This is a genomic window from Bartonella jaculi (assembly GCF_039543045.1).
GTDB classification, from domain to species: domain Bacteria; phylum Pseudomonadota; class Alphaproteobacteria; order Rhizobiales; family Rhizobiaceae; genus Bartonella; species Bartonella jaculi.
In genome coordinates this window covers 115343-212663 of the sequence record NZ_BAABIZ010000002.1, presented here as the reverse complement: position 1 = coordinate 212663, position 97321 = coordinate 115343, and the positions used below count along the sequence as shown (strand labels likewise).

74 protein-coding genes and 2 tRNA genes are annotated in these 97321 nt (G+C 39.9%); 34 read left to right on the top strand and 42 right to left on the bottom strand.

What is annotated here, in order from left to right; translation table 11 throughout:
- Window positions 1-1569: 1569 nt before the first annotated feature.
- The 3 genes from pgi to ABD915_RS01965 form a co-directional block, all read right to left on the bottom strand.
- A complete protein-coding gene (gene pgi / locus ABD915_RS01975) occupies window positions 1570-3234 on the bottom strand; it encodes a glucose-6-phosphate isomerase (protein WP_345114403.1) in 1665 nt (554 codons plus the stop codon).
- A gap of 197 nt (window positions 3235-3431) precedes the next feature.
- On the bottom strand, window positions 3432-6566 hold the full coding sequence (locus ABD915_RS01970) for an efflux RND transporter permease subunit (protein ID WP_345114401.1): 3135 nt from the start codon (window positions 6564-6566) through the stop codon (window positions 3432-3434).
- The gene (locus ABD915_RS01965; RefSeq protein ID WP_345114398.1) at window positions 6566-7705 is read right to left on the bottom strand and encodes an efflux RND transporter periplasmic adaptor subunit; all 1140 of its coding nucleotides are present in this window, start codon (window positions 7703-7705) and stop codon (window positions 6566-6568) included. The genes ABD915_RS01970 and ABD915_RS01965 overlap by 1 nt, the downstream gene beginning before the upstream one ends.
- Before the next feature lie 375 nt (window positions 7706-8080).
- On the opposite strand from ABD915_RS01965, the gene ABD915_RS01960 reads away from it, so the two are divergent.
- From ABD915_RS01960 to ABD915_RS01945, 4 genes are all read left to right on the top strand, one after another.
- Window positions 8081-8157: transfer RNA gene (locus ABD915_RS01960), tRNA-Arg, on the top strand.
- Between the two features lie 320 nt (window positions 8158-8477).
- Window positions 8478-10151, top strand: coding sequence for a formate--tetrahydrofolate ligase (locus ABD915_RS01955; protein WP_345114395.1), 1674 nt, complete (start codon window positions 8478-8480; stop codon window positions 10149-10151).
- A gap of 188 nt (window positions 10152-10339) precedes the next feature.
- Window positions 10340-10573 carry a 30S ribosomal protein S21 gene (gene rpsU / locus ABD915_RS01950; RefSeq protein ID WP_345114392.1) on the top strand — a complete coding sequence of 78 codons (234 nt, stop codon included), beginning with the start codon at window positions 10340-10342 and terminating at the stop codon, window positions 10571-10573.
- Window positions 10574-11912: 1339 nt separating this feature from the next.
- Entirely contained in the window at window positions 11913-12497 is a 585-nt protein-coding gene (locus ABD915_RS01945; protein ID WP_345114389.1) for an SH3 domain-containing protein, read from the top strand.
- 64 nt (window positions 12498-12561) lie between these two features.
- Here the strand turns inward: ABD915_RS01945 and irrA are convergent, their stop codons facing one another.
- Window positions 12562-13059 (bottom strand): iron response transcriptional regulator IrrA, encoded by a 498-nt coding sequence (irrA, locus tag ABD915_RS01940; RefSeq protein WP_345114447.1) that lies wholly within the window; start codon window positions 13057-13059, stop codon window positions 12562-12564.
- A gap of 232 nt (window positions 13060-13291) precedes the next feature.
- Between irrA and fabA the strand changes: the two genes are divergently transcribed.
- The 3 genes from fabA to fabI all read left to right on the top strand — a co-directional run bounded on the left by fabA (window position 13292) and on the right by fabI (window position 15948).
- The gene (gene fabA / locus ABD915_RS01935; protein WP_345114386.1) at window positions 13292-13798 is read left to right on the top strand and encodes a 3-hydroxyacyl-[acyl-carrier-protein] dehydratase FabA; all 507 of its coding nucleotides are present in this window, start codon (window positions 13292-13294) and stop codon (window positions 13796-13798) included.
- Between the two features lie 61 nt (window positions 13799-13859).
- Window positions 13860-15080: a beta-ketoacyl-ACP synthase I gene (gene fabB / locus ABD915_RS01930; protein WP_345114383.1), complete on the top strand. Its 1221-nt coding sequence runs from the start codon at window positions 13860-13862 to the stop codon at window positions 15078-15080.
- Between the two features lie 49 nt (window positions 15081-15129).
- Window positions 15130-15948 (top strand): enoyl-ACP reductase FabI, encoded by an 819-nt coding sequence (fabI, locus tag ABD915_RS01925; RefSeq protein ID WP_345114380.1) that lies wholly within the window; start codon window positions 15130-15132, stop codon window positions 15946-15948.
- 271 nt (window positions 15949-16219) lie between these two features.
- On the opposite strand, the gene gpsA is transcribed toward fabI, so the two are convergent.
- The 11 genes from gpsA to acnA form a co-directional block, all read right to left on the bottom strand.
- On the bottom strand, window positions 16220-17251 hold the full coding sequence (gene gpsA / locus ABD915_RS01920; protein WP_345114377.1) for an NAD(P)H-dependent glycerol-3-phosphate dehydrogenase: 1032 nt from the start codon (window positions 17249-17251) through the stop codon (window positions 16220-16222).
- 403 nt (window positions 17252-17654) lie between these two features.
- Window positions 17655-18608 carry a cytochrome o ubiquinol oxidase subunit IV gene (cyoD, locus tag ABD915_RS01915; RefSeq protein ID WP_345114374.1) on the bottom strand — a complete coding sequence of 318 codons (954 nt, stop codon included), beginning with the start codon at window positions 18606-18608 and terminating at the stop codon, window positions 17655-17657.
- Window positions 18608-19273, bottom strand: coding sequence for a cytochrome (ubi)quinol oxidase subunit III (locus ABD915_RS01910; RefSeq protein ID WP_345114371.1), 666 nt, complete (start codon window positions 19271-19273; stop codon window positions 18608-18610). The genes cyoD and ABD915_RS01910 overlap by 1 nt, the downstream gene beginning before the upstream one ends.
- The gene (gene cyoB, locus ABD915_RS01905; protein WP_345114367.1) at window positions 19270-21288 is read right to left on the bottom strand and encodes a cytochrome o ubiquinol oxidase subunit I; all 2019 of its coding nucleotides are present in this window, start codon (window positions 21286-21288) and stop codon (window positions 19270-19272) included. Before cyoB ends, ABD915_RS01910 begins: the two co-directional genes overlap by 4 nt.
- A gap of 77 nt (window positions 21289-21365) precedes the next feature.
- Complete coding sequence (gene cyoA, locus ABD915_RS01900) at window positions 21366-22337, bottom strand: ubiquinol oxidase subunit II (RefSeq protein ID WP_345114365.1); 972 nt, start codon at window positions 22335-22337, stop codon at window positions 21366-21368.
- Between the two features lie 122 nt (window positions 22338-22459).
- The gene (aroQ, locus tag ABD915_RS01895; protein WP_345114362.1) at window positions 22460-22906 is read right to left on the bottom strand and encodes a type II 3-dehydroquinate dehydratase; all 447 of its coding nucleotides are present in this window, start codon (window positions 22904-22906) and stop codon (window positions 22460-22462) included.
- Between the two features lie 50 nt (window positions 22907-22956).
- The gene (gene recF / locus ABD915_RS01890) at window positions 22957-24090 is read right to left on the bottom strand and encodes a DNA replication/repair protein RecF (protein WP_345114442.1); all 1134 of its coding nucleotides are present in this window, start codon (window positions 24088-24090) and stop codon (window positions 22957-22959) included.
- Window positions 24091-24110: 20 nt separating this feature from the next.
- Window positions 24111-25232, bottom strand: a complete 1122-nt coding sequence (gene dnaN / locus ABD915_RS01885; RefSeq protein WP_345114359.1) for a DNA polymerase III subunit beta — start codon at window positions 25230-25232, stop codon at window positions 24111-24113.
- Window positions 25233-25427: 195 nt separating this feature from the next.
- Window positions 25428-26999 carry a chromosomal replication initiator protein DnaA gene (gene dnaA / locus ABD915_RS01880; RefSeq protein WP_345114439.1) on the bottom strand — a complete coding sequence of 524 codons (1572 nt, stop codon included), beginning with the start codon at window positions 26997-26999 and terminating at the stop codon, window positions 25428-25430.
- A 732-nt stretch (window positions 27000-27731) separates the two neighbouring features.
- Window positions 27732-27998 (bottom strand): 30S ribosomal protein S20, encoded by a 267-nt coding sequence (gene rpsT, locus ABD915_RS01875; RefSeq protein WP_345114356.1) that lies wholly within the window; start codon window positions 27996-27998, stop codon window positions 27732-27734.
- Window positions 27999-28228: 230 nt separating this feature from the next.
- Window positions 28229-30916, bottom strand: a complete 2688-nt coding sequence (gene acnA / locus ABD915_RS01870; protein WP_345114353.1) for an aconitate hydratase AcnA — start codon at window positions 30914-30916, stop codon at window positions 28229-28231.
- A gap of 299 nt (window positions 30917-31215) precedes the next feature.
- Here acnA and ccmA point away from each other — a divergent pair, with 299 nt between their 5' ends.
- From ccmA to ABD915_RS01845, 5 genes are read left to right on the top strand one after another with little or no spacing between them, the layout of a single operon-like run.
- Complete coding sequence (gene ccmA / locus ABD915_RS01865) at window positions 31216-31842, top strand: heme ABC exporter ATP-binding protein CcmA (RefSeq protein WP_345114349.1); 627 nt, start codon at window positions 31216-31218, stop codon at window positions 31840-31842.
- On the top strand, window positions 31839-32504 hold the full coding sequence (ccmB, locus tag ABD915_RS01860) for a heme exporter protein CcmB (RefSeq protein ID WP_345114346.1): 666 nt from the start codon (window positions 31839-31841) through the stop codon (window positions 32502-32504). Before ccmA ends, ccmB begins: the two co-directional genes overlap by 4 nt.
- A gap of 46 nt (window positions 32505-32550) precedes the next feature.
- On the top strand, window positions 32551-33330 hold the full coding sequence (locus tag ABD915_RS01855; protein WP_345114343.1) for a heme ABC transporter permease: 780 nt from the start codon (window positions 32551-32553) through the stop codon (window positions 33328-33330).
- Complete coding sequence (locus ABD915_RS01850; RefSeq protein WP_345114341.1) at window positions 33318-33569, top strand: hypothetical protein; 252 nt, start codon at window positions 33318-33320, stop codon at window positions 33567-33569. The genes ABD915_RS01855 and ABD915_RS01850 overlap by 13 nt, the downstream gene beginning before the upstream one ends.
- On the top strand, window positions 33544-34167 hold the full coding sequence (locus ABD915_RS01845; RefSeq protein ID WP_345114436.1) for a DsbE family thiol:disulfide interchange protein: 624 nt from the start codon (window positions 33544-33546) through the stop codon (window positions 34165-34167). The genes ABD915_RS01850 and ABD915_RS01845 overlap by 26 nt, the downstream gene beginning before the upstream one ends.
- 534 nt (window positions 34168-34701) lie before the next feature.
- Here the strand turns inward: ABD915_RS01845 and ABD915_RS01840 are convergent.
- Complete coding sequence (locus tag ABD915_RS01840) at window positions 34702-35232, bottom strand: GcrA family cell cycle regulator (protein ID WP_345114433.1); 531 nt, start codon at window positions 35230-35232, stop codon at window positions 34702-34704.
- 482 nt (window positions 35233-35714) lie between these two features.
- Here ABD915_RS01840 and ABD915_RS01835 point away from each other — a divergent pair, with 482 nt between their 5' ends.
- Genes ABD915_RS01835 through ABD915_RS01825 form a run of 3 tightly spaced genes read left to right on the top strand, consistent with a single transcriptional unit; the run spans window position 35715 to window position 38908 of the window.
- The gene (locus tag ABD915_RS01835; protein ID WP_345114338.1) at window positions 35715-36929 is read left to right on the top strand and encodes an aspartate aminotransferase family protein; all 1215 of its coding nucleotides are present in this window, start codon (window positions 35715-35717) and stop codon (window positions 36927-36929) included.
- Entirely contained in the window at window positions 36926-37861 is a 936-nt protein-coding gene (gene argF / locus ABD915_RS01830) for an ornithine carbamoyltransferase (RefSeq protein WP_345114335.1), read from the top strand. Before ABD915_RS01835 ends, argF begins: the two co-directional genes overlap by 4 nt.
- A 33-nt stretch (window positions 37862-37894) precedes the next feature.
- On the top strand, window positions 37895-38908 hold the full coding sequence (locus tag ABD915_RS01825) for an Hsp33 family molecular chaperone (RefSeq protein ID WP_345114332.1): 1014 nt from the start codon (window positions 37895-37897) through the stop codon (window positions 38906-38908).
- Window positions 38909-39870: 962 nt separating this feature from the next.
- On the opposite strand, the gene ABD915_RS01820 is transcribed toward ABD915_RS01825, so the two are convergent.
- Together ABD915_RS01820 and ABD915_RS01815 are read right to left on the bottom strand one after the other, a co-directional pair.
- A complete protein-coding gene (locus ABD915_RS01820; protein ID WP_345114329.1) occupies window positions 39871-40461 on the bottom strand; it encodes a Smr/MutS family protein in 591 nt (196 codons plus the stop codon).
- 56 nt (window positions 40462-40517) lie between these two features.
- Window positions 40518-41210, bottom strand: a complete 693-nt coding sequence (locus tag ABD915_RS01815) for a Tim44/TimA family putative adaptor protein (RefSeq protein WP_345114430.1) — start codon at window positions 41208-41210, stop codon at window positions 40518-40520.
- 182 nt (window positions 41211-41392) lie between these two features.
- Between ABD915_RS01815 and ABD915_RS01810 the strand changes: the two genes are divergently transcribed.
- The gene (locus ABD915_RS01810) at window positions 41393-41890 is read left to right on the top strand and encodes an FxsA family protein (RefSeq protein ID WP_345114325.1); all 498 of its coding nucleotides are present in this window, start codon (window positions 41393-41395) and stop codon (window positions 41888-41890) included.
- Window positions 41891-42027: 137 nt separating this feature from the next.
- Window positions 42028-42504: a protein-export chaperone SecB gene (gene secB / locus ABD915_RS01805; RefSeq protein WP_345114322.1), complete on the top strand. Its 477-nt coding sequence runs from the start codon at window positions 42028-42030 to the stop codon at window positions 42502-42504.
- 52 nt (window positions 42505-42556) lie between these two features.
- On the opposite strand, the gene ABD915_RS01800 is transcribed toward secB, so the two are convergent.
- Window positions 42557-44854: an NADP-dependent malic enzyme gene (locus ABD915_RS01800; RefSeq protein WP_345114319.1), complete on the bottom strand. Its 2298-nt coding sequence runs from the start codon at window positions 44852-44854 to the stop codon at window positions 42557-42559.
- 195 nt (window positions 44855-45049) lie between these two features.
- Here ABD915_RS01800 and mutS point away from each other — a divergent pair, with 195 nt between their 5' ends.
- The gene (gene mutS, locus ABD915_RS01795; RefSeq protein ID WP_345114316.1) at window positions 45050-47794 is read left to right on the top strand and encodes a DNA mismatch repair protein MutS; all 2745 of its coding nucleotides are present in this window, start codon (window positions 45050-45052) and stop codon (window positions 47792-47794) included.
- A gap of 339 nt (window positions 47795-48133) precedes the next feature.
- On the opposite strand, the gene ilvD is transcribed toward mutS, so the two are convergent.
- From ilvD to ABD915_RS01780, 3 genes are all read right to left on the bottom strand, one after another.
- On the bottom strand, window positions 48134-49972 hold the full coding sequence (gene ilvD / locus ABD915_RS01790; RefSeq protein WP_345114313.1) for a dihydroxy-acid dehydratase: 1839 nt from the start codon (window positions 49970-49972) through the stop codon (window positions 48134-48136).
- A 659-nt stretch (window positions 49973-50631) separates the two neighbouring features.
- A tRNA-Ala gene (locus tag ABD915_RS01785) sits at window positions 50632-50707 on the bottom strand.
- Window positions 50708-50822: 115 nt separating this feature from the next.
- On the bottom strand, window positions 50823-51203 hold the full coding sequence (locus ABD915_RS01780; RefSeq protein WP_345114310.1) for a TIGR02300 family protein: 381 nt from the start codon (window positions 51201-51203) through the stop codon (window positions 50823-50825).
- Between the two features lie 184 nt (window positions 51204-51387).
- Here ABD915_RS01780 and aroA point away from each other — a divergent pair, with 184 nt between their 5' ends.
- From aroA to pncB, 5 genes are all read left to right on the top strand, one after another.
- Entirely contained in the window at window positions 51388-52716 is a 1329-nt protein-coding gene (aroA, locus tag ABD915_RS01775; RefSeq protein ID WP_345114307.1) for a 3-phosphoshikimate 1-carboxyvinyltransferase, read from the top strand.
- Entirely contained in the window at window positions 52713-53360 is a 648-nt protein-coding gene (cmk, locus tag ABD915_RS01770; RefSeq protein WP_345114304.1) for a (d)CMP kinase, read from the top strand. The genes aroA and cmk overlap by 4 nt, the downstream gene beginning before the upstream one ends.
- Before the next feature lie 132 nt (window positions 53361-53492).
- Window positions 53493-55193, top strand: coding sequence for a 30S ribosomal protein S1 (gene rpsA, locus ABD915_RS01765; protein WP_345114302.1), 1701 nt, complete (start codon window positions 53493-53495; stop codon window positions 55191-55193).
- Between the two features lie 207 nt (window positions 55194-55400).
- Complete coding sequence (locus ABD915_RS01760; protein ID WP_345114299.1) at window positions 55401-63977, top strand: GH36-type glycosyl hydrolase domain-containing protein; 8577 nt, start codon at window positions 55401-55403, stop codon at window positions 63975-63977.
- Window positions 63978-64108: 131 nt separating this feature from the next.
- Window positions 64109-65413, top strand: a complete 1305-nt coding sequence (gene pncB, locus ABD915_RS01755) for a nicotinate phosphoribosyltransferase (RefSeq protein ID WP_345114297.1) — start codon at window positions 64109-64111, stop codon at window positions 65411-65413.
- 400 nt (window positions 65414-65813) lie between these two features.
- On the opposite strand, the gene ABD915_RS01750 is transcribed toward pncB, so the two are convergent.
- The 11 genes from ABD915_RS01750 to nth all read right to left on the bottom strand — a co-directional run bounded on the left by ABD915_RS01750 (window position 65814) and on the right by nth (window position 75502).
- A complete protein-coding gene (locus tag ABD915_RS01750) occupies window positions 65814-66200 on the bottom strand; it encodes a YbaN family protein (protein WP_345114295.1) in 387 nt (128 codons plus the stop codon).
- A gap of 19 nt (window positions 66201-66219) precedes the next feature.
- Window positions 66220-66360, bottom strand: coding sequence for a hypothetical protein (locus ABD915_RS01745; RefSeq protein WP_345114292.1), 141 nt, complete (start codon window positions 66358-66360; stop codon window positions 66220-66222).
- 234 nt (window positions 66361-66594) lie between these two features.
- Entirely contained in the window at window positions 66595-67500 is a 906-nt protein-coding gene (locus tag ABD915_RS01740) for a metal ABC transporter permease (protein WP_345114289.1), read from the bottom strand.
- Entirely contained in the window at window positions 67497-68363 is an 867-nt protein-coding gene (locus tag ABD915_RS01735) for a metal ABC transporter permease (protein WP_345114287.1), read from the bottom strand. Before ABD915_RS01735 ends, ABD915_RS01740 begins: the two co-directional genes overlap by 4 nt.
- A complete protein-coding gene (locus ABD915_RS01730) occupies window positions 68360-69190 on the bottom strand; it encodes a manganese/iron ABC transporter ATP-binding protein (RefSeq protein WP_345114284.1) in 831 nt (276 codons plus the stop codon). The genes ABD915_RS01735 and ABD915_RS01730 overlap by 4 nt, the downstream gene beginning before the upstream one ends.
- Window positions 69187-70095 (bottom strand): metal ABC transporter substrate-binding protein, encoded by a 909-nt coding sequence (locus tag ABD915_RS01725; RefSeq protein WP_345114281.1) that lies wholly within the window; start codon window positions 70093-70095, stop codon window positions 69187-69189. The genes ABD915_RS01730 and ABD915_RS01725 overlap by 4 nt, the downstream gene beginning before the upstream one ends.
- 266 nt (window positions 70096-70361) lie before the next feature.
- Entirely contained in the window at window positions 70362-72776 is a 2415-nt protein-coding gene (gene pheT, locus ABD915_RS01720; RefSeq protein WP_345114278.1) for a phenylalanine--tRNA ligase subunit beta, read from the bottom strand.
- Between the two features lie 42 nt (window positions 72777-72818).
- Complete coding sequence (pheS, locus tag ABD915_RS01715) at window positions 72819-73892, bottom strand: phenylalanine--tRNA ligase subunit alpha (RefSeq protein WP_345114275.1); 1074 nt, start codon at window positions 73890-73892, stop codon at window positions 72819-72821.
- Between the two features lie 96 nt (window positions 73893-73988).
- The gene (gene rplT, locus ABD915_RS01710; RefSeq protein ID WP_345114273.1) at window positions 73989-74390 is read right to left on the bottom strand and encodes a 50S ribosomal protein L20; all 402 of its coding nucleotides are present in this window, start codon (window positions 74388-74390) and stop codon (window positions 73989-73991) included.
- Between the two features lie 33 nt (window positions 74391-74423).
- Window positions 74424-74627, bottom strand: a complete 204-nt coding sequence (gene rpmI, locus ABD915_RS01705; RefSeq protein ID WP_345114270.1) for a 50S ribosomal protein L35 — start codon at window positions 74625-74627, stop codon at window positions 74424-74426.
- A 134-nt stretch (window positions 74628-74761) separates the two neighbouring features.
- Window positions 74762-75502, bottom strand: coding sequence for an endonuclease III (gene nth, locus ABD915_RS01700; RefSeq protein ID WP_345114427.1), 741 nt, complete (start codon window positions 75500-75502; stop codon window positions 74762-74764).
- A 118-nt stretch (window positions 75503-75620) separates the two neighbouring features.
- On the opposite strand from nth, the gene ABD915_RS01695 reads away from it, so the two are divergent.
- Entirely contained in the window at window positions 75621-76049 is a 429-nt protein-coding gene (locus ABD915_RS01695; RefSeq protein WP_345114268.1) for an Hsp20 family protein, read from the top strand.
- A 30-nt stretch (window positions 76050-76079) separates the two neighbouring features.
- Window positions 76080-76331: a BQ00720 family protein gene (locus tag ABD915_RS01690; RefSeq protein WP_345114266.1), complete on the top strand. Its 252-nt coding sequence runs from the start codon at window positions 76080-76082 to the stop codon at window positions 76329-76331.
- Window positions 76332-76856: 525 nt separating this feature from the next.
- Here ABD915_RS01690 and ABD915_RS01685 read toward each other — a convergent pair.
- Window positions 76857-77444 carry a transglycosylase SLT domain-containing protein gene (locus ABD915_RS01685; protein WP_345114263.1) on the bottom strand — a complete coding sequence of 196 codons (588 nt, stop codon included), beginning with the start codon at window positions 77442-77444 and terminating at the stop codon, window positions 76857-76859.
- A gap of 97 nt (window positions 77445-77541) precedes the next feature.
- Entirely contained in the window at window positions 77542-78729 is a 1188-nt protein-coding gene (locus ABD915_RS01680; protein ID WP_345114260.1) for a DNA recombination protein RmuC, read from the bottom strand.
- Between the two features lie 90 nt (window positions 78730-78819).
- Here ABD915_RS01680 and def point away from each other — a divergent pair, with 90 nt between their 5' ends.
- From def to truA, 3 genes are read left to right on the top strand one after another with little or no spacing between them, the layout of a single operon-like run.
- Complete coding sequence (def, locus tag ABD915_RS01675; protein ID WP_345114257.1) at window positions 78820-79350, top strand: peptide deformylase; 531 nt, start codon at window positions 78820-78822, stop codon at window positions 79348-79350.
- Window positions 79350-80279, top strand: a complete 930-nt coding sequence (gene fmt, locus ABD915_RS01670; protein WP_345114254.1) for a methionyl-tRNA formyltransferase — start codon at window positions 79350-79352, stop codon at window positions 80277-80279. The genes def and fmt overlap by 1 nt, the downstream gene beginning before the upstream one ends.
- A 1-nt stretch (window position 80280) precedes the next feature.
- A complete protein-coding gene (truA, locus tag ABD915_RS01665; protein WP_345114251.1) occupies window positions 80281-81024 on the top strand; it encodes a tRNA pseudouridine(38-40) synthase TruA in 744 nt (247 codons plus the stop codon).
- A 43-nt stretch (window positions 81025-81067) separates the two neighbouring features.
- Here the strand turns inward: truA and ABD915_RS01660 are convergent, their stop codons facing one another.
- Window positions 81068-81907, bottom strand: a complete 840-nt coding sequence (locus ABD915_RS01660; RefSeq protein ID WP_425548172.1) for an LOG family protein — start codon at window positions 81905-81907, stop codon at window positions 81068-81070.
- A 130-nt stretch (window positions 81908-82037) separates the two neighbouring features.
- Here ABD915_RS01660 and dapD point away from each other — a divergent pair, with 130 nt between their 5' ends.
- Entirely contained in the window at window positions 82038-82886 is an 849-nt protein-coding gene (gene dapD / locus ABD915_RS01655; RefSeq protein WP_345114248.1) for a 2,3,4,5-tetrahydropyridine-2,6-dicarboxylate N-succinyltransferase, read from the top strand.
- A 79-nt stretch (window positions 82887-82965) separates the two neighbouring features.
- On the opposite strand, the gene lepA is transcribed toward dapD, so the two are convergent.
- From lepA to dnaK, 5 genes are all read right to left on the bottom strand, one after another.
- On the bottom strand, window positions 82966-84771 hold the full coding sequence (lepA, locus tag ABD915_RS01650) for a translation elongation factor 4 (RefSeq protein WP_345114245.1): 1806 nt from the start codon (window positions 84769-84771) through the stop codon (window positions 82966-82968).
- 229 nt (window positions 84772-85000) lie between these two features.
- Window positions 85001-85915, bottom strand: a complete 915-nt coding sequence (locus tag ABD915_RS01645; protein WP_345114242.1) for a DMT family transporter — start codon at window positions 85913-85915, stop codon at window positions 85001-85003.
- Window positions 85916-85949: 34 nt separating this feature from the next.
- A complete protein-coding gene (argB, locus tag ABD915_RS01640; RefSeq protein WP_345114240.1) occupies window positions 85950-86855 on the bottom strand; it encodes an acetylglutamate kinase in 906 nt (301 codons plus the stop codon).
- 1305 nt (window positions 86856-88160) lie between these two features.
- Window positions 88161-89306, bottom strand: coding sequence for a molecular chaperone DnaJ (dnaJ, locus tag ABD915_RS01635; protein WP_345114421.1), 1146 nt, complete (start codon window positions 89304-89306; stop codon window positions 88161-88163).
- Between the two features lie 157 nt (window positions 89307-89463).
- Entirely contained in the window at window positions 89464-91356 is a 1893-nt protein-coding gene (gene dnaK / locus ABD915_RS01630) for a molecular chaperone DnaK (protein ID WP_345114238.1), read from the bottom strand.
- An 891-nt stretch (window positions 91357-92247) separates the two neighbouring features.
- On the opposite strand from dnaK, the gene ABD915_RS01625 reads away from it, so the two are divergent.
- Window positions 92248-92802, top strand: coding sequence for a copper chaperone PCu(A)C (locus ABD915_RS01625; RefSeq protein ID WP_345114235.1), 555 nt, complete (start codon window positions 92248-92250; stop codon window positions 92800-92802).
- 109 nt (window positions 92803-92911) lie between these two features.
- Here the strand turns inward: ABD915_RS01625 and lysM are convergent, their stop codons facing one another.
- On the bottom strand, window positions 92912-93367 hold the full coding sequence (lysM, locus tag ABD915_RS01620; RefSeq protein ID WP_345114232.1) for a peptidoglycan-binding protein LysM: 456 nt from the start codon (window positions 93365-93367) through the stop codon (window positions 92912-92914).
- Between the two features lie 373 nt (window positions 93368-93740).
- Between lysM and ABD915_RS01615 the strand changes: the two genes are divergently transcribed.
- The 4 genes from ABD915_RS01615 (at window position 93741) to ABD915_RS01600 (ending at window position 97311) form a co-directional block, all read left to right on the top strand.
- Window positions 93741-94463, top strand: a complete 723-nt coding sequence (locus ABD915_RS01615; protein WP_007552305.1) for a response regulator transcription factor — start codon at window positions 93741-93743, stop codon at window positions 94461-94463.
- Window positions 94464-94502: 39 nt separating this feature from the next.
- Complete coding sequence (locus tag ABD915_RS01610; RefSeq protein WP_345114229.1) at window positions 94503-96287, top strand: stimulus-sensing domain-containing protein; 1785 nt, start codon at window positions 94503-94505, stop codon at window positions 96285-96287.
- A gap of 23 nt (window positions 96288-96310) precedes the next feature.
- The gene (locus ABD915_RS01605; protein WP_345114226.1) at window positions 96311-96775 is read left to right on the top strand and encodes an HPr kinase/phosphatase C-terminal domain-containing protein; all 465 of its coding nucleotides are present in this window, start codon (window positions 96311-96313) and stop codon (window positions 96773-96775) included.
- Window positions 96776-96912: 137 nt separating this feature from the next.
- Window positions 96913-97311 carry a PTS sugar transporter subunit IIA gene (locus tag ABD915_RS01600; protein ID WP_345114225.1) on the top strand — a complete coding sequence of 133 codons (399 nt, stop codon included), beginning with the start codon at window positions 96913-96915 and terminating at the stop codon, window positions 97309-97311.
- Window positions 97312-97321 lie beyond the last annotated feature (10 nt).

Genomic DNA, 97321 nt, shown 5'->3' with positions numbered 1-97321 from the left:
AAAGGGTTTTCAAAGACCTTTCAAAGCCTTCTCTCATTTTTACGCTCAAATTCCAATTTTCGCTCTTTTTAGCTCTTTTTTACAATTTTAGGTGTCAAAATCTATTTTGACAAAACGCGCATTTAATACTAAATTTTATACATAAAAACAATAAATTACCACCTATTCCTCGCTAATCCCACCTCTTCCCACTTAGTACAAAACCTACTGTCAAACTACAACAGGTTTTGTACCAATTTATTTTTTTTCAAAGAGTTTTTAAGGGGGGCTCAAAGGGTCTTCAAAGACCTTTCAAAGGTCATTTAAATCTCTTTAACGAGTCTTTTTTTCTTCTCTTAAAGGTCGCAATTTTTGATGATCGGTCATCAGCTGGAATCGTATTATAGGAATCACATTATTTGAGAAGCAGCATGCATAAAATGCTATGCTTTCTTTTAGCATAAACTGGCGTGATAGCTTTTTGTTTTTCTGGCACGTCATTAAAAAACAAAAGAAACTTTGAAGAATTCGGTCAAGTTGACCAAATTGTATTTCAATTTAATCTAGTGGACAAACACGAATAATATGGCCGTCGGGATCTTTGATGAGAAAGGTGCGTAAATATATCAGTATAGGGTTCCTTTAAGACATTTATCTCAATGGTAGTTTGCGCTTGCCATTCTGCATAGAGCTTATCTACATCTTCTCCAGTAGGCAACATAATGCCAATTTCTGAAAAACGGGGCACATTTTCCTCAGGCATATCACCCCCAGACTAGAGTGCAAAGAGTGCCTCACCCGAAGAAGCAAATGCAACATAGCGTGGCGAGATAAATACAGGCTCTTTCTTGAAGATGAATTTGTAAAAAGCAGTAGAATACTCTACGTTTGATACGTATACCAACTGTAGATTTGGGATAACAGGATAAGTAGGAATATTACTCATAAATTCTCCATGATTTAGTAGCTGTTGCTTGATACAATATACCTATTAGAGGATATTTCAACAAGAGTTTGTGATGCTTCCCTTCGCAGTGTGCTCTATTTATATGTTTCTACTCACTTATTGCTCAAAGCTGCTACTACATAATTTTCTCTAACCTAATTTTGCCACTAATGTAAGCAGTAGCTGGTATGATAGGATTAACAGATTTTAATTTTTATGATTTCTCGTTTTTTTAATTTTCTGCTGTTAAGATTCAATCTAACAAACAATACATAAACGATAAATGTACGTAAAATAGCGGGTTATCACACATTCCTTTTTCATAAGTCTCTTTTCCACATAATAAAAAAATACTCTCAAATTATATCTAGACAATCTATTGATTTATAATAGTAATTTATCTTTTTGTATGTTGAATGATAGTCTCGAATATTTTAAAATTTTCTTATTCATCTTGAATCAATCAGAATTGTTTTTTGTGCCTCATAAGCAAGGGAAATAAGAACTATTAAAAAAATAAAAATGCTCTTTGTAGACTACTTAAAGACAAAGATTATCGCAAAATTTTGAGCGCGCAAACAAAATGATGATGATGCCTTGCACCCTCATAGGGGTAAAGATGATAGTGCACAGTGGGTTGTGTATTATTTTGCACGTCTTGCCTGAATATGTGCTAACAATCCTAATGTCGAGCTATCGCGTTTATCTGCTTTGTTTTCTCCGCGGAGTATTGGTAACAATTCATTTGCTAATTCTTTGCCAAGTTCAACGCCCCATTGATCAAATGAATTAATATTCATCAAAATACCTTCGACAAAAATACGATGCTCATAAAGTGCAATGAGACGACCGAGTGCAAAAGGCGTCAATAAATCCTGAACCAGCATAATACTGGGGCGGTTTCCTTGAAAACTTTTGTGAAGTGCTAAATTATCTGTCTCACACTCAGCAATTCCATTTTTTACAAGAATACGCCGAGCATCTTCAACACTACGTCCTTTCATCAAGGCCTTTGATTGCGCTAAACAGTTTGCTACCAACATGTCATACATAGGATATAAATCCTGCTCATGCCCTTTTACAAATAAAACAAATTCTACAGGAATAACATCTGTTCCTTGATGCAAAAGCTGAAAAAAGGCATGTTGACCATTTGTCCCTGCATCACCCCAAACAACAGGACCACTGGAAAAAGTTAATGATTTGCCATCCAAAGAAACTTGCTTACCATTGGATTCCATATCAAGCTGTTGCAAATAAGTTGGAAAGCGCGCTAAACGCTGTGCATAAGGAATAATAGCACGTGATGAGTAACCACAAATAACACGATGCCAAAACCCTAAAAGCGCAAATCGAATAGGAATATTTTTATGTAAGGGTGCCGTTTTGAAATGTTGATCCATATGCTGAGCACCATTGAGAAATTGACGAAAATTCTGACCGCCTATTGCCAACATTACAACAAGACCAATGGCTGACCAAATCGAATAACGTCCTCCAACCCAATCCCAAAACCCAAAAACTCTTGAAGAATCTATGCCAAATTCTGCCACTTTATCAAGCGTACTCGAAACAGCAACAAAATGCCTGTCAATAGCTTCTTCCCCTAAATGGGAATAAATCCATTGACGTGCAACTTGAGCATTTGCTATCGTTTCAGCTGTGGTAAAAGTTTTAGAGGCAATAATAAACAGCGTTGTTGCAGGATTCAAAACAGCAAGAGTATCAGAAATATGTGCACTATCAGCATTGGAAACGAAATGACAATGCGGACCATCATGATAAGGTTTTAAAGCATATGTGACCATTGCAGGTCCAAGATCAGATCCACCAATACCAATATTCACAATATCAGTTATCTTCTCACCACTGCTTCCCTTATAGCTGCCATCACGTACCATTTCAGAAAATCGTTCCATACGAGTAAGAACATCCTGAATATCTTGAACAATGTTATGACCATCCAAAATAAAAACTTCGTCAGCAGGCAAACGCAATGCAATATGAAGAACCGAGCGTTCTTCAGTTGTATTAATAGCTTTACCGGAAAACATTGCCTCACGCCTGCCTAACACATCTGCTGCAACAGCTAAATCATCGAGGAGGTGTAACGTTTTAAATGTTACGCCACATTTCGAAAAATCGAAAAGGAGATCATCAAACCTTAAGGAAAAATGGGAAAAACGCTGTTCATCCTGTATGAAATGCCGACGAATATCATAGACTCCATCCTTTGTGGCATGCGCTCTTAAAGCTTTTAAAGCTGCCCAAAAAGCTTTTTCGTTTCGAGTTGACGAGCCATCTCCCATGGACTTATCCTACATGGTTATTGACAATAAAATCTTGGCATAAACAATAATAAAACAGCCAATATCTCCTTTATCGCAATTAGTTGTGCTGCTCATAGACATAATGAAGCGGTGCAAAACACGCAAAGATAAAACCAGAAAACGACATTTTTAAAACGAAAGTAAAAAAAATTATCAAATCTTCCCTATCAGATAAATCACTCCACTTGGCTGAGTTCTCTTGTTAAGCGTAGTGCTTCTTCAGATTTTGGTCTCACAAAACGTCCAAGGAAAAGATAAACAACCGGTGTGACATAAAGAGTAAAAACAGTTGCTAAACCTAAACCACCAACGATAACCCAACCTAAAGCTATACGCGCCTCTGCACCAGCACCTTTAGCTAAAACCAAAGGAACACCCCCTAAAATAGCACAAATCATCGTCATACAAACGGGACGAAGACGAATATTAGCCGCTTCTTCTACAGCTTCACGCACACTTTTCCCTTGATCACGTAATTGATCTGCAAATTCAACAATAAGAATACCATTTTTAGCCATAACTCCAACCAACAAAATTAAACCAATTTGACTGTAAATATTAAGACTAACTCCACTTAAAAGCATAGCGATTACAGCACAACCAATCCCTAATGGTACAGTCGCCATAATAATAAACCCTGAAACAAAACTTTCAAACTGCGCGGCCAAAACCAGTAGAATAATTACAAAGGCAATTCCAAAAACAATCATAAAATTGGAAGATGTTTCATCAAGTGTAGCAGCCTCTCCTAAAGGAACAATATAATTTCCTTCTGACAACAAAGGAGCAGCAATTTTCTGCACAGTCTGATAAGCGCTTCCTAAAACAACACCTGGAGCAATATTTGCGCTTAAAATAACAGCATTCATGCGTTTTTCGCGTTTCAATTGAGGCGCAATGGCTTTTTCATGCAAGTTCGCAATAACCGATAAAGGAACATATTGATTACCTTTGGTTTTTAAAAAAATATTTTCCAAATCATGAGGATTATTAATAGGATACTTACGCGAGGTTAATTTAACATCATAAGAATGGTCATCCACATAAACGGAACCAATCTTTTTCCCATCCAACATTGCTTGTAATGTATTGCCCAAATTGGTGATATCAATTCCTAAATCAGAGGCTTTTTCTCGATTAATTTCAATAAAAAATTGCGGTTGTGTTGCATCAACAGTAAGCCGTGGGCGAATGAAATGTGGATCAGCTTGCAAAGCATTAACAAGCTTATCAGCAATCGGCTGTAATTTTGTGTAATCATTTCCAAGAATTGCAAATTGTAATCCTTGACCAGTTCCTCTAACACCTAAAGAATTTCCCTCTGCTGCAAATACAAAAACTGCTGGAAACTGTTTCACCTTTGCATTAACATCTTCCACAATCTCTTGTTGACTACGCAAGCGCTTATCCCAAGATGAAAGTAATAAAATCAGAAAAGCAGTATTGGATGAACCACCAATACCAGCAATAGAGTAACTGTTAGCAATCTCTCCAGAATCACGTAATGGTTTTAAGCTCTCTTCAATTTGTTCTACCTGCTCATTGAGATACTGTGTTGAAATACCCTGTGGTCCATTAATAACCAAAAAGATAAGGGCTCTGTCTTCTGCAGGCGTCAATTCTTGTTGTAGTTTCATATAGCCCCCCACACAAAGGCACGCGAAAATAAGCGAAACAAAGACAACAGTCCATGGTCTTCCTAAACATTTATGCAAACTATAGCTATAGCCCTTACTCAAGAAAGAGCCTAATTTGTGCAGAAAATTAAAATGACGCGCTCCTCCTTCATTGTCTTCAATATGTTCCTTGAGAAAACGTGAGGCCAACATAGGACAAAGAGTTAAAGCAACAATCGAAGAAAGCAGAATAGAAATTGCCAACACAAAACCAAATTCTCTAAAAAGTGCTCCAACTTGTCCAGGAAGGAAAGAAATCGGCACAAAAACAGCAACGAGAGTCAATGTCGTTGCTAAAACAGCAAAAAAGACTTCTCGTGTTCCCAGCACTGCTGCTGACCTAGGGCCCCAACCCATATTACGCCAACGAACAATATTCTCAAGAACAACAATAGCATCATCCACCACAAGCCCCGTTGCCAAAACAAGCCCTAAGAAGGTGAGAATGTTCAATGAAAATCCTACAAGGTAAATGGCAGCGATTGTACCAATCAAAGCGACAGGAATAGATAAAGCAGGAATAAGTGTTACACGAATATCTCTAAGAAAAAGAAAAATAACCAAAATAACGCTAAGAATAGCAATAATTAACGCAACCTCAACCTCATGAAGTGCGCCCTTGATGAAAGTAGCGTCATCACTAATAATGTCTATATGTACCGAAGAAGGAACAACACTTTTGAGATGATCGAGAACCTCTCGAATACCTTGAGAAATATTAAGGGTATTGGATTGTGCTTTACGCACAATCCCCACCCCAATTCCTGTCTTTCCATTAACACGAAAAATAACCGTTTCTACATCGGGTGATAAAGTAACATGCGCAACATCACCAAGGTGCACATGCGGTTTTAAGACAACTTGTTCAAAAGCTTCCGGTGTTGTCAAACGCGCAGTAGCGCGTACAATTAATGCCTGCTTAGAATTGCGTAATGACCCCACTGGCACATCCGTTGTCATATCAGCAAGAACACGTGAAATATCTGCCACGGTTAATCCGTAGCTCGCAAGCTTTGCTTGATCGACATCAACCTGAAAAATCTTCGTGCGTGCACTTTCAACTTGTACATCACCAACGCCATCAACAGCAGAAAGTGCATCAACAATTTGATCGTTTACAACCGTTGTTAAATCATCAACACTCATTGTTGGTGAAGTTACAACCAAATACATCATCGCAGCAGCATTCGAATCTGCTTTAATGATCATAGGTGAATCGGCATTTTTTGGTAAAGAGTAAGCAATGCGAGAGAGAGCATCGCGAATGTCAGATGCTGCAACATTCAAATCAACACCAACATTAAAATTAACTTCCACACGCGAACGACCAAAAGAAGAACTTGAAGAAATCGTTTTAACACCTGAAACACGAGAAACTGTATCTTCTATAACTCTTGTAACTTCTCGATCAATTGTTTCCGCTGATGCACCAGAAAAAATCGTCATAATTGTTGTCACCGGAGTATCAACATCCGGTAATTCACGTACATCAACATTCAACCACGCAGCAATCCCTGCAATTACGATCATAGCGTTCAAAACAAAAGTGAAAACAGGCCGGCGAATAAATAATGCAATCATACCGCCCTGCTCTGCCTGTGCTATAGGCTGTTTCGTGCTCAATTCTTGACTCATTATATATCCTGCCCACGAGGTACTGATAATTGCTGTTGAGTGGACTGTGGAGTATCAATAGTAACCTTACTTCCTGGATAAAGCATTTGTACTCCCTGAATGACAACTTGATCACCCTTTTCTAGGGATGCTTTCACAAATACCTGATCTTCTCTATGCTGAATAATTGATACTGGTATGTGCTCTACTTTTCCCTCTCTCACACGCCAAACAAATGATCCTTTACTGTTCCATTGAACCGCAAGTGGATTAACGACAGGGAAAGAATCACCGCTGAATTGAAATGCAACAGAAAAAGACATACCAGACATGAGAGTCTCTTTTTCATTCTTAATTTCAACTTGAACATGAAGTGTACGGCTTTCTGGATCAACAATATTGTCAATGGCATAGATGTTGCCAACAAAAGTCCTGTCTGGTTGTGCTGTTAATGTTGCAGTCACTTCATCTCCTTTATGAAGGCGTGGCGCATATCGCTCAGGAACCCACACATCAACCAAAATACGTTCTCTATTCTCAATCCGACCTATTACAGTGTTAGGAGCAACAGCATTGCCCTCATCAATAGATAAAATACCAACAACTCCGCTGATCGGCGCACGAATTGTTCGCCGATCAAGGTCTAACTCAGCATTACGCAAAACCAAATTTGCGTTATCCAACTCTAAGCGTGCAGTAATTTCCTGAACCTCTGTTGCTGTTTTGCTAGCACGTAATGTAAGAATACGCGAAAGTGTTAATGCACTATTATCACGTTGTACTTTTGCTTTCGCAGCTGTTATTTCTTCCTTTTTAGAATCAAGCTTTGCAATCACATCACCAACTTGTACTTTTGTGCCAGCTGATACAAAAAGTTTATCAACAACACCTGACGACCAAGGGGTTAACTCCACCGAAGCTAATGCTCTTCCACTACCAATCGTATTCAGTTGTTCGTAAAAATCTTCGACTTTAACAAGATCAACAACAACATTTGTTGGCGGTCTTCCCGTTGACGCTTTTGAAGCTTCATGCGATGCATTTGTTGTTTTCTCAACTATAGGAACAAGTCGTTCTGAACTATGCTTTCCCTCCCAATAAGCAAGCATACAAATGACAACGAAAAACACCGGTAGAAAGATCTTTTTTAACAACCCCATACATCTATCCTTACTATAATATTCAAATTTGTCCGAAACAGTCTTCAAAACGAAAATCCGAGTTTCGTACAAAAATCGAATTGCAGGTCAGGTAGTGTATCTTATCCCCCCACCGCAAAAAACTATCTCATCGCTCCCTGACTAACTCTCGCAGATTAAAGCGTCAAGTTAACTATCGTTCATATTGAATTGTCAAAATAGCAAACAATCTAGCACATAGAAATCCAACTGAATCTAAGAATATACTGTACACTTTGAAAAATGTATCATAAGCGAAGTGATAAATTTTTCATTTTTACTAAGTTTCACTTGCAATTTCTCAATGAAACGATTAGGAACCCTTTGTCTTGTTAATATGAAAAATTAAAAATTTTTGCACCCGTAGCTCAGCTGGATAGAGCACCAGACTACGAATCTGGGGGTCAGGAGTTCGAATCTCTTCGGGTGCGCCACACTCTTATCTCTCAAACTTAAGTGTTCTCGCTGTTTGCAATCCTCCAGAATATCCAACGCGATCACTTGTACAAAATTTAGATAATTTCGATATTTTATTCTATTTAAAATGCTTCTGAGCCTCTTGCTCATCATCTGTCTGCTTTTTCAATAAAGACCAATAGCAATAAATTCTTCTCATCCAACTTTTGTATTCTTTCTTGCATAGTAATAATCGACTTTTACGATGTTTTACCTTATTCCTATGTGCTATGGGTTCTATTGTCCTATTATAGGACCTACACTATATAAACAAAAGCCAAGTTTAAAGAATTTTGCTATGCCTAAAACAGACCTTGAAATTGCTCGCACTGCTCAAAAGAAAGCCATCACTGAAATTGCGCAAAAAATTGGTATTGCACATGAAAATCTCATTCCTTATGGACATGACAAAGCTAAAATTTCTTCTGCATACATAAAATCGCTCAGCCAAAAACCAGATGGCAAACTTATCCTTGTCACGGCTATCAATCCAACCCCTGCTGGAGAAGGAAAAACAACAACAACCGTTGGACTGAGTGATGCTCTCAATCTTATTGGAAAAAAAACTATAGCAGCCTTGAGAGAACCGTCTTTAGGCCCCTGTTTTGGTATAAAAGGTGGGGCTGCTGGAGGTGGTTACGCTCAAGTCATACCGATGGACGACCTTAATTTACACTTTACTGGCGATTTCCACGCCATTACAGCCGCTCATAATCTTCTTGCGGCAATGATCGATAACCATATTTACTGGGGAAACACTCTCAATATTGATCCACGCCGCATTGTTTGGAAACGAGTCCTTGACATGAATGATCGCGCATTGCGTGATATCGTCATTTCATTGGGTGGGATAACCAACGGTTTTCCACGTCAAACAGGTTTTGATATTACTGTTGCATCAGAAATTATGGCACTTTTTTGTCTGGCCAAAAATCTAGAAAATCTTACGCAAAGACTCAAAAAAATTATTGTTGCTTATCGTTATGATAAAACGCCCGTGACAGCTGCTGACCTCAATGCAGAAGGTGCAATGACAGCTCTTCTCAAAGATGCTATGCAACCCAATCTCGTACAAACAATTGAAAATAACCCTGTTCTTGTCCACGGAGGACCTTTTGCCAACATTGCTCATGGCTGTAATTCAGTTATAGCAACAAAAACTGCCTTGAAACTCGCCGATTATGTTATCACAGAAGCAGGATTTGGAGCCGATCTTGGAGCAGAAAAGTTCTTCAACATTAAATGTCGACAAGCGAATATTGCACCAGATGCTACAGTGATTGTCGCAACAATTCGCGCATTAAAAATGAATGGTGGTGTGGATAAAAATAACCTCGAAAAAGAGAATATCACCGCTTTACAAAAAGGAGCTGCCAATCTTTTGCGACATATCAAGAATATGGAACATTATGGAATCCCTTGTGTTATCGCTATCAATCATTTTGATACCGATAGCGATACTGAAATCCGTACGTTACAAAAAATAGTTGCAACAACCGGACACAAAGCTTTTCTCTGCAAACATTGGAAACAAGGGGGAAAAGGCGCCGTAGAACTTGCACAAGAACTCGTTACCTTAATTGAAGAAAAAAATGCCTATTTTAAATTTCTCTATCAAGATGACCTTCCGCTCATTGAAAAAATTAATTGCATTATAAAAAATGTATATGGTGGACGCGGTGCTATCATCGCAGACCCTATTCTCAAGCAGCTTGAATGCTGGGAAAAAGAAGGATACGGTGCATACCCTATCTGTATGGCGAAAACACCCTATTCTTTTTCTTCTAATCCCACACAATACGGTGCCCCTGTTGATTTTGAAATTCCTGTACGAGAAGTTCGCCTCTTGGCGGGAGCAGGCTTTATTGTCGTCATTTGTGGAGACGTTATGACCATGCCCGGCTTACCACATCATCCTGCTGCTGAAAGGATTCAGCTCGATGAGAATGATGAGATTCAAGGGCTTTCATAAGCTCAGACTTGCAAACCCAATCATTCATGACGGAAAACACCTTATAGCAAAAAGAATAGAATTTTTAAAAGCGATGTAGACAAACGCCTCATTTGTGTGATATAGATTCTGTATTGTGTGTCCTTTTTGGATAAAGGAGACAGGGTTTTTTCCTATTATTTAAACACTGAAACAAAGCAGGATAAATAGTGCAAGTACTCGTTCGTGATAATAATGTTGATCAAGCGCTACGTGCGCTGAAGAAGAAGATGCAGCGTGAAGGAATCTTCCGTGAAATGAAGATGCGTGGTTATTATGAAAAGCCATCGGAAAAACGCGCGCGGGAGAAGGCTGAAGCTGTTCGTCGTACACGTAAGCTTGCTCGTAAACGTGCACAAAGAGAAGGCCTTATTAGCAATGGTCGCACCGCTGCTGTGAGGTAGTATTTTTTCACTTTTGTTACAGAGTGATAAGACTTCTTTTTTATCTATATAGCTTCTTGGTTTTATTGTTATTGATTATCCTGCTAGTGTGCTATAAAGCCGCGCTACTAGTGTTATGGACAAAATACCTCAAAGGCATGTGTTTATGTGATGTTGTCAGTGGGGTTTTTGTTTTTGATTTCCTTTGTTCAGTGTTGTTTGATGTATCTGTCATCCGAAATGATAATTGATTCTTTATCTAAGCAATGGGGGGCATTTGCTCTTCGCTATTTTGAGTAATAGATAAACCATCATTTGAAATTGTTAAGGACGTCTGTTGCAGTACAAGATGTATTGTTTGTAAGGCATTCTGTCGTTGTCTCTCATATAATTTTTCCTTTGCCAACAAATCCTATAGATTTTTTTATCTAGATTAAAAATCCAATATCTTTCAAGTTCTCTGTTCTTATCGAACTACAAAGCAATCAAACTCTGTGACTTTCAATGTTTTATAATTATCCGGAATTAATACATGCTCTTGTAGCCTGATCTGCTTATTTAACGTACTATGCAGTATTACCAATTAATAAAATCATGGTGTTCTATGAAAAAACTGAAAATTCTGTAAGAAGTATTGGCATTGTAAGCCACTATCTTTACATTTGTGAAGCCATAAACAAGCCCTATGATATATTTTGATCTCCTCTCAATGTTTCTCATGCTTTTGTATTAAGACAATTCATAAGAGGCATTTTACTTCTTTTGTAGACGGTTTTTTGTTCACACGCCGATCCCACTTGTGACGTGCAAGAAAATGATTTTCATTGATTTAGTATAAGATAGTTTGAAATGAGAGAATCTTACGCTATTGGGGGGATTAACTCAAGTTGCAAAATGATGAATTATCATTATAAATCAATGCACTGTATCAATTGTAAAACATTGCTTTTAAGCCACACGCCAATCCCTTCAATGGCCTATCCTTGAACAATTTTTTGATCATAATACGCGTATAGGTGTATCCAAGATTCAGAAAACAATCAAATAGATAGCCATATACTTTATTTACTACCATCTGTCATACAAAAGCCGACACAGCTCGCAAAGCACTCAACCGTCTCAATACTTACCTCAAACATGAAACTGCATGAAAACTGGAGGTTGATTTGCAAGCCTTCCCTCTAAAAAGCAATTAAAAAATTCAAATTTCTGTCTTACTATCTCGTTATCCTTGCAGCAATTTTTTCATTGTTTAGATCTCTTTAACCAGCGATATGCCATAGCTTTAAGCAATTTTCGATCCTATCTTCTAAATCTTAGATTGCTAATATATAGAAACGAAGAGATAAAGGGTTTAAGTGTGCAACATTCTATTCTGTTTCGATTTTCAGTTCTTATGTCATGTATCTTAATAGCAGGAGTCTTTGTATTCAGCTCACCTCGTTTTTTGCACGCACAAACATCCAATCAAAATTTAGGGCAAAATTTAGGGCAAAATTTAGGACCAAGTGGTTTACCACTCCCACGGTTTGCTTCGATTAAACCCACTCGTGTTAATGTGCGTATCGGACCAGGAAGCAATTATTCTGTCATCTTTACTTACAAAAAACAAGGATTGCCTATTGAAATCATCCAAGAATACGATCAATGGCGTAAAATTCGTGATGCAGAAGGCGATGAAGGGTGGGTTTATCAATCGCTTTTATCAGGAAAGAGAACCGCTATAACTATTCCATGGCAAAAAGATAAAACAAAAAGGCTGATGCTACGTAAAAACCCCGCAGATAATGCAGAAGTTGTTGCAGAAGTAGAGCCTAATGTCATTGGTAATATCCGCCAATGCGACGGATACTGGTGCGAACTAAACATTAATAATAGGCGCGGATGGCTTCAGCAATCCCAGTTATGGGGAATCTACCCTGATGAAAAAATAAAAGGGTGGTGAACGTTTAAATCAACAAACTTTAATCTTTATTCCTTATTGAACTCTCTGAATCCCTATAATCTGCTCAGTTTTTGGGTTTCAACCGAACTATCAAATCAACATGCGAAATTTCCATACCCTCTGGTGGTTGAGGCAAATTCCCAATAATAGGAGCCTCTTCCAAATCACAAGGAATATCAAGAATACGATTTTCACCTTCTATATAAAAATGATAATGATCAGATGTGTTTGTATCAAACCAAGTCTTCGAACCTTCTACGGCAATAATCCGTAGCAACCCCGCTTCCGTAAATTGATGAAGCGTATTATAAACAGTTGCTAGAGACACAGGCACACCCAACTTTACTGCCTCTTCATAAAGCTCTTCAGCAGCAATATGGCGATTGCCTTGAGAAAAAATCATATGAGCAAGCTCTAGCCGCTGACGTGTTGGCCGCAAACCATTTTGACGCAAACGTTTCTCTAACCTAGATATGGAATGATAACGAACAACCTCCCCACAGTCCTTCGCAAACCGTTCTTCTGCTTCATCAAAACCTAAACTGTCTGCGCCCACTAACATGTTACAAACCACAAAATATTTCCATTCAAACAAGGTTAAAATACGGAAAAATGGGAATATTATGATATAATTTTTTATTCCATTTTAAATAACCTACCACACAGGATACATAAAAAAGGGGTTTTGTCATTAAAAATGATATAAAATCATTTCCCTCTCCCTAAAATTTGCTCTAAAAGTAGGTTGGGGAAAAGCGCAGAAACAAAAATATACGCAAATAGATGGAGTCATAATGACTGAACAAAAGTCTCGCTACACTTATGAAGAGCTTTTAAGCTGTGCCCGCGGCGAAATGTTTGGTAAGGGTAACGCACAATTACCCGCACCGCCAATGTTAATGATTCACCGAATCACAGAAATCAGTGAAACTGGTGGTGAATACAATAAAGGAATGGTTCGTGCCGAATTTGACATTACTCCAGACCTGTGGTTCTTTGACTGTCACTTTATAGGCGATCCGGTCATGCCAGGATGCCTCGGTCTAGATGGCATGTGGCAATTAACAGGGTTTTTTCTCGGTTGGCTGGGCGAACTAGGAAAAGGGAGAGCTATCTCAACAGGCGAAGTAAAATTATCAGGTATGGTTACTCCAAAAACCAAACTTCTTGAATATAGAATAGATTTTAAGCGTATCCGGCGTGGAAACTTAGTCTTGGGAATAGCAGATGGGTGGCTGGAAGCAGATGGAGAAACCATCTATAAAGCGAGTGATTTACGGGTTGCTTTATTTAAAAAATAACTGAACATTATTTCCATCAGAAGAGACACTTTGTTATTCTGTATGAAAGAAGGAGGTATAAATGCGTCGAGTTGTTGTAACCGGAATGGGAATTGTCTCCGCGATTGGAAATAACCCTCAAGCCGTTTTAACCAGTTTAAAAGAAGCAAAATCTGGAATTTCTTACGCACCTCAGTATGCCGAATTAGGCTTTCGTAGCAGAGTTTACGGCAAACCCGATATTAATATAGAAGAATTGGTTGATCGCCGTGCTCTGCGTTTTCACGGACGCGGAACGGCTTGGAATCACATCGCCATGGATCAAGCGATTGCTGATGCGGGTCTAGAACCGCATGAAGTATCAAATGAACACACGGGTATTATTATGGGCTCTGGAGGCGCTTCAACTCAGTCAATCGTTGAGGCTGCTGATATTACACGCCAAAAAGGTCCAAAGCGCGTTGGTCCTTTTGTTGTACCTAAAGCAATGAGTTCTACAGCATCTGCAACTCTTGCAACATTTTTTAAAATTAAAGGCGTTAATTATTCAATCTCTTCCGCATGTGCCACATCTAATCATTGTATCGGTAATGCTTATGAAACAATACAATATGGCAAGCAGGATCGCATCTTTGCTGGTGGTTGCGAAGATCTGGATTGGACATTATCTGTTTTATTCGATGCTATGGGTGCTATGTCCAGCAAATATAATGATGTACCAGAAAAAGCTTCGCGTGCTTATGACGCTAATCGTGATGGATTTGTTATTGCTGGTGGAGCTGGCGTTTTGGTTCTTGAAGAACTAGAAGTCGCTAAAGCACGTGGTGCAAAAATCTATGGAGAAATTATTGGTTATGGTGCTACCTCCGATGGACACGATATGGTCTCTCCATCGGGTGAGGGAGCAGAGCGCTGCATGCGCATGGCACTTGCGACCGTGAAAAATAAGATTGATTATATCAATCCTCATGCAACAGCAACACCTGTGGGTGATCCCCCTGAAATAGAAGCAATCCGCCGTATCTTCGGAGCAGGCGATCAATGCCCACCAATTTCCGCCACAAAATCTCTAACTGGTCATTCCTTGGGGGCAGCAGGTGTTCAAGAAGCAATCTATACATTGTTAATGATGAATCATAATTTCATTTGCGAGAGTGCCCATATTGAAGAACTTGATCCAGCTTTTGCCGATATGCCAATTGTTCGTAAACGCCGCGATCATCAACAACTTAATACTGTATTGTCAAATACATTTGGCTTTGGCGGTACCAATGCAACGCTCGTTTTTCAACGCTATGCATGAATGGGAGTTCTTTGCTGGTTGAAAAAAGCATGGTCTTACGGAGAATAATATGAAAGGTTTGATGGAGGGCAAACGTGGCCTTATTATGGGGGTTGCAAATGACCATTCAATCGCTTGGGGCATCGCATGTCAACTAGCAGAAGCAGGAGCTGAATTAGCGTTTACATACCAAGGAGATGCATTCGGAAAACGTGTTCAACCCCTAGCAGAAAAACTCGGATGCAAATTGGTGCTCGAGTGTGATGTTGAAAAAATTGAAAATGTTGATCGTGTCTTTGAACAACTTGAAAAAGAATGGAAAACTATTGATTTTGTTGTTCATGCCATTGGGTTTTCAGATAAAAATCAGCTAAAAGGACGTTATGTTGATGTCACAACACGAGAAAACTTTAAGCGTACAATGGTTATTTCAGCTTATTCCTTTACTGAAATTGCCCAACGCGCGGGTAAGCTTATGCCCAATGGGGGAACGCTTTTAACACTCACTTATGGAGCTTCACAGCAAGTTGTACCTAATTACAATATTATGGGGGTTGCTAAAGCTGCTTTAGAAGCTATGGTACGCTATTTAGCCGCAGACTTTGGGCCTCAAAATATTCGCGTTAATGCAATTTCAGCCGGTCCCGTTAGGACCTTAGCCGGAAATGGCATTGCTGCTGCACGAGCAATATTTTCATATCAACGCCGTAATGCGCCACTACGCCGCACCGTAAACATTCATGAAATTGGAAAATCTGCTCTCTACTTACTTTCTGATTTATCATCAGGGGTTACCGGTGAAATTCATTATGTTGATTCAGGTTATAACATCATGTCTATGCCAGCACTTGAAGAATTAAAAAAAAGCGAAGAAACTCAAGGGGAATAACTATCCGTAGTACTTTTTAAAAGTGCAAAAAGGATCGTTTGTATACCGTTTTAGAAGTATATTGTATGCCTTCTCTCATGTGAGAAGCACGTATAATTGAAAAAAATAGCCCTTTTTTAAAGATAGCTTAGAAAAGAGAAGAGATTCGCATGGCTTCAGTTATATTGCATGAAAAACTGCCTTTAAGCCTACAATTTACTAAATCGTTAACATCTTACTCGGCAATCAATGCGATCTATTTTCAGTTCCTATTGACCTATCGTCATATCTCTCATGTGTTGGAATAATTTACAAGATCGTGCATTTCATCTTTGAGTGCACGGCTTAGCAATGTATCGGCTGCCTCGAATACACTTTTACCGCAATACAAGACTTGATAAATTTGCTCTGTAATTGGCATTTCCACCCCAATGCGTTGTGCTAGTGTAAAGACTTCCTTGGTATTTAGATAACCTTCAACAACTTGGCCAATCTGTTTTTCTGCTTCTTCTTTATTCATCCCTTGGCCAAGCAATATTCCAAAACGTCGGTTGCGTGATTGGTTATCAGTGCATGTTAATACCAGATCACCCAAACCTGTTATCCCTATAAATGTCGAAAGCTCAGCGCCCATAGCAAGACCTAAGCGACTAATTTCAGCCAACCCTCGTGTAATGAGAGCTATTCGAGCGTTTGCACCAAATCTCATACCGTCTGATATTCCTGCACCAATAGCAATGACATTTTTGACTGCTCCACCTAATTGGACGCCAATCATATCTGAGTTTTTATAAACTCTAACACTTTTATCACACTGGAAAAGTTGCTGTAGCTCTTCACCAAATTCAGCATCAGAAGCTGCTACCGTAATTGCCGTAGGCAAACCAATAGCAAGCTCTTTAGCAAAAGTTGGTCCAGAAAAAACAGCCAAAGGAATTTTATCACCTAAAATCTCGCGAGCAACTTCTTGTAGAAGGCGTCCTGTACCATGTTCTAAACCCTTTGTTGCCCAAATAATGCGTGAATTTTGATCCAAATAAGGTTTAATATTGTATAATACCTGATGAAATACATGGCTTGGAACAGCAATCAATATATCGCGACTTGACGTTATTGCTATCTCAAGCGAAGCTTCAGGCGATAGATTATCAGGAAATTGAACATCGGGTAAAAATGCCTGATTGCAACGATGTTCCTGTAATTCTTTGATATGTTGAGGATTATAACCCCAGAGTAAAACACGATGGCCATTACGAGCCAACGTAACAGCTAACGCAGTGCCATAAGAACCCGCACCAATAACTGTCATCGAAACGATATTCATTAAGTTTCCTGATGATTTCCCAAACCTTTGGTTTTAATTGTATGCTACTATTGCAGACACCTATAAGTACGATACCCCGGATATAAATTCACTAGATTTGAAGTGCTACCTGTTCACAACTGCACTCCTACATAACATAAATGACTTTTAAAGGTCCTCATATATATGTACTAAATTATATCACTCTCATTGCTTCTATGTTCTATAAATGACTTCTTGCCTTGAATAAAATTTAAATTTTACTAAACTTATCCATGGCTTCTCTTCTTAGAAATAAAAGCAGAATCAAAATCGTAATGATAAACTCCTCAAATGACTATTGCGCCAGCACCCCCGTGCGAACACTTGCTTTACAGAAGCTTGCATAGAGCAAGTGTTACACGGGAACTTCTGCGTACACCAACTACTCCACGGGAGTCTGAGCATCTGGCATTTGTCCTACAGGCATTTCAGAGCCTGGCACCTGCCCTACGGAATCCTGCGGATTGGGCATTTGCCCTACAGGCATTTCAGAGCCTGGTACCTGCCCTACAGAATCCTGCGGATTGGGCATTTGCCCTACAGGCATTTCAGAGCCTGGTACCTGCCCTACGGAATCCTGCGGATTGGGCATTTGCCCTACAGGCATTTCAGAGCCTGGCACCTGCCCTACGGAATCCTGCGGATTGGGCATTTGCCCTACAGGCATTTCAGAGCCTGGTACCTGCCCTACGGAATCCTGCGGATTGGGCATTTGCCCTACAGGCATTTCAGAGCCTGGTACCTGCCCTACAGAATCCTGCGGATTGGGCATTTGCCCTACAGGCATTTCAGAGCCTGGTACCTGCCCTACAGAATCCTGCGGATTGGGCATTTGCCCTACAGGCATTTCAGAGCTCGGTACTTGCTCTACAGAAACTTCCATACTTGGCAGTTTCTCTGCAGACATGCTTTCATCTGATAATTGTTTCACTGGCTCTCGTATATCTAATTGCCCAGACGCCGAAAAACTTCCTTTACCTGATATTTCTGGCTCAATAACGCGTCCTGAACCACCCATCATATTATAATTCAAATGCGAAATAGCCCACCAAGTACCCCCAATAATAATAAAAACGCAAATAGCTGCAAACCACAAAGCGCTTAAATTCCATTTGGCATCAGGACCAGAATTTAAATGCAAAAAGAAAACAATCTGCACTATAATCTGAATAATCGCCATCCCAATAAGATACGCAACCTTCGTGCTAATAGCCCAACTTTCCATCATCCCGTACATCACGGGAATAAAAGAGCCCAAAGTGAAAAATACAGCCAGAATAAAGCCAACTAAATAGGAACCAGTACTGGGACCATGTGTTTCGTTATGCACGCTCATTACAATGCTCCTAACAGATAAACCATGGTGAAAACACCAACCCACACAATATCAAGTAAATGCCAGAAAATTGAAAGGCATGCCAAACGCGTTTTATTATCATGATCCAAGCCACGACGACGAAGGTGAAAAAACATCACGACCATCCAGAGAAGACCAACACTTACATGAAGACCATGCGTACCAACCAAAGCAAAAAACGCTGACCAATATGCAGAGAGAACTTCTCGTCCAAAAAGCTGTAAACCTGTTGCGGGATCAATACCAGCATAAGCATTAGGATCGTAATAGAATACCTCGTTCAAAAGTTCATGAAATTCGTAAATTTCCATTCCAATAAAGCAAAACCCAAGTACAAAGGTAATGGCCATCCATGAACGCACACCACTGATGTTACCCTTATGCGCTTGTACCATGACAAATCCATAAGTAATTGATGACAGTAATAAAATAGCGGTTTCAACCAAAACAAACTTTAAATCAATAAACGCACTGCCAGCTTTTCCTCCACCATAAGAAGCAGAAAAAACAGCAAAACTCGAGAAAAGTGTTGAGAATAGGATCAAATCCGAAAGAATATAAACCCAAAAACCAAATGTCATTATTGAACTACTGTCGTGATGATGCTCATCAATGTGAGCATCATTCATTGTCATCACACTCATACTGTTACTCCTCGTTCTTTAAGAACAGCTGTAAAAGCGTCCTCTGTTTTCTGCACTTCTTCAGCTGGAATATAGTAGCCATGATGGTCACCTGTTAACGAATGACACACAATCGTTGCAACAAAACCAATCAATCCAATCGCAACAAGCCACCAAATATGCCAAACAAGGGCAAAACCAACAACTAGTGAAAAGAATCCTGCAATAATTCCAGCAGACGTATTTGATGGCATATGAATTTTTGCAAATCCACTTGTCGGACGCTGGTATCCACTCTTCTTCATATTCCAATAAGCATCGTCAGACTGCACCTTGGGAAGTATTGCAAAATTATAAGAAGGAGGCGGTGAGGAAGTAAACCATTCAAGCGTCCGTGCATCACCCCAAGAATCATTTAATGTGACCGGTAAACGTCCCTTATGTTTGATACCGTACCAAATCGCCAAAACAACTTGCAACACAAAACAAAGGATACCAAGCAAAATAATAAAAGCACCCAATGCAGCAATCATAAACATCGGTTGCCAACTAGGTTCCATGTAATGCTGTAGACGACGCGTCGCACCCATTAAACCAAGTGCATAAACTGGGAAAAAAGCAAGGTAAAAACCAATGAACCAACACCAGAAAGATGCAATACCCAATGCCCGATTCGGTTTATAACCAAAAACTTTTGGAAACCAAAAAGCAATTCCAGCTAAGTATGCAAAAACAACACCCCCAATAATTGTATGGTGAAAATGAGCTACCAAAAAGAGCGAATTATGAAACTGCCAATCAGCAGGCACAATGGACAACAAAACACCCGTTAATCCACCACCAACAAACGTGAAGATCATCCCCATACACCAAAGCATTGGAGGCTCAAAGCGAATCCGACCTTTATACATGGTCAGCAACCAATTAAAGACTTTAACACCCGTTGGAACCGCAATAATCATCGTCGCAATACTAAAGAAGGTATTCACAGCTTCACCGCCACCCATTGTAAAGAAATGGTGTCCCCAAACAAGAAGTGAAAGAATCAAAATAACCAACAATGCCCATACCATTGAAGTATAACCAAAGAGGCGTTTTGAAGAAAAAGTTGATACAACCTCAGAAACGATCCCAAAAGCAGGAACAACCAAAACATAAACTTCTGGATGACCAAAAACCCAAACATAGTTAATCCATACCATTGGATTTCCACCAGCAACATTGGTAAAGAAATTCATGCTCAAATAACGATCACATGCCAATAGCGCAAAGGCTACAGTCAAGACAGGATAAATAACTAAAATAAGGACATTACTAACAAAAGCACTCCAACAAAAGACGGGCATTCTCATCATCGTCATCCCAGGAGCACGCATTTTAATGATGGTCGCAACAAAATTGATTGCCCCCATCGTCGTCGCAATACCAGAAAGCTGAAGTGACCACAAATAATAATCTACCCCTGTATCTGGACTACCTTGCAACTCAGTGAAAGGTGGATACATCAACCAACCACCACGACCAAAATTCCCTACACCTAAGGATATGTTAATCAATATTGCCCCAGCAGCAGTAATCCAAAACCCTAAATTATTCGCAAAAGGAAAGGCAACATCACGTGCACCAATTTGAAGCGGTATAATATAATTAAAAAGACCAAATAAAATCGGCGTGGCCATAAAGAAAACCATAATAGTGCCATGAGCCGAAAAAATCTGATCAAAATGCTCAGGGGGCAAATAACCTGCTGTTTCACTCCCAAGAGCTAAAGCTTGATGCGAACGCATCATGATCGCATCAGCAAAACCACGAACAAGCATGATAATCCCAAGAACGATATACATAATACCGATGCGTTTATGATCGACTGTCGTAATCCAATTTCGCCATAAAACCCCCCACCATCGAAGTGCTGTCAAAGCAACAACGGCAATTAAACCACCCGCAACAATCGCAATACATGTGTACAAAACGATCGGTTCATGTGCAAGTGCATGAAAAGCACCTGCCGTAGGATCTGTAAGTCTTCCAAACATCTCTCAACCCATATCAAATGAAATTCCAGTTTAAAAGAAACCCTTATTTTAAAAAGGATCCTCTCTCGATCAACACTCTAAATAACACCAGGATCAAAAACTGAACAAAGTGCACCCCACAGTGTCTGAGCAGCAGCACGCTTCATTAAATCTTCATTACATACCGTATTTTCATCAACACATCGATTGACAACGCGGTAGTAAAGCCGCTTCTCAACAGGTGCAAAATAACGTATTTCAGCATCCTTTTCCTTAGCAGCAATGTCACCCATACGAGGCGCAACGGAAAGCTGCCGATAAGACGCGCGATTAAGCACTTGACCATTAGCGCGAACTTTAGAAATCCAACTCTCAAAATCCTGCGGAGACACAGAATGCCATTGAAACCGCATACCTGCAAAACCATCACCGCTGTAATTGGCTGAGCTTCCTTTGAATACTCCTTGTTCTTCAGCTACCAAATGCAATTTAGCATTCATCTGCGGCATAGCATAAAGAACTGTGCCCAATTTTGGCACCCAAAAAGCATTAACAGAACTCTCTGATGTCAACTGTAACAAAACCTGACGACCTTCAGGTGCATAAATCTCATTGATCGATGCAATATTGTATTCTGGATAAATAAATAACCATTTCCAATCAAGAGCTATAGCATTGACTTGCAATGGCTTCTCTTCACCAACAACTTCCACCGGAAGCGGATTTGTGGGTTCAAGGTGATAAGTGTAATAGGCTGTTAACGAACCTAAAACCATTACGATAACTATTGGAATGCCCCACATAGTCGCTTCAATTTTATTCGAGTGCCCCCAATCAGGTAAATACTCTTGTGCCGCATTCGATGCACGATATTTGATAGCTAAAAATACCACACTCACCATTACCGGAATTACAACACAAAGCATAACAAGCACACAGACAACAATCAAAATGAGCTGTTGACGTGCAACATACCCCGATGGTTGAAGAACATCAATTTTACAACCAGACATTATTAGTGCAATCCCTAAAATCGCAAATATCTCTAATTGCCTAACAAAGCTTCTCATCTTCACCTACCCCCGTCATACACATTGGAAGTTGCAATAATAAATAACGTCATCTTACTTACCTGAAAAATAATTATCAAGTAAATTCAATACCCATATTACTCTTATCCAACGTTTGCTTTTTATCTATTATAATTAAATCTCTTAGCAATATATTCAAGCGCAAACCGGTATCCCTCACTCCCACAGCCAGTAATGACTGCGTCCACACCCGAAGATGTATAAGAATGGTGACGAAAGGCTTCACGTTGATAAATATTAGATAAATGAACCTCTACTTTAGGCCCCGAAAACATTTTTAATGCATCAAGAAGTGCAACAGACGTATGGCTGTAAGCAGCTGGATTGATAATCAAACCAGCACTCACATCAATCGCTGCCTGTATCCATTCTACCAACTGCCCTTCACAGTTACTTTGATGAAAATGCACTGTTATACCAAGCCTCTTTGCCCATTCCCTACAAAATTGTTCAATATCTTCCAAAGTTTCAGTGCCATAAATTTCTGGTTCACGTTTACCCAGAAAATTTAAATTAGGACCATTTAAAACCGTTATAATCTTGGACACACTATGCCTCTTCTTCTCAATCATCACATTGTCAAATTTAGTATGTTTTTTTACTGCAACAAACTTCCATCTTTAATTTCAAAAAACTCTGCTCGTCCTTTCAAAGCGTCAAATAAAATGGGATCTGTGCCTGTCATAAATGTTTGTCCCCCTAAATCATCAAGAATATCAAATAAAGCAGCACGCCGATGAGAATCAAGATGAGCTGCTATTTCATCAAGAAGAAGAATAGGGGACCTCTCTGACATCATACCTGTTAAACGCGCATGACACAAAACCAAACCTGTCAATAAAGCTTTTTGCTCACCTGTAGAACAAGATGCTGCACCCATATTTTTATCAGCATAAAAAATCTGTAAATCTGTGCGATGTGGTCCTTCTAATGTCCGCCCAGCAGCCCGATCTATTGCACGGTTATGCCGCAACCGATCACAGAATTGCTCCTCAATCTCTATCGCCGATGTTTTTCTAAGTGCTGTTTCGATAAAACCATCAACTTGCAAAAAAGCTCGCGGAAAAGGTGTATAAACTGGCATTTGTGCAAACATGCCATTTAAAAGTCGAATAACATCAATACGCGCCGCAGCAATAGCCGTTGCCAATTCTGCCATCTGCTTTTCTAAAGCATCAAACCAAACACGATCTTCATTTCCATCTAAAAATAAACGATTACGGGCACGCATAGCCCTATCATAATCAGCTATACGACGACTATGTAAAGGATCAATAGCCAAAACCATGCGATCCAAAAAACGTCGGCGCTCAAGCGAAGAGCCGGTAAAAAGCCCATCCATAGAAGGAGTCAGAACACTCATATGACAATAATCTGTTAGGCAATCAGCTGTCTCATTCACACCATTGATATGTACTTTTCGATTGTTATCGCCAATCTCCAAAGCTGTGCCAATATTTACTTCACCATACAGAGCACATTGAAGACGAGCAAATACAACAAATCCCCCATTTCTACCATCCGCAAAGCTAATATCAGAATAAGCCGCACGCCGTAAACCACGACCAGGAGAAAGAAAAGACAATGCTTCTAAAAGATTAGTCTTACCAGCACCGTTATGGCCAGTAAAAACGACATGCTGTCCTGAAAGATGAATATTAAAGGATGAATAATTGCGATAACGCACAAGCCTTAGCTGCCTCACTGCCACTTTGTGCACATGACCAGCTATGCATTGCAAAACTCTCGTCCCTAAACGCGAATAGGCATCAGCACATAAAGCGCAGCCGCATCATCATTATCACGAATGAGAGCTGGAGCTCCAGCTTCTGCCAGCATAAAAACCATCTCATCGCTCGAAAGTTGTCCAGCAATATCCAAAAGATAACGCGAATTAAATCCTATCTCAAGCGGATCAGATGTGTAAGTGACCGCCAATTGATCTTCTGCACTCCCCGAATCAGGATTATTAACAACAAGCTTTAATTGCCCCTGCTCAATCGTTAACTTCACTGCACGCCCTCGATCAATTGAAATCGTAGAAACACGATCAACCGCGGAAGAAAAATCCTGCCTGTTGACAACCAATTTTTTATCATTTGCAAGAGGGATAACACGTTGATACTCTGGGAATGTTCCATCAATTAACTTGGATGTAAAAACTACAGAACCTACAGAAAAACGAATTTTCGTTTCCGAAAGCTCTACACACACAGTATCACCAACTTCTTCAGAAAGAAGCTTTTGCAACTCTCCTACGGTTTTACGAGGAACAATGATACCCGGCATTCCCTCAACCCCTGAAGGAGCCTCCATATCAACTTGTGCTAAACGATGACCATCGGTAGCAACTAAACGCAACTTGAGAATACCCTCATCAACAATATGAAAATAAATACCATTAAGATAATAACGGGTTTCTTCCGTAGAAATAGCAAACTGCGTACAATCAAGCAAATGCTTCAAGGCTGACGCTGGCAAAGAAAAACGGTAACCAAACTGTCCCGGAAGAGACTCTGGAAAATCTATTTTGGGAAGACACTGAAGTTGGAAATTAGCGCGACCAGAAACAACAGACATTGTATTCGCCTGATTCATATCAACTGATAATACAATCTCACTGCCATCAGGAAGTTTTCGAACTATGTCATAAAGCAAATGTGCTGGAACAGTTATTGCCCCAGCTTGTTTTACATCGGCCGTAAAAGATTCTGTAACCTCTAAATCAAGGTCTGTTGCTTTTAATTGCACACCGTCCTTGTTTGCATCAATCAATACATTTGACAAAATAGGAACAGTATTACGACGCTCAACCACACGGTGAACACGACCAAGAGATTTGAAAAGTTGATTGCGATCAACTGTAATACGCATAAAAATCCCCATTATAATTATAAAGAATTATAGGAATCCTCTAGATTAAAAATAACCGATTCACATGAAAGAATCACTTGTCAAAGTTTATTCAACCTCTCTTAAAATGGCAAGCGACTCCTACATAAGTAAAACAGCCTACTCTCATTAACCCCTCTGCAAAACTCTTCCAAAGAAAGGAAAACTTGTAAAACACTACGCAGCCTGCTCTCCGATTAACCGTTTAAGCAACTCAAGCTCTTTGGCTAAGGTCTGATCATCACAAACCAAATCTTCAATTTTACGGACAGCATGTAAAACTGTTGTGTGATCACGTCCTCCAAAACGACGTCCAATCTCCGGCAATGAGCGAGGGGTCAACATTTTTGCTAAATACATTGCAACTTGTCGCGGCTTCACGACTGTACGCGTTCGGCGATTAGATAACAAATCTTGCTTAGAAACATTATAATGGCGGGCAACCGCACGCTGAATTTCCTCAATCCGAATACGCTTAGCTTCACCTGAACGAGTCAAATGACCCAATAATTCATCAATCCGCTCTAAAGACAAATCAGACTCGAAAGACTGACGAAACAACAATTGATTAAACGCTCCTTCAATATCACGCCCCGATCCCAAAACCGTTTTAGCAATATACTCCAAAACTTCATCAGAAATTACCACCATATTATCATCTTGTTGTGCCACCTTTAACCGTTGGCGCAACATTTTCAAACGCATTTCATAATCTGGTGCTTCAATTTCAAGAGCAACCCCCCCCTGAAGTCGAGACCGAACGCGAAGATCTAGTGATTCTAATTCCGCTGGTGGACGATCAGCAGCTACAACAACTTGTTTTGCACTATCAAGCAACATGTTGAGTAAATGACAAAATTCGTTTTGTATCGACTTCCCTTGCAAAAATTGCATATCATCAATAATCAAAAGATCAATATCGCGAAGCTGCTCTTTAAAAGAAAGAGCATCATTATCGCGAATAGCTGTTGCAAAACGCCACATGAAATATTCAGCAGTCAAATAAATAACGCGCGCAGGCGTTAAACGCTTCAGTGCAGCCGCCGCAATGGCTTGAAGCAAATGTGTTTTTCCTAAACCAACAGACGCGTGAATAAAAAGAGGGTTAAAACGCAAAGCACTTTTATGCCCTTCTGCAATTGAACGTGCTGCCGCTAAAGCAACACGATTAGAAGCCCCCTCAACAAAATTTTCAAAAGTATAACGAGAATCAAGTGGCGAACCAAAAACCCCTGCTTCAACACCCTTTACTGAATGCTCTGTACAACTCTCAACAAAAGACGAAACTGTTTGCTCTTCCAGAACAACAGGAGCTGTACTCGTCCTACAGACTACGTTTTTTGAAACGCGCTTCATACCACGAACAATAACTTCAACGCGAAGAACTGCTGAATTCTCCTGTTTCCATAAATTGGTCAAAAGAGAACCATAGTGATTATTAATCCATGAACGCAAAAACGCTGTAGGAACAGAAAGCTTTACAAGATTACGGCTATATTCAGCAAGTTTCAAACGACCAAACCAACTTGTATAAGCCTCAATACCTACCTGCGCCTTTAATTGGGCCATTACACGGGCGAAAGCCGCCGCGCCTTCCTCCTCTGAAATAATAAGAGGCCCTACAGAAACATTTTTACCAACTGATCCACCACTACCCGTCATCTCACTCTTCATTATTCTCTCTGCCGACAGGATATTCACCGAAACCCTTTTAAAGGAACTAGCTTTAGAGTTCAATTTATCCACAATCTTCCATCCCGATAAAAACACAAACCTTGTTCTCGCCAAACAGCTAAAAATCAACTTAGCGAAGGCAAAAACGCCCTATCCCAAATAAGATTATTTACCCTCCCCCAGGATAATCTCATCACAACCCCACCAACAAAGATGACAACAAGATTTACATGCACTCATGATATGATCCATTCTTTTAAAACGAAAAACATACCAATCAAGAAAACTAAAAATACGTTAGAAAACCTATCCAACTCGAGAGCCCCTAACAGCCTAAACCAAAGGATCTTACACTCAATATCACACAGGATAATGCGCTGATGTGAACCCTGTATGTTTTCAATCTTCATTAAGAACCATACAAAACAGCAGAGGTAAAATGCAAGAGGTCAAAATAAAATCAAAGGCACCTAAAAAACCGCTATAAACCTGCTATTATGAACGTGGAACGAGAAAAATTATTGATTCAATTCACTTTTTTTTTTCTAAATTTACTAATAATAAAGAATTTCTTCGGATTAAAAAAAAAAAATAAAAAAGCTTGACAAAAAAGACTCTGTAAAAATCCACAAAGCTTGTGGATAACCGTACAATTTCTATCAATTTTCTCTACTCTTTTATGGTGAGAATCACTGCAGCTTCCCCCTCTTAAAAAAAGCAATATTTCAAAAAATAAAAAAAACCAGCATCCCTACGGACGCTGGTTTGATTTCTAACAAATTTGATTTCTAAAAAAATCGCAAAAGCTTAAACGTTAAGAGCCTTCAAACGTTTTGCTAAACGCGATACTTTTCGTGCTGCAGCATTTTTATGAAAAACTCCCTTGGAAACAGCACGCATAATTTCAGGTTCAAAATTCTTAAATGCCATTTCCGCACATGCCTTATCGCCACCAGCTAAAGCATCATCAAACTTACGCATAAAAGTGCGAACGCGTGAACGGCGAGCTCGATTAACTTGGGTACGCGCTGCAACCTTGCGCACCGCCTTTTGAGCCGAAGGTGTATTCGCCATAAATATATCTCTCTTTCAACTCACCGGTAGAAATAACCTCAGTGATATCTCTACCAATACAAAAAAATCTAAGCCAAACTATAAAGTCGCGCTGATAACTGCTCAGCTTATAGCGCAATCCTCAAGCAAACGTCAATCGAATTCTCAAAGGTAGAGCATAAAAAACGAAAATCATTCTCTTGATATCCAACTTTATCGTTTTAAGACACCCCTAAACGAACAAATGCGGTTTAAACTGCCAGATTACGTAAAACATATTGCAAAATTCCACCATGATGCAAATAATCCAGCTCATCTTCAGTATCAACACGGCACAATAATGGAACAGCTTTTATCGCTCCATCAGCAAAAGTGATCGTAGCCACAGTTTTCTGACGGGGTTTTAAGTCATGAATCCCTTCAATCGTTACCTTTTCATCTCCTCTTAAACCAAGTGACTGCCAACTTACACCCGCTTCAAAAACAAAGGGAACAATCCCCATGCCAACGAGATTAGAGCGATGAATCCGCTCAAAAGACTGAGCAATCACCGCTTTTACACCAAGAAGATTGGTGCCCTTAGCCGCCCAATCACGAGAGGATCCATTGCCGTATTCAATACCAGAAAAAACAACGAGCGGAACACCTTCCCGCTTATACGCCATTGCTGCATCATAAATTGTTTGTTCTGTTCCTGATGGATAATGAACTGTATAGCCTCCTTCACGACCATTCTCCCCTAACATAAAGTTGCGAATGCGAATATTGGCAAAGGTCCCCCGCATCATAACTTCATGATTCCCACGACGTGTTCCGTACTGGTTAAAATCAGCCACCTTAACATCATGATCCGTCAGATATTTTCCAGCAGGGGAATCAACCTTAATAGAACCTGCAGGAGAAATATGATCCGTCGTAATTTTATCACCAAACAAACCTAGAATTCGTGCTTCTTTAATATCTGACAACACCTCAGGGATTTTCTGCATATCAGCAAAATAAGGCGGATTACGCACATACGTTGATTGCTCATCCCAAGAATAAGTAACACCTGTGGGAGCTTGAACTTTTTGCCAATTTTCATCTCCATTAAAAACATCCGCGTATTTTTCGACAAAAATCTTACGTGTAACATTCTTCTCGATAAATTCCTGTACCTCTTTAGAAGTTGGCCAAATGTCTCTCAAGTAAACTGGTTGCCCATCTGAACCTTCACCAAGAGGTTCCTTGGTTAAATCTTTACGCACTGTTCCAGCCAAAGCATGTGCGACAACAAGCGGCGGCGAAGCTAAATAATTCGCTTGCACATCAGGTGATACACGCCCTTCAAAATTACGATTTCCTGAAAGAACCGCAGCAGCAATTAAACCATTATCATTAATCGTTTTTGAAATAGCTGAATACAAAGGACCAGAATTCCCTATACACGTCGTGCACCCAAAACCCACTAAATTAAACCCTAGTGCATTTAAATCTTTTTGAAGACCTGAATGGATAAGATAAGCCTCAACGACTTGCGAGCCAGGCGCAAGAGAAGTCTTAACCCATGGCTTGCTCTTGAGACCTCTCGCTACAGCATTACGCGCCAAAAGACCCGCAGCAATAAGAACACTCGGATTTGATGTATTCGTACAAGAAGTAATCGCAGCAATCACCACATCGCCATGGCCAAGCGTGTATTCCTCACCCTCAACCCCATAACGGTCATCTTGCCCAATAGCCTTCTTATAGTCACTAGACAATGCCACCTCAAAACCCTGTCCAACACTTTCTAATGCAATACGCCCTTCAGGACGTTTAGGACCAGCCATAGAAGGCACAACACTTTCCATATCTAATTCAATTGTATCGCTAAAAATGGGATCGGCGATCATCTCATCATGCCACATCCCTTGTGCTTTGGAATAAGATTCCACTAGAGCAATCCGACCTTTATCACGCCCTGTCATATTGAGATAACGCACTGTTTCTTTGTCAACTGGAAAAAAACCACACGTTGCCCCATATTCCGGTGCCATATTCGCAATCGTCGCCCGATCAGCAAGCGTCATATGCTCCAAACCTGGACCAAAAAATTCAACAAATTTACCGACAACGCCCTTCTTGCGTAAAATTTGCGTAACCGTCAACACTAAATCAGTAGCAGTCACCCCTTCTTTAAGTTTACCTGTTAAACGGAAACCTATTACTTCAGGCAACAGCATAGAAACGGGCTGGCCTAACATTGCCGCTTCTGCTTCAATACCACCAACACCCCAACCCAAAACACCTAAACCATTCACCATAGTTGTATGCGAATCAGTCCCCACACAAGTATCAGGATAGACCGTATGACACCCTTCCTCATCCTTCATCCACACACATTGCGCTAAATATTCCAGATTCACCTGATGGCAAATTCCCGTTCCCGGAGGAACAACACGAAAATTTTGAAAAGCTTGCTGTCCCCACTTAAGAAAACGATAACGTTCGCTATTGCGTTCATATTCACACGCAACATTGTCTTTAAAAGCCATAGGATTGCCGAAATAATCGACGATAATAGAGTGATCAATGACGAGATCAACAGGGATAAGAGGATTGATTTTTTCAGCGTCCCCTCCAAGTTTAACCATGGCGTCACGCATCGCAGAAAGGTCGACAACTGCAGGAACACCTGTGAAATCTTGCATAAGAACGCGTGCCGGGCGGTAGGCAATTTCCGCACCAGCGCTACCTTTGTCATTTAACCACTTAGCAACGTTCAGAATATCCTCTTTTTTGACCGAACGTCCATCTTCAAATCGTAACAAATTTTCAAGAATAACTTTCATTGAAAACGGCAAAAAAGAAACACCCTTCAGCCCATTTTTCTCCGCTTCGATCAAACTATAATAAGTATATTCTTTGCCACCAACATCTAAAGTTCTGCGACAATTAAAACTATCAATTTGAGACATGACTGTCCACCCTCATACTACAAACCACCCAATTTCCCGGAATGAACAACACAAACTACGAGTCAAGGTCGCAGCTTGAGCGCAGACGCGATCACCTCCACCATCCATTTCCCCCTCCACCTTCTCATCGGCAAATTCGGAAATCGGCGCCAAAAACCACTCTACACCAGATATTGATGTAACACATGTCTTATAGAACTATTTCTAGAACTATTCTAGGTACAATTACATAAAAAACATGTTTTTTATCCTATAATGCAATAAAGATTATAGAAATCAGAAGCACAATAGGCAATTACATGGTGTTATCAGGCAAAGATTTGGCGGCTTACAGAAATGAAACTGTTCTGTTTCAAGGTCTTTCTTTTTGTTTATTTCCACAGCAACTTATGACAATCACAGGTCCAAATGGAATCGGGAAATCTACATTACTACGAATCATTGTCGGTCTTCTTGATGCTGCGGAAGGTCATGTAATCCTTAAAAATCATGAAAAAACATACCCTGTAGCAACTGCATGTCATTATCTTGGTCCCCAAAATGCTATGAAATCTTTCCTATCAGTCATCGACAATCTGCAGTTTTGGTCAGCATTTTATGGGCAACATCTACGCTATCCACACGAAGCCCTTGCTGATATTGGTCTCTCTGATCTTGAACATTTACCCTTCAACGTTCTGTCAACAGGACAAAAAAGACGTATAGCCATTGCCCGCCTTTTGCTATCCTATCGACCCATTTGGATTTTAGATGAACCAATATCTGGAGTTGATAATAACGCTCAAACTATTCTTGCCAATATTTTTCAGCACCATCTCAACCAAGGCGGTATGATTATCGCAGCAACCCACAGTCCACTAGGTATTCTTGAAAACCATAAAATCGCCCTAGAAAATTTTTTACCTCCCCAAGAGAAAATAGAATGAAGGCACTATTTTGGCGTGATCTTAAATTAATCTTAGCACCACAAACCTCTTCGTTAGCAGGGCTTTTGTTTTTCATCGCTGTTATAATGATAACCCCCTTCGCCATTGGGCCAAATCCTAAAGTTCTTGCGCAAATAGGTCCAGGTATATTATGGATGGGAGCTCTTCTCGCAGGACTCCTAAACTTAAATAAACTTTTTCAAACTGATTGCGATGATGGAAATCTCGACCAATTCATCCTTTCTGGACAAAGACAAAGTTTCACATTGATTGTATTTACAAAATGCTTTGCACATTGGGTGGGAACTATGTTTCCGCTTATTTTGGTTACTCCTATTTTAGCATTCATGCTCCATTTAGATGCAATGATAACTTTTACAACAATGCTCTCCCTTTTATGCGGAACACCCGCCATTATTTTTATTGGTGCTATAGGAGCGGCCCTTGCAACGTCGTTGTTACACAGCACTCTTCTTATTTTCATCATCATTTTGCCGTGGATCATTCCAATCATGATTTTTGGCGTTTCGACTGCCACAGCGCCAGTCAATCCAAACGTTTCTTTTCTCTCTTCCTTGACTCTTCTTATCGCTTTTTCGCTTCTTTTGAGTCTTTTTAGCTCTTTTGTTGCTGCTATAACGCTCAAGTCTTTATCAGAATAGCAAAAGGTGATTGCCGCAAAGCTAAACTCTGCCTATTATAAATTGTATGAATGGAATATCTCGCACACATAAAATGAGGTCACCGCCTGCAAGTTTTACCCGCTTCATGAAAACAAGTCGTACCGTTTTGCCTTGGTTAACCGGTATAACATCATGTTTTCTCATCTTAGGGGCTATTCTGATTATGCGTTCTCCTGATGACTATCAACAGGGCATCACCGTTAAGATTATGTACATTCATGTACCATTCGCGTGGTTGTCTACATTCTGTTATATAATAATGAGTGCCGCTGCACTAGCAAGTCTGATTTGGAAGTATCATCTTGCTGATGTGACACTTAAATGTGGAGCACCCATTGGAGCAATTTTTACAACCTTGGCCTTGATAACAGGGGCGCTTTGGGGACGCCCTACATGGGGGACATGGTGGGTATGGGACGCACGACTCACATCGGTTTTCATCCTGCTTTTTATTTACCTTGCCATTATCATGCTTGCTCGCGCTTTTGATAACCAAGTAAAAGCTGCACGCGCTACAGCAATTCTAACTCTCGTAGGATTTGTGAATATCCCCATTATCAAATTTTCCGTTAATTGGTGGAATACACTGCATCAATCAGCATCGCTGCTACGTTCAGGAGGCACAACAATCGATCGTGCTATGCTATGGCCCCTCATCACAATGATATGTTGTTTCACCTTTATGTTTATTTTGCTCTATTTGATTGCTATGCAAAATGAAATCAATAGTCGTCAGATCCAAACACTTCAGATCAAAGAAGCCCGTCGCACAAAACATCAGGACTCTTCATCATGCTCGACCTAAATAGCACCCATAGCGGACTTCTGGGAAATCTATCTCAGCAAATTGATTCTTTCCTTGGCACTCTTCACCACGAGCAAATTGTTGTTTTAAGCTATATGCTTTCCGCAATTTTTCTCCTGTGTTTTATTGGGCATATTCTTCGCAAAGGTATATACCAAAAGAAAATCCTACAACAGCTAAACGAAAAAGAGCTGTTTCGAAGAGAAAAACATGATGAAAATTACCCCTCCAAAACCTAAAAAAAACATATCTTTGCCCGTCTTGTTTGGCCTTTTTGGACCATTTGTGCTTTTCCTTCTTGTTATGCTTTTTTTCAACTTTATGGACAATAAATACCCAAACGATACTTCTCTTCTCCCAAATGCATTCGCTGGAAAGCATGCCCCCAAAACCAATCTTCCCTTACTTAAAAATGAAACTTATCTAGATTCAGAACAGTTTAAAGGACGCGTAACATTAGTCAATTTTTGGGGATCTTGGTGCTTACCCTGTCGTGAAGAGCATTCTCTTCTTATGAAAATTGCACAAGATCAACGTTTTGATCTCATTGGCATTAATTATAAAGATAACAAAGAGAACGCTCAACGCTTTCTGAATCATTTTGGTAATCCTTTTAAGTTTATTGGCTTTGATGTTTCAGGGCATGCGGCCATTAACTGGGGGGTATATGGACCACCAGAAACCTTTCTTTTGAATAAAGAGAGCATCATCATTGCTAAACACGTTGGCCCCTTAACATGGCAAATTTATCAGAAAAAACTCCTGCCAAAAATCGAAAAGGCTATAATGATAAAAGAAATACCAAAAAACAAAGAATTGATTTATAAAGATAAGTAATCATTTTCCCATAATGCAGAAACAGATGATAATATTGGGTATTGGTACATATAAAGATGATGCTGGTGGTATATGCTTTCATAAGTATTAAACTAACGTGTGTCGTACAAATCTTGCATTATACTACTCACAGACAATGAAATTAGGAGTAAGGAGAAACGCCTCTCTAAAATAAGTACGTGAATGAATAGCAAAATCATATGCTATTGTGTGTGAGGGGAGGATCCTATTAAAGACAAAAGACTCGCAAAAACAAAAACGTGAGATTCTGCAAAATCTCCATTATTTATAGATATTGCTGTGAATGCTTTTGCAAACCGTAAAATTAAATGAAAAACAGACCGTGAAAACAGGCAATAGTTTGCGCCCTGCCGACATGTAATTATGCAATAGCGCGAAAAAATAAAATTTGAACACACCCCATAAAGGGGAGAATTCTCCATTCATTAAAACTGCACCTTCGTAAATTTCTCTCTCATATGAGCTGAAATTTAATGCTAAGTTATAAAATGCAGTACAAATTACATTACAAAATTATATTCTTATCCGCCGTCTTTCAGAGATTGGCTGAAATGCTATCTTGGCGTGAAAGGCACAATAAGGACTGTTTTCACCAGAATCGGCACCACAAAAATGAAAATCTGATGATAAAGGATCCCCAACTGGCCATCTACATGTAGTTTCACTCAATTGCAAAAGATTGAGCTGACGTGATATAGGTACCACATTTGATTGTGCGGACATATCAACTTCTGTCACATCCTCCGCCACAACATCGACCTTTAAAGCTGCTGCTCCAACATTGCAAGAAGCAGCATTCGTCGGCAATACCGTCGATGTGGTACGACGTATCCGCGGAGTCGATGAACTGACATCCACAAGTGTCTTTTGTGTACGTGACATCCCCTGTGTTGCCTTACCACGTCCTGGTAGTTTTAACCGGTGGACTTTACCGATCACTGCATTCCTACTAACCCCACCTAACTGAGCTGCAATCTGACTTGCACTTAACCCCTCACTCCAAAGCTTCTTAAGAAGCTCAACGCGTTCATATGTCCAACCCATATTAGCACTCCATTCTGACCACCCCATTGAGAGGTATCTCTTTGCCTTTCAAATGTTTCAATCATGTCCTCAAAAAGCCGAATGAAAAAATTGTACCTCTATCCGAGCACAAAAAACTTCAATCAACCTATGGAATTTATAAACTGAAACACAATCTTGCTTGCTGTTTTAAACTACAATATGCATTGACTCTATGACAAGAGTCTTTCCCTCTTAAAGAGTTTATTTAGGGTGTTTTCCCCAACTTGCGAATCAATCATAGAACAAACTATCGTTTTTGCTTAAAGCTTTTCCCCCATATATGACTCCTTTCAAAACCTTCATTGGCTTTTTGCCAATCGGTGCAATGATCTATAGTATGCAAATTGATCGTAATGAAATCTTGATTGCACTATTTTCAAAGATAAAAAATGCAACGTGTTTTGTTTGCAGCATTATTTTATTTGTTGTATTGCAGAGTTTGAAACTTAAAGGAAATAATTATGGACGCGACCACAATACAGCCGCTTTACCAGTGCTTTGCTCGACGTAACTTGCGTTTCAAACAAGGCAATGGTGTATGGCTTATTTCCGATAAAGAAGAGCGCTACCTTGATTTCGCGTCTGGTATTGCTGTCAATGCATTGGGATATGCACATCCAAAATTGGTTGATACTCTGAAAACACAAGCTGAAAAGCTTTGGCATGTTTCTAATCTTTTCCAATCACCTGAACAAGAAGCTTTGGCTGCACGCCTTTGTGCAAATAGCTTTGCTGATAAGGTCTTTTTCTGCAATTCCGGCGCTGAGGCACTGGAATGCGCATTCAAAACTGCTCGTCATGCTCATTATGCATCCGGCCATTCAACACGCGTTGAAATTATTACTTTTGAAGGCGCATTCCACGGACGTACACTTGCAACCCTTGCTGCGACCGGAGAAGAAAAATATCTGGAGGGTTTTGGACCAAAAACTGCTGGATTTATTCAAATTCCTTTTTATGATGAAAACGCTTTGCGTAGCGCTATCAATAAAAATACCGCTGCCATCCTTATTGAACCCATTCAGGGAGAAGGGGGAATACGAACGGTATCTCATGAATATCTAAGATTTTTGCGCAAAATATGCGACGATAATGATCTGTTATTGATTTTGGATGAAGTTCAAACAGGCATTGGACGAACAGGAAAACTTTTTGCTTACGAATGGAGTAATATCACACCTGATATTCTTACCCTCGCAAAGGGGATAGGTGGCGGCTTTCCATTAGGAGCTTGTCTTGCAACAGATAAAGCTGCAAAAAGTATGATACCAGGGACCCACGGATCAACCTTTGGAGGAAATCTTCTTGGGATGGCTGTGGGTGAAAGTGTTCTTGATATCATATTAGAACCAGGTTTTCTCGACCATGTTCAACACATGGGGGACAAACTAAAAAAGGGACTTTCAACTATTCTAAGCGCTTATCCTGAAATTATCTGTGCAGTTCAAGGCGTGGGACTTATGCTCGGTATTCAGTGCGTTGTTCCCTCTCATGTCGTCATTAACGCATTAGAAAATGAACGTCTTTTATGCGTCAGTGCTGGTAATAACATTGTACGTTTATTACCTCCTCTTGTCATAACTGAAGAAGAAATTTATGAAGGCTTACAGCGTATTGAAAAAGCAATTGCTCATCTTTCATTAACAAACCAAGAAAGAGAAGTAATCGTACCATGACAAATGCTCTTCACCACTTCACTGACTTATCTATTTTAACCCCGCACACAGCACGCACTCTTATTGACTACGCGAAAACCCTCAAAACAAACTTCAAAGCAGGAAAAGATTCAAAACCCTTTGTTGGTAAAACATTGGCAATGATTTTTGAAAAACCATCCACACGAACCCGTGTTTCATTTGATATCGGTATGCGTCAGCTTGGTGGGGAGACGATCATGTTAACAGGCTCAGAAATGCAGCTCGGTTATAGTGAAACTATCGCTGACACAGCGCGTGTGTTATCACATTTTGTGAATATTATCATGATACGCACAACAGCACATCATCGGATGCTCGAATTGGCGCAATATGCCCAAGTTCCTATTATTAATGCCCTCACAGATGATACGCATCCTTGCCAAATTCTAGCGGATATCCTCACCTACGAAGAACACCGTGGACCAATCACTGGAAAAACATTTGCTTGGATGGGAGATGGTAATAATGTTCTCCATTCCTTGATAGAGGCAGCGGCTCTTTTCAACTTTCATCTGTATATTGCTACTCCAAAAGGCAATGAACCACAAAAAAGGTATGTTAATTGGGCACGTGAGCGCGGTGCTCATATTATGCTCACAAACAATCCTCAAGAAGCTGCCAAAGATGCCGATTGCATTATGACCGACACATGGGTTTCTATGGGGCAAGAATTTCGCGCTCGGAGTCATGCTATTTTCCAGCCTTACCAAGTTAATGAAGCTTTAATGAAATTAGCTAAACCCAATGCCCTTTTTATGCATTGTCTACCTGCTCATCGTGGCGAAGAAGTCGTGGATTCCGTGATCGATGGACCGCATTCCGTTGTTTTCGACGAAGCTGAAAATCGTCTTCATGCTCAAAAAGCAATTCTTTCTTGGTGTTTACAAGATGCGTTTTTCTCTTCACAATAGACTGCCACAATAAATCATATAGAAGGCAGAAATATGAGCGAAGAATGTGAACAAGCCAAAGATGAAGCCTCTCTCAACAACATCTATTTGAGTGAAGATGATACTGTTATTCCCTTTCAAGTCGAAGAACTTGATATCCGTGGACGTGCCGTACAACTTGGGGAAACTTTAAATTCTATTCTTACAAGACATCAATATCCTGAACCGGTTTCTTATCTTCTAGCAGAGGCTTTAGTCTTGACCGTTTTGCTTGGGACCTCTCTAAAACTTAAGGGAAAATTTATTTTACAAACCCATTCCAATGGGCCAGTTAATATGTTGGTGTGCGACTTCTCTCTTCCTTCCAATCTACGTGGATACGCGCGTTTTGATGAAGAAAAGTTAAAACAATTAATGGCCAATGATCAAATATCTTCAGAAAAGCTTCTGGGAAAAGGCACTTTAGCCTTCACCATCCATCAAGGAGGTACCCACACGCAACATTATCAGGGGATAGTTGAATTAAATGAATCAAATTTACAAGAAGCCTCCCATGCTTATTTTGACCAATCAGAACAAATTCCTACCGATATCCGTTTGGCAGTTGCTACATTGATCAACCGAGACCAGAAAGGCAAGTCACAAAAAAGCTGGCGAGCAGGAGGACTCTTGACCCAACTCTTACCCCAAGCATCATCTCATCATAAAATATACGAGCCTCATAAAAAACCAGAAGTAACTAAAACCCGTGCCCAACTTGAAAACCAATGGAAAGAAGCAAAAGCACTGATAGCAACCATTGAAAGTGCAGAATTAACGGATCCTCAAGTCGGCAATAAACGGCTGTTGTTCCGTCTTTTCCATGAACAAGGTGTCAGAGTTTTTAATCCCTGTTCTCTTATGGATCAATGCTCTTGTTCGCGCGAAAAAATTAAAGAAATACTAGAAGGCTTTCCTACTGAGGAACGGAACCAAATGGTTAAAAATAAATATATTTCAGTCACATGCGAATTTTGCTCAACAACTTATCGTTTTAAACCGCAAGAACTTTCTGAAAATAAAACGTAACAAATATTCCTCACAAAGAGGAAAATATTGATCGCAGCTAAAAGCAATTTAATTACGCATCTGGAGCATAGAAAGAACTAACATCAGCCTTTAGAATATATTGTTTATCTTGGCTTCCTTAGAGTTAACCGCTCTTTCATTGCCCATACAATCATGCTCCTTGTTCAAATCAACACACACTCCATATGCTTTTTATATAAAATAGCCCACTCTTTAAAATATATTCCATCCTTTTTGAAAAAATCTCTCCTTTACTCTTGGCATATCAATAAGAATTGATCTCTTAACACAACCAAGTTTTTGAATCCTTTATACAATCGAATCAACATATTGATTTTTAAATTGAATGAGATCCGTGAATAAAGTCACATTTTTTATTCGAGCTCGCTTAAATTTAAGAATCAAAAAATCGTTTACTTGCGCATCACAAGAGAGATCAGCGTGTAAATAATGTGGGAAGTGGAAAATACAAAGATGGCGCCAGCGTGTTACTGCGTAAACGTAAAAATGATAGTAACAAACCTTCATTACAGCGCATACTCAAAATGAAAAAAGCGAAAACAAAACACTTTTTGTATGGCTGATGTTTTGTAAGCGTCTGGGTATGATTTTGATAACACAACTGCCGATGGCGTTCACCAATCTCAATCTATTGCCACGCTAACCCAAATAATCAAAAATAAAGCTCGCAAATAAATGTTTACTTATTGAAAGAAAATCTAAACCTATCAAAACTTCTGTAGTGCTTTGGATATTCTTTATTTTCAAAAATGTTTTTGGTGATAATGGCAATTTTCTTATAAAATCACCAAAGTAGAATTAATTACTGTGCGTAAAAATTGAAAACAATGACATAAATGTTACGATAGAATCTTGCACTCTTATACCCACAACTCTTCCATGCTCTACAGAATACTGTACCTGATGAAACTAATATTGAATCTAAAACCGTTCAAACAGCATCATACCCTTCTCTCAAGCATACAACGGCGCAACCGAATATAAAGCGCTCCACCACCACCATGTTGACGAGCAGCTTTCTCAAATGCATGAACATAATACCGAAAAGCCGGTGTTGACAACCAATAAGGGACAAACTGATACAAAACACCATCACTCCCGTGCGACCGACCTTTTCCTGTGATTACGAGTACATAACGTAATCCTTTTTGTTGAGATGATTGCAGAAATTTTTTTAAGAAAAAATAAGCTTCTTCCTGCCCATACCCATGAAGATCAAGACGCGCTTCAAGTGGATAATGGCCTTTGGCAATTTTACTGTGTACAACACGATCGAAGAAATAAACCTCATGTGTTTGTGCAACTGTCCTCTTTTCTTTTTTAACCCCTGTTAATCTCTGTTTATTTGCCTGAATCAATGGGGAGATTTGTCTTACATGCTGTTTTTTATCGTCGATATTTGCAGCATCTTTTACAATAGAAAAATGGGACTTATCATGAAGCGGTATTGTCGTACGGCAAACCATCTCCCACAGCAGGCGGTCCTGTGGAACCAATGGATCCTTTTTTTGTCTCCATTCACCTGTGGACATTGGAATTTTCAATCTCTCATAAACTTTATTTACACAATCTTATAGACGAAAATGCCTTAATTTTCATCTTCTGTTGCAAAAAGTTTCCAGTTGGGATCTGGCGATAAGCTATTACGAACAAAAGTCCAAACATCCCTAATTTCTACAATAGCGTCAGGATCACCATCTATACGTTCTCCCTGTTCATTATAAGTGACAGAAATCATCTCACTGATAATACGCACTGTTAAAAATTGTTCTTTTTCTTGCATTGCAGCTGCAACAAATTCAATCTTATTAATTCCAACAAAAGTAAATTGAACTCTTTCATTGTTTTTTTCGCGTTGTTCAATGGCAGCACTAAAACTCTCAAAAACATTCTGAGAAAGCAATCTCTTAAGTTGATCGCGATCACCTTTAGCAAAAGCTGTCACAATCATTTCATAAGCAACTTGAGCACCCTTTATAAAAAATTGAGGAGAAAAATGAGGATCACTTTGGCGGAGTGAGCGCAAACCTTCATTCAGTTCAGTTCCCTCTGGTGAAATTGCATCAATTTCGCTAAAATCATTCTTTTGCGAATTGGCTTGATGAGGGAACGAAACAATATTGTCTATCGTTTCTGCCTCGATCTGCTTTTTAGAACGACTAGAATAAGGATCAAAGGGAGGCTTTTCAAAACCAATCCGTTTTCCTAATACATTACGAAGTTGCACAAAAACAACAACCATAATAACAAGAGCTACGAAAAATACGACATCAAATTCCATGGGCGCTGTCAATCTCCAAACCTAAGATGATCTGTAATAAACATTGCTGTCAATATCATTTATCAATAAACATGTAAAATAGGGAATCTACCATTCAAATATTTTTATAACCTAATTTTAAAGTTTAAAGAGGATAGCTTCTATAATTTTCTGCTCCAATCCTTACAAAAGGGAATTTTCATGTGATTAAATCTTATCCTATAAATCCTCGTTTTTTTATCATTATCGTCCTCGGCGCTTTCTTAGTTGAAATTGCTGGTTTTATCTTTGTTGGGAAAGAAATTGGTATTTTGGCAACTTTGAGTCTGATCATTTTGACAACACTGGCTGGAAGTATTTTATTGCGAATTCAAGGGATTAACCTCTTAAAAAATATACAAAGTGAACTTATCCAAGGACGCACATTGGAGAACAATATCATCAATGATGCCCTCATTATTCTTGGTGCGATTTTGCTTATTCTTCCTGGATTCGTAAGCGATATTTTGGGAATATTACTTCTTATTAAACCAATCCGTTCTGCTGCTCGGCATTGCTTTTCATCACTTAGCAATAAAATGAACACCCATAATACCAACGCTAAAAATGAGTCTGAAACAATAATTGATCTTAAAGCAGAAGATTACCAAGTCTATAATACTACAGAATCTCCATGGCGTAAAAATGATGATAATCCTTGAAATGCAAAAAAACTGTAATGAACTAAAAAAATAATCAACACAAGGGGAACGTTCCTTGCAACCTTTTGCAAGGCGTGATAACCAGCTTTATCTTTAGATCTAAAATAGAAATACATACATTATGAGAGGTTCGTAATATGGCCGAAGGTGAAATTAATAACAGTGGTGGAGAGCCAATTTTTGCTGTATTAACCCAATATTTAAAAGATTTCTCGTTTGAGAACCCAAGTGCTCCTCGCTCACTGCACCCACGTGAAAAGGCACCGCAAATCGATATCAACATTAACGTCAATGCCAACCCAATTGGTGATGATAATTATGATGTCGTCCTATCTCTCTCCGTCAAAGCCAATGATGACACTGAAGTACTATTTCATGTAGAATTAATTTACGGTGGTGTTTTTCATCTTAAAAATATTCCACAAGAGCATGTTATGCCGCTCGTTTTTATTGAATGTCCCCGTCTCTTGTTCCCATTTGCTCGGCAAATCATATCTGATGCCACCCATAATGGCGGATTCCCACCTTTGTGGATTGATCCAATTGATTTTGCAGCCCTCTTTCAAAAACGCGTCGCTGAAGAACAAAAAAACAGCCAAGCACAACCATCCTAGAAATTTATTTCTTCAACAAAAAGGCCCTGAAGTATCAGAGGCCTTTCATTTTTTATAACTTCTTCGCATGATAAGCAGCGAGCGTTGCAATATTAACAACGTCCGTATCGCTTCCACTAAACGGTACAATTTGGATAGATCTTTCTAATCCTATCAAAATAGGGCCAATAATGGTTGCTTCCCCGAGTTCTTGTAACATTTTACTAGCAATGGAAGAGGCATGATATCCAGGCATCACTAAAATGTTAGCAGGTTCTGTTAATCCCATAAAAGGATACTGTTGCATCAACTTCAAATTAAGCGCCACATCAGCACTCATTTCTCCATCAAATTCAAAATCAACATTGCGTTCATGTAAAATATTAACAGCATCCTGAATATGCTGTGTAACCGATCCCTTCATGCAACCAAAAGTAGAAAATGCTACAAATGCCACCCTTGGTTGATATCCGAATCCACGAACAAAAGAAGCTGTCTGTTCCGCTATATCAGCAAGTTCTTCAGCGTTAGGATCCTCGTAAACAGCTGTATCTGCAATAAATACAGTTCGCCCACGGCAAACAGCCATTGAGATGCCAAGTAACCGTTCTTTTTGTTTTTCAGCTATCACGCGGCGAATATCAATCAATGCTGTTTCATAATTGCGTGTGACCCCTGTCACCATTGCATCAGCATCCCCTAATGCCACCATACAAGCAGCAAAATAATTGCGATCATTATTGATATGATGATGACAATCACGTAATAGCCAGCCTTGGCGTTGCATCTTTTTATAAAGATAATTCGCATAAGCATCCGTGCGACAAGAAAGCTTAGCATTCATGATAGAAATGCCTTCACGATGAAGATCAATACCAGCAATAGCAGCAGTTTCCTTAACTTGCTTTTCACGACCAATCAAAATCGCCTGCCCCAGTTTTTGATGAACGTAGGAAACAGCAGCTCGCATCACCTGCTCTTCTTCACCTTCTGCAAAGACAATTTGTTTTGGTGCTTGACGAACATGATTATAAACACCACGCATTACGGAGGAAATAGGATCACGTCTCGCATGCAAATCACGCTCATAAGCCTCTAAATCATCAATATGCTTTTGCGCAACACCACTTTCCATTGCCGCTTTTGCCACCGCTATTGAAACAACAGTAAACAAACGCGGATCAAAGGGGACAGGGATAATATAATTGGGACCAAATTTTAACCGCTTGCCATGATAAGCTTCCGCAACACTGTTAGGCACTTCCTCATGCGCCAACTGCGCAAGAGCCCTTGCAGCAGCAATTTTCATGTCTTCATTGATGACTGTCGCACGGACATCAAGTGCCCCACGAAAAATATAAGGAAAGCAAAGAACATTATTAATCTGATTTGGATAATCGGAACGACCTGTCGCTACAATGGCATCATGACGCACCTGCATAATTTCTTCCGGCGTAATTTCTGGATCAGGATTGGCCATAGCAAAAATGATCGGTTGAGGTGCCATCGATTTTACCATTTCAGGAGTAAGGGCGCCTTTAGCAGAAACCCCAAAAAACATGTCAGCGCCTTCCATTGCTTCAGCAAGAGTGCGTTTATCTGTTCGAATAGCATGAGCAGACTTCCACTGATTCATCCCCTCTTCACGACCTTCATAGACAACGCCCTTCGTATCACATAATATGATATTTTCAGGTTGAAATCCCATCGCCTTGATAAGCTCAATACAAGCAATCCCTGCAGAACCAGCACCATTACAAACTAATCGCGTATTTTGCATATCGCGTCCAGTTAAATATAAAGCATTGAGTACGCCAGCAGCTACAATGATCGCTGTACCATGTTGATCATCGTGAAAAACTGGAATATTCATTATCTCGCGTAGGCGACTTTCAATAATAAAACACTCAGGTGCTTTAATATCTTCAAGATTTATGCCACCAAAAGAGGGCTCTAAATAACGTACTAAATTGATAAAACTTTCCGTGTCATTCGTATCAATTTCCAGATCAATGGAATCAATATCCGCAAAGCGCTTAAAAAGTACTGCTTTGCCTTCCATAACCGGCTTAGATGCTAGTGCACCTAAATTGCCCAAACCCAAAATAGCTGTTCCATTTGATATAACAGCAACGAGATTGCCTTTTGCTGTATAATCATAAGCTAACGCTGGATTTTGCGCAATTGCTTTAACCGGAACAGCAACACCTGGTGAATAAGCAAGTGCTAAATCACGTTGCGTTGCCATGGATTTTGTTGCAACAATTTCAAGTTTGCCTGGTCGACCACGACTATGAAAATCAAGGGCTTCTCGCTCACTGGTACTATAAACCGTCTGATGCGTTTTCTGATCATGCTTACTTTTTTTCATTGCACTTCATTTTCTCCCAAAACAGTGTAAATTCTGTTCAATAATGTTTTTCATTATCCGATTTTAAAATTTGATTTGTACGCTAGAATCTGTTCATGCGTTTCAATTCAAAGATAATAGAGATAATGAAGATAAACATTGAAGTAAACAAAAAAGGGCTTCAAAGCCTCACTTGAATAAAACGAGCACGTAAAAATGGATAATAAGAGCAACCATAAAAATGATTTAATCCCACAGCTCGCATCTTCATCTCCTCCTCGTCAAGAACGCCTTACACCGATGATGGAGCAATATATAGAAATCAAAGCAGTTAATAACGATTCTCTGCTCTTTTACCGTATGGGTGATTTCTATGAATTATTTTTTAATGATGCAATCGAAGCGGCTCAGGCTTTAGGAATCACACTCACAACACGCGGAAAACATTTAGGTGAAGATATTCCTATGTGTGGTGTTCCCGTTCATGCTGCAGATGATTATTTGCAAAAACTTATCGCCTGCGGTTATCGTGTTGCCGTTTGTGAACAGACAGAAAATCCCGCGGAAGCTAAAAAGCGTGGTTCAAAATCAGTTGTTCAGCGCGATGTCGTGCGCCTTGTCACACCCGGAACCATAACAGAAGAAAAGCTTCTTGATCCAACACGCGCAAATTATCTGATGACGCTTGCTCGCATTAAAAACAGCGAAGGAGAAGAATTTGCTCTTTCTTGGATTGATATCTCAACAGGTATATTTCGTGTAACAGAAAGCCGCCATGAAAAACTTTTAGCAGACATTATGCGCGTGGATCCACAAGAAATCATTGTAGCTGACTCTTTTTTTCATGATAAAGCACATAAATCACTTTTTAATGCTCTTGATCGTATCGCTTCACCGCAACCGACCAATCTTTTTGACACAATCACTGCTGAACGCGATATTTGCAATTATTTTAAACTCTCAACCCTTGAAGGTGTTGCTGATTATTCACGTCCAGAACTTTCTGCAATCGCTGCTGCTATTCGTTATATCGAAAAAACGCAAATTACTCATCGCCCTCCTCTCATGCGCCCTGAGCGCCAAAACGAAAGTGCTACCCTTTTTATTGATGCCGCAACCAGACTGAGTCTTGAGCTTGTTCGAACCACATCCGGTCAACGTGATGGAAGCTTACTAAAAGCCATTGATCGTACTGTAACAGGAGGAGGATCACGCCTTCTCGTTGATCGTCTCATCGCTCCTCTCACTACGCCTTCAGCTATTGATAAACGCTTGGACTCGATTGCATTTTTTCTGCGCAATACTTCTCTTGCAGAAGCTATAAAGCTCATCTTGAAAGGGGGACCAGATATGCCCCGCGCAGTTTCACGTTTGGCTCTTGGACGAGGAGGACCACGTGATATGGCCGCAATCCAACGCGGCTTTGAAATCATTGGTGAACTTAATCAGCTTCTTAATAATGAATTGCTTCCAGAGGAAATAAGTGATGTGCAAGAAGTATTCTCACATTTACCCACTGCCTTGCATTTGCATTTAGAACAAGCATTGGCTGATGATCTCCCTCTGCTTAAACGTGATGGTGGTTTTATTCGTCCCCATTATCACCAAGAACTCGATGAAATGCGCGCTTTACGCGATGAATCACGCCGTGTTATTGCCGAACTTCAAGCAAAATATGCCCAAGAAACAGATATTAAAACACTCAAAATAAAACATAACAATATCCTAGGTTATTTCATTGAAGTAACCAATTTACAAGCATCAGCTCTCACCAATACCCCGCAAGCAAAAGCCCGTTTTATTCACCGACAAACAATGGCAAACGCTATGCGTTTTACCACCACTGAACTTGCTGAACTGGAAAGCCGTATTGCCCATGCTGCTAACCACGCACTGACCCTTGAGCTGGAAATCTTTGATACTCTTGTTCATGAAATTACCGAGCAGGTTGATTTCATCCGTAAAGCTGCCGAAGCGCTTGCTATTTTGGATGTCTCCGTTGCATTAGCATATCTTGCTGAAGAACAAGGATATTGTCGTCCTAAAATTGATCAGTCACTTACCTTTCATATCACGGCAGGGCGTCACCCTGTCGTAGAGCAAGCACTACGTAAGCAAGCAGCAGAACCCTTTGTTGCCAATAATTGTGATCTCTCTGTGCAAAACAATCATCAATATGCAGCAATCTGGCTCTTGACAGGCCCAAACATGGGAGGAAAATCAACTTTCTTACGGCAAAATGCTCTCATCGCGATTATGGCGCAAATGGGTTCTTTTGTTCCAGCAACTTCAGCGCATATTGGCGTTGTTGATCGTTTATTTAGTCGTGTTGGTGCTTCTGATGATCTTGCACGAGGACGCTCAACCTTTATGATGGAAATGGTCGAAACAGCAACGATTCTTAATCATGCAAGTCATCATTCCCTTGTTATTCTCGATGAAATCGGACGGGGCACATCAACTTTTGATGGACTTTCAATTGCTTGGGCAGCCGTTGAATATCTTCACGAAGTTAACCACTGTCGCGCTATTCTTGCCACACATTTTCATGAAATGACAGCCCTTACCGAAAAACTTGATCGCCTTCATAATGTAACAATGAAAGTCAAAAATTGGGATGGCGATGTGGTTTTTCTTCATGAAGTTACGCCAGGAGCTGCTGACAGATCCTATGGAGTGCAAGTTGCAAAGCTTGCGGGACTTCCCGCAGCGGTTATTACACGTGCTACAAATGTTCTACACCAATTAGAACAAAGTGAAATGGCTGGAAAAGGACATAAACTCATTGATGATTTACCGCTCTTTTCCCTTAAAGAAACAACTGTCACCGATGAAAAAACAGATAAATATTGCGCGATTCACGAAGCCTTAAAAAATATTCATCCTGATGAGTTATCACCTAAAGAAGCTTTAAACGAACTCTATCGCCTCAAACAACTTGAAAAACAATCATCTCTTTAATAACAACTCAAACAATATATCATTTACGCATTGTTTTTAGCTTTTATCAGTTATTTTCTCTTAGCATTTCTTTTGTCACTGAGTAGTCATAATAAGCATAACCCCTCTATAGAAAGAAATAGAAAGAGCTTATATATTGTATTTCCTAGAATCGATTGTTTCACCTTCTAATGAAAGAGAAATGAAATCTATCCCTCCTAAAATCACATCACTCTATCTCTATCCGTTTCTAAAAACTCTCACTCATTAAAATAATCCAGAAAACAGCTTAGAATATTAAGCATGTAAGAAATCTTCCCCTCCCCATGCATCTTTTACAAACTGAATTCTTCACCCTAATTAAATGCTACGAACTGCACCCTTAGCAGCAGAAGTTGTCATAGCGGCATAAGCTTTAAGCGCCTTTGAAACTTTACGCTTACGCTCCTCAACCGGCTGCCAAGCAGCTTTTCCTTTTTCTTCCATTTTGGCACGACGGCGCATAATCTCAATATCATCTACCAACATATGAATAGTACGATTAGGAATATCAATCTCTATGATATCACCCTCTTCCACCAAAGCAATTGTACCTCCTTCCGCAGCCTCTGGAGAAATATGCCCGATAGAAAGCCCTGAACTCCCCCCTGAAAAACGACCATCCGTTATAAGCGCACAAACCTTCCCTAATCCTTTAGATTTGAGATAACTTGTTGGATAGAGCATCTCTTGCATTCCAGGTCCACCACGTGGACCTTCATAACGGATTAAAACGATATCACCTGAGTTAATTTCATCATTTAAGATTGCTGAAACAGCTGAATCTTGACTTTCGAAAATTCTTGCTGGACCTTTAAAAGTTAAAATTGACTGATCAACACCTGCTGTTTTTACAATGCAACCATCTTCTGCAAGATTTCCATAAAGAACGGCTAATCCTCCATCTTGCGAATACGCATGTTCCCTATCACGAATCACACCTTTTTCACGATCAAGGTCAAGGGTATCATAGCGGCAAAATTGACTAAACGCTATTTGCGTTGGAACTCCGCCTGGGGCTGCACGATAAAATTCATGAACCGTTTGTTCATGTGTCTGTTTCACATCCCAGTGGCAAAGAGCTTCTTTCATCGTTTTCGCATGAACCGTATAAGCGGATGTATCAATGAGTCCAGCCGCATCTAATTCCCCTAAAAGTCCCATAATACCACCAGCACGATGAACATCTTCCATATGCACATTCACAACAGAAGGTGCAACCTTACACAAAACAGGAACACGACGTGAAAGCTGATCAATATCCGACATGGTAAAATCCACTTCACCTTCTTGCGCCGCTGCTAAAAGATGCAAAACAGTATTGGTTGATCCCCCCATGGCAATATCCACAGCCATTGCATTTTCAAAAGCCTTGCGTGAAGCAATAGAACGCGGCAGAACTCTCTCATCATCTTGTTCATAATAACGCTTAACCAATGTCACAATTCGTCGTCCAGCTTCTTCAAAAAGTATCCGACGATCTGAATGCGTCGCTAGCACTGATCCATTTCCGGGAAGCGAAAGCCCTAATGCCTCGGTCAAACAATTCATAGAATTAGCGGTAAACATTCCTGAACAAGAGCCACATGTAGGACAAGCAGCACGCTCCATTTCAGCAACTTCTTCCTCTGAATTATTTTCAGAAGCCGCAGCAATCATGGCATCAACGAGATCAACAGCAAAATCTTGACCTTTCCATTTAATCTTACCTGCCTCCATAGGACCCCCTGAAACGAAAATTGTTGGAATATTTAAGCGTAAAGAAGCCATCAACATACCAGGCGTAATTTTGTCACAATTGGAAATACAAACAAGTGCATCAGCACAATGGGCATTGACCATATATTCAACAGAATCTGCAATGATTTCACGTGAAGGCAAAGAATAGAGCATTCCATCATGCCCCATTGCTATTCCATCATCTACAGCAATGGTATTAAACTCTTTCGCAACACCGCCAGCAAAAGCTATTTCTTGTGCTACCAATTGCCCAAGATCTTTTAAATGAACATGTCCTGGCACAAATTGTGTGAAAGAATTCGCAATGGCAATAATAGGTTTGCCAAAATCAGCATCTTTCATTCCTGTTGCACGCCAAAGGCCACGTGCCCCTGCCATGTTGCGCCCATGGGTCGATATTCTTGAACGGTAAGAAGGCATTATTTTTTCCCCTCAAATAACTCCATTTTCCCTGTTGTGCTGCAAGCTAACCTTAAAAACAAGAGCTCTCGCGCACGAATAAAGAATTATGTCTCAATAGAGACATTTAAATCACAAAATTGAAACCACGTATCAGCCCTGTTTTACAGCCCTTGTTTATAGTCTAATCAAGCCCTTTAGGCTTTCCAATAAAACTTTATTCAAAAAAATGATCTCGGGATCATTCATAGAACTAATAATTGCTGCCCCTCAAACTGCATCAAACCTTTAAAATCTAGGCAATACCGGAATAGATGTCCGCTTGATTATGGGAACAATTGTTCCTTATCATATAAAACAACCTTTATCGGTAATACCTCTCTCTCCAGATGCTTATTTTTCTATGCATAGTGATAAAACCAGCACGCGTTTTTGTGCGCACCATAAAAATAGCACTAACCTACTTTTTGCATGACAATAAAATTCTATGAATATTGCATAGCATAAAGACGCATAATGGATAACCGCAAATAGGTGAACTATGGAGTCGTTGAAAAAGAGCAGAAAAGAAATGCTAAAGGTATCATAGCACTCTCAATCAGCGCATCAGCTTCTTTTAAAAACTAATGCCCGACTAAACGAAACGCTATAATTTTTCTGAGGTCTTTTTACAGTCTTTTTGGTGGAGCTAAGCGGGATCGAACCGCTGACCTCTTGCATGCCATGCAAGCGCTCTCCCAGCTGAGCTATAGCCCCACATAAAGATGAATTCTCCCCTGTCGCTAAATAATCGTAAGAATTTTTTAAAACGAGAAAAATCGAAGATCAAGAAAAATTCGCATTCAATGAAAAGAATGCCCTTTCTTTTCTCTTAAGAATCGTCATCCTTAGAAACACCACCTCCAAGAATACCGGTAACGTCATCATCCTCGTCGTCTTCATCGTGAGATAAAAACGTGTCATCATCATCACCAAGATCCACATCACTATCTTCCAAATCAGGAATATCATCATCTTTAGAATCATCCCCGTCTTCTTCAAGAAGCATAAAGGCAGATTTTTCAAGCGCTGTATCAAGTTCTTCAGTATCAACTTCTTCCTCACTACTCGCTTCAGCTGCCGCAACTTCAAAATAAGAACGCGGATAAGAAATCCCCGTATAAGGCGATACAATAGGATCGCGATTAAGATCATAAAATTTTTTTCCCGTTTCCGGGTCAACACGTTTGGTTCCAAGTTCCTGTTTTGCCATGGACCGTGCCTCTTTTGTTAGCTATCATTCATTAAAGACAAATTTTATGCTCCTTAATCGAAAGACAATGCCTTTGTCAAAGATAAATACGTCATTCCACACGGATTTTCTCATGACGCTTCTCAAAGCATATGCTAAAGGATGCATAACCTTGTAAAATTCAGATGAAATAAATAGAACTTCTATGCAAAAAGCAATACCCATAACTTCCTACCAATCTACCAGTCTTTCTGGCAGAATTGTAATACCAGGCGATAAATCAATCTCACATCGATCCCTTATATTGGGAGGATTAGCAAGTGGTGAAACACATATCCACGGATTGCTTGAAAGCGATGACGTTCTCAATACAGCTGCTGCTATGCAAGCTATGGGGGCCTGCATTCATAGAAAAGATGATCTCTGGATTATTCGAGGAACTGGAAATGGCTGTCTCTTGGCTGCACAAAAACCTTTAGATTTCGGCAATGCCGGCACAGGTGCCCGCTTGGTTATGGGGATGGTTGGTCCTTATCATATGAAAACAACCTTTATCGGTGATGCCTCTCTTTCCAAACGCCCAATGGGACGTATTTTGGACCCACTACGATTAATGGGTGTTGAAATTGAAGCAACACACGGTAACCGTCTCCCTTTAACGCTCTATGGCCCGAAAATGGCTAACCCGATTCGCTACCGTATTCCAATGGCTTCCGCCCAAGTTAAATCAGCAATCCTACTTGCTGGCCTCAACACCGCAGGTACAACAACTGTTATTGAACCGATTCTCACACGGGATCATACGGAAAAAATGTTAAAAGCGTTTGGTGCTGAACTTGAAATAGAAACAGATGCAGAAGGAACACGTTTTATCCATCTTAGTGGTCAACCACATCTTACTGGACAAACGATTTATATTCCGGGCGATCCCTCTTCTGCAGCTTTTCCACTTATCGCCGCCCTTCTTGTAGAAGATTCTGATATCACCATTGAAAATGTACTCATAAACAACTCTCGAATGGGGCTTATCGAAACATTGTGGGAAATGGGTGCTCAAATTGAACTTTTGAACCAGCGTCAAACAGGTGGCGAAGATATTGCCGATCTGCGAGTCAAATCATCAATGCTAAAAGGGGTAACTGTGCCCAAAGAACGAGCCCCATCAATGATTGATGAATATCCAGCTTTGGCAGTAGCAGCAGCCTTTGCTGAAGGCAAAACCGTTATGCTAGGAATTGAAGAATTGCGTGTTAAAGAATCAGATCGACTGTCTGCAATTGCTCAAGGACTAAAAATTAATAACGTGGATTGTGAAGAAGGTATAAATTTTCTCATTGTTCATGGAAAAAGCTCCGCAAAAGGGGTTGGTGGTGGACACGTCACCACACATCTTGATCATCGAATTGCCATGTCTTTTCTTATCTTTGGACTGGTGTCAGAAAAACCTGTTACCATTGATGATAAACGAATGATCGCTACCAGCTTTCCAGAATTTATCCCTTTTATGCAAAAACTGGGGGGAAAAATTTCTTGAAACCTTTTGTTATAGCAATTGATGGGCCAGCAGCCTCAGGAAAAGGAACACTAGCACGAAAAATTGCTACGCATTATCGTCTTCGCTATCTCGATACTGGTCTCACTTATCGCGGTGTTGCTTATGCACTGTTACAACAAAAATTGACTCTTGATGATGAAAAAAGTGCTCTCGCTTGTGCTAAAGAACTCGATTTTAACACTTTAAATCCAACTGTTCTTTCTTCTCATGAACTTGGTGAAGCCGCTTCAAAAATAGCAATTATCCCAACAGTACGTGAAATTCTTGTTGCCAAACAACGTGATTTTACTAAAATTTTACCTGGCAGCGTACTTGATGGTCGCGATATTGGCACTGTTGTCTGCCCCGATGCTGATGTTAAACTTTATGTTCTAGCCAATGTTCAAACACGCGCACAACGTCGCTATCAAGAAATTTTAAAAAAAGGCATTCAAGCAGATTATCATGAAATCCTAGCTCAACTTGAGCAACGTGATAGTCGCGATATAACCCGCAAACAAAGCCCTTTAAAAGCGGCAAACAACGCCCACTTGCTTGATACGTCAGAATTGAGTATAGAAACGGCATTTACAATTGCATGCGCTTTTATTGATCCGATCATAAAAACGCGTATAATTAAATAAAGTCGTCAAGGTAATTTCCGGCCAAGCGCTAATTTTTCTTCCTGTATTAAGAAAAAAGGCAGAAAGTTACCCCGTATCAACACTAACCTAGCGCTTATACCTTGATAGTTAAGGTATGTATCAGGAGTTCTTATGTCACAATACAATCCTACAACAGCGGATTTCGAAGCCCTTTTAATGGAATCTTTCCAAACAAATGATCTTAATGAAGGATCCGTTGTTAAAGGCCGTATCATTGCAATCGAAAAAGACATGGCCATTATTGATGCTGGACTTAAAGTCGAAGGACGTATTCCACTCAAAGAATTTGGAGCTAAAGGAAAAGACGGTTCTTTACAAGTTGGAGATGAAGTCGAAGTTTATATTGAACGCATTGAAAATGCGATGGGTGAAGCTGTTCTATCACGTGAAAAAGCGCGGCGCGAAGAAAGCTGGATTCGTTTAGAAGAAAAGTTCAATGCTGGTACACGCGTCGATGGTGTTATCTTTAGCCAAGTAAAAGGAGGCTTTACAGTCGATCTCGATGGTGCTGTTGCTTTCTTGCCTCGCAGCCAAGTTGATATTCGCCCCATTCGCGATGTTTCACCTCTCATGCATAATTCACAGTCTTTTGAAATTTTGAAAATGGATCGTCGTCGTGGCAATATCGTTGTCTCACGCCGTACTGTCTTAGAGGAAAGCAGAGCAGAGCAACGTTCAGAAATCGTCCAAAATCTTGAAGAAAACCAAATCGTTGAAGGTGTGGTTAAGAATATCACCGATTATGGTGCTTTTGTTGATCTTGGTGGGATTGATGGTCTCTTACATGTCACTGATATGGCGTGGCGACGTGTTAATCATCCATCTGAAATCCTTACAATTGGTCAAACGATTAAAGTTCAAATCATTCGCATCAATCAAGATACGCATCGTATTTCTCTTGGAATGAAACAACTTGAAAATGATCCTTGGGAAACCATCAGCGCCAGATATCCAATTGGTAAAAAAATTACTGGTGCTGTTACCAACATTACTGATTATGGTGGTTTTGTTGAAATCGAACCAGGAATTGAAGGACTGATCCATGTTTCCGAAATGAGTTGGACCAAGAAAAACGTTCATCCTGGAAAAATTCTATCCACATCACAAGAAGTAGAAGTTGTGGTTCTTGAAATTGATCCTTCTAAACGACGTATTTCTCTTGGTTTAAAACAAACATTTGAAAATCCATGGGTCGCTTTTGCTAATAAATTTCCTGTGAATTCGCAAATCGAAGGAGAAGTCAAAAATAAAACAGAATTTGGTCTCTTCATCGGGCTTGAAGGCGATGTTGATGGTATGGTTCACCTCTCCGATCTCGATTGGAATCGTCCTGGTGAACAGGTCATTGATACTTACAATAAAGGTGATATCGTTAAAGCCGTGGTTCTTGATGTTGACATTGAGAAAGAACGCATCTCTCTGGGAATCAAACAACTTTCCAGTGATAAAGTTGGAGAGGCAGCAGCAGCGGGTGAACTTCGCAAAGGTGCTGTTGTGACGTGCGAAGTTACTGGAATCAATGATAATGGCGTTAATGTAAAATTGGTTGACCATAATCTTGAAACAATCATTCGTCGTGCTGATTTAGCACGTGATCGTGACGAACAACGTCCTGAACGTTTTGCTATTGGTCAAAAAGTTGATGCCCGCATTACTGCATTCGATAAGAAAACACGCAAACTTTCAGTTTCCATTAAAGCTTTAGAAATTGCAGAAGAAAAAGAAGCTGTAGCTCAATATGGCTCAACAGATTCTGGTGCTTCTCTTGGTGATATTCTTGGTGCAGCTTTAAAAAAGCAAGAACAAGAATAGTGGATTAAGAGTTATAGTTGAAAGTAAGGCCGCTCGTTTTTCTAGCGGCCTTTTTATTCTTTAATATCACCTTCTTAGTTCTTCAATCATCTGATCAAAAAATTGCAAACACTTCCAAATAAAAATAAAAAGTTTATTATTAAAATAAAATGCCAACAGCCTGTTGAATAAAAAAGAAACCGCATCATTAAATGGCAATATTATATTATGGCACCTAAAATATCTTTTATGAAGTGTTTTTTTTCTCAAAAAACAAAAGCCCGCTATCTTGCTAAAACTAGTTTTCCTATTCGTTCAACTTATAAATCCGAAGAAGAACTTTATAAATTAGGCCATGATATAGCCTCTGGAAAAGAAATTTTACTTCCTGAATATGAAAGGGAAAATAATTTTCGTAAACGCTTGATCGAAAATGCCAAATTTATTCTTTATGCTTTTCACAGCAGCGATGTTGCTTCTCGTAACAATGAAACGATTGCACCCTCTGCTCAATGGCTTATTGATAATCATTATACCATTGATAAAACCATACAACAGCTGCGCTGCAACTTCCCACAATCTTTCATCAAGCAGCTTCCCCTTTATAAAAAAAAAGCTGAAATTCCACGCGTTTTTGTTATAGCTTGGCTTTATATTGCGCATACAGATAGCAGATTTTTGCAAGAAACATTCACCGCTATAGTCAATGGATTTCAAGAAATTTGTAACCTTACAATTGGTGAATTGTGGGCTCTACCTTCTGTCGTACGTATGCTGTTAATTGAAAATGTTCGCCGTATTTCATTGCGTATTGAGAAAACACAGCATATGCGTCATCTCGCTAATCAGGTGGCCGACAAAATTGCTCTTGCAGAAAATGAAATCAAATTACACAGTCTTTTCACTCTTTATGAAGAATTAACCGCAGATTCAACCTTTTCAGCTCATTTATTCTACCGTTTACGAGGCGCTTCTGTCGATTCAATAGTGGCATTAAATTGGCTTGAAAAACAATTGCATCGTCAAGGTAGTAGTCCAGAAATTGCAACCGCCGATGAACATACCCGTCAAGCAGCAGATGGTGTAACCATGGGCAATATTATTCGTGCCCTCAAAACTATTGATGATGTTGATTGGACAGTGTGGTTTGAAAGCGTAAGTTCTGTTGACTCTGTCTTGCGTGAAAATAGCGAATTTTCTGAAATCGATTCTCATTCACGCAATATCTATCGACAAGTGATTGAAACAGTTGCACGCCGTTCCTCTCTCAGCGAGGTTGAAGTTGCGCGTAAAGCTTTAGAATTAACACTCTCAGCCTCTAAATATAATTCTCATCATAACAGTTCTTCTATTGGATGGTATCTGATCGAAGATGGGCGTTATACTTTTGAAAAAGCTTGTGGATACTCTCCATCCCTTTTTATAAAATGGATGCGTGCCTACCGTCGCTTGAAAATAGGAACCATTGCAATTCCTGTTTCTCTTTTAACGCTCGCTCTTTTACTGACAGTCTACGTTTTATTACAGACATCAGGCTTAACTCCGTTGAGGGCAATTCTTTTTACAGCCTTAGCGGTTTTTCCTGCCATGGATGCTGCTTTCTCTCTCTTTAATACTCTTGTTTCATGGTTTACTCCATCAAAACAGCTTATTGGTTATGAGTATAAAGAAGGTATTCCAAAACACGCGCGCACAATGGTTGTTGTTCCTACTTTAATCACATCACGTGATTACATTGATGAGCAAGTGCATAATCTTGAAGTGCACTATCTTTCTAATCCAAAAGGCGCCATTCATTTCGCTCTTATTACGGATTGGAGTGATGCTTCATTAGAAGAAACACAAGATGATCTTGATCTGCTACACTATGCGCAAAATAGTATCGCTAAACTTAATCATCGTTATCGACGTGATGATATCCCCCTCTTTTTTCTTTTACACCGTCGGCGTCTTTATAATGCCAGCGAAAAATGTTGGATGGGGTGGGAACGTAAACGTGGTAAACTCTATGAGCTTAATCTCTTATTAAGAGGAGATAAAAATACAAGCTTCTACGCTCCAGATCCACAGCTTCCCATGGATTGCCGTTTCATTATGACTTTGGATTCAGACACACGTCTTACCCCTGAAAGCATTACAAAACTTGTTGGAAAACTTAATCATCCACTCAACTCTCCCATTTTTGATCTCCAAAATGAGAGAGTTGTAAAAGGTTACAGCATTTTACAACCCCGTATCACACCTTCTCTTACTACAGGAAAAGAAACATCAATTCTGCAAAGAATTTTTTCTACCAATCGTGGCATTGATCCTTACGTCTTTGCTGTATCTGATACCTATCAAGATCTTTTAGGAGAAGGAACTTTCACCGGTAAAGGTCTTTATAACATTGATGCATTTAAAAAAGCACTTCATGGAAAAATTAAAGAAAATACTGTTCTCAGTCATGATCTTTTAGAAGGAAGTTACGCACGTACCGCACTCGCGACTGACGTAGAAATAATTGAAGATTACCCAACAGCCTATAATGTCGATGTTACCCGTCACCACCGTTGGATTCGTGGTGACTGGCAGCTATTACCCTACCTCTTACATTGGCGTCAAATTAACCTTATCACTCGCTGGAAAATGCAGGATAATCTACGCCGTTCTCTCACACCATTTATGTGGCTCATCGCAGCAATCGCAGGGTGGTCTCTTTTACCGTTAAAGGCAGCTGTTGTCTGGCAAATATTCTTGCTGCTTAGTCTCTTCATCTCCCCAATTTTGGGTGTGTTTCAAACCATCATTCCTTCTAGCCTTAATCATTCTTGGCGTGGATACCTTCAATCAATTTTGAGCAAAATTGCTTTTACAGCCGCAGAGATATTCCTTAAAACCACGTTTATTGCCCATTCAGCTTATTTCATGACTGATGCAATCATCCGCACACTTTACCGCATGTTGATTTCAAAACAACATCTGCTTGAATGGAAAACCTCCGCCGCCACAAAATCTATTCCTAATAGTTTAGACTTCTATGTCCTTACAATGTGGCCAGCATCACTTATCGGAATTATTGCTATAACACTACCTATGCTTTCACATTCCCCAGCAAGCTTTGTCGCCTTACCCTTTGGACTAGCATGGTTTTTCTCACCCTTCATTGCATGGATTGTTAGCCAACCATTAACATCTCAAGATACCCTTGATATATCTTCAAACGATAAAAAAACACTCCGACGTATTGCACGAAGGACTTGGCTTTATTATGCAACCTTTGTTAATGCAGAAAATAATCATTTACCACCCGATAATTTCCAAGAAGACCCCAAACCTGTCGTTGCTCAACGCACTTCACCTACAAATATTGGCGTTTATCTTCTTTCCACTATTGCAGCACGTGATTTTGGCTGGATTAGTTTCGAAGAGACCATTACACGCATCGAATGCACTTTAAGCACTCTCGCAAAAATGGAAAAATTTCGTGGTCATCTCTATAATTGGTATGCAACTGATACACTCAAACCTCTCTTGCCAACCTATGTTTCAACTGTCGATTCAGGAAACCTTGCCGGCCACTTGGTAACGCTCTCTTCTGCTTTAAGTGAATGGGCTAAAGCACCTCATATTTTTTTGCAAAGTGATCTAGCAGGTTTATTTGATGTTAAAGATATTCTTGAAGAAACTCTCAAAGAGATTCCAGAGGATCGAAATATTTTACACCCCTTACGTCAACAAACTGAAGAGCGTATAGCTCATTTTCATTGCGCTATTAAGTCTCTCATAGAAAATCCAAACGCTATTCCTTTTCGCACCATTAACCTCTCACGTGCAGCTCGTGATATTGTCCACTTAGCAGCCAAACTGGATCAAGAAATCCAAACAGCAGAATCCGCACGCACGCTCTCTTGGGCTAAATGCCTTGTAGAAACCTGCGAAGCTCATCATCATGATGCTACCGGTGATTATGATAACGAAAAAATACGCCAAAAATTAAACACTTTAGCTGCAAATGCACGACAAATAGCCTTTGATATGGAATTTGACTTTTTAGAACAGCCTGAACGGCAACTCTTATCTATTGGCTATCGTGTTCAGGAAAATAAACTTGATGAAAGCTGTTATGACCTTCTCGCTTCAGAAGCTCGTCTCGCAAGTCTTTTTGCAATCGCAAAAGGCGATATCAAATTCAAACATTGGTTTCATCTTGGCCGATTGCTCATCCCGGTTGGTTGGAGAGGAGCCCTCTTATCATGGTCTGGATCCATGTTCGAATATTTGATGCCATCTCTCATCATGCGTGAACCCTCAGGATCAATACTGGATCAAACTAATCGATTAATTATTCGTCATCAAATACAATACGCCCGCGAACGAAGATTGCCATGGGGTATTTCAGAAGCCGCATTTAACGCTCGCGATCATTTAATGAATTACCAATACGCCAGTTTTGGAGATCCGAAACTCGGACTGCAACGCGGTCTTTCACGCAATGCAGTTATTGCTCCTTACGCAAGCCTTTTAGCAGCACAATACATGCCAACACACGCCGTAAAAAATTTAAAACGGCTGCGTGACCTTGGAGCCTTAGGAACATATGGCTATTATGACTCTGTAGATTTTACTCCTTCACGTGTGCAAAAAGGAGAAAAATACGCCATTGTACGTAATTATTATGCACACCATCATGGCATGTCAATTCTTGCTATCAACAATGTCATTTTCGAAGGACAGATGCGTAATCGCTTTCATCGTGATCCCGTTATTGAAGCAACACAATTGTTATTACAAGAAAGAGCTCCGCGTCAAATTCCTGTCATTCACACAAAAACGACCAATCCCACGCACAATAAATCCCAAGAGTTTGATAACGTTCCTACGCGCATTATCACTAACCCGCTTCTCAAACCTCGCGCAACTTTGCTTCTATCAAATGGTCTTTATTCTACAATGTTAACAGCGAATGGTTCCGGTTATAGCCGTTGGCATGATTACATGATCACGCGTTTTATTCCTGATATTGCAGAAGATCAACAAGGTACTTTATTCTTCCTGCGCGATACACATAGTGGACGCTGGTGGTCTGTAACTGGTGAACCAACACGCGTTGCTGAAGAAGAAACGATTAGCATTTTTACAGATGAAAAAGCTGAATATATGAAAATGGTTGATGGTATCATATCAACACTTGAATGTCTCGTTACATCCGAAAATGATGGTGAAGGTCGACGTCTCCAGCTTATGAACACAACCAACAAAGATCGCCTGATTGAAGTTACCTCTTATGGTGAATTAGCGCTCGCAACAATGGATACTGATTGCATCCATCCTATTTTTTCACGTATGTTTATAGAAACAGAAATTGCTGATTCAGGAGGAACAATTTTTGCCAAAAGACGCAAACGCGCGCCTAATGATCCCGAGATCCATATAACCCATTTTGTCACCAATAAAGCTGGAACCATTCCAGAAGCAGAATCTGAAACCGACCGTTCTCTGTTTATAGGCCGTGGCCGATCTATTCGCCGACCGGCTGCATTTGATAAAAATGCTCGTTTTAGCGGTAGCCAAGGCTGCGTTCTAGATCCAATCATCTCACTGCGCTGCCGTATAAAAATTCCCGCACATGAAAAAACTGAACTCATTTTTTGGACTTTTGCTTCCAATTCAAAAGAAATGCTGCAAAATCATGTGAAACATTATCGACAACCCAACATGTTCCAGCGAGAATTTTCAATGGCATGGACACGTTCACAAGTTGCATTATACCAGAGCGGCATCCACCCTAGAGAAGCCATTACTTATCAAAAATATGCAACATCACTCATCTATCCAGACCGCACATGGCGCCTCCCTCCCGAAATATTAGCAAAAACTCTTGGCAAACAATCTGACCTTTGGCCAATGTCCCTTTCAGGAGACAATCCTATCTGCCTTTTAAGGTTAGATAATGAAATGGATATAACTGTACTTCGTGAGCTCCTCAAAGCACACGAATATTGGCGTACGCGTGGGTTGATTATTGATCTGGTTATTTTGAATGAGCAAGCATTTTCTTATATACAAGATACGCAACGCGCTATTGAATGGGTATGCGAGTCTTATCGTCACCATACGAACGAAACCAATGAGCGCCAACATATTTTCACGCTTCGGCGTGATCAAATGAATGAACAGAGTTTTAAGACGCTTCTTGCATCGGCCCGGATTATTCTTCATGCCCAAAATGGATCTTTGTCTGAACAGCTCAAACGTATGGAAAATATTGATTCTGATTTGGCTGCCCGCAATAGCAATCAAGAATTGAATAATAAACTAGGCCACAGCCAATATGACAAAAGAAGGCAAGTAGCAACACTAACCGAGCCAAAGCCGTTTACTTCTATTGGTCTTATCAGCCTCCAAAAAAACTCACTCCATCCTGCTAATGGACAAGATCTAAAATATTGGAATGGTTATGGCGGTTTTAATCATTATAATCATTACGTCGTGCGTCTTAAAGGACACACAAACACACCACATCCGTGGATTAACGTCATTGCTAATAACAGCTTTGGCTTCCACGTATCAGCTGAAGGAGAAATTTTCACATGGTCCAATAATAGCCGTGATTACCAGTTGACACCTTGGACTAATGATCCCATTTCTAACCGTCCAGGGGAAGCACTTTACCTTGTCGACCGCTTGTCTTTAAAACGTTTCTCCCCCATTTCTGCCGTTGAATGTGATGAAAACGTTATTTATGAAACTTGCCATGGTTTTGGATTCTCAACCTTTAAATCTATACACTCAGAAATCGCATTAGAACTTACCCATACAGTTGATCTGAAAAAACCAATTCGCCTTTCACGCCTTATCATCAAAAATGAAGGGAAAACGCCACGAAGCTTACGTCTCTATAATTACGTTGAATGGGTTTTAGGGAATGTTCGTACAAAATACGCCCCCTTTATCATTCCCTATTATGATCCAAAACGTGGTGCACATTTTATTCAGAATCCCTATAAAATTGAAACATCTCAACAAGTTGCATTTTTATCAGCATCCGAAATACCAACCAGCTTTACGACAGATCGTCTCGAATTTATTGGCTCTACAGGAACAGTCAAGCATCCACGTGCACTCCGTCAAGCGGGAGCGCTTTCAAATACAGTTGAAGTAGGTTGCGATCCTTGCTCAGCATTAGCCTATGATATTGATCTAGCACCTAACCAAACAAAAGAGATTATCTTCTATCTTGGTAATGCTGAAAACATGCAAGAAGCTAAAAAATTGCTGGACCATATACGTGTAAAGGATTTTAATATTCTGCTTGCACAACAAAAACAACAATGGAACGATTTCGTTTCTCCACTCCAAGTCAAAACACCGGATCCCTCTTTTGATATTATGGTCAATCATTGGCTCCCTTATCAAATCTATGGCTGCCGTATTATGGCACGTGCAGCTTTTTATCAAGCCAGTGGCGCATTCGGCTTCCGCGACCAATTACAAGATAGCTTGTCTTTGCTCCCACTTGAACCACAACTGGCACGTCAACAATTGTTAAACGCTGCTGCCCATCAATTTCTCGAAGGTGATGTACAGCATTGGTGGCTCTCTCATACCAATGCGGGGGTGCGCACACGCATTTCTGATGATATCGTTTGGTTAGCCTATGGTACCGCCCTTTATGTTAACACCACTGGCGAGTACGACTTTCTTGATGCTCCCATTGCATTCATTGAAGGCCCTCCTCTGAATACAGAACAACAGGATGCTTATTTTCAACCCACGCAATCTCAAAAAACAGCAACACTTTATGAACATTGTGCTTTAGCTTTAGATCTTGCTATCAAACGTTGTGGTCAACATGGTCTTCCTCTCATCTTAGGTGGAGATTGGAATGATGGCATGAATTTAGTGGGTATTGGAGAAAAAGGTGAAAGCATTTGGTTGGGTTGGTTTCTTGGTACTACATTACAAGCATTTATTCCTCTTGCTAAAAAACGTGGCGATCATAACCATGCTAAAACATGGAGTACATACCTTAAACGTTTGACTACAGCTTTAGAACAAAACGGTTGGGATGGTGCTTGGTATCGACGTGGTTATTTTGATGATGGAACGCCCCTTGGCTCTAAAATAAATGATGAATGCCAAATTGATACCATTGCGCAATCTTGGGCTGTCATTTCTCAAATGGCATCACTTAAACGCCAAAAACAAGCAATGGATTCGATGCTTGAACATTTATGGGATAAAAAGGCCAACCTTATACGTCTTTTTTGGCCGCCTTTTGATAAAAGTAGTCTCGAACCGGGTTATATAAAAGGTTATCCACCAGGCATTCGAGAAAATGGCGGTCAATATACTCATGGTGCTATTTGGAGCATTCTAGCGCTTGCTGAGATGGGTGAAATAGACAAAGCTTATTCTCTATTTTCTATGATCAACCCTATCACCCATGGTCAAAATCCTGAAGTTTATCGTGTTGAACCTTATGTTATGGCTGCAGACATCTATGCCACTGAACCACGCCGTGGACAAGGTGGTTGGACATGGTATACAGGTTCAGCGGGATGGTTCTACAATGCTGCTATACAAGCCATTCTTGGGATTCAACATCAAGGCAATCTGTTGTTTTTGAAACCATATTTACCCTCCTCTTGGCCCGAATATGAAGCAAAAATAAAATTTTACGATGCTATTTATACCATTAAAGTCAAATGGGGATCTGAAAATATGCTTAGTATTGATGGTAAGAAATATGCCAAATTTAACACAGGAATAAAGTTAAAAAAAACAGGTAAACATGAAATCACACGTGTTCTTAAATCTTAAAAACAGAAAAAATAACAAGCTTTTTTATTCTTGCTCAAAGTCACAGAATTGTCATATTTTCTGTATTCCCTATATTGACCATATTGGTGCATAATAATTTTAGATTCTACGAGACTGAAAGAAAATGGGTTATGAATCATCCAGATATTGCGAGGCGTGTTTACAATCATACTTGGAAACTTGATCCTATTATTCGTTCACTTCTCGATACGGATTTTTATAAGCTTCTTATGGTACAGATGATTTGGGGACTTTACCCCAATGTAAATGTTACTTTCTCCCTCATAAACCGCAATAAAACAATACGTCTTGCCGATGATATTGATGAAGGTGAATTGCGTGCTCAACTTGATCACGCTCTTAGTCTGCGCTTTACGAAAAAAGAAATGATCTGGCTCGCTGGTAATACATTTTATGGACGCAAGCAGATTTTCACAGCAGATTTTCTTCATTGGCTTGAGAATTTTCAACTGCCAGAATATGAACTCACCCGTAAAGATGGTCAATATATCCTTCATTTCCATGGTCCGTGGACCCATAGTTCCATGTGGGAAATCCCTGCTTTGGCTATTATCAGTGAATTACGTTCACGGGCTGCTCTGAAAAACTTAGGCCGTTTTGCACTCGATGTGCTTTATGCGCGTGCTAAAGCAAAAGTATGGAGTAAAGTTGAACGTCTTAAGAAATTTCCTGATATTAGAATATCCGACTTTGGTACAAGACGTCGTCATTCTTTTTTATGGCAACGCTGGTGTGTTGAAGCATTAAAGGAAGGTATTGGCAATGCTTTTACAGGAACCTCCAATGTCCTTCTTGCTATGGATACAGATTTAGAAGCTCTTGGTACCAATGCACATGAATTGCCTATGGTCATTGCCGCTCTCACCAATAATGATAACGAATTGTGCAAAGCACCTTATCAAGTCTTGCAAGATTGGAATCGTTATTATGGTGGAAATCTTCTCATTGTTTTGCCTGATACCTTTGGCACAGAAGCATTTTTACGCAATGCACCAGACTGGGTCGCTGATTGGACAGGTTTCAGACCCGATAGTGCTCCCCCTATAGAGGGCGGCGAACGCATTATCACATGGTGGAAAGAAAAAGGAAAAGACCCACGCGAAAAATTGTTGATTTTTTCTGATGCACTTGATGTCAATACGATTGAAAAAACCTATCACCATTTCCATGGGAGAGTGCGCATGATTTTTGGATGGGGAACAGATCTTACCAATGATTTTGCAGGCTGTGCGCCTCAAGAAATTGCAACCTTTGATGCTCCTTCCCTTGTCTGCAAGGTCACCCATGCTAACGGTCGACCGGCGGTAAAGCTTTCTGATAATCCCGAAAAAAACACCGGTGAACCGCAAGAAATACAACGTTATCTCAATTTTTTCGCTAATGAAAAATGTATTCTCAAACCTATGAGGACTTAATTTATCCATTAGTTGTATAAAATTAAAAACAAACAGCTATGAAATTCATCATTGATCGATATCAAGAGCAGATACGGCCTTATCACTCTTAACACACACAAATAATGCCTCCATTATATTGTGAATGTGATCATCCTTATCAATCAAAGTAATTTTACGAACTCTTGATTAAAGTATTCGTTTATAACTCTCTGTGCTGCTAAGATCATTTCACAAGCATATCATTCTCGCCAATGAATATACAATTTATAACACTCTCAAAAAGCTTATCGGCTAATTACATTCTTAACATAGAGATGTTATCCTAAAATTTGGAGGTAAAAACTTCTCTATTAATAGCTCCAAGGAATCCATAAAGGTAAAAAGAGCGCTGGGCTCATAAAGCCTTTTATTCCTGCAATTATGAAGACGGACGTGTAACAATATAAATGGCAATCAACAGCACAACAGCCATAACTAACAAGGCAAACCACAACGCAGGATGTGCTATCACCAAAAAAGATAAAAAACCACCCGCCATACTCGCCACCGCAAAAACTTTTAAAAATAGTGGAATGACCCGCTTTTCCTCCCATTGCTTAATAGGTGGACCGAAAATGCGGTGATTATGCAGCCAATTATGAAAACGTGGCGATGAACGAGCAAAACACCATGAAGCAACTAATAAAAAAGGCACCGTTGGCATAATAGGTAATACTATACCGATAATACCCAATACAACCATTGTCCAACCCACTATATAAATACAAATGCGCAAAGGGTGAGATATTTTAAATTTTTTTTTCATCCTCTAGCATCACTTTCCTCTACGAGAAACCACCATTACCCCCTTGCTTTTCAAAGGCTTTAGCGCACAACCACAGGCTTAATACCACTTCATTGGCAAGCGTATTTTCGGTGACAATTTCTTCCAAAGCATAAAATAGTCTACGCAATATGATGATCATTTCACAGTTTTCAAGCAATAAGAAAAAATTTTTAGAAAACCCCAAAATAAAAAGGCTGCAGAATAAATCAATGCAGCCTTCTAATTACGAATGCAGCGTGGGGGGGAGAAAATGCTGCACCCATCTGCTAGATATTAGGAGGAAAATAACCTAGCACTCTGCTCTCTATTTAAAACAACCATTAGAGACAACCTACAAAAATGCATTGCTGTTATGCAATAAATTTTGTTGCTCTTAAATTTCCTGAATCGTGTTTCGACGAAAGAAAATCGACATAAAAATAGCAATAAAAATCAGTGTTAAAATCAATACAATCGTAGAAGCAGAATCGGAACCAATGAATAAGCTTAGATAAATTCCCAAAAAACCCGAAATAGCCGCGACAAACACAGCGATTATTAACATAAAAGAAAATCGCTTCGTGATAAGATAAGCAATCGCTCCCGGCGCTATTAATAAAGAAATAACGAGAACAATTCCAACAGCTTTCAAAGCCGCAACAATAGTGAGAGAAATCATCGTTAAAAGGGTATAGTGGAGAACCGATATTCGCAATCCCATTGCACGACCTTGAACAGAATCAAAAATGTACAGCATAAAATCACGCCATTTTGCTCCTAAAATAAGGGTAACAGCAGCAGAAATTATCGCCGTCTGCATAATATCAAGCAAGTTAACACCCAAGAGATTACCAAAGAGAATATGATTTAAGTCTAAGCTACTATAAATAGATGTTGCCAAAACAAGCCCCAAACCAAACATAGACGAAAAAACAACACCCATCACCGTATCCTGCTTGATACGGCTATTGCTCCCTAAAAAACCCGTCACAAGAGCACAAACCATACCTGCAATAAAAGCACCACAAGCAATCAAAGTCATCGTAACATTCTCTGGACGCACTTGCTGAAACCAAACAAATGGCAAAGAAGTCAAAAGTGTTATCACCAACGGCGTCGCCATATAACCAAGCACAACACCAGGAAAAACCGCATGGGAGATTGCATCCCCTAAAAGCGCCCATCCTTTCAAAATAAGAAAACAAGAAAGCAGCGCCATAGGAACAGATAAGATAAGGACTATAACCATGCCTTTAAGCATAAAAGAAAACTGAAAAGGAAGGAGTAATTGGTCAATCATGATATCATCACCCCTCTTTTTGCCGCTTTTATACGTAAGCGCGCTGCAATAAACCCGTGCTTAGGAGCAAAAATAAAAGCTAAAATAAACAGAAATGCTTGAAAAAGTACCACAACACCACCTGTTTGCGCATTCAAAAAATAACTCACATACACCCCCAATACGCTTGTGAATGTTCCAATCACAACTGCAATAACCAAAATGTTTACAAAACGGTCACTTAAAAGATAAGCTGTTGCCCCTGGTGTCACAACAAGACAAATGACCAAGAATGCTCCAACTGTTTGCATGGCAGCAACAGTGCAAGCAGCAAGCAGTGTGAAGAAAAGAATCTTTAAAAACTTTACGTTTAACCCAATAGCGCGCGCGTGCGTCTCATCAAATAAAGAAACAAGGAGATCTTTCCACTTCAAAAGCAATATGAGCAAAGAAAAAAAACCAATAAAAGCTAGTTGTATAATATCTGATGAACTGACTGCTAAAATATTTCCCAAGACAATCGTATCAATATTAACAGCCATCGGTTTTAAAGATTTGAGAAACAATCCAAAAGCAAAAAAGGACGAAAAAATAAGACCAATAATGGTATCTTCTTTCAGCTTTGTTCGTTGGTTAAAAAACAGCATCGCTGCTGCAGCAAGTCCACCAGAAAAAAAAGCTCCAAGCGAAAAAGGGAACCCTAAGAGATAAGCCCCCGCTACCCCAGGTACAATCGAATGGGAAAGCGCGTCACCAATGAGCGACCAACCTTTCAACATCAAAAAAGCAGAAAGAAAGGCGCAAACACACCCAACCAATCCCGAAACCCACATCGCATTAATCATATATTGATAACTCAGCGGCTCAAGTAACCAAGAAATCATGCGACATGCTCCATACTTTGAGTAGTTTCACGAACGAGAGGTTTTTTGCTCCCTGTACAAACATCATTTTTTTTTGCGCCTTGAAGATCAAAAATATGATGGTGCAAAGCGCCACCAAAAGTTTCTTCAAGATTTTTCTGTGTAAAGACAATTTCTGTTAACCCAGAAGCCAAAACCGTTCCTTTTATTAAGACCGTATGATCACAAAATTCACGAACAGATCCTAAATTATGGGTAGAAACCAATATTATTGCGCCTTCTTTACGTAGGTCTTGCAATAAAGCGATGATTTTATCTTCTGTAGTGACATCAACCCCTGTAAACGGCTCATCCAATAAAATAGCTTTTGCCTGCTGTGCAAGAGCCCGTGCTAGAAAAACACGCTTTTTCTGCCCACCAGAAAGCTCTCCAATTTGGCGCTTGGCAAATGGCAACATATCGACGCGTTCTAATGCAACACGGACAGCCTCATAATCTCGTGCCCGCGCATAGCGAAAAAAATTCATGTGGCCATACCGCCCCATCAAGACAACATCTTCAACGAGAACAGGAAAATTCCAATCAACATCCTCACTCTGAGGAACATACGCAATAAGGTTTTGTTTCAAAGCCGTGTCAACAGGTAAACCAAAAATGCGAATTTTTCCCTTTGAAGGTTGTACAAATCCCATAATAGCTTTAAATAATGTTGACTTACCTGATCCATTAACGCCAACCAATGCCGTAATGGAACCTGTTGGACTCTCAAAATTCACTTCGCGTAAAGCAGTATGTCCATTACGATAAGTTACTGTTACCCCTTGGGCAAATATTCCAGATCCCGTCATTGACCTTTTACTCCATCTAATAAGGCATCGCTAATACGCCCGCTTGTAACACGTAACAAATCAATATAAGTTGGTACCTCACCATTTTTCTCACTCAGAGAATCAACATAAAGAACACCACCGTATTTAGCTCCAGTTTCTCTTGCTACCTGTTTAGCCGGCGCTGGAGAAATGGTGCTTTCAGAAAAAACTGCATGGATATTGTATTTGCGAACCATGTCAATAACATGCTTAACTTGCTGCGGTGTCCCTTGCTGATCAGCATTAATTGGCCAAAGATAAAGTTCTTTCAGATTAAAATCACGCGCCAAATAGCTAAATGCACCTTCACTGGTCACAAGCCAACGCTTATCCTCCGGCACTGCTTCCAATTCTGCCCTAATTGGATCAATCGTTGCGCGAATCTTCTGCTTATAAATTTCGGCATTTTCTTTATAAATAGCAGCATGCTCAGGATCGTACTTTACAAAAGCGTCGCGAATATTATCAACGTAAATCAAAGCAGAGGTTGGTGACATCCATGCATGAGGATTTGGCTTACCACTAAAAGGCCCCTCACCAATTTTAATCGGCACAACACCTTCTGAAACAACGACACTTGGAATATCCTTGATATTTTGAAAAAACTTTTCAAACCAAAGCTCCAACTCTAACCCATTCCACAATATAAGATTTGCTCCTTGTGCACGCATAAGATCGCGAGGCGTAGGCTGATATTCATGAATTTCAGCACCTGGCTTGGTGATTGATTCTACATCAGCGGCATCACCTGCTACATTGCGCGCCATATCAGCAATGATAGTGAATGTCGTAACAGCTTTAAATTTACCCGCACACAAAACTGAGTTAGGTGCAAGAAAAATGATACTTCCCAAAACTATAGTAAAAAACGTTTTTATATTCATTGAATCTCTCTTTATTGCCAATGATTTGCATTACTATTTAGCAATAGCAGCTCTCCTCTACCTTTGCAATGAAGGATTTATACAAAAGAGTAACTTTTTCAGTTATTTAAAAATTGTCTTCTTCGCCTTGAAAAAGGCTGATATTTAAAGAAGATCTACTTGAAACCATCTTCCAAAAATCTCTAAAAACTCTAAATGCCAAAAAATAAAGGAGCACTCAAAAGTGCTCCCGCTTTATAAAATAATTTGATAGAAGAGAATAATACTTAACGGCGCAAATATGCACCTGTCGTCTTGGTAACATTTTCTACGACTTTCAAAGCAAGCTCTTCCAAATCTTCATCGGTTAAAGTACGTTCAATGGGTTGAATAGCTACTTCAATCGCGACAGATTTTTTACCTTCACCAAGACTTGAATCTTCAAAAAGATCAAAAACCTGCACTGAATGAATAAGTTTTTTATCTGCTCCGCTTGCTGCACGGACGATAAGAGAGGAAGCAACCGTTTTATCAACAATAAATGCAAAATCACGTCGCACCATTTGAAAAGGAGAGAGTTTCAAAGGAGGACGGCTTTTTGTTGCCTTTTTCTTTGGCTCTGGAATTCGATCAAGAAAAATTTCAAAACCGCATAAAGGACCACTGACATCTAATTTCTCTAATGTAGCAGGATGAAAAACACCAAAAAAACCAAGAATAATCTTTGATCCAAGCTTTATGACTCCTGAACGACCAGGATGATACCAATGCGGTGCCCCAACCTCAATTTGTACCTTGCTGATATCTATACCACATGCTTCTAAAACAGCTAATGCATCCGCTTTGGCATCAAAAACATCAACTGCTACTGCGTTGCCATTCCAAAAGCGCCCTGCTCCTTCAAATTGCTCTGTTCCACGGCGAATTCCACCAGCAACGCGCTGCTGTTTATCGGATGTATCACCTTCGTAGACGCTGGAAACTTCAAATAATGCAAAATCTGGAAAACCACGATCAGCATTTCGCTGTGCCGCCATAAGCAAACCAGGTAAAAGAGAAGGACGCATTACTGACATATCAGTAGCAATAGGATTGGCTAATTTAAGCTGTGGTTGACCACCCCCAAAAGCAAGTGCCTGACTTTCAGAAATAAAAGACCATGTCACAGCCTCCTTCATACCACGATTTGCTAAAGCCAAACGAGCAAAACGTGAGCGAATCTGCGAACAGGTTAAAACTTGTTCTTTTTCCTCTGCAAAACTTTCTAACGGTATGGGCTTAATCGCATCTAGCCCATAAATTCTCATCACTTCTTCCACTAAATCAGCTTTACCGGCAATATCGGGGCGCCATGTTGGCACTTTAACCGTTACCACATCTCCTTCCCCTTCAGTGCCAAATCCAAGCCGTGTCAAAATAGTGATGGCTTGCGCACGCTCTATTTCCAAATTTGTCAAGCGTTTAATTTCAGAAAAAGGAAAAGCGATCTGTTTGATTTCTGGCTGCTGATAACCAACTATATTCGCTTTTGAACCTTCACCACCGCAAAGACGTAAGACCAATTCTGTTGCAATCTCAAGTCCTTTTTCCATAAAAGCAGAATCAACACCCCGTTCAAACCGATAACGTGCATCACTGATAAGCCCTAATGCACGACCCGTCTGCGCAATGCTCTTTGAATCCCAAAGCGCCGATTCAATAATAACGTGACGTGTCGTCTCATCACAACTGGTTCTTTCACCTCCCATAATACCAGCAATCGAAACAACACCCTCTTCATCTGCAATGACACAATCGTTAACGCCCAAATTATAGATCTTTCCATTAAGCGCCTGCAAGCTTTCCCCTTCACGACCACGCCGCACAGTCAAATTTCCTTTAATCTTATCCGCATCAAAAACATGAAGAGGACGTCCAAGATCAAAACTTATGTAATTGGTCATATCAACCAGCGCATTAATCGGTCTTAAACCAATCGCACTTAAACGCTGTTGCATCCATTGCGGTGATACACCATTTTGGACATTGCGAACCTCACGCCAAGCAAAGCCTAAACATAACGATGGACTTTGCGAAAAATCTAAAGAAACATGAAGCGGCGTTTCAAAAGGAGTATCAAATTGTGGCAAAGACAATTCTTTTAATCGTCCAATTCCAGCAGCAGCTAGATCACGCGCAATACCCCGAACACCAGTGCAATCAGAACGGTTTGGTGTCAAACCAATATCAATTACTGGATCATCTAAACCCGCATAAGCCGCAAACGAACCTCCAATAGGTGCATCTTCTGGAAGCTCTATAATCCCGTCATGCTCATTGGACAATTCAAGCTCCGCTGGTGAACACATCATCCCAAAACTCTCAATACCGCGAATTTTGCCTACAGATAACGTTACATCAAGTCCAGGTACGTAAGTGCCTGGCAAGGCAAGAACACCAACAAGTCCAGCACGTGCATTTGGTGCGCCACACACGATTTGCATAGGCGTACCAGACCCCATATCTACCGATAAAACCTGTAATTTATCTGCATCAGGATGTTTCATTGCCGTCAAAACTTTTGCAATCACAAAACCTTTTAGGCAAGAACGGTCATCCACATGATCAACCTCAAGACCAATAGCCGTTAATTTATCGCAAATTTCAATCAAAGACGCATCTGTTTCTAAGTGATCTTTTACCCACGACAATGTAAATTTCATTTTAAAACCTCACGTGAAAACTGTGACAAGATCACACATTGCTTAAGCTGGAAAAAAAGCAGGCATGTCAAAATAACGAAAACCATAATGATCTAACCAACGTAGATCAGCATCAAAAAAAGCCCGCAAATCAGGCATGCCGTATTTTAACATGGCAATACGATCAATGCCCATTCCCCATGCAAAACCTTGATACTCATCGGGATCAAAACCAACATTTTTTAATACATGAGGATGCACCATTCCGCATCCTAAGATTTCCAGCCAATCCTGTCCTTCACCAAATCTTACTTCTGAACCAGAACGGTCACACTGAATATCCACCTCCATAGATGGTTCGGTGAAAGGAAAATAAGATGGACGAAAACGCATCTTTACAGAAGAAACTTCAAAAAAAGCTTTACAAAAAGTCTCATGAAGCCACATCATATGTGCAATGGTCGAGGTTTTATCAATCACAAGACCTTCTACCTGATGAAACATTGGCGAATGCGTAGCATCCGAATCCATGCGGTACGTTTTTCCAGGAATAATGATGCGTATTGGCGGTTTTTGCTTTTCCATCGTATGGATTTGCACGGGTGATGTATGGGTGCGCAATAATTTCCGTTCTCCCGCTTTGTCAGCATCAAAAAAGAAGGTATCATGCATCTCACGCGCTGGATGACCTTCAGGAAAATTCAATGCTGTAAAATTATAATAATCTGTTTCAATATCTGGTCCCTCAGCAAGTGAAAAACCCATCTTTGTATAAATAGCTATAATTTCTTCAATCACTTGTGAGATTGGATGAATACGCCCCCGTTCTAAAGGTGAAGAACGAACAGGCAAACTTACATCAACCGTTTCGCTAGAAAGACGTGCATCCATTGCTTGGCGCCTAAGAAGATCTCGCCTTTGCGCCCATAATTCTAAAACGCGATTTTTTAAGCCATTAAGAGCTGGACTAACTTTTTGGCGTTCTTCGACACTCATCTTTCCTAATGTTTTTAATTTTTCAGAGATACTGCCTTTTTTGCCTAACGCCGCAACGCGCACTGTTTCAAGCGCTTGTTCATCACTCGCTGCTTCTAAAGCTAAACAAATTTCCTGTTCCAGACGCTCAATATCGTTCATATTTTTTGCCTATTTTTCTGAATAAAAAAAACCCGCACTAGCAATAACCAGTACGGGATCCCGAATAAATAAATGCTTTAAGAGAACACGACTGGCTTATTTGACAGCGCCTTCAAAAGCATTAGGCGTTGTATCTTTCAAATATTCCAAAGCCTTCTTCGCGGAAGCCACTAAAGCAGAAAATGCTGCTGATTCGTGGACTGCTATATCTGAAAGAACCTTACGATCAATCTCAATACCTGCTTTTGACAAGCCGTCAATAAAGCGCCCATAGGTCAAGCCTTCTGCGCGAACAGCCGCATTGATTCTTTGAATCCACAAAGCACGGAAGGTCCGTTTCCTATTTTTGCGATCACGATAAGCGTATTGTTTTGAGCGATCAACCGCTGCTTTAGCCGCACGAATGGTATTTTTACGACGACCGTAAAAACCTTCAGCTTGTTTCAAAACCTTTTTGTGTCTAGCGTGCGCTGTAACACCTCTTTTTACACGTGCCATGTAATATTCTCCTAAAAATCAAAAGCGTAAAGCTTAAAGGCTATTCGGCAAATAATGCTGAATGACTTTTTTAGCATCTTGCTCAGTCAGAACCATTGTTCCACGAGCATCACGAATAAACTTATTGGAACGTTTAATCATGCCGTGGCGTTTGCCTGCAGCTGCTACTTTAACTTTGCCTGACGCAGTGATTTTGAACCGCTTTTTAGCGGATGATTTGGTCTTCATCTTGGGCATTTTGCTACTCCATATATCTTATCCATTCCAGCGGACCAACGCTCGAAAAAGCACCTAAACAGCCACGGCATGCCCTGCCGGGCGGTTCTAACAGTGTTTTCATAAGACAGTATACACAAAATAGCAAGATCATATCAACAAAAAATCGGAGGTCCATTCCCTTGAACTTCAACCAACGGTGCTGGAATTGCATTTGTTTTAATTGCTGCTTTACACAAATCAGCAATGATGCATTGCGTACATTGTACTTTACGCGCTTGGCAAATATAACGCCCATGTAAAATGAGCCAATGATGCGCATGACGAAGATAACGAGCCGGTATAATCTTTAGCAACTTTTCTTCGACAATCTCTGGTGTGTTGCCGAGCGCTAAACCAAGACGGTTCCCAAGACGAAAAATATGTGTATCTACCGCCAATGTAGGCTGCCCAAAAGCAATATTCAAAACAACATTAGCCGTTTTACGCCCCACTCCAGGAAGTCTCATAAGTGCTTCACGATTATCAGGCACTTGACCACCATATTGATCAATTAAAAAGTTGCAAAGCGCGTAAACATTGCGCGCTTTTGCTCGCCAAAGACCAATTGCACGGATGTGACGTGCAATTTCTTCTTCTCCTAATGCAACCATTTTTTTGGGTTGATCAGCAAGGCGAAATAATTCTTTTGTCGCTTTATTGACGCTGGCATCTGTCGCTTGAGCCGAAAGAACAACCGCAATCAAAAGAGTAAAAACATTGGTATAAATAAGATCACTCTTGGGAATCGGGCGTTGAACAGAAAAACGGCGAAATATTTCTGCAATTTCGTCTTCACTGTATAACACTCCAGAAGATCTTTGCGCCTTTGACAATTGTATTGTTCCTTGAGTTATTGAACTCTCTTATCTTCTCTCTTGAAGTTAGCATCCACGCTCGCCATATGAAAGAGATGCAGCAAACGCCTTTTTTAGAATTTGGTCAAGTAAAGTTGCTTTGAAGAGGATACGCACAATGACACATGTGACGCCTTTCTCCAATCCCTTTCTTTTAGGATTTGAAACGGTAGAAAAAATATTACAACGTATTGGTAAAGCTGATGAGGCTTACCCAGCCTATAATATTGAGCGTTTACACAAAAACGATGAGGCAAGCCATATACGTATAACTTTGGCTGTTGCTGGATTTAAAATCAATGATCTTAGCGTCTCGCTCGACGACAATCAATTGATCATTCACGGTAAGCAAACAGACAACCAAAATCATCAATATTTATATCGTGGTATAGCTGCACGTCAATTCCAACGTATCTTTGTTCTCGCTGAAGGAATGCACGTCACAAATGCCGAGTTGAAAAATGGTCTCTTATCAATTAACCTACACCAACCAAAACCAAGAAAACAAATAAAGCAGATTCCAATCAAAGTAAGTAGTAGTGCGTAATACAAGGTTAAGGCGTAAAGGAGCAATGAAATGGGAGAGCATAAACAAAACTTCTCGTTGCAAAACACATCCTATTCTGAAGTAGGACAGATCGCTTATTTAAAAAAGGTTTGTACAGATGATTTGGCTAAAAACTTTCCAGATCTTCCACCAATGACCCCAGGCATTACAGTATGGGCTCTTTTTGGTGAAACAGGTTATCCGATTATTTTATCCGATGAACGCGCTATTGCTCTTGCAGGGGCCGATGAACATGAATTACAAATTGTAACTCTGCACTAGATTGTTTGACGAAAATAATTGGGTATTTTTATTAAGCTCTGCCGATCTTGCCTGATAAGGTATGCTGTAAGTCTTTTTATGGATAAATTGGAAGCAAATCATTCCAATTTAAAGGATGTCGTTTATTTCAATAAAGAAATACGGTTGCGTTTAACTCCACTTTATCCTTTTAGACTATCAATCTTTTAATGGTATCTGATTTTTCTTTTATACTCTGCTGTTTTGTTTTTGTTAAAGAGAGAGTTTTTCTCATTAATGCTATTTTATATATTATTAGCAAAATTTTATGTTGAACTTTTTACCTCTTGATACCGTATTATCCTTTCAAACAAAAATTCTCATGAAAATATCCTTACTATAACACTCTCAACGCATTGCATTGTAAAAAATTCCGATTGCCTAGACTTCGTTAATTAGTGCAAACAGAAAAACTCCCCATGTTTATTTAAAGCAGGACAAATTCTACACTTGAATAAGTTACCAGAATAATCCAATTCTTGATTTAGATATTTTTATAATCTTCCCTTAATGTCGCCCACATGCCTTTAATTGCTGCTCATATTGTCTAGACATGCTTGCCATACGCTGTGCTGCTTGTGTAACTGCACCGGTTATATACCCCTTACTTCGCGCATAAGCACCATGTCCCATATGATAATTTAAATAAAGGCTATAAGCATCATCAGACCTCACACCATTACGTTGAACACTTTGGCGATGATACCAAGCAACAAAATCAGCGGCATCTGCAAAATTAGTACGCCATGCAAAAGACCTTCCTGTGGAATGGAGATACGTTGCCCATGTACTGTCAAGCGCTTGAGAATAACCATATGCTGTCGACCGACGTTTCCACGGAATAAAACCAAACAGCTTTTTGCGTGGAGGACGTGCATTATGGCGAAAATTCGACTCCATCTTAATGGTTGCAAGAATAATAGATACGGGAATCCCGTAGCGCATTTCTGCGTGTTTAGAAGCCTTTCCCCAATTATCAAAAAAACCATTTTTTTGCGCTAAAATAGCGCAAGCGTTGTTTGTATAGAGAGGACGACTTGTTGCACATCCCACTAGCAAAAACACCAATGCTCCTAAAAACAAAAGGTGTCGCATATTCTCTCTTCCTCTCATTAGGAAACTAATGAGATATAGATACTAAAAAATTATTACTAATCAATAAAGAACTCTTGCTTGTATTATAAGACTTGCTTTATTCTTCATCAGTCAAACGTAATGTTTGAGACTGAACAGAAGGAGCTGTCATTTGTTTTGGTATAGAATCCTTTTCTTGTAATTCAAAAGTTTCAATGCGATTAGCCCGCTTCATAATTTTGGAAGATGATATTAAAATCGCTTCTATATCTTCACCGGCTTTGTAAAAATGCTTTTGTAGTGCGCGAACACGCGTATCCATTCGTCCAAAATCTTCCATCAATTTTGCTACTTCCGACTGGATCAAATGTGCTTGCTCACGCATCCGCGCATCTTTCATAATAGTTTGTACAACTTGAATAGATAGCATCAACAAAGACGGCGATACAATAATCACATGTGCCCGATTAGCTTTTTGTACTAATGGCTCAAAATCTTCATAAATTGTTGCAAAAATAGACTCCGATGGCACAAAGAGAAAAGCAGTATCATGTGTTTCTCCAGGAATTAAATATTTCTGCGCAATATCACGAATATGAACTTCCATATCAGTACGAAATTGGCGTTCTGCCTCCTGACGCTCTTGCGCTGATGTTGCTTTACGCATAGCATTCCAAGCCTCCAGAGGAAATTTAGCATCAACAACAAGAGAAGGTGTTTTATTTGGCATGTGAATGAGACAATCGGGGCGCTTTCCATTTGAAAGAACTGCTTGGAACGCATAGGCATTAGCTGGTAAGGCATCGGCAATAATTGCTTCCATCCGTCCCTGACCAAAAGTACCACGCGTCTGTTTATTGCTTAGAATGGCCTGCAATTGAACAACCTGTCCCGTAAGTGACTGAATATTATTTTGCGCAGCATCAATTACTGCTAAACGCTCTTGCAAACGATTCAAATTTTCATAAGTAGATTTGGTCTGTACCTGAAGCGTTTGACCCAAATTGGCCGTCATCCCATTGAGTTGCTCACTAAGCGACTTATTCAATTCAGCCTGCCTCTGACCAAAAATTTCCGCCATAGTCTGCATCCGTCCCTGCATTTCAGCTTGTGTCTTCAGCAATGCAGCCATCTGCATTTGTGCTTCACGAGCACGTTCAGCAATTTCACTTTCCAAAAGTGTCTTCTTTCGATGAGACCGTATTAGCATAAAAAATGCTAAGCAAATGAGTACAAAGAAAAGCAGTACCATCAATTTAGCAAAAGACTCACCACATAGCGTAAAAGAAAAAAACGAATCAAACATGAAAAGTAATATAACGCTCTTATCGTAAAAAAGCGTAAGAATCTGCTATTCAATATTGACCTATAATAAACCATTGATTAATCTGTACGCATGCCAATTAGATCTTTAATCACTTTACCTGACCCGATTTTACGGGAAGTTTCCAAGCCCGTTGAACATATTGATTCAGCTCTTCAAACGCTTGCTGATGATATGCTGGAGACTATGTATAATGCCCAAGGCATTGGACTTGCCGCTATTCAGATTGGTATACCGCTGCGCATGTTGGTTATAGATGTCTCCAGAAATGATACCCAAAAAAATCCACTTGTTATTATCAACCCTGAAGTCTTATGGCTTTCAGAGGAACACAATATTTGCAAAGAAGGTTGTCTTTCTATTCCTGAATATTTTGCAGAAGTTGAACGTCCTAAATGCCTCTGTGTTCGCTATCAAGATCGCGAAGGGAAGCAGACAGAAATCGAAGCAGATGATCTCTTGGCTACTTGCTTACAGCACGAAATTGATCATTTAAATGGTTGCCTTTTTATTGATCACATTTCAAAAATCAAACGCGATATGGTGATACGAAAATTTAAAAAACGCGCAAAAGAAAAAAATGCACAGGATGCAATTTTGTAATGGCATTACGATTAAGTTTTATGGGAACACCGCGTTTTTCTGTTCCTATTTTACAGGCTTTGTTAGATGCGGGGCATGATATTGTTGCTGTTTACAGTCAACCCCCTCGCCCAGCAGGACGTCGTGGTCTTAAATTGATTCCCTCACTTGTTCAAATTGCAGCAGAAGAAAAATCTATTCCTGTCTTCACACCTCAAACGCTTAAAACAGCCGAACAACAAGCGCAATTTGCAGCACTTTGTGTTGATGCTGCCGTTGTTGTTGCCTATGGGCTCCTCTTACCTAAAGCTATTCTTGAAACACCGCGTTTTGGTTGTTTTAATGCTCATGCTTCACTCTTACCACGTTGGCGTGGTGCTGCGCCTATTCAGCGTGCCATTATGGCTGGTGATAAAGAAACAGGGGTCATGATTATGAAAATGGATGAAGGACTTGATACAGGGCCTATCGCTTTTTCTCATTCTATTCCCATCACTGATAACACTACCGCTGGTGAACTTTCAAACAAGCTTTCACATATAGCCGCAGAACTTATGGTAGAAACTTTATCGGTTCTTGAAAAAGGCCAACTTAAACTTACTCCGCAATCAGAGGAAGGCATAAGCTATGCTTCCAAAATTAAAAAAGAAGAAACACGCATTGATTGGACAAAACCTGCAGAATTTATTCATAGGCATATCCGTGCATTTTTTCCCTCTCCTGGTTGCTGGTGCAACATGAATATAGGTGGTCGAGAAGAGCGCGTAAAAATTCTTGGAAGTCGTCTCACAAAGGGGCCTTCTCTTGAAATCGGTCGAATAGAACCAGATTCTTTGATTATCCATTGTGGACAAGGGCGTCTTGAAATAACCCATCTGCAAAGATCGGGTGGTAAAGTTCTTGAATGCGCAACATTTTTGCGAGGCGCTCATATTTCTGCTATTTTTTAATATGCCACGTTTTAAACTCACTCTTGAATATGATGGTTCAAATTATGCTGGCTGGCAGCGTCAAACAGAGCTGCGCACTGTACAAGGAGCTCTTGAGCAAGCCATTTTTTGCTTTAGTGGACAACAACTAACCATCACCACAGCTGGTCGAACTGATGCTGGTGTACACGCTATGGGGCAAGTTGCGCATGTTGATTTTGAAAAAACTTGGCATACACATACTGTACGCGATGCACTCAATGCGCATTTGCAAAAACAGAGTGAAGATATTTCGATTTTAAATGTAGAAAACGTCCCCGATAGCTTTGATGCACGATTTTCTGCAATTAAACGCCATTATCTTTTTAAAATTCTCAATCGCCGCTCACCACCAGCTCTAAACGCTAAACGCGTATGGTGGATACCAAAACCCCTCAACGCTGAAGCCATGCATGAAGCTGCGCAAAAACTCGTAGGACAATATGATTTTACCACTTTCCGCTCAGCCCATTGCCAAGCCAAAAGCCCTATTCGCACCCTTGACCGCTTAGATGTGCAAAGAGAAGGAGAAGAGATTTTCCTCTATGCACAAGCTCGCTCTTTTCTTCATCATCAAATCCGTTCATTTGCAGGAAGCCTCATGCAAATTGGCATTGGACGTTGGACAGCTCAAGATCTTGAAGCAGCGCTCCATGCTAAAGACCGTACACGCTGTGCCATGGTCGCCCCTCCCTCAGGACTATATTTGATACAAGTTGACTATTAACTGCCTGCCCATTGTCCTGTAAAAATTACTTCCTCAAAAGCTGTTAAGTAAGCTTATAAAAGGAACGAATTTGTTCAAAAGCTTCCGCCGCTGTATCGACAAATGTCATAAGATCAATATCCGAAGGGGAAATCGTACCTTGCGCAGATAAATAATTAAAATTGATAACATTGTCCCAAAACTCTTTACCAAACAGGAAAATCGGGACCCGCTTCATACGTCCTGTTTGTATCAAAGTTAACGTCTCAAATAACTCATCCAAAGTACCAAATCCTCCAGGGAAAATTGCCAACGCTTTCGCCCGCATTAAAAAATGCATTTTACGCATCCCCAAATAATGAAAATTAAAACATAAATGCGGACTTACATAAGGATTTGGTTCTTGCTCATGTGGTAAAACAACATTCAAACCTATCGTTGGTGCACCAACATCAGCAGCACCACGATTTCCTGCTTCCATTACTCCTGGGCCTCCCCCTGTGACAACCACAAATTCGCGATACTCAGTTGTGGCAGAATAGCGTGAGCACAAACGCGCAAACTCTCTCGCTTCATCATAATAATGTGACATACCATGCAAATTTTTCTTTTGCGTTTCATTTCTTGCTGCCCATGCTACTTGCCCAGATTTGGGAATACGGGCGCCACCAAATAAAACAACAGTTGATTGAATATCACACTCCTGAAGAGCTATTTCTGGTTTTAAAAATTCAAGACCAATACGTTGTGAACGTAATTCAGGACGCATCATAAAATCCTGATCGATATAAGCTAAACGGTAAGTAGGTGAACGCAATTGTGGTGTATCAGGAACTTCACATATCTCTTGTATTGCTTCCTTTGCATGGAGAAATGCACACCAACTCTTTTTTTCTTTTTCCATCTTTTTCTCTATAGCCTTTCTTATGCGCTTATCTTGCTAGCTAACCGTTTTATTGACTGAACACATTTCTTAGCGTAGGTCATAAGAAATAAATCTTGAAGCTTTCAACTTGTTTAACGGAACTCTGGTCATGACTAATCTCACACAACTTGAAATGATTATCGAAAAAGCATTTGATGATCGCAATTCTATCAATACCACAACAAAAGGTGAAATTCGTGACAGTGTCGAACATGCATTAAACCTTCTCGATAAAGGTGAAATCCGCGTAGCGGAACGTCAAGAAAATGGACAATGGCATGTCCATCAATGGTTAAAAAAAGCCGTTCTTCTCTCTTTTCGGCTCAATCCTATGCAGATTATTGCCGGCGGAGTAAATGGGACACATTGGTGGGATAAAGTCTCTTCGAAATTTTCTGGTTGGCAAGAAACTGACTTTAAAAAAGCTAATTTCCGTTCTGTTCCCGGAGCGATAGTACGCCATTCTGCCTATGTTGCTCCCAACGTCATATTGATGCCATCCTTTGTAAATCTTGGTGCTTTTATCGATGAAGGAACAATGGTTGATACATGGACCACTGTAGGTTCTTGTGCACAGATTGGTAAACAAGTCCATCTTTCTGGCGGTGTCGGTATTGGAGGTGTTTTGGAACCACTGCAAGCAAATCCAACGATTATTGAAGATCATTGCTTTATCGGTGCACGCTCTGAAATTGTTGAAGGCTGCATTATCCGGGAAGGCGCTGTTTTAGGAATGGGCGTTTTTATTGGAAAATCCACAAAGATTATTGATCGTACAACAGGAGAAATTTTTATAGGTGAAGTACCAGCCTATTCCGTTGTTGTTCCAGGCTCTCTCCCCGGAAAACCACTACCAAACGGTGAACAAGGTCCAAACCTCTACTGTGCTGTCATAGTGAAACGTGTTGACCAAAAAACACGAGAAAAAACATCTATTAATGATCTTTTGCGTGATTAAAAAACACTCTTCAAAGAACTTTAGCTAAACAAAACGTAAACGTTCAATCAATGAGGGAGAATAACTCCCTCTTTTTCTGCTATTTACTCATTTTAAGCGCTTGTATAAAGGCTGACTGCGGAATTTCTACTTTTCCGAATTGACGCATCCGCTTTTTGCCCTCTTTTTGCTTTTCTAAAAGTTTGCGCTTACGCGTCACATCACCACCGTAACATTTAGCCGTTACATCTTTACGCAAAGCACGAATTGTTTCACGAGCAATGATTTTACCACCAATCGCTGCTTGAATTGGAATCTGAAACATATGCTGAGGAATAAGGTCTTTCAATTTTTCGCACAGTGAACGTCCGCGCTTTTCTGCAATCGTGCGGTGCACAAGCATCGACAATGCATCTATAGGCTCTCCATTCACCAAAATAGACATTTTAACCAAATCTCCTTCCGAATAATCCATCATCTGATAATCAAAAGAAGCATAACCCTTAGAAATTGATTTTAAACGGTCATAAAAGTCAAAAACGACCTCATTTAAAGGCAAATCGTATGTTACCATAGCACGCGTACCAACATAGGATAAACCAACCTGTATCCCTCGCCTTTCTTGGCAAAGTTCTAGAATGGCTCCAAGATAATCGTCTGGCGTCATAATTGTTGCACGAATCCATGGTTCTTCAATAGAAGAAATTTTAACAATATCAGGCATATCCGCTGGGTTGTGTAATTCCTTGACAGAACCATCATTCATATTCATACGATATACAACAGAGGGTGCTGTCGCGATTAAATCCAAATTAAATTCGCGTTCCAATCGCTCTTGAATAATTTCAAGATGAAGGAGTCCTAAAAAGCCGCAACGAAAACCGAAGCCTAAAGCCGCTGATGTTTCCATTTCAAAAGAAAAACTAGCATCATTTAAGCGCAATTTGCCCATGGCTGCACGCAAATCATCAAAATCAGCGGCATCAATTGGAAAAAGTCCACAAAAGACAACCGGTTGCGCAGGTTTAAAACCAGGTAACATCTCTTCACAAGGACGGCGCTCTTCAGTAATGGTATCACCAACCCGTGTATCAGCAACTTCTTTGATAGAAGCTGTTATAAAGCCAATCTCTCCTGGTCCTAAATCATCAACCTGCACCATTTTGGGGGTAAATACACCAACGCGCTCAACAGGATATTTTGCCCCCGTACCCATCATGCGAATAGTTTGTCCTTTTTTCAATACACCATCAATCACCCGCACCAAAACGATGACGCCAAGATAACTATCATACCAACTATCAACCAACATTGCCTTTAAGGGCTTGTTAACATCACCAGTACGCGGAGCGGGCAATTGTGTAACAATTGCTTCTAAAACATCAGGAACACCTAAACCTGTTTTTGCTGATATTTCCACGGCTTCAGATGTATCAATACCGATTACATCTTCAATTTGTTCTTTAACACGCTCAGGTTCTGCTGCTGGAAGATCAACCTTATTGAGCACAACAACCAGTTCATGAGAATTATCAATAGCTTGATAAACATTCGCTAACGTCTGCGCCTCTACACCTTGGCTTGCATCTACTACTAAAAGCGAACCTTCACATGCTGCCAATGAACGTGATACCTCATAAGCAAAATCAACATGACCAGGCGTATCAATAAGATTGAGAATGTAAGTTTCACCATCTTTTGCTTTATAGTGCAAACGTACCGTTTGCGCCTTAATAGTAATTCCACGTTCGCGCTCAATATCCATGGAATCGAGCACTTGTTCTTTCATCTCTCGTGTCTCAAGCCCACCTGTCATTTGAATCAAACGATCAGCTAAGGTCGACTTTCCATGATCAATATGCGCCACAATGGAAAAATTACGGATATAATTACGATCTATTGTCATATGAGGCGATTTAGCAAAGAATAGCACAAAACGCAAAGACCAATTATGTTTCTTTGAAAACCTTTCAAAAAACAAAAACGAAAAGAACTCTAGAAGCACAACCTTCATAGCATAAAAAATGAGGCTTTCAGTTACTCAACTCAATACCAATGATTGAAGATACCAAAATACTCTTCTTATATCCCTTGGAAATATCATGAAATAAAATCGTAATAAAAAAGATGCAAAGTTAATCAATTTTTTCCATCACTTTATCTTTTTTACGCCATTGTGAAGGTTGCAACTCAGCGACCACAATTCCAATTAGAATAAGCCCTCCTCCCAACAAAGCTAAAGGAGATAAATGCTCACCAGCTAAACGCCCAACAATACCAGCCCATACAGGCTCACCGGCATAAATGAGTGTTGCACGCGTCGGCGAAACGGATTTTTGCGCCCAGTTCATCGCCAATTGAATGATGGCACTCATCAATGCCAATCCTATACCAACACTCAACCATACCCATGAAAATGCAGGAATGTTTTCACCCATCAAAGGCATACAGAAAAAGGAAAAAAGACCAGCAAAAAATAACTGTATAATCGTAACACGACGACTATCAACCCTACTAGCAAAAAGCCCAATCAGAATAATTTCCACAGCAATTGCTACGGCGCCTAGCAAAGTGAGAATTTCACCCCTCGAAAAATCAAAACCATTTACCCCTTGCCCTGAAACAAACATAAGCCCGACAAAAGCAAAAGTAATACCAACCCAACTGGTTAAACGAGGGGGTTTTTTAAAAATAATCCATTGTAATATTGGAACCATCGGGACATAAAGTGCTGTAATAAAAGCCGATTGACTACTCATAACCGTTTGAAGCCCCGATGCTTGAAAAGCATAACCAAGAAACATCCCCAGCCCTATAGCCATACCAGCAAAAATCTCATAAACAGTCACACCTTTCATAGAGCGCCAAAAAATCGCCCCACACATAAGTGATGCAACGATAAAACGAAATCCAACAAAAAAGAGAGGCCCACTATAACGTACTGCAATATGAATCACTAGAAATGTGATTCCCCAGAGTATTGTCGCAGAAAATAACACTAATTCCTGTTGGCTGAATAAAGGGCGCTTCAACTGTTTGATATCAATCATGAAAGGCTTCATCCTCCAATTTATCTCGTATATCTTACGAAACAATAAGCGTTCCCGCTCCCTGTTCAGTAAACAGTTCTAGTAAGACAGAATGGGGGGTTTTTCCATTTAAAATGACTACACCTTCTACACCATTTTGAAGAGCTTTTATACAAGTTTCTATTTTGGGAATCATACCCCCTGAAATCGTTCCATTCTTGAGAAGATTTTCAGCTTCAGAAATTGTCAATTCCTTTAAAATCTTACCCTTTTTATCCAATACACCAGGAACATCAGTCAAAAACAAAAGACGTTTGGCTTCTAATGCACCGGCAATAGCCCCAGCAAAAATATCAGCATTAATATTATAGGTCTTGCCATCGCGGCCTGGAGCTACAGGAGCAAGAACTGGAATCATTTCAGAACATGCCAAAAGATCCAGTAATGTACGATCAACTTCAACAGGTTCACCAACAAATCCCAAATCTAAAACACGTTCAATATGCGAATCAGGATCAATCACAGTTTTATAAGCCTTTTCGGCAAAAACCATATTGCCATCTTTGCCACATAGCCCTATTGCCCACTCACCTTCAGCATTAATGAGAGCGACAATTTCCTTGTTTATCGAGCCAGCCAAAACCATTTCAACCACTTCAACGATCCGTTCATCGGTGACGCGTAAACCGTTTTCAAACCGTGATTCAATCCCCATTTTCATCAAAATTTCAGCAATTTGAGGACCTCCCCCATGAACAACAACGGGGTTAATGCCTGATTGCTTCAATAGAGCAATATCACGCGCAAATGCACGCCCCAAAGCAGGATCACCCATAGCATGACCGCCATATTTTACAACAACCGTCTCATTTTCATATTTTTGCATATAGGGTAAAGCAGACGATAAAAATGCTGCTTGTTTTTCAAAAACATCTGCAACATTGTTTTCAATATCATCCATTAAAAGAGCCTCCTCATTACTTTTTACTATCTCTTTTAGTGGAGTTTAGAAAAAGTAAAAACAAATTTCACTCTATCCATCCCCCCTTGAATATTGTCAATTTTCTTTAAGTTATGACAAAAGCAATAACGAGATGAAACAAAACCACCTTCTTTACAAAATCGACATCAAAGAATTGAATAAGATAGGTGTGCAAAATGTCATTATTTTACGACCTTACATATACAATTTAGAAGCAGGATTTAGAAGAATTTTTAAGCCATGTCGTACATACAACTGACTAATTTTATCCTATAGTAGGATCTTTAACAATGAATATGGATATATACAACTATTGATTTTATAAGAGAAAATAAATTTTTTATAATGGTGAAATTGACCGCCATACATGTTAAAATAGAGTCACGTAAAAAAACTTTTAGTAAAATCACATTGTCCAATGCCTAAAATGAACATTTTGACGTTACAAAATATAAGATTAAGAAACGAACCGTAAAACCCCTTTTTCAGTTAAAAATATCCGAAATGAAAATTATCATTTCTGTTAACTAAAAAAAATACATACAGCCAGCTAATTTGTGGGTACTCATTGCCTAAAGAGATAAAAATGAAGGATTTGAATATCATTTCCCTTTGAAACAACAAAAGCGTGATTCGTTTCCGTCCCCTCACATAAATAGAATTGACTGCAACGAACAAACAAGGAAAAGCCTCAATCAGCTTGAGATCCATTATCAAAAACTTCCGAAGACATGCACGTGTATTACATGAATTGATATGAAAAATATCTCTGGGACTTATCTACAAGAGATAACTGCTGCAAATATTCTAAAATATTTCACTAAAAAATTCTAAGATACGCGCGAACTCTGCTTTTTCTATTTCATCAGATCTTGTCTTCAACCGAACGATTTTACAGTCTGCGTTTAAACGGCAACTTGATTAAAAAAACTCAGAAAAAGGTAGATTTTTAGGAGAAAAATCACAAAAAACTTTGCATATATAGAGTGTAGTTATAGCGACACTGGAGATATTATCAATATAGTCAATATACTGATATTGGCGCCTAGATAAACTGTTTTTCACAGATTATAAGTGCTCGAAACAAGATTTTCTCATAAAAGATATGAAATGAAACGTAAAACTAACCAGCAACAGAAATTCATTCTAAAACAACCAACAAAACCCCTTCTTTCTTCAAGCAAGAAAGATATTAATGCTTCCAAAAATTGTGATGCAATAGGAGCTTTAATTAAAACAATCTTTCAAACACCCTCTCTCTACACTCATTCTGATAAGCATTCACTAATTTTGACCAGAAATATTCTCAAAAAACTCTTTCATGCGTGAAAAAAAACCATGCGATTGTGGTGAATTTTCGTGATTTGAAAGCTTCTCAAATTTTTGCAACAATTCGCGTTGCTCTTGCGTTAGTTTCTGCGGTGTTTCAATAGTGATATGAATATAGAGATCACCCTTTGCTTGCTGACGACGTAACATGGGCATACCTTTACCTTTAAGGCGAAACTGGCGTCCATTTTGTGTCCCTTCTGGAACCTTGACACGTGCTTTCACACCATCAAGATCAGAAACCTCAAATTCTCCTCCCAAAGCAGCTGTCACCATTGAAATAGGAACGCGACAGTGAAGATCTGCACCTTCTCTCTGAAAAAACTCATGCGGCTTAATAGAAAGAAAAATATAAAGATCACCACTAGGACCACCACGAATACCAGCATCTCCCTCACCAGAAAGACGAATACGCGTACCATCTTCAATGCCAGCTGGGATATTTACGCTCAATAAACGTTTTTTCTCTACCCGTCTCGTTCCTTGGCACTTTGGACATGGATCCGTGATGGTTTCACCACGTCCATGACATGCAGGACATGTTCGTTCAATAGAAAAGAAACCTTGTGCAGCCCGCACACGACCAGCTCCATGACAAGTTCCACAAACCTGTGGCTTAGAGCCCTTTTTCGCGCCAGATCCCTCACAAGCATCACAAGTAACAGAACAGGGAATATTAATTTGCGCAGTTTTTCCTAAAAATGCCTCTTCCAAAGTCACTTCCATATTATAACTCAGATCTGCACCACGCTCACGACCGTCACCGCGTTTACGGTGGCCTCCCCCCATAATTTCACCAAAAAAATCTTCAAAAATGTCAGCAAACCCACCAGCACCAGAAAAACCGCCAAAAGGATTTGCTCCCCCTTGGCTGTTATTTTCAAAAGCTGCGTGGCCAAATCGATCATAAGCAGCCCGCTTCTGAGGATCTTTGAGAACTTCATAAGCTTCGCCGATTTCTTTGAATTTCCGTTCTGCCTCTTTATTCCCCGCATTGCGATCAGGATGATATTGCATCGCCAGCTTACGAAAAGCAGATTTCAACTTTTTATCATCGCATTCGCGAGTCACGCCAAGAATTTCATAATAATCAACCTTCATCATGTATTCCTGATAGTTTTTTGTCATCCATCTTAATGGATAACATTTGCTTCCAACTTATATTTTTAGCAACAAAGTTGCAACTCATCTCAAATAATAAACCCATCCCTCTATTTCAAAGGCTGGGTTTATTAACTATTCAACACAGTTGCTACACTTATTTCTTCTTATCATTAATTTCTTCAAAATCAGCATCAACTACATCATCATCCTTTGCATCTGTTTCAGTGTTGGCTGTTTCTGCTTGCGAAGCTTCATACATAGCTTGTCCGAGCTTCATACTAACTTCTGCTAATTTCTGCATTTTTGCTGTTATTTCTCCAGTATCAGTACCATCAAGCGCAGTCTTCAAATCAGATATGGCAGTTTCAATCTGTTGTTTCTCTTCAGCTGATACTTTATCGCCGTATTCCGTCAACGATTTTTCAGTTGAATGGATAAGTGATTCTGCTTGGTTTCTAGCTTCAACACCTTCACGGCGCTTTTTGTCCTCAGCTGCATGTTCTTCTGCATCTTTTACCATTTTTTCGATGTCAGCGTCACTTAAACCACCCGATGCCTGAATACGAATTTGATGTTCTTTACCAGTTCCTTTATCCTTAGCCGAAACATTTACAATACCATTCGCATCAATATCAAAAGTAACCTCAATCTGAGGCACACCACGCGGTGCTGGTGGAATACCAACGAGATCAAATTGAGCTAGTAACTTGTTATCATTAGCCATTTCGCGTTCACCTTGGAAAACACGAATAGTCACAGCATTCTGATTATCATCAGCTGTTGAAAAAACTTGTGATTTTTTAGTTGGGATAGTGGTATTGCGTTCGATAAGACGCGTAAAAACTCCGCCTAACGTTTCAATGCCCAAAGATAAAGGCGTTACATCCAACAATAATACGTCTTTTACGTCGCCTTGCAAAACGCCCCCTTGAATGGCAGCACCCATCGCCACAACTTCATCGGGATTAACGCCTTTGTGTGGATCCTTGCCGAAGAAGCTTTGCACAACTTCCTGAATCTTGGGCATACGCGTCATACCACCCACCAAAACAACTTCGTCAATCTCACCAGCTTTCAATCCTGCATCTTTCAGTGCAGCTTTACAAGGCTCGATAGTACGCCGTACTAAATCGTCAACGAGAGATTCAAATTTTGCCCGCGTCAATTTCATTGTTAAGTGCTTGGGACCAGATTGATCTGCTGTGATAAATGGTAGATTGATTTCCGTTTGCTGTGAAGAAGAAAGTTCGATCTTTGCTTTTTCTGCCGCTTCTTTTAAGCGCTGCAAAGCCAACTTATCATTTTTCAGATCAATCCCTTGTTCTTTCTTGAATTCATCCGCAAAATAACCGACCAAGCGCATGTCAAAGTCTTCACCACCTAAAAATGTATCCCCGTTGGTTGACTTAACTTCAAAAACGCCATCTCCAATTTCAAGTACAGAAATATCAAATGTACCACCACCAAGGTCGTAAACAGCTATTGTTTTTCCGTCTTTTTTATCCAAACCATATGCTAAAGCAGCTGCTGTCGGCTCATTGATAATCCGCAAAACTTCAAGTCCCGCAATTTTACCCGCATCTTTTGTAGCCTGACGTTGTGCATCATTAAAATAAGCAGGAACCGTAATAACAGCTTGCTCAACCTTTTCACCAAGATAAGACTCAGCTGTTTCTTTCATCTTTTGCAAAATCATAGCTGAAATTTGTGACGGAGAATATTTCTTACCCGCTTCTTCAACCCATGCATCACCATTGTCGCCTTTAACAATTTTATAAGGCACAAGCGCTTTATCTTTTTCTACCATGGGGTCATCAAAACGGCGCCCTATCAAACGCTTAACCGCAAAAATCGTTCCTTCAGGATTCGTAACCGCTTGCCGTTTAGCAGGCTGCCCAACAAGCCGCTCTCCCCCATCAGTAAAGGCAACAACAGAAGGTGTCGTCCGTGCTCCTTCCGAATTTTCAATAACCTTTGCGTTTTTGCCATCCATAACAGCGACACAAGAGTTCGTTGTCCCCAAATCAATACCAATTACTTTTGCCATATTATAATCTCCATTCAGCAAGCTATCTCAACCTTCATAAAGCATCTTTCTAAGACAGCTCCTTAATAACACTCAAAATCTGCTTCTCACTTCAAGTTACACAAACAATAAGCTGCAAGTCGCAACAAGTTTTGTTGCTTCGTATATAAGAACAGGCTCTTATCGCTACAAGAGAATAATGAGAGAAACATTCCCAAAATGAAATTTTTCTTTTAAAATAAGCATTCTACTTACGCGCAAACGCCATATTTATTAAAGATACAGATATCATAGCATATCTTTCCTGCATGCTCGTAAACATATAAGTCTGTAAAAATTGAGACAATAAAGATAATGATTGCACATCTCTTCCTTGATTTCTCATAATCACATGAGATATTCACGTGAAAGATTTTAAAATAGTGCTCAACCGCGAGTGGCTTATACCCCGCCATATTACAGCTTTCCTTATCCCAATCTCTCATGAACGCTATATCCTTATATAGCCAATGAACGCAATGTTCCTTACATTATTACTTATAGAGTTAAGCCTAAACCTACCGAATGCTAAATTTTGAGAATATTATCTGTCAATTCACTCTCAACAGCTCTGCTATTCACTACCTAAGCTTCATTGCTGTTTAAAAGTTATGCTCTGAATGAACCCAAAATGATCTTCTGCTTACTCATATACTTCTTAAATTTTCCATATATTAAGAACAAACGCTTTACCTTAAGCGCACTATCATTTTAGACTGTATCACCCTTCTAAAAAAACCAAGAGTCCCATTCCTCTATCCTCACATTCCAATCAAGATAATTCCAGAAATTCTTCCTTTTATTTTAGATAAAAACTCTGCTAAAATAGGGAAAAGCTCTCTAAAGAGAGCATAACACAAGGAGGGTAAATCAATGATGACAGTTATTGTTGGGGAAATAAAAAATCTTATATCTAAAGGTCCAGTTCACGTACAATATCCACTCAAAAAGATTATTACACATGTCGTGTGGGCCCTTCTCTTTGCTTGCGCAACCTTACCCGCAGCCGCTCAACAATATAAACTTGGTGACATAGAAATCCTTCATCCTTGGACCCGCGCGACACCTAGAGGCATAAAAATGAGCAGCGGTTATCTCTATATCATAAATCACAGCAACACCCCAGACCGATTGATTTCTATTTCGACAACCGGTGTACAATCAACAGAAATCCACTCTATGGCTGTCGTTAACGATATCATGAAAATGGAAAAAATGCACAATGGCATCGAAATTCCCGGCAATGGCGAAATCACACTTAAACCTGGTGGCAATCATATCATGTTTATGGGGCTTTCACAACCATTCAAGGTAGGTGACAAAGTCAGCGCAAAATTGACATTTGAAAAGGCGGGAATTATTGACGTTGATTTTTCTGTGAACTCTATGGCAGCAACATCACCTTCCAAATCAACCCCTATTCACTAAACTTTTTATTACCACTCCATAGAAGCGTGTGGAAAATCTCACGCTTCTTATTTTTGTTTAATGCTGCAAAACACACTGTAAAAAAGCAAAAATCCCATTCTCTTTTTGATTAAGCGTGATCAATTTCAGGAATACGCAAAACTTGTCCAGGGTAAATTTTATCGGGCGATTTCAACATTGGTTTATTGGCTTCAAAAATAAATGTGTTTTTAACACCTTGTCCTTTTCCATAAACTTCTTCAGCAATTTTCCAAAGATTATCCCCAGATTTCACCTCATAGAAGCGAGAGGCTTTCATAGATGTAGTGTCTACAACTTTTAATTGATCGATATCAACAGAAGAAATACCCTGCGAATTACCAACAACCAAAAGTGCTTTTTCAAGTGTTTCCCGATCTGGAACCTCACCACTCAAAACAGCTTTGCCATTTTCAACCTGAATATTCACTTTTTCTGTGCCAAGTCGAAAATTATCAAACGCCGCCTTAAAATCTTTCTCTTTTGGCTCATGCCCCCCAACACCAAGCTTTTCGCCAACCGTTTTAACAAAATTAAAAAATCCCATTATGACCTCCTTTCGTGCAAGTGGATGTGAATTTTTGCATATATCACCATCCTCTTTTCTCTGCTCTTAAAACAGATAGGCGGATTTTCTAAACTTCAACGATCAAAAACCAACCTATTCAATTCTGGGACAGAGATAACAATAGACTTTGATAAAAAACATCTCTATGAAAATTTTTCCTACGCAAAGGGATCTTAATGCGTATAAAAACGTTATAAAATTCTAGAGATAAAACAAGATGTTACCGTAAATGATGAAAATTTTTTTTCTTAATTACAATTTGTATCATATTTGTTTTGCAAAAAAAATGTGAACTCCCATATAAATAACGGGGGTGATTTTCTACCGTAGCAATAGAAAGGTCTAAAAAGTCATGAAAGATACTCCAACAATCACGCAAACGATTGTACTTGTTGATGATGACCGTAATATTTTGACATCTTTATCTTTTGCGCTTGAAACAGAAGGCTATCGGGTTGAAAGTTATACAGATGGAGCATCTGCACTCAAAGGTCTAACACTGCATCCCCCACATTTAGCTATTTTTGATATTAAAATGCCCCGAATGGATGGAATGGAACTTTTGCGCCGATTGCGTCAAAAATCTGACATTCCAGTTATTTTTCTTACTTCTAAGGATGATGAAATTGATGAACTGTTTGGTCTTAAAATGGGAGCTGATGATTTTATTACTAAACCTTTCTCTCAACGTCTTCTCATTGAACGTGTAAAAGCTATTTTACGTCGTTCCAATGCTCGTAATCAACCGCTTGCAACAGGAGCCTCCCCGACCTCTTCTCTCAAACGTGGAGATCTTGTGATGGATCAAGAACGTCACACCTGTACATGGAAAGATAAACCTGTTATCCTAACTGTTACAGAATTTTTGATTCTACAAACCTTAGCACAAAGACCAGGAGTTGTGAAAAGTCGTGACGCTTTGATGGATGCTGCTTATAGTGATCAGGTCTATGTCGATGACCGTACCATCGATAGTCACATTAAACGTCTGCGTAAAAAGTTTAAACAAGTGGATGATGATTTTGCAATGATTGAAACACTTTACGGTGTAGGTTATCGTTTCCACGAGGTATGAAGCTATTTTGTCGCAAAAATTTGAACGGCGATCAAATCGATGACAAAAAATACTCAACCGGAAACTCTGCAAAAAACAGTATCAGGCAACATACCTAAAACACCATTTCTGATGCTTGCCCATTTCCGTTTTCGGGTACAACGTTTGCTCAGACAATTGCTTTTCTCCAGTCTTACACGTCGCATCGTCATTTTAAATATCGCTGCCCTTGCTATTCTGGTTACAGGCATTTTATATCTTAACCAATTTCGTGATGGTTTAATTGAAGCGAAAATCAAAAGCTTATGTACCCAAGGAAAAATTATCGCTGGAGCCATTGCTGCCTCTGCAACGATAGATACGAATTCTATTCTCATTGATCCCCAAAAACTTTTGGAATTACAAGCAGGAGAAAGCGTTACACCCGCACCTCAATCAACCGACTCTTGGGATTTTCCTATTAATCCTGAACTGGTTGCTCCTCTTTTACGCCGCCTCATCACGCCCCAAACGACAAGAGCACGTATCTATGATCGTGATGCTACTTTACTTCTTGATTCGCGCGTTCTTTATTCTAGCGGCGAAGTTTTCAGCTATGATTTACCCCCTCCTAAAACTGAAAAAAAACTTTGGAAACGCTTTACTTCATGGTTTTCAAGCGTATTTTATGGTAATGGTATTGCAACTAATAGGGGAAAAGAAGAAAGCCAGAGTATTACTTCTCCAGAAGTTTACCGAGCACTCAATGGATCTCTTGCTACTGCCAAACGACGCAATAGGCAAGGTCAACTAATCGTTTCTGTCGCCGTGCCTGTTCAGCGCTATCGTGCCGTGGTGGGTGCGCTTCTTCTTTCAACCACCGGTTCGGATATTGATAACATTGTAAAAGGCGAAAGATTGGTCATTTTTAAAGTCTTTGCCGTTGTCGGAAGTGTACTTCTCATACTCTCCTTATTTTTAGCCCATACGATTGCACATCCATTGAGCAAATTGTCTGCCTCTGCCAACCGTGTGCGCAATGGCAATAATAAGCGCGTAGAAATTCCTGATTTTTCAATGCGCGAAGATGAAATTGGTCATCTTTCAACCTCTATTCGAGATATGACTAACGCCCTTTACATGCGCATTGAAGCCATTGAACGCTTTGCTGCTGATGTAAGCCACGAATTAAAAAACCCCCTTACTTCCTTGCGTAGTGCCGTTGAAACAATCCCACTAGCTAAAAATGAAGAAGCACAAGAACAACTGTTTGAAATTATTCAACACGATGTGCGTCGTCTTGACCGTTTGATTACTGATATTTCTGATGCTTCTCGGCTCGATGCAGAGCTTGCTCGTGAAACCGCGCAGATTGTTGATATGACATTGCTTTTGGAAAGTCTTGTTCATGCTGTTCAAGAAGTATACCGTAATACGCAAACTATTGATATCAGCCTTAATATTGCTCCACGTCCTCATGGAAAAGCTTACCTTGTGTTGGGACATGAACTCCGTTTGGGGCAAGTAATCTCAAATCTCATTGAAAATGCACGTTCCTTCATTCCCCATGATAACGGCAAAATTTATATAACTATGAAAAGTGATGCTTCAACTCTCACCTTAACCATTGAAGATAATGGGCCTGGTATTCGTTCAGAGAATATTGAACGTATTTTTGAACGCTTCTATACGGATCGACCAAACGAAGATACATTTGGACAAAACTCAGGACTCGGCCTTTCTATTAGTCGGCAAATCATCGAAGCGCATAAGGGAACAATTACAGCTGAAAATATTGTTGACCCCAAACTCGAAAATAGTAAAACCGGTGCACGTTTTATTATTATGCTTCCCTTCGCTAAGTAATCTCTTTACCAAAAGCAAAAGGCATGACAACAAAAAATGAAATACTCCATGCAAATTGTCTCCAACTTGGAGGCAAGGGACTGTTGATTATCGGTCCATCTGGTTCAGGAAAGTCAACCCTCACCCTTTCTTTACTTGATCGTGCTGAGTGGTCTAAACGTGAAGCAAAGCTTATCAGTGATGATTATACAATGCTCTGTGTAGAAAATGGAAAACTCCACGGATACACTCCTGAAGGGTTGCAGGGCGGTATTGAGATTCGTGGTGTTGGTCTCTATACAATAGAGTTTGAAAAACACACAACTATTGACTGCGTTATTCTTCTCGGTCCTGAATATGAACGCTTCTCCACAAATCAGACTTTTAAATTTGCAGATTTGCATATTCCTCTTTTGAAACTTCCCAGCCTTCATGAAGCAGATTGCACAGCTATTTGTCAGGCTATTGAAGCGTTCTTTTTTAGAAAAAAATGGTCTAAATCTGTCTAATTTTTTTCTAAAGGGGAAAAAACCATTATTTTTGCCTTTTTTTGAAAATTTTTCTTGGCAGCACAGCAAAGCCTTGTAGAATACTCTTCCCACCATATGATATGGTCGGATCTTTAGTTAACAGGAGTTTTTGTAACATGATTGGACTCGTGCTTGTAACGCACGGTGAGCTGGCTGTTGAATTTTTGCATGCTGTAGAACATGTTGTTGGAACACAAGAGAAATTCGCAACAGTATGCGTCTATCCCGATGATGACATGGATCAGCGCCAAAGTGATATTATAGCCGCAGTTTCCTCTACAGATACCAATCATGGCGTGATCATATTAACAGATGTGTTCGGTGGAACACCGTCAAATATAGCTATTCCTGCTATTGAAAAAGGACGCGTTGAAATGATTGCGGGGGTTAATTTACCCATGCTCATTAAACTGATTTCTATTCGACAATCTCCTGATATTTCATTATCAGAAGCTTTAAGAATAGCGCAAGAAGCAGGGCGTAAATATATTAATGTACCAAGTATGACTTTATAGCGGATAATGA

Coding starts and splice junctions, on each gene's coding strand:
- ABD915_RS01600 (WP_345114225.1), top strand. CDS start 96,913: ATGATTGGACTCGTGCTTGTAACGCACGGTGAGCTGGCTGTTGAATTT.
- ilvD (WP_345114313.1), bottom strand. CDS start 49,972: ATGCCTTCTTACCGTTCAAGAATATCGACCCATGGGCGCAACATGGCA.
- rpsT (WP_345114356.1), bottom strand. CDS start 27,998: ATGGCGAATACACCTTCGGCTCAAAAGGCGGTGCGCAAGGTTGCAGCG.
- cyoA (WP_345114365.1), bottom strand. CDS start 22,337: ATGAGAAGCTTTGTTAGGCAATTAGAGATATTTGCGATTTTAGGGATT.
- ABD915_RS01680 (WP_345114260.1), bottom strand. CDS start 78,729: ATGTTTGATTCGTTTTTTTCTTTTACGCTATGTGGTGAGTCTTTTGCT.
- def (WP_345114257.1), top strand. CDS start 78,820: ATGCCAATTAGATCTTTAATCACTTTACCTGACCCGATTTTACGGGAA.
- dnaK (WP_345114238.1), bottom strand. CDS start 91,356: ATGGCAAAAGTAATTGGTATTGATTTGGGGACAACGAACTCTTGTGTC.
- gpsA (WP_345114377.1), bottom strand. CDS start 17,251: ATGAATATCGTTTCGATGACAGTTATTGGTGCGGGTTCTTATGGCACT.
- ABD915_RS01730 (WP_345114284.1), bottom strand. CDS start 69,190: ATGACGGGATCTGGAATATTTGCCCAAGGGGTAACAGTAACTTATCGT.
- rpsA (WP_345114302.1), top strand. CDS start 53,493: ATGTCACAATACAATCCTACAACAGCGGATTTCGAAGCCCTTTTAATG.
- fmt (WP_345114254.1), top strand. CDS start 79,350: ATGGCATTACGATTAAGTTTTATGGGAACACCGCGTTTTTCTGTTCCT.
- ABD915_RS01615 (WP_007552305.1), top strand. CDS start 93,741: ATGAAAGATACTCCAACAATCACGCAAACGATTGTACTTGTTGATGAT.
- ABD915_RS01800 (WP_345114319.1), bottom strand. CDS start 44,854: ATGAAAAAAAGTAAGCATGATCAGAAAACGCATCAGACGGTTTATAGT.
- pncB (WP_345114297.1), top strand. CDS start 64,109: ATGAATCATCCAGATATTGCGAGGCGTGTTTACAATCATACTTGGAAA.
- fabB (WP_345114383.1), top strand. CDS start 13,860: ATGCGTCGAGTTGTTGTAACCGGAATGGGAATTGTCTCCGCGATTGGA.
- ABD915_RS01820 (WP_345114329.1), bottom strand. CDS start 40,461: ATGTCCACAGGTGAATGGAGACAAAAAAAGGATCCATTGGTTCCACAG.
- pgi (WP_345114403.1), bottom strand. CDS start 3,234: ATGGGAGATGGCTCGTCAACTCGAAACGAAAAAGCTTTTTGGGCAGCT.
- ABD915_RS01760 (WP_345114299.1), top strand. CDS start 55,401: ATGGCACCTAAAATATCTTTTATGAAGTGTTTTTTTTCTCAAAAAACA.
- irrA (WP_345114447.1), bottom strand. CDS start 13,059: ATGTTAGTGGGCGCAGACAGTTTAGGTTTTGATGAAGCAGAAGAACGG.
- dnaJ (WP_345114421.1), bottom strand. CDS start 89,306: ATGAAGGTTGATTATTATGAAATTCTTGGCGTGACTCGCGAATGCGAT.
- cyoB (WP_345114367.1), bottom strand. CDS start 21,288: ATGTTTGGAAGACTTACAGATCCTACGGCAGGTGCTTTTCATGCACTT.
- ABD915_RS01845 (WP_345114436.1), top strand. CDS start 33,544: ATGAAAATTACCCCTCCAAAACCTAAAAAAAACATATCTTTGCCCGTC.
- argB (WP_345114240.1), bottom strand. CDS start 86,855: ATGGATGATATTGAAAACAATGTTGCAGATGTTTTTGAAAAACAAGCA.
- acnA (WP_345114353.1), bottom strand. CDS start 30,916: ATGTCTCAAATTGATAGTTTTAATTGTCGCAGAACTTTAGATGTTGGT.
- truA (WP_345114251.1), top strand. CDS start 80,281: ATGCCACGTTTTAAACTCACTCTTGAATATGATGGTTCAAATTATGCT.
- ABD915_RS01835 (WP_345114338.1), top strand. CDS start 35,715: ATGGACGCGACCACAATACAGCCGCTTTACCAGTGCTTTGCTCGACGT.
- dnaN (WP_345114359.1), bottom strand. CDS start 25,232: ATGCGTATTACAGTTGATCGCAATCAACTTTTCAAATCTCTTGGTCGT.
- ABD915_RS01815 (WP_345114430.1), bottom strand. CDS start 41,210: ATGGAATTTGATGTCGTATTTTTCGTAGCTCTTGTTATTATGGTTGTT.
- ABD915_RS01955 (WP_345114395.1), top strand. CDS start 8,478: ATGCCTAAAACAGACCTTGAAATTGCTCGCACTGCTCAAAAGAAAGCC.
- aroA (WP_345114307.1), top strand. CDS start 51,388: ATGCAAAAAGCAATACCCATAACTTCCTACCAATCTACCAGTCTTTCT.
- ABD915_RS01685 (WP_345114263.1), bottom strand. CDS start 77,444: ATGCGACACCTTTTGTTTTTAGGAGCATTGGTGTTTTTGCTAGTGGGA.
- ABD915_RS01965 (WP_345114398.1), bottom strand. CDS start 7,705: ATGGGGTTGTTAAAAAAGATCTTTCTACCGGTGTTTTTCGTTGTCATT.
- ABD915_RS01745 (WP_345114292.1), bottom strand. CDS start 66,360: ATGATCATCATATTGCGTAGACTATTTTATGCTTTGGAAGAAATTGTC.
- fabI (WP_345114380.1), top strand. CDS start 15,130: ATGAAAGGTTTGATGGAGGGCAAACGTGGCCTTATTATGGGGGTTGCA.
- ABD915_RS01855 (WP_345114343.1), top strand. CDS start 32,551: ATGAATGGAATATCTCGCACACATAAAATGAGGTCACCGCCTGCAAGT.
- lepA (WP_345114245.1), bottom strand. CDS start 84,771: ATGACAATAGATCGTAATTATATCCGTAATTTTTCCATTGTGGCGCAT.
- ABD915_RS01605 (WP_345114226.1), top strand. CDS start 96,311: ATGACAACAAAAAATGAAATACTCCATGCAAATTGTCTCCAACTTGGA.
- ABD915_RS01825 (WP_345114332.1), top strand. CDS start 37,895: ATGAGCGAAGAATGTGAACAAGCCAAAGATGAAGCCTCTCTCAACAAC.
- rpmI (WP_345114270.1), bottom strand. CDS start 74,627: ATGCCCAAGATGAAGACCAAATCATCCGCTAAAAAGCGGTTCAAAATC.
- rplT (WP_345114273.1), bottom strand. CDS start 74,390: ATGGCACGTGTAAAAAGAGGTGTTACAGCGCACGCTAGACACAAAAAG.
- fabA (WP_345114386.1), top strand. CDS start 13,292: ATGACTGAACAAAAGTCTCGCTACACTTATGAAGAGCTTTTAAGCTGT.
- ccmB (WP_345114346.1), top strand. CDS start 31,839: ATGAAGGCACTATTTTGGCGTGATCTTAAATTAATCTTAGCACCACAA.
- ABD915_RS01750 (WP_345114295.1), bottom strand. CDS start 66,200: ATGAAAAAAAAATTTAAAATATCTCACCCTTTGCGCATTTGTATTTAT.
- mutS (WP_345114316.1), top strand. CDS start 45,050: ATGGATAATAAGAGCAACCATAAAAATGATTTAATCCCACAGCTCGCA.
- cyoD (WP_345114374.1), bottom strand. CDS start 18,608: ATGAGCGTGCATAACGAAACACATGGTCCCAGTACTGGTTCCTATTTA.
- ABD915_RS01740 (WP_345114289.1), bottom strand. CDS start 67,500: ATGATTGACCAATTACTCCTTCCTTTTCAGTTTTCTTTTATGCTTAAA.
- ABD915_RS01735 (WP_345114287.1), bottom strand. CDS start 68,363: ATGATTTCTTGGTTACTTGAGCCGCTGAGTTATCAATATATGATTAAT.
- secB (WP_345114322.1), top strand. CDS start 42,028: ATGGCCGAAGGTGAAATTAATAACAGTGGTGGAGAGCCAATTTTTGCT.
- ABD915_RS01840 (WP_345114433.1), bottom strand. CDS start 35,232: ATGGGTTGGACATATGAACGCGTTGAGCTTCTTAAGAAGCTTTGGAGT.
- ABD915_RS01910 (WP_345114371.1), bottom strand. CDS start 19,273: ATGAGTGTGATGACAATGAATGATGCTCACATTGATGAGCATCATCAC.
- lysM (WP_345114232.1), bottom strand. CDS start 93,367: ATGGGATTTTTTAATTTTGTTAAAACGGTTGGCGAAAAGCTTGGTGTT.
- ABD915_RS01625 (WP_345114235.1), top strand. CDS start 92,248: ATGATGACAGTTATTGTTGGGGAAATAAAAAATCTTATATCTAAAGGT.
- ABD915_RS01725 (WP_345114281.1), bottom strand. CDS start 70,095: ATGAATATAAAAACGTTTTTTACTATAGTTTTGGGAAGTATCATTTTT.
- ccmA (WP_345114349.1), top strand. CDS start 31,216: ATGGTGTTATCAGGCAAAGATTTGGCGGCTTACAGAAATGAAACTGTT.
- pheS (WP_345114275.1), bottom strand. CDS start 73,892: ATGAACGATATTGAGCGTCTGGAACAGGAAATTTGTTTAGCTTTAGAA.
- ABD915_RS01850 (WP_345114341.1), top strand. CDS start 33,318: ATGCTCGACCTAAATAGCACCCATAGCGGACTTCTGGGAAATCTATCT.
- ABD915_RS01610 (WP_345114229.1), top strand. CDS start 94,503: ATGACAAAAAATACTCAACCGGAAACTCTGCAAAAAACAGTATCAGGC.
- ABD915_RS01660 (WP_425548172.1), bottom strand. CDS start 81,907: ATGGAAAAAGAAAAAAAGAGTTGGTGTGCATTTCTCCATGCAAAGGAA.
- ABD915_RS01695 (WP_345114268.1), top strand. CDS start 75,621: ATGACACATGTGACGCCTTTCTCCAATCCCTTTCTTTTAGGATTTGAA.
- ABD915_RS01970 (WP_345114401.1), bottom strand. CDS start 6,566: ATGAGTCAAGAATTGAGCACGAAACAGCCTATAGCACAGGCAGAGCAG.
- argF (WP_345114335.1), top strand. CDS start 36,926: ATGACAAATGCTCTTCACCACTTCACTGACTTATCTATTTTAACCCCG.
- pheT (WP_345114278.1), bottom strand. CDS start 72,776: ATGAAATTTACATTGTCGTGGGTAAAAGATCACTTAGAAACAGATGCG.
- ABD915_RS01780 (WP_345114310.1), bottom strand. CDS start 51,203: ATGGCAAAACAGGAACTTGGAACCAAACGTGTTGACCCGGAAACGGGA.
- dapD (WP_345114248.1), top strand. CDS start 82,038: ATGACTAATCTCACACAACTTGAAATGATTATCGAAAAAGCATTTGAT.
- ABD915_RS01690 (WP_345114266.1), top strand. CDS start 76,080: ATGGGAGAGCATAAACAAAACTTCTCGTTGCAAAACACATCCTATTCT.
- ABD915_RS01645 (WP_345114242.1), bottom strand. CDS start 85,915: ATGATTGATATCAAACAGTTGAAGCGCCCTTTATTCAGCCAACAGGAA.